This is a genomic window from Hyphomonas sp. L-53-1-40, assembly GCF_000682775.1.
Lineage (GTDB): Bacteria > Pseudomonadota > Alphaproteobacteria > Caulobacterales > Hyphomonadaceae > Hyphomonas.
In genome coordinates this window covers 743477-858819 of record NZ_AWFI01000001.1, presented here as the reverse complement: position 1 = coordinate 858819, position 115343 = coordinate 743477, and the positions used below count along the sequence as shown (strand labels likewise).

Annotated in this window: 101 protein-coding genes, 1 tRNA gene and 3 pseudogenes (2 of these 105 running past the window's edge); 36 read left to right on the top strand and 69 right to left on the bottom strand. The window is 56.6% G+C overall.

Annotated features, from left to right (window positions below):
- The 3 genes from L53_RS04000 to L53_RS03990 form a co-directional block, all read left to right on the top strand.
- Window positions 1-769, top strand: the 3' portion of a protein-coding gene (locus tag L53_RS04000; RefSeq protein ID WP_034811680.1) for a GMC oxidoreductase. It extends 692 nt beyond the left edge of the window; only the last 769 of its 1461 coding nucleotides appear in the window; its start codon lies beyond the left edge, outside the window; its stop codon occupies window positions 767-769.
- A complete protein-coding gene (locus tag L53_RS03995; RefSeq protein ID WP_034811678.1) occupies window positions 766-1209 on the top strand; it encodes a hypothetical protein in 444 nt (147 codons plus the stop codon). Before L53_RS04000 ends, L53_RS03995 begins: the two co-directional genes overlap by 4 nt.
- A gap of 63 nt (window positions 1210-1272) precedes the next feature.
- Complete coding sequence (locus L53_RS03990; RefSeq protein ID WP_034811676.1) at window positions 1273-2502, top strand: acyltransferase; 1230 nt, start codon at window positions 1273-1275, stop codon at window positions 2500-2502.
- A gap of 9 nt (window positions 2503-2511) precedes the next feature.
- On the opposite strand, the gene L53_RS03985 is transcribed toward L53_RS03990, so the two are convergent.
- The 4 genes from L53_RS03985 to L53_RS03970 all read right to left on the bottom strand — a co-directional run bounded on the left by L53_RS03985 (window position 2512) and on the right by L53_RS03970 (window position 8357).
- Window positions 2512-3855, bottom strand: coding sequence for an HlyD family type I secretion periplasmic adaptor subunit (locus L53_RS03985; RefSeq protein ID WP_034811674.1), 1344 nt, complete (start codon window positions 3853-3855; stop codon window positions 2512-2514).
- Window positions 3852-5600 carry a type I secretion system permease/ATPase gene (locus L53_RS03980; RefSeq protein WP_198019725.1) on the bottom strand — a complete coding sequence of 583 codons (1749 nt, stop codon included), beginning with the start codon at window positions 5598-5600 and terminating at the stop codon, window positions 3852-3854. Before L53_RS03980 ends, L53_RS03985 begins: the two co-directional genes overlap by 4 nt.
- A 198-nt stretch (window positions 5601-5798) precedes the next feature.
- Window positions 5799-6770 (bottom strand): glycosyltransferase family 2 protein, encoded by a 972-nt coding sequence (locus tag L53_RS03975; RefSeq protein WP_034811672.1) that lies wholly within the window; start codon window positions 6768-6770, stop codon window positions 5799-5801.
- 54 nt (window positions 6771-6824) lie between these two features.
- The gene (locus L53_RS03970; RefSeq protein ID WP_034811669.1) at window positions 6825-8357 is read right to left on the bottom strand and encodes a lipopolysaccharide biosynthesis protein; all 1533 of its coding nucleotides are present in this window, start codon (window positions 8355-8357) and stop codon (window positions 6825-6827) included.
- Between the two features lie 399 nt (window positions 8358-8756).
- Between L53_RS03970 and L53_RS03965 the strand changes: the two genes are divergently transcribed.
- The gene (locus L53_RS03965) at window positions 8757-8927 is read left to right on the top strand and encodes a hypothetical protein (RefSeq protein ID WP_156947807.1); all 171 of its coding nucleotides are present in this window, start codon (window positions 8757-8759) and stop codon (window positions 8925-8927) included.
- Between the two features lie 30 nt (window positions 8928-8957).
- Here the strand turns inward: L53_RS03965 and L53_RS03960 are convergent, their stop codons facing one another.
- From L53_RS03960 to L53_RS03930, 7 genes are all read right to left on the bottom strand, one after another.
- Window positions 8958-10259, bottom strand: a complete 1302-nt coding sequence (locus tag L53_RS03960; protein WP_034811657.1) for an O-antigen ligase — start codon at window positions 10257-10259, stop codon at window positions 8958-8960.
- Entirely contained in the window at window positions 10256-11401 is a 1146-nt protein-coding gene (locus L53_RS03955; protein ID WP_051607540.1) for a hypothetical protein, read from the bottom strand. The genes L53_RS03960 and L53_RS03955 overlap by 4 nt, the downstream gene beginning before the upstream one ends.
- A 59-nt stretch (window positions 11402-11460) precedes the next feature.
- Window positions 11461-13788 carry a Wzz/FepE/Etk N-terminal domain-containing protein gene (locus tag L53_RS03950; RefSeq protein ID WP_156947806.1) on the bottom strand — a complete coding sequence of 776 codons (2328 nt, stop codon included), beginning with the start codon at window positions 13786-13788 and terminating at the stop codon, window positions 11461-11463.
- Between the two features lie 141 nt (window positions 13789-13929).
- Window positions 13930-15222, bottom strand: a complete 1293-nt coding sequence (locus L53_RS03945; protein WP_034811655.1) for an outer membrane beta-barrel protein — start codon at window positions 15220-15222, stop codon at window positions 13930-13932.
- Window positions 15223-15583: 361 nt separating this feature from the next.
- Complete coding sequence (locus tag L53_RS03940) at window positions 15584-16738, bottom strand: acyl-CoA dehydrogenase family protein (protein WP_034811652.1); 1155 nt, start codon at window positions 16736-16738, stop codon at window positions 15584-15586.
- 26 nt (window positions 16739-16764) lie between these two features.
- A complete protein-coding gene (locus L53_RS03935) occupies window positions 16765-17961 on the bottom strand; it encodes an acyl-CoA dehydrogenase family protein (protein ID WP_034811650.1) in 1197 nt (398 codons plus the stop codon).
- 109 nt (window positions 17962-18070) lie between these two features.
- Window positions 18071-19012 (bottom strand): nicotinate-nucleotide--dimethylbenzimidazole phosphoribosyltransferase, encoded by a 942-nt coding sequence (locus tag L53_RS03930; RefSeq protein WP_233347534.1) that lies wholly within the window; start codon window positions 19010-19012, stop codon window positions 18071-18073.
- A gap of 200 nt (window positions 19013-19212) precedes the next feature.
- Between L53_RS03930 and L53_RS16705 the strand changes: the two genes are divergently transcribed.
- Both L53_RS16705 and L53_RS03925 read left to right on the top strand, forming a co-directional pair.
- Window positions 19213-19407 (top strand): DUF1289 domain-containing protein, encoded by a 195-nt coding sequence (locus tag L53_RS16705; RefSeq protein WP_084333025.1) that lies wholly within the window; start codon window positions 19213-19215, stop codon window positions 19405-19407.
- Between the two features lie 9 nt (window positions 19408-19416).
- Window positions 19417-19953 (top strand): TIGR02281 family clan AA aspartic protease, encoded by a 537-nt coding sequence (locus tag L53_RS03925; RefSeq protein WP_051607537.1) that lies wholly within the window; start codon window positions 19417-19419, stop codon window positions 19951-19953.
- On the opposite strand, the gene pyk is transcribed toward L53_RS03925, so the two are convergent.
- Window positions 19940-21364 (bottom strand): pyruvate kinase, encoded by a 1425-nt coding sequence (pyk, locus tag L53_RS03920; RefSeq protein ID WP_034811648.1) that lies wholly within the window; start codon window positions 21362-21364, stop codon window positions 19940-19942. The genes L53_RS03925 and pyk overlap by 14 nt on opposite strands.
- Window positions 21365-21522: 158 nt before the next feature.
- Between pyk and L53_RS03915 the strand changes: the two genes are divergently transcribed.
- Window positions 21523-22362: a DUF5694 domain-containing protein gene (locus L53_RS03915; protein ID WP_034811646.1), complete on the top strand. Its 840-nt coding sequence runs from the start codon at window positions 21523-21525 to the stop codon at window positions 22360-22362.
- Here the strand turns inward: L53_RS03915 and metH are convergent.
- Genes metH through L53_RS03890 form a run of 5 tightly spaced genes read right to left on the bottom strand, consistent with a single transcriptional unit; the run spans window position 22359 to window position 28352 of the window.
- A complete protein-coding gene (gene metH, locus L53_RS03910) occupies window positions 22359-24992 on the bottom strand; it encodes a methionine synthase (protein ID WP_051607536.1) in 2634 nt (877 codons plus the stop codon). The genes L53_RS03915 and metH overlap by 4 nt on opposite strands.
- Complete coding sequence (locus L53_RS03905; protein ID WP_034811644.1) at window positions 24989-25417, bottom strand: gamma-glutamylcyclotransferase; 429 nt, start codon at window positions 25415-25417, stop codon at window positions 24989-24991. The genes metH and L53_RS03905 overlap by 4 nt, the downstream gene beginning before the upstream one ends.
- Complete coding sequence (locus L53_RS03900) at window positions 25414-26487, bottom strand: homocysteine S-methyltransferase family protein (RefSeq protein WP_034811642.1); 1074 nt, start codon at window positions 26485-26487, stop codon at window positions 25414-25416. The genes L53_RS03905 and L53_RS03900 overlap by 4 nt, the downstream gene beginning before the upstream one ends.
- Window positions 26488-26490: 3 nt before the next feature.
- Window positions 26491-27399: a methylenetetrahydrofolate reductase [NAD(P)H] gene (gene metF / locus L53_RS03895; protein WP_034811640.1), complete on the bottom strand. Its 909-nt coding sequence runs from the start codon at window positions 27397-27399 to the stop codon at window positions 26491-26493.
- Entirely contained in the window at window positions 27396-28352 is a 957-nt protein-coding gene (locus tag L53_RS03890; protein WP_233347533.1) for a metalloregulator ArsR/SmtB family transcription factor, read from the bottom strand. Before L53_RS03890 ends, metF begins: the two co-directional genes overlap by 4 nt.
- 164 nt (window positions 28353-28516) lie before the next feature.
- Here L53_RS03890 and L53_RS03885 point away from each other — a divergent pair, with 164 nt between their 5' ends.
- Entirely contained in the window at window positions 28517-29272 is a 756-nt protein-coding gene (locus tag L53_RS03885) for a VacJ family lipoprotein (protein WP_034811636.1), read from the top strand.
- 36 nt (window positions 29273-29308) lie between these two features.
- Window positions 29309-29938, top strand: coding sequence for a phospholipid-binding protein MlaC (locus L53_RS03880; RefSeq protein ID WP_034812161.1), 630 nt, complete (start codon window positions 29309-29311; stop codon window positions 29936-29938).
- A gap of 68 nt (window positions 29939-30006) precedes the next feature.
- Here the strand turns inward: L53_RS03880 and L53_RS03875 are convergent, their stop codons facing one another.
- The 3 genes from L53_RS03875 to L53_RS03865 form a co-directional block, all read right to left on the bottom strand.
- Complete coding sequence (locus tag L53_RS03875; protein WP_084333022.1) at window positions 30007-30894, bottom strand: sulfotransferase; 888 nt, start codon at window positions 30892-30894, stop codon at window positions 30007-30009.
- Window positions 30895-31150: 256 nt separating this feature from the next.
- A complete protein-coding gene (gene ettA, locus L53_RS03870; protein WP_034811632.1) occupies window positions 31151-32815 on the bottom strand; it encodes an energy-dependent translational throttle protein EttA in 1665 nt (554 codons plus the stop codon).
- Between the two features lie 149 nt (window positions 32816-32964).
- Entirely contained in the window at window positions 32965-33624 is a 660-nt protein-coding gene (locus tag L53_RS03865) for a tetratricopeptide repeat protein (protein ID WP_084333020.1), read from the bottom strand.
- A 168-nt stretch (window positions 33625-33792) separates the two neighbouring features.
- Between L53_RS03865 and L53_RS03860 the strand changes: the two genes are divergently transcribed.
- The 6 genes from L53_RS03860 (at window position 33793) to L53_RS03835 (ending at window position 41067) form a co-directional block, all read left to right on the top strand.
- Entirely contained in the window at window positions 33793-36012 is a 2220-nt protein-coding gene (locus L53_RS03860; protein ID WP_051607535.1) for a DPP IV N-terminal domain-containing protein, read from the top strand.
- Window positions 36009-36569 carry an NUDIX hydrolase gene (locus L53_RS03855; RefSeq protein ID WP_051607534.1) on the top strand — a complete coding sequence of 187 codons (561 nt, stop codon included), beginning with the start codon at window positions 36009-36011 and terminating at the stop codon, window positions 36567-36569. The genes L53_RS03860 and L53_RS03855 overlap by 4 nt, the downstream gene beginning before the upstream one ends.
- Window positions 36570-36579: 10 nt before the next feature.
- Window positions 36580-37002 carry a DUF1330 domain-containing protein gene (locus L53_RS03850; protein ID WP_034811627.1) on the top strand — a complete coding sequence of 141 codons (423 nt, stop codon included), beginning with the start codon at window positions 36580-36582 and terminating at the stop codon, window positions 37000-37002.
- Window positions 36999-37991, top strand: coding sequence for a glutathione S-transferase family protein (locus L53_RS03845; RefSeq protein ID WP_034811625.1), 993 nt, complete (start codon window positions 36999-37001; stop codon window positions 37989-37991). Before L53_RS03850 ends, L53_RS03845 begins: the two co-directional genes overlap by 4 nt.
- A gap of 101 nt (window positions 37992-38092) precedes the next feature.
- Window positions 38093-39208 carry a cystathionine gamma-lyase gene (locus L53_RS03840; RefSeq protein WP_034811623.1) on the top strand — a complete coding sequence of 372 codons (1116 nt, stop codon included), beginning with the start codon at window positions 38093-38095 and terminating at the stop codon, window positions 39206-39208.
- Window positions 39209-39276: 68 nt separating this feature from the next.
- Window positions 39277-41067 carry a carboxylesterase/lipase family protein gene (locus L53_RS03835; RefSeq protein ID WP_034811621.1) on the top strand — a complete coding sequence of 597 codons (1791 nt, stop codon included), beginning with the start codon at window positions 39277-39279 and terminating at the stop codon, window positions 41065-41067.
- On the opposite strand, the gene L53_RS03830 is transcribed toward L53_RS03835, so the two are convergent.
- A complete protein-coding gene (locus L53_RS03830; RefSeq protein WP_034811619.1) occupies window positions 41032-41499 on the bottom strand; it encodes a GAF domain-containing protein in 468 nt (155 codons plus the stop codon). The genes L53_RS03835 and L53_RS03830 overlap by 36 nt on opposite strands.
- A gap of 144 nt (window positions 41500-41643) precedes the next feature.
- Here L53_RS03830 and L53_RS03825 point away from each other — a divergent pair, with 144 nt between their 5' ends.
- From L53_RS03825 to L53_RS03800, 6 genes are read left to right on the top strand one after another with little or no spacing between them, the layout of a single operon-like run.
- A complete protein-coding gene (locus L53_RS03825) occupies window positions 41644-42435 on the top strand; it encodes a hypothetical protein (protein WP_051607533.1) in 792 nt (263 codons plus the stop codon).
- Window positions 42432-43658: a DUF4350 domain-containing protein gene (locus L53_RS03820; RefSeq protein ID WP_034811617.1), complete on the top strand. Its 1227-nt coding sequence runs from the start codon at window positions 42432-42434 to the stop codon at window positions 43656-43658. The genes L53_RS03825 and L53_RS03820 overlap by 4 nt, the downstream gene beginning before the upstream one ends.
- Window positions 43645-44601, top strand: a complete 957-nt coding sequence (locus L53_RS03815; RefSeq protein WP_034811615.1) for a MoxR family ATPase — start codon at window positions 43645-43647, stop codon at window positions 44599-44601. The genes L53_RS03820 and L53_RS03815 overlap by 14 nt, the downstream gene beginning before the upstream one ends.
- Window positions 44598-45911, top strand: a complete 1314-nt coding sequence (locus L53_RS03810) for a DUF58 domain-containing protein (RefSeq protein ID WP_034811612.1) — start codon at window positions 44598-44600, stop codon at window positions 45909-45911. Before L53_RS03815 ends, L53_RS03810 begins: the two co-directional genes overlap by 4 nt.
- Window positions 45908-46909, top strand: coding sequence for a stage II sporulation protein M (locus L53_RS03805; RefSeq protein ID WP_034811609.1), 1002 nt, complete (start codon window positions 45908-45910; stop codon window positions 46907-46909). Before L53_RS03810 ends, L53_RS03805 begins: the two co-directional genes overlap by 4 nt.
- A complete protein-coding gene (locus tag L53_RS03800) occupies window positions 46906-47850 on the top strand; it encodes an RDD family protein (RefSeq protein ID WP_233347531.1) in 945 nt (314 codons plus the stop codon). Before L53_RS03805 ends, L53_RS03800 begins: the two co-directional genes overlap by 4 nt.
- Before the next feature lie 4 nt (window positions 47851-47854).
- Here L53_RS03800 and L53_RS16205 read toward each other — a convergent pair whose 3' ends face one another.
- Entirely contained in the window at window positions 47855-49000 is a 1146-nt protein-coding gene (locus L53_RS16205) for a DUF3137 domain-containing protein (protein WP_051607532.1), read from the bottom strand.
- Between the two features lie 47 nt (window positions 49001-49047).
- Entirely contained in the window at window positions 49048-49800 is a 753-nt protein-coding gene (locus tag L53_RS03790) for a GGDEF domain-containing protein (protein WP_198019724.1), read from the bottom strand.
- A gap of 404 nt (window positions 49801-50204) precedes the next feature.
- Between L53_RS03790 and groES the strand changes: the two genes are divergently transcribed.
- The 3 genes from groES (at window position 50205) to L53_RS03775 (ending at window position 53979) form a co-directional block, all read left to right on the top strand.
- The gene (gene groES, locus L53_RS03785) at window positions 50205-50495 is read left to right on the top strand and encodes a co-chaperone GroES (protein WP_034811607.1); all 291 of its coding nucleotides are present in this window, start codon (window positions 50205-50207) and stop codon (window positions 50493-50495) included.
- A gap of 54 nt (window positions 50496-50549) precedes the next feature.
- Complete coding sequence (groL, locus tag L53_RS03780) at window positions 50550-52199, top strand: chaperonin GroEL (RefSeq protein ID WP_034811605.1); 1650 nt, start codon at window positions 50550-50552, stop codon at window positions 52197-52199.
- 157 nt (window positions 52200-52356) lie between these two features.
- Window positions 52357-53979, top strand: coding sequence for an acyl-CoA synthetase (locus L53_RS03775; RefSeq protein WP_233347529.1), 1623 nt, complete (start codon window positions 52357-52359; stop codon window positions 53977-53979).
- Here L53_RS03775 and L53_RS17110 read toward each other — a convergent pair.
- The 12 genes from L53_RS17110 to L53_RS03720 form a co-directional block, all read right to left on the bottom strand.
- On the bottom strand, window positions 53969-54118 hold the full coding sequence (locus tag L53_RS17110) for a DUF2474 domain-containing protein (RefSeq protein WP_198019723.1): 150 nt from the start codon (window positions 54116-54118) through the stop codon (window positions 53969-53971). The genes L53_RS03775 and L53_RS17110 overlap by 11 nt on opposite strands.
- Window positions 54108-55163, bottom strand: a complete 1056-nt coding sequence (gene cydB, locus L53_RS03770; protein WP_034811601.1) for a cytochrome d ubiquinol oxidase subunit II — start codon at window positions 55161-55163, stop codon at window positions 54108-54110. Before cydB ends, L53_RS17110 begins: the two co-directional genes overlap by 11 nt.
- A 9-nt stretch (window positions 55164-55172) precedes the next feature.
- Window positions 55173-56591, bottom strand: a complete 1419-nt coding sequence (locus tag L53_RS03765; protein WP_034811598.1) for a cytochrome ubiquinol oxidase subunit I — start codon at window positions 56589-56591, stop codon at window positions 55173-55175.
- A 101-nt stretch (window positions 56592-56692) separates the two neighbouring features.
- Window positions 56693-56965, bottom strand: coding sequence for a PaaI family thioesterase (locus L53_RS17265; RefSeq protein WP_255341997.1), 273 nt, complete (start codon window positions 56963-56965; stop codon window positions 56693-56695).
- Window positions 56966-57116: 151 nt separating this feature from the next.
- A complete protein-coding gene (locus L53_RS03755; protein ID WP_034811596.1) occupies window positions 57117-57572 on the bottom strand; it encodes a DUF192 domain-containing protein in 456 nt (151 codons plus the stop codon).
- A 52-nt stretch (window positions 57573-57624) separates the two neighbouring features.
- Window positions 57625-58149 carry a cold-shock protein gene (locus L53_RS03750; RefSeq protein ID WP_051607529.1) on the bottom strand — a complete coding sequence of 175 codons (525 nt, stop codon included), beginning with the start codon at window positions 58147-58149 and terminating at the stop codon, window positions 57625-57627.
- Window positions 58150-58580: 431 nt separating this feature from the next.
- The gene (locus L53_RS03745; protein ID WP_034811592.1) at window positions 58581-59600 is read right to left on the bottom strand and encodes a sugar kinase; all 1020 of its coding nucleotides are present in this window, start codon (window positions 59598-59600) and stop codon (window positions 58581-58583) included.
- 94 nt (window positions 59601-59694) lie between these two features.
- Window positions 59695-60447 (bottom strand): SDR family NAD(P)-dependent oxidoreductase, encoded by a 753-nt coding sequence (locus tag L53_RS03740; RefSeq protein WP_034811590.1) that lies wholly within the window; start codon window positions 60445-60447, stop codon window positions 59695-59697.
- A gap of 37 nt (window positions 60448-60484) precedes the next feature.
- Complete coding sequence (locus L53_RS03735; protein ID WP_034811588.1) at window positions 60485-61792, bottom strand: MFS transporter; 1308 nt, start codon at window positions 61790-61792, stop codon at window positions 60485-60487.
- A 4-nt stretch (window positions 61793-61796) separates the two neighbouring features.
- The gene (locus tag L53_RS03730; RefSeq protein WP_034811586.1) at window positions 61797-62153 is read right to left on the bottom strand and encodes a cupin domain-containing protein; all 357 of its coding nucleotides are present in this window, start codon (window positions 62151-62153) and stop codon (window positions 61797-61799) included.
- Window positions 62150-64372, bottom strand: a complete 2223-nt coding sequence (locus L53_RS03725; protein WP_051607528.1) for an alginate lyase family protein — start codon at window positions 64370-64372, stop codon at window positions 62150-62152. Before L53_RS03725 ends, L53_RS03730 begins: the two co-directional genes overlap by 4 nt.
- Entirely contained in the window at window positions 64372-66489 is a 2118-nt protein-coding gene (locus tag L53_RS03720; RefSeq protein WP_233347525.1) for a polysaccharide lyase 6 family protein, read from the bottom strand. Before L53_RS03720 ends, L53_RS03725 begins: the two co-directional genes overlap by 1 nt.
- A 424-nt stretch (window positions 66490-66913) precedes the next feature.
- On the opposite strand from L53_RS03720, the gene L53_RS03715 reads away from it, so the two are divergent.
- The 5 genes and pseudogenes from L53_RS03715 to L53_RS16695 form a co-directional block, all read left to right on the top strand.
- On the top strand, window positions 66914-69946 hold the full coding sequence (locus L53_RS03715) for a TonB-dependent receptor (protein WP_034811585.1): 3033 nt from the start codon (window positions 66914-66916) through the stop codon (window positions 69944-69946).
- Between the two features lie 165 nt (window positions 69947-70111).
- Window positions 70112-73141 carry a TonB-dependent receptor gene (locus L53_RS03710; RefSeq protein ID WP_051607526.1) on the top strand — a complete coding sequence of 1010 codons (3030 nt, stop codon included), beginning with the start codon at window positions 70112-70114 and terminating at the stop codon, window positions 73139-73141.
- 171 nt (window positions 73142-73312) lie between these two features.
- On the top strand, window positions 73313-74059 hold the full coding sequence (locus tag L53_RS03705) for a FadR/GntR family transcriptional regulator (RefSeq protein ID WP_034811583.1): 747 nt from the start codon (window positions 73313-73315) through the stop codon (window positions 74057-74059).
- Window positions 74060-74337: 278 nt separating this feature from the next.
- Window positions 74338-74532 (top strand): annotated as a pseudogene (locus L53_RS16700) (transposase); the annotation flags it as partial.
- 67 nt (window positions 74533-74599) lie between these two features.
- Window positions 74600-74815 (top strand): annotated as a pseudogene (locus L53_RS16695) (helix-turn-helix domain-containing protein); the annotation flags it as partial.
- A gap of 298 nt (window positions 74816-75113) precedes the next feature.
- On the opposite strand, the pseudogene L53_RS17700 reads toward L53_RS16695, so the two are convergent.
- The 7 genes and pseudogenes from L53_RS17700 to L53_RS03670 all read right to left on the bottom strand — a co-directional run.
- A pseudogene (locus L53_RS17700) lies at window positions 75114-75308 on the bottom strand (DUF6538 domain-containing protein); the annotation flags it as partial.
- 157 nt (window positions 75309-75465) lie between these two features.
- Window positions 75466-75540 (bottom strand) — tRNA-Glu (locus tag L53_RS03695).
- Between the two features lie 78 nt (window positions 75541-75618).
- Window positions 75619-77412: a single-stranded-DNA-specific exonuclease RecJ gene (gene recJ / locus L53_RS03690; RefSeq protein ID WP_034811578.1), complete on the bottom strand. Its 1794-nt coding sequence runs from the start codon at window positions 77410-77412 to the stop codon at window positions 75619-75621.
- A gap of 65 nt (window positions 77413-77477) precedes the next feature.
- Window positions 77478-78431: a class II fructose-bisphosphatase gene (gene glpX, locus L53_RS03685; RefSeq protein WP_034811576.1), complete on the bottom strand. Its 954-nt coding sequence runs from the start codon at window positions 78429-78431 to the stop codon at window positions 77478-77480.
- A gap of 57 nt (window positions 78432-78488) precedes the next feature.
- A complete protein-coding gene (locus L53_RS03680; RefSeq protein WP_233347523.1) occupies window positions 78489-79742 on the bottom strand; it encodes a homoserine dehydrogenase in 1254 nt (417 codons plus the stop codon).
- Between the two features lie 110 nt (window positions 79743-79852).
- Window positions 79853-81061 (bottom strand): LL-diaminopimelate aminotransferase, encoded by a 1209-nt coding sequence (locus L53_RS03675; RefSeq protein WP_034811572.1) that lies wholly within the window; start codon window positions 81059-81061, stop codon window positions 79853-79855.
- Window positions 81058-81495 carry a hypothetical protein gene (locus L53_RS03670; RefSeq protein ID WP_156947805.1) on the bottom strand — a complete coding sequence of 146 codons (438 nt, stop codon included), beginning with the start codon at window positions 81493-81495 and terminating at the stop codon, window positions 81058-81060. The genes L53_RS03675 and L53_RS03670 overlap by 4 nt, the downstream gene beginning before the upstream one ends.
- 72 nt (window positions 81496-81567) lie before the next feature.
- Between L53_RS03670 and L53_RS03665 the strand changes: the two genes are divergently transcribed.
- Window positions 81568-83397: an alpha/beta hydrolase gene (locus L53_RS03665; protein ID WP_034811567.1), complete on the top strand. Its 1830-nt coding sequence runs from the start codon at window positions 81568-81570 to the stop codon at window positions 83395-83397.
- A 2-nt stretch (window positions 83398-83399) separates the two neighbouring features.
- Here L53_RS03665 and argC read toward each other — a convergent pair whose 3' ends face one another.
- The 3 genes from argC to rplM all read right to left on the bottom strand — a co-directional run bounded on the left by argC (window position 83400) and on the right by rplM (window position 85390).
- The gene (gene argC, locus L53_RS03660) at window positions 83400-84347 is read right to left on the bottom strand and encodes an N-acetyl-gamma-glutamyl-phosphate reductase (protein WP_034811565.1); all 948 of its coding nucleotides are present in this window, start codon (window positions 84345-84347) and stop codon (window positions 83400-83402) included.
- An 87-nt stretch (window positions 84348-84434) separates the two neighbouring features.
- Window positions 84435-84881: a 30S ribosomal protein S9 gene (rpsI, locus tag L53_RS03655; protein ID WP_233347546.1), complete on the bottom strand. Its 447-nt coding sequence runs from the start codon at window positions 84879-84881 to the stop codon at window positions 84435-84437.
- Between the two features lie 44 nt (window positions 84882-84925).
- Window positions 84926-85390 carry a 50S ribosomal protein L13 gene (gene rplM / locus L53_RS03650; protein WP_034811561.1) on the bottom strand — a complete coding sequence of 155 codons (465 nt, stop codon included), beginning with the start codon at window positions 85388-85390 and terminating at the stop codon, window positions 84926-84928.
- A gap of 38 nt (window positions 85391-85428) precedes the next feature.
- On the opposite strand from rplM, the gene L53_RS03645 reads away from it, so the two are divergent.
- Window positions 85429-86400, top strand: a complete 972-nt coding sequence (locus tag L53_RS03645) for a hypothetical protein (RefSeq protein ID WP_034811559.1) — start codon at window positions 85429-85431, stop codon at window positions 86398-86400.
- Here L53_RS03645 and L53_RS03640 read toward each other — a convergent pair.
- Complete coding sequence (locus L53_RS03640) at window positions 86378-87424, bottom strand: COX15/CtaA family protein (protein ID WP_034812133.1); 1047 nt, start codon at window positions 87422-87424, stop codon at window positions 86378-86380. The genes L53_RS03645 and L53_RS03640 overlap by 23 nt on opposite strands.
- Window positions 87425-87497: 73 nt before the next feature.
- Between L53_RS03640 and L53_RS03635 the strand changes: the two genes are divergently transcribed.
- Window positions 87498-87713: a DUF2842 domain-containing protein gene (locus L53_RS03635; protein ID WP_034811556.1), complete on the top strand. Its 216-nt coding sequence runs from the start codon at window positions 87498-87500 to the stop codon at window positions 87711-87713.
- Here the strand turns inward: L53_RS03635 and L53_RS16200 are convergent.
- Complete coding sequence (locus L53_RS16200; protein WP_051607525.1) at window positions 87710-88573, bottom strand: phosphatidylserine decarboxylase; 864 nt, start codon at window positions 88571-88573, stop codon at window positions 87710-87712. The genes L53_RS03635 and L53_RS16200 overlap by 4 nt on opposite strands.
- A gap of 15 nt (window positions 88574-88588) precedes the next feature.
- Window positions 88589-90427, bottom strand: a complete 1839-nt coding sequence (locus tag L53_RS03625) for an ABC transporter ATP-binding protein/permease (protein WP_233347522.1) — start codon at window positions 90425-90427, stop codon at window positions 88589-88591.
- 154 nt (window positions 90428-90581) lie between these two features.
- Between L53_RS03625 and L53_RS03620 the strand changes: the two genes are divergently transcribed.
- A complete protein-coding gene (locus L53_RS03620; protein ID WP_034811548.1) occupies window positions 90582-91145 on the top strand; it encodes a TIGR00730 family Rossman fold protein in 564 nt (187 codons plus the stop codon).
- 17 nt (window positions 91146-91162) lie between these two features.
- On the opposite strand, the gene secF is transcribed toward L53_RS03620, so the two are convergent.
- The 9 genes from secF to tatA form a co-directional block, all read right to left on the bottom strand.
- Window positions 91163-92146 (bottom strand): protein translocase subunit SecF, encoded by a 984-nt coding sequence (secF, locus tag L53_RS03615; RefSeq protein WP_034811545.1) that lies wholly within the window; start codon window positions 92144-92146, stop codon window positions 91163-91165.
- 18 nt (window positions 92147-92164) lie between these two features.
- Window positions 92165-93772 carry a protein translocase subunit SecD gene (gene secD, locus L53_RS03610; RefSeq protein ID WP_034811543.1) on the bottom strand — a complete coding sequence of 536 codons (1608 nt, stop codon included), beginning with the start codon at window positions 93770-93772 and terminating at the stop codon, window positions 92165-92167.
- Between the two features lie 48 nt (window positions 93773-93820).
- Complete coding sequence (gene yajC / locus L53_RS03605) at window positions 93821-94192, bottom strand: preprotein translocase subunit YajC (protein ID WP_051607524.1); 372 nt, start codon at window positions 94190-94192, stop codon at window positions 93821-93823.
- Between the two features lie 94 nt (window positions 94193-94286).
- Entirely contained in the window at window positions 94287-94940 is a 654-nt protein-coding gene (locus L53_RS03600; protein WP_051607523.1) for a hypothetical protein, read from the bottom strand.
- Window positions 94928-95689 carry a 5'/3'-nucleotidase SurE gene (gene surE / locus L53_RS03595; protein WP_034811542.1) on the bottom strand — a complete coding sequence of 254 codons (762 nt, stop codon included), beginning with the start codon at window positions 95687-95689 and terminating at the stop codon, window positions 94928-94930. The genes L53_RS03600 and surE overlap by 13 nt, the downstream gene beginning before the upstream one ends.
- Window positions 95686-97155, bottom strand: a complete 1470-nt coding sequence (gene serS / locus L53_RS03590) for a serine--tRNA ligase (RefSeq protein ID WP_034811540.1) — start codon at window positions 97153-97155, stop codon at window positions 95686-95688. Before serS ends, surE begins: the two co-directional genes overlap by 4 nt.
- Before the next feature lie 156 nt (window positions 97156-97311).
- A complete protein-coding gene (tatC, locus tag L53_RS03585) occupies window positions 97312-98133 on the bottom strand; it encodes a twin-arginine translocase subunit TatC (protein WP_156947804.1) in 822 nt (273 codons plus the stop codon).
- Window positions 98130-98528 (bottom strand): Sec-independent protein translocase protein TatB, encoded by a 399-nt coding sequence (gene tatB / locus L53_RS16195; protein WP_051607522.1) that lies wholly within the window; start codon window positions 98526-98528, stop codon window positions 98130-98132. Before tatB ends, tatC begins: the two co-directional genes overlap by 4 nt.
- A gap of 24 nt (window positions 98529-98552) precedes the next feature.
- Entirely contained in the window at window positions 98553-98768 is a 216-nt protein-coding gene (gene tatA, locus L53_RS03575) for a twin-arginine translocase TatA/TatE family subunit (protein WP_034811537.1), read from the bottom strand.
- A gap of 80 nt (window positions 98769-98848) precedes the next feature.
- Here tatA and L53_RS03570 point away from each other — a divergent pair, with 80 nt between their 5' ends.
- On the top strand, window positions 98849-99625 hold the full coding sequence (locus L53_RS03570; RefSeq protein WP_034811535.1) for an exodeoxyribonuclease III: 777 nt from the start codon (window positions 98849-98851) through the stop codon (window positions 99623-99625).
- A 3-nt stretch (window positions 99626-99628) separates the two neighbouring features.
- Here the strand turns inward: L53_RS03570 and L53_RS03565 are convergent, their stop codons facing one another.
- From L53_RS03565 to L53_RS03555, 3 genes are all read right to left on the bottom strand, one after another.
- Window positions 99629-101551, bottom strand: coding sequence for a glycoside hydrolase family 9 protein (locus L53_RS03565; protein ID WP_051607521.1), 1923 nt, complete (start codon window positions 101549-101551; stop codon window positions 99629-99631).
- Between the two features lie 95 nt (window positions 101552-101646).
- A complete protein-coding gene (locus tag L53_RS03560; protein ID WP_156947803.1) occupies window positions 101647-102423 on the bottom strand; it encodes a hypothetical protein in 777 nt (258 codons plus the stop codon).
- A gap of 15 nt (window positions 102424-102438) precedes the next feature.
- Entirely contained in the window at window positions 102439-104025 is a 1587-nt protein-coding gene (locus L53_RS03555) for an MFS transporter (protein WP_034811532.1), read from the bottom strand.
- 520 nt (window positions 104026-104545) lie between these two features.
- Here L53_RS03555 and L53_RS03545 point away from each other — a divergent pair.
- The gene (locus tag L53_RS03545) at window positions 104546-106576 is read left to right on the top strand and encodes a TonB-dependent receptor (RefSeq protein WP_255341993.1); all 2031 of its coding nucleotides are present in this window, start codon (window positions 104546-104548) and stop codon (window positions 106574-106576) included.
- 128 nt (window positions 106577-106704) lie between these two features.
- Here the strand turns inward: L53_RS03545 and L53_RS03540 are convergent, their stop codons facing one another.
- From L53_RS03540 to L53_RS03530, 3 genes are all read right to left on the bottom strand, one after another.
- Complete coding sequence (locus tag L53_RS03540; protein WP_034811529.1) at window positions 106705-107481, bottom strand: PhyR family response regulator anti-anti-sigma factor; 777 nt, start codon at window positions 107479-107481, stop codon at window positions 106705-106707.
- Between the two features lie 430 nt (window positions 107482-107911).
- Entirely contained in the window at window positions 107912-109006 is a 1095-nt protein-coding gene (locus L53_RS03535; RefSeq protein WP_034811527.1) for a histidine kinase dimerization/phosphoacceptor domain -containing protein, read from the bottom strand.
- 177 nt (window positions 109007-109183) lie between these two features.
- Window positions 109184-109579 carry a hypothetical protein gene (locus L53_RS03530; RefSeq protein ID WP_034811525.1) on the bottom strand — a complete coding sequence of 132 codons (396 nt, stop codon included), beginning with the start codon at window positions 109577-109579 and terminating at the stop codon, window positions 109184-109186.
- A gap of 510 nt (window positions 109580-110089) precedes the next feature.
- On the opposite strand from L53_RS03530, the gene L53_RS17510 reads away from it, so the two are divergent.
- Window positions 110090-110218 carry a hypothetical protein gene (locus L53_RS17510; protein ID WP_255341991.1) on the top strand — a complete coding sequence of 43 codons (129 nt, stop codon included), beginning with the start codon at window positions 110090-110092 and terminating at the stop codon, window positions 110216-110218.
- A 72-nt stretch (window positions 110219-110290) separates the two neighbouring features.
- Here L53_RS17510 and L53_RS03525 read toward each other — a convergent pair whose 3' ends face one another.
- From L53_RS03525 to L53_RS03500, 6 genes are all read right to left on the bottom strand, one after another.
- Window positions 110291-110716, bottom strand: a complete 426-nt coding sequence (locus tag L53_RS03525) for a VOC family protein (RefSeq protein WP_051607520.1) — start codon at window positions 110714-110716, stop codon at window positions 110291-110293.
- 156 nt (window positions 110717-110872) lie between these two features.
- Window positions 110873-111760, bottom strand: coding sequence for a hypothetical protein (locus L53_RS03520; protein WP_156947802.1), 888 nt, complete (start codon window positions 111758-111760; stop codon window positions 110873-110875).
- A complete protein-coding gene (locus tag L53_RS03515; RefSeq protein ID WP_034811521.1) occupies window positions 111730-113262 on the bottom strand; it encodes an acyl-CoA carboxylase subunit beta in 1533 nt (510 codons plus the stop codon). Before L53_RS03515 ends, L53_RS03520 begins: the two co-directional genes overlap by 31 nt.
- 134 nt (window positions 113263-113396) lie before the next feature.
- Window positions 113397-113909 carry a hypothetical protein gene (locus L53_RS03510; protein WP_034811519.1) on the bottom strand — a complete coding sequence of 171 codons (513 nt, stop codon included), beginning with the start codon at window positions 113907-113909 and terminating at the stop codon, window positions 113397-113399.
- A 130-nt stretch (window positions 113910-114039) separates the two neighbouring features.
- Window positions 114040-114768 carry an ATP12 family chaperone protein gene (locus L53_RS03505; RefSeq protein ID WP_034811516.1) on the bottom strand — a complete coding sequence of 243 codons (729 nt, stop codon included), beginning with the start codon at window positions 114766-114768 and terminating at the stop codon, window positions 114040-114042.
- 47 nt (window positions 114769-114815) lie between these two features.
- Window positions 114816-115343, bottom strand: partial view of an HAD-IA family hydrolase gene (locus L53_RS03500; RefSeq protein WP_034811514.1) — the 3' portion only. It continues 147 nt past the right edge of the window; 528 of the gene's 675 nt are visible here — the last part of the coding sequence; the start codon falls outside the window, past its right edge; its stop codon occupies window positions 114816-114818.

Here is a 115343-nt window from a genome sequence, read left to right as displayed (position 1 = left end):
CGGCTTTGACTCGACGAATAATACTGTGAAGAGCGCCAGTTTCGTATCTGCGGGAAAGACATTCTCGGTTACCGGAGATGTGTTCGTACTCGGTGCAAATGCCATTCATAGCCCTGCTATCATGCAGGCATCTGGGATGGCCGATACGCTGACCGGTGTCGGCCTAAACGAAACTTATGGCGCTGATCTTGAAATCTTGCTGGATGGTATGGAGAATTTCGACGGTTCCACCATCACGACTGGTCTGGATTATAGTTTCGCAGATGGCGACTTCCGCGCCGATCGCGGCGCAGCGCTTATCTACTTTGAAAATCGTTGGAAATTTGGCCTTCGGACAGAGCGCTCGAAATGGCGGCAGACGCTTCCTATTTCTATCGTTGTCGAAGAGATGCTCGAAGACGGCAATCGCGTCGAACTCGGCGAGAACGGAGAGCCAATTGTTCACTTCATGGGCGCCAGCGACTACGCCAAGAAAGGTTTGCAGGCAGCCATCGACGGTTTGGACGAGATCCTTCAACCCCTACCGGTAGAAGAGATTGTATTCCGCCGGATACGCCGGACGGAGTCGCACCTCCAAAGCACGATGCGCATGGGATCCGACCCGGAAAGCTCTGTGGTAGATGGAGATCTAATTCACCATAAGTACCGAAATCTCGTTGTGGTCGGCTCGTCTGTGTTCCCAACATGTGGAACCGGGAACCCCAGCCTGACCGTTGCCGCTCTCAGCCTGAGGGCAGCTGAAAGGCTGACTGCGGAGGTCGCCATATGACCCGGAACGTACTCTCACTTTCTCGCCGGGCCATGATTTTGGGCGGCGTTGGCGTGGCCGCAGCGGCTGGGGCTGGCACGGTTCTGCTGACGACCGATCAGGGGCATATCCGGCGCACGCTGAGACGGCTGGTCGGTCCGTTCAAAATGGACAAAGCGGAATTTGAAAACTTCGTCCGAGACTTTCGGGAGGCTGAGGCCGCGCCCTCCTTCATCAAGTCGGCCACGCTGCGCGGACTGGAGTTGATTGGGCTCGGATCAACTGTGTCCGGGGGTGGAATTCCAAAATTGTCTGACCATCAAGCCGATTTCGAACGCGCCCTACTCACCGCTTTTATCGTGCGTACCGACTATACGCTGCTTGATGAGCCTGCCACTGAACCCACGACCTATCTCGGATCTATGACGGCTTGCTTCAATCCATATGCCGAGTTTGCCTAGGCCAGATACCTGTATGCTGGCGTAAATGATATGCCTGCACAAAACCTTGAAAAGACTTGCGTTATGACTTCACAGCCAATCATCCCAAATCCTTCTTCGTCTGAGCAGGTGACGTTCTCCAACAGTCTCGCAAGCCTTAGAGGCACTGCCGCGTCGTTCGTCGTGATTTATCATGCATTTCTGTTGTTCAAGGTTTCTGGACTGGATACGCCGCAACGACACGGCCTCAATTTTTCTGAACCGTTCCACATGCTGGTTCACGGCCTAATTGGCTTTTTCAACGGACCTGCCGCAGTTGTTCTCTTCTTCGTGTTGAGCGGGACAGTTCTCACGCTTTCGCTGCGCCGGTCGAAGGGCAAAGGACTTGCTCATCTGGCTGGCTATTATGTTCGACGTCTCTTTCGCCTGTATCCGCTACTGATCGCGGTGACATTGTTTGCTGCGGCCATGCACTGGCTGTATTTCAGTGATGCGCCCACGGCTGGGGCCACGAGCTGGATGAATGGATATTTCAACCAGGACCCCGGTCTCATAGAAACGCTTCTCAATGCCGTCGGCTACTCCAATAGCCTGAACTCTCCGGCGTGGACCATCCGGACAGAGATCATTGCATCATTTTTGATGCCTTTGTTTGCCGTTCTGACGCGTCGGCCGGCCCTTATAGCCGCTACGCTTGTTGTGCTGGTGGCGCTAATGTACGCACCGCTGCACATCGGCCATGTGAATGTCTATCTGATCGCATTCTTTCTGGGTGCTCTGATACCGAACTATGGACGCATGGTCGCCGACCTATATTTTCGGTTTCCGAAATGGTTTCGCTACCTTCTCATTGCCGGTGCACTTTTCGCTGGCATGTTCGTCCAGCGGATTTTCCGGCCATGGGTTCATGTGGACCCGTCTTCTGTTCTGGTCGTATCTCTTGCCGCAACATTTCTTGTCACCATCACTTTTTATGGTCGTAGTGAAGGCTGGCTGGCCTCCAAGAAGCTCGTCTTCCTTGGAGATATCTCCTACGGGCTGTACCTCTTGCATTTCATCATCTTGTTCGCATTCGCAGAATTGCTTGGGCCGATGCTTGGTGCCGATCCTTCACCTGTCTCTGCACTTGCCATGATGGCGTTCATTGCAGCCTTGACGCTGGCAGTGACCATTCCGCTCGCAGCTATGAGCTATCACTATCTCGAACGCCCACTTCAGGACCTCGGAAGAAAATATTCCAAGCAGATTCAATCGGCTGACAAGACAGCAGAACTATCGGCGACAAATACCCAGCCCGCTGTCGAGACGCCCTGAAACGCTCACCTATTCTTCTTTGAATGATACGGCCGTGAAGTCTGCAAGTGGCTTGGTCAAGTATGACAGAGCCGTGCGCTGACCTGTCTGGATCATGGCGTTCGCTTGCATACCGGGCGTCAACTCGGTGCCGACGCGCGCCTTCTCCTGCTCGGTCAGTTCAACGACAGCGCGGTAATACGGCGCGATGCCATCCTGTTCGACCAGGACGTCAGCCGACACGGTCTTCAGAGTACCGCTGACTTCGGGCGTACGAGACGCATTGAGCGAGGGAAAGCGTATCCGCACGGAATCCCCATTCTGCACCCGGTCGATTTCGCTTGGGGATATTCGGACGATCATCACCAGCTCCTCGTCATCCGGGACGATGGATAGCAGAGGTGCGCCCGCACCAATCACACCATTGACCGCATGCACATTCACACCGAACACCTGCCCCGCATACGGCGCTACGATTTCAGTACGAGCCAATTGGTCAGCCGCGTATTGGCGGCGCTCCATAAGGTCTTCAATACCCAACTGGATTTCCTTCAGTTGGGTCAGCACTGTCTCGCGCGTATCGGTTTCCAATCTCGAAATCTGTAGACGGCCTTCCGCCATCGCCGTGCGTATCTGAGCGATCTCCGCTCTGTGAGACGCTTGTTGGCCAGCAAGACGTTCCTTCTCGCGCTTCAGCGCCAGCATTCGGCTCTTAGGCGCATGTCCCCTTTCGAACAATGCCTCAAGCCCGTTGAGCTCGTCTTCAAGGATCAATATCTGTTGGAAATTTGAACTCATGAGGTCTTTCAGGCCCGCGACACGTTCACCCTGTTGATCTATTTTATATGAGAGCAATTGGACATCCGTTTCGAGTGCTTGAGTACGCGTGTCCAGTATGGCCTGCTGAGTTGCAATAACGCGCGCCACGCGTCGCTCGCCGTCCTCCAGAGTTTCAAGAAATTCGATTGTGGGGGTCCAGGCAACGACGTCACGCCCCTCCCGCTCCGACAGCAGCCTCGCCTCTTCTCCTGCCAAGGTGAACAGTTGGGCCTCAAGGCTGGCAAGAGAGGCAGCCACACCGGAAGTATCCAGGCGGATCAGCGGTTGACCGATTTCAACAGTATCTCCATCCGCGACCAAAATTTCCTTTACGATCCCGCCTTCCAGATGCTGGACCGTCTTGTTGGCACCCAAAACCTGCACCGTACCCGGCGCGACCACTGCGCTTTCGAGTGGCACCACTGCTGACCAGATGAACAAGCCACCAAACAGCACACCAACCACCACAAGGCCCTGCACCATAAGTCTACGCAGGCCGAGGTCGATCAGCGTCAGACGGTCGCTGTCCTCAAATACGATCGGACCGGTGGTCATGATGTCTTGCCCTTCTCTATCAGCTTGATGCCAGTAGCGGACCGCTTCTGAGTTCGCAGAACCTTCGACAGAATTTCATCTCGCGGCCCGAGCGCCTGCACTTTGCCCTCATGCATCAACACAATTTTGTCGACATGGCGCAGCGTGGTTGGGCGGTGACCGATGATCACAACAGCGACCTTCTCATCCTTGAGCAGCTTGAGCGTGTCATTCAGCGCCTCATCACCCTCATGGTCGAGATTGGCATTCGGCTCATCCAGGATCACCAGTTTGGGATCAGAGAACAATGCCCGCGCCAACCCAATACGTTGGCGTTGACCGGCTGAAAGACGTTCGCCACCAATACCCAACTCGGTGTTATAGCCATCTGCAAAAGACTGGATCATGTCGTGCGCGTTCGCACGTTTGGCCGCAGCCACGATTTTTTCTGCGTCGGCGTTCGGGCGAAGGCGGGCAATATTCTCACTAATGGTCCCGGGCAAAAGTTCGACCGCCTGCGGCAGGTAGCCAAGCTGTTGTCCCAATTGGTCCGGCTGGTACTCCTTGATCTCGGCACCATCTAGTCGCACTGCCCCGAGTGCATAGGGCCAGACCCCGGTCAACACCCGCGCCAATGTCGTCTTGCCCGAGCCACTCGCTCCGATCACACCGACGATCTCACCCGGCTCAACCGAGAACGAAATTGCTTGGAGAAAAGGTTTCTGCTGGCCTGGCAAGGCGGCGAACACATTCTCTACTAACAGCTTTCCGGTGATAGCCGGAAGGGTCATCGGCGCTGCCTTCTGCTCAGTTGCACCCGTCAGAGATGCAAGCCGCTTTCGCGCGGCCCTGGCACGAACGATCGAGCGCCATTGCGAAACAATCTGCTCAATTGGAGTGATGGCCCGCGCACCGATGATGGAGCCCGCAATGATCACACCCGGCGTAGCAACGCCAGCAATTGCGAGCACGGCGCCCGCGCCAAGCAAGGCGGATTGCAGAAACATCCGAAAAGCACGTGTGGCGGCGGCGGCGGTATTTATTGTGTCAGAGGCTCGAATAGCTGTGGCATCCGCTTCGGTGGTCGCATCAACCCATCTGTCGCGGACAGTCTTTTGCATGCCCAGCGCGTGAACCGATTCAGAACTGCGCCACGCATTCTGGGCGAAGACAGCCCCCGTATTGCTGACTTCACCAGAGGTGATCAACGAGGCTTCGCTTGCCTTTTGAGTATATAGAGCCAGCGCAAAAATGACGGCTGAGCCAATCAAGGCCAGTACACCGAGCGTCCAGTGCATCAGGAAGAGGATCAAAAAATAGAGTGGCGCCAGCGGCAGGTCAAAAGCCGCCTTGACCGTCGGGCCTGCCATGAATTGCCGAAGTTCCGCCAGGTCTTTCATTGCCCGACCGTCCTTGGCACCTGAATCCTGGAGGGACCGACGATGAATGGCGTCAAAAACCAAAGGTGCCATTTCACGCTCAATCCGAGCAGCCACATGAACCAGCATCGACGACCGGATCGCATCAATCAGAGCGTATCCAATGAACAGCACGGCGATTAAAGCTGTAAGCGCGATCAGCGTTTGCAGGGAGCCACTGACCAGTACTCGGTCGTAAACCTGCAGCATGTAAAGCGGTCCCGCCAGCATCAACACATTAAGAGCGACACTGAAGCCCCCAACTGCGAGAATAGCCCTGCGGGATTTCCGCGCCGTCTCGATCAGGGTTTCTTCGTGACCCAACTGGTTCGGTCTTTGATTGGACACGCATCCACCTCTTTCATGCGAGATGTCGTCACGTCAGCGCTTTATAAAGCAGACATGCACCGTCTCGCTGATCTTGTGCCCACCGGTTCGCACGAATGCGCGAGTTTCCAGGCACTATTCACCATACATGGAATTTGGTTGAATCTCTATTTACCAAGCCTTTGAAAACAACGACTTCTCGGAGATGTTACTTAATTTTTACGCTGTTGGAGTTCGTGAACTCACGCGTGCAATGGCCTGTCTTGCAAGATTTCCGATGACGTGAAGCGTCGCCGATGGTGAAATCACCAGAGCTCTGATGACTTTGGTCGGATTTCTTTCGCGAACAGCCTCGATCATTGTCCACCAGGCTAGCTCTCTTTCCGAGTATCTCAAATGACCCAGAAGCGCGCGCCGGTCCGTCAGCGTCAGGCTCGGATAGTTCAGCATTTCCCGACTGATTTTCACAAGGCGCTGATGATCCCTGCCCGACTGGGAATGGGAAGCTGACCCTTTCCGGCGAACAAGGTAATAGCCCTCGGGATCGACAAGATCCGCCTTGGCACCTGACATCAGCAACCGCGTATACAATTCGAAGTCTTCACCGAACCTCAACTGGTCTCTGTAAGGTCGTGAGGCGTCGCCGAGACAGCGCCGATTGATCAGGGGTTTGATGAAGCCGAGTTCCGAACGCTCAATGTCTACATCATAGGATTGTTTGACGAACAGCTCGGTCGTCAACCGAACGGCCCCTTCAGGCTTATCTGGCCACAAGACACGCTCGACCTCTTCCGGAGTATCCTCGGAACTCATCAGGAGATTATCTGCTACCCAGTCGAGATCTCTCGCGCGCGCTTCGGCCAGCAGGCCGGCAATGCGCGTCGGCGACATGAAATCATCACTATCGAGCGGCGTGAACCAAGCCGCATCTGTTTGCCGTATCGCACAATTTCGAGCGACCGACGGCCCGGAATTCTGAGCCTGTTGGACAAATGTAAGGTTCGGAATTGTCCGCGCCATTTGCCTGACGATCTCTGGTCCCTCGTCTGAAGAACAATCGTCCACGACGATCACCTCAACCGCAATAGTGTCCGGAACTTTCTGTTCGACGGCACTACGAATGGCACGTTCAATGTTGGGGGCGTCATTGTAGAGGGGAATAACAATCGCAATCTTGTTTTCATCAAGCATTGGTCTTGCCTCCATATCTAAACTCTTGAAAATATTCAGTGTCCGAATAGATTTTCATGACACTTTCCGGAGATTCGCGATCGCCATCTTCCGGTCCCCCTTCAGCAGCATTACCATTGACGACATGCCGCGCTTCGCCATTGCAGGGGCCGCAATAAAAAGGCCTGCGACGTAGAGCGCTATTCCAAGCCCAATGATCGCCGCGACCCTGGTGAGGTCGGACCAGTCATCAGGAAGGTGGCCAGCGGCCCACCATATCCCGCCGCCCATTACGAGTGCGGCAATCAAAACCGACGACCCTGCAAGAATTTGACGGGTAATAGGAAATTTCACAGCACGGTAAACGGCCCAACTGCTGAGGAACCAGCCGAGGAATTTCTGGAAAGCCAGGGCGATCATGACTGCCTCCAAGCTCACCCGCGATGCGAAAGGCAGCATCACCACGAGAACCAGCAGCGCAAAAACACTGACCTTCAGCAAGAGGCCCGGTCGCCCGACGCCGCGCAGCACCCCGCCATTGAACGCGGAAGACGGAAGGCGAATTCCCATCAACATGGAAATCTGAATCGCGATGATCGCATCATTCCACTGGTCACCAAACACGACCGGCACAATGACCGGAGCCGCAGCGGCGGCACCGATGAATGCCGGATACGCAATAAATCCGGCGAGCCAGATCGCGGTAGACATCGTCTTGTAGAGCGTCGGAAGATCGTTCTGAGTTTTCGACGCTACCGGGAATGCGACTGCACCAAACGGCGACACGAGCGCCTGCATCGCCTGACTCTGTATCCGCATAGCAAGATTGAACATACCAAGCGCCGCTGGACCGAGAAACAAACCAACAAACAATCGCGGCAGACCCAAATCCCCCGCTGCTACCAATCTCAGACCGATTGATGCCATCTTGAATCGGAGCAAGGATTTGAACTCAATCAGATTTGTCCGGAAAGACGGCCACCATTTGGCAAAGTACAGGAAAGCCAGCATCCTCGCGAAACGACGGGACATTTCCATCGCGACCAGCGCCCACGCATTCTGAAACAGGATCGCGCAACTTACGCCGACAATTGCGCCAACGATGTAACCCACGACATCCACAATGGTAATTTCGCGAAACTGCATATGTCGCTGTAGCAAGGCAGCTGGAACCGCACTTAGCGCGCCCATGAACAGAACCAACGACATGACCCGCAGGTAATCGACCAAGGGCGGCACATCAAAGAGCGTCGCAATGTAGGGAGCGCTGAGTTGGATCAGTCCAAAAAACAAGACTGCGAAACACAGCGAGGACAGAAATACTGAGTTGGAATGCTCTGCTTTCAAATCAGTCCTCTGAATGAGAACCTCATTGAGACTGTCGCTCGAAAAGACTTCCGGAATGACAAGTACAATCAACAAAAACCCGTACACGCCAAAATCCTCTGGCGTGAGCAAGCGGGCGACCACAACAAGCGACACCAGACCGCTCAGCAAGCCCAACCACTTACTGAAAGCTACCCAAATGGCGGCCTTGCCAGCAGACCTCATCAGGCCTTGCGATTGGCTCGAGGGAATTTCGTCGGAAGAAATGGCTGCTGTTCCCATGGAAGCTGAACGCACTCAAAAGCTGGATTCGGCTTTTGACTTTGCAAGGATGGTGCCTGAAAGGGCAGATTTTGCCAATTGCAGTACAGGCGAGCAGTAAGATTACTGTCCTGCAATGCTCAATAAACGAGAGAAAATTCCTAGTGAATTCAGCTATCTGTGCAGATGGTTAATATAGTGGTCGCCCATTGCAGCCTGTCCGCGTTTCGTCAGCATGCTCAAATCCCCAATAACGGCGGGATACCGTCCCAAACCAACCACATTGATGCCGGATTCGACGTCGAGACTGGGTGAATGATTATGGGAGAAATCACCTGTCGGTTTAAGTCGCCTTTAATAGTTGGTCGCCAAAAAAGAAGCATGCGCAATGCGAATTCGTCTCTGGCAAGGAATACATCCATGATGCATCTGGCTGCAGAGCCCACAACAATTCGCCACTACCAGAGCGACGTCCAGACCGATATCGAGAATTTCGGCAAATGGCCCGTCTGGCTGCGCATTACGTTGATCGTCGGTCTTAGCGCTTCGCTGTGGGCAGGCATCATTTTCGCCATCGGCGCCCTGTTGTAATACAACCCCCAAAAAGTGGTTACCTGGTCGCTACACCTTGGCGTAGCCCGGACTGGAACTCAGGTAAACGGGCGCCTTCCCTACGTATGTGCGACGCACAGGCGATAGTGTCGCCAACGCACCAAGATACAGCAGGTTGAGGGGCGTGTTGAAACTCGCCCATGCCAAAGACTCGGTGAACGTCGAGATGAATACGATTGCGCCGAAGACGAGTAGTGCAGACATCTCCAAAGACGAATCCCGGAAGAACTGCATAAGCAGACGATAACCGCACCACGCCCACATCAACATATAAAGGCCAAGGCCGATATATCCGAGATGCACGCGCACTTCGAGATACGCATTGTGGAAGGTCAGCTTCGTTCCGTACGGCTTGAAGTCCATTTCGTTGATCGATTGTGCCGCGCCGTTTGCCCGGTTCCAAAATCCTTCAAGCCCCATGCCGATGATTGGATGTTCTTCCGCCGCCAAGCGCCCAGCTGACCAGATATGTGTTCGCCCGGTAAAAGTGGTATCCTTACCTAGCGCTCCCAGGAAGTCAGCCACATAGTCTTGGTGGGTCTGGTTCAGCACAATCATGGCGCCTATTAGGACCACACTGACGCCAGTAATGAATATGATGGACCGCAAGTGGCGCACCTTGCTGATGGATTGCCAGGCGAACTTGACCAGAAACAGACCGATGATCCCGACACCGGCAAATACGAGTGCCGTTGCCGAGGGCGCCCGTAGCATGAAGATCAGAGCAATGGGGAAAATGAGCGCGGCCAATAGCCGGGTCCACGGCCACGACTTCTCATTCAACAATGTCATGAAGCTGAGCAATGCCACGAACAACATCTGCTGGGCAAAATAGTTCTTTTGCGGGTACGGGCCGCCGGACGGCATGGAGTCGTAAAACGGAATACACACAATGATTGCCATCACACCTGCGAAGAACATACATCGCAGGATAGTGGTGATATCAAATCGCGTGATGATAATGACAGCGACCAAAGGGGTCAGAAGGTACAGTGCGCCGCTTCGGATGGCTGCACCCATATAGGGTGACCACAGGATCGAAATAAGACCGAATATCGGCAACAGGAAGAGAGGCCACGCCTTGAGCACGATCGGAACGACCTGCTCCTTGTGCAAGGCAAGAAGCCAAAGAAACCACAAAACCATCAGATAGCGTAGTGGAGTCTCAAGCGGCAATGGCACGAATGAATTCAGGAACCAAACCGAGATAAGCGCCTGCTCCCAGTATGGGATTTTCCGCGGTTCCTCGTAGACTTTGGCCATGACAAGGGATGAATCACCGTCAGTCGGAATACGACTTACAATATTCATGCGGCAGCCTCCTGACCAAGACTGCTCGAGATAACTTCGCGCATGAATCCAGCCGGTTGCACGAACAAGTCTTCTGGCAAGCTTGCAAGACGCGTGGCGTAAGCCGCAATCTCGCAACGATCTGTCAACAAATGTCCCACCAGTTTTGGCAGCGAGTCCTCAAGGGGCTCCGCAATCACAAACCCGCAGTCATTCCGCGCGATCCAAGCCGCTGTCTCTGTACCGGCCGGCGCGATCGAGGGCGTCGCGTAATAGCCTCCCTCGTAGATCCGGTTCGGCAACAGCCAGACCGAATTATACCCGGCCTCCATGAAGTCCCCTGCCCAGACCACGTCCAGCGACGCGTAAATGCTGGATAGATCCTCTGGCGACCGGAACTTTCCAAAGAAGGTCATGTTTGGTCGACGCTCAATCTCGGGTTCGAACACAGGAATTTCGGTGCGTGCCGGGATTCCATGTAGCCGAATTTCCAATGTATCGGGAAACGCGTCAGCCAGAGCGCATAGCAGGTCCAGCGAACGCTGGCACCGCAACATGCCGACCCAGCCGAGTACAAGTTTTCGGTCTTCCAGAATCTCCACCGGGAGCGCAGTATCCGGCCGTGGGCCAAAGTTACTGTCAGCACTCAAACGGTTCTCTACGACATAGGCCGTGAAGTCGCCCCCGTAGTGAAGTTCGAAATGGTTCCGCAAGAAGCCGGGAGAACTCACAACAAGCGCCCGTGTCCGCTTCAGCAGAGCGTGTTCGAGGCCACGAAATATCCGACCCACAAAATCGGAGCGCGTCAGCAAGCGATGCACATCGAGGCTCTCGTAGATGACGGGCGTCTTCAGTCCTGTATGGCGCTTTGCCAGGAACGCACACGCCAGCATGTCGAGATTTCGCGCGTATATTACGTCAGCCGCAACGAGTAGCTCGCGTTGCTCAGCGGCCTTCCGCGCGCCAGCAAACACCTGCTTGATTCGCTGGATGAAGGCGCCATCACGCGTCATGCCAAGATCGACATTCTTCCATTCCGGAGAGACATCACGGCGGCGCATCATGAAGCCAACGACATCCATTCCATCGCCGACGAACGACTTCACACGTCGGCGCACAGCGGCATCTGCCGCATCATGTCCGAAGAATGCAATTGTCGTCATCGCTCGATCCAATTCAGGGTAAGGGAAGCGATCATCGCATGATCGCTTCGTCTCACACCTTAGTTTGCGTCAACTTTCTCAGGAGACTCTGTGCTATGCTCCGCGAGGCTCGGCGGGGTCTGGATCGCTGTGGGGCGAATTTCGCCCTTCTTGGGCTTGTTAGGATCCCGGCGCATGAAGCTGAACAGAGAAGGCTTCGTCTCCATCTGATAGTATTTGCGATAGGCATCATATCCTGCACCCGGGTCGCTATAATGGCGGCGGCGGTTGAGGTTCACCATGTTGAGCGTGACACCCAGCAGGTCGGCCTTGAACGATCGCAAGAGTGCCAACGACTGACGTGCTGCTGAGCGGTTCGTGTGACGCCAGCGCACAACCAGAATGGCCTTGTCTGTCTTACCTGCAACAACCCGCGCCTCAGCCATCAGCAGCAGTGGCCCAGTATCGATCAGGATGAGATCGTACATGGAGCGCAAGCGAACCAGAAGATCGTCAAAGGCACGCGTCCCGAACACGTCATGCGGTGTATGGCCGGTCAGAGACAGCGGCAGAATGTCCAGCATGCTCTTGGGATCCTTGGAGATCGCATCAGAAAGCTGTCCTGCGCCGAAGAGATACTCAATGAAACCAATCTCAGGCTTCAGGCCGGCTGCATCAGTCAACTGGCGACGGCGGAAATCACCATCAATGACCAGCGTCCGCGCACCCGACATGGCCGACATACGACCGAGCGCCAGGGTCAGGCTTGTCTTGCCTTCATCCGGCAGGGATGAGGTGATCGCCACGGTTTTCGTTTCGCTGTCCAAGTCCGAGAAAGCGATTGCTGCTCGCAGATAGCGAATACTTTCGGCAAACGCTGATAACGGGTTTTCTATGAGATAATCGGCGGGATTGGTCTGAGCGAAGCCTAGGGCGTTGCCGGTGCGGATCAGTGGCACCGTGCCAAGGGCATTCTGAGCAAGCTTCTTTTCAATGTCTTCCGAAGATGAAATCTTCATGTCGAACATTTCGGCCATGATGGCGAGCGCACCGCCCAGCAAACAGCCAAGTATCGCACCAATCAAGAGGTTCAGCGTCGTACGAGGTGAACTCGGGAACTTTGGCACTGAGGCATTGGACAGGATAACGGCATCCGGCTGGACGAGACCGTCCTGCTCCCGGGTCTCCTTGGACCGCGCAATGAACTCTTCATACAATACGCGGCTGGTTTCAGCATCGCGCTCCAGCTCGCGCAGGCGTACCATTGCAAGGCTGTTGCCGCGGAGCTTGGAGTTCGAGTTGCTGATTTGTGACTGGAGCCGGCTAACCTGGTCCTGACGAACACGAACTTCGTTTTCGAGATTAGTGGCGATCCGGGTCATTTCGTTCTGGATCTGACGCTCGATATCCGCCTGTTCAGCGCGCGCACCAATCAGTTCAGGGTGCTGCGGCCCGAGACGGGTTTCGAGGTCACCCACCCGGCCGCGGACAGTCGAGAGCTGTTGTTTCAAGCTCGTGATAAGTGGAGACTCCAGAACTTCGGAAATCCCGTCCACGCCAGCGCCGCTGTTGATCTGCCGGCGCATACTGTCAAAGCGTGACCGGACACGGTTCAGCTCGACTTCAGCCTGTGTTTTCTGAGTAGTCAGATAGGCAATGTTTTGCTCGGTGAGCGTGTTACCCATCGCCGTTTCCATGTCGTTATCGGCAATGAATTTGGCAACGCGGTTTTCCTTTTCCTCGACTTCCTCACGGAGGGCAAAGACACGGTCAGACAGCCATTCGGTAGCGCGCCGCGTGGCGTCCAGCTTCGTTTCAAGCTGTTGAACTCGATACTGATCTGCGATTGCGTTGGCGAGGCGAGCAGATGTTTCTGGCGAGGTGCTCGTGACCTGAACATTGATAAGATAGGTAGTGCCGATGCGCGACACACCAACACGCCCCATCAACGTGCCGACGACGCTATCCAGAATGGCGCTCTCGCGCTCATCGACACTCATGCCTTCAAACGGGTCGACCACGCGCGTATCCATGCCGACCAATGATTTGACCTGGTTCTTCAACTTCCCAAGTGCGCTTGTCTTTCGTTCGCGCAGTGTCCAGTTGAACTCAGGATCCTCGATGAGCTTCTGTTTGACGGCAACCTTCGTCAGGAGTGACTTTGACTTCATGATCATGACTTCGGTGTCGATCACTGCCGTGCTGACTGCCAGACCACTGAGAACGCTGCCCAGATCAATCACGTTTTGCTGCTCAGTATCCAGCTGGACCACTGAACTCGATTGGTAGAGTGGCGTCTGGTTGAACGTCATGTACGCGACCAGCGTGAAGACGGAGAGGAAGCTCAGCGCAATCAGCCAGAAACGCCGATACACAGCCCCCAACAGCGACTTCAGATCTGTCGGCATGTTGTTGCCTTCAGTCTCCGCTTCTGCGGGAACCTGGGACGGAAGTTCAAAACTGAATGTCTTGGTCAAGATAATATACCGCGCGTTGGGGTTGGAAGCTTTCAGGCGACCGGCCGGATGGTCGGTCGCCTGGTATGGAAATTAAGGATGGACACGAACCGAAATGCCGAGAAGGTTCGCAGAAAAGCTCTCATCGGCCGCAAACGCCGTACCACTCCGGTCACGATCAACGCGACGTGCGAAGGCGTTCAGGTGCACCCGCTTGTTCATTTTGTACGTACCGATCACACCGAATTCGGTGATGTCGTCATCCCTGTCGGTCTCATCGTACTCGTAACTGGTGAGCTCGCCATATCCTGACAGGATAATGTTGCGGTACAGTTCGTGATCAACACGGGCGCCTAGCGTCGTTTGAATGGAGCTCGCGCTGGTCCGAATGCCGCTATCGACTGTACGGCGTGCACCATTGAAGCTCACAGTGGTGAGACGGGTCGGGAACCATTCTACATTCGCATCGACGGCCAGACCGTCAGTGTCTTCGTAGAAAGTGTCATCCTTTTCTTCGCTCAGGTAGCCAATGGCCACGTCACCGCGGATCAACGTGTTCAGTTCGAAGTCCACACCACCGTAAACAGTGTAGGAATCTGAATCCCTGGACCGTTCCGCACCATCGACGACGATCAGATTATCGTACTCACGCTGTTGGATCATGCCTTGGCCAAAAACAGCCACGTTCGGCGAAATCGCATAGCTGAGGCGCGAATTGAAGAGCGTGTCAGACCGGTCACGGAAATCCTGATCGATCGGCGTGCCGTCAAGGGAGACCGTGTCGTCATAGTCGACTTCCGCAAATGTCACAGAGTTCGTCCAGCGAATACGGTCATTGGTATAATTAGCACTCAGCTCGACGCCTGCGCGGGTGTACTCAATCGGCTCGCCCAGTCCGGACGTGTTCGATGGGTCAGACCGCTGATCCGTAGATTGCTGGTAGAAGACCGCACCGCCAAGTGCGACGTCGCGCGTGACGTCCAGACGGCCCCGCAGCCGCGTGTTGACATCATTGGCTGACTGGTCGCTGAAATCCTGGTACTCGTCACGGCTGACAGACACGGAAGCGGCCACTTCGTGGACGCTCCAGTTTGTACGAGCCGCAATATCAGCACCGATGCGGGCGATGACATCAGATTCTTCATTGTCGCTCGTTCCCAACGCATTGTCGGTATAACCAAGGCCAGCGAACAGACTGGAATTTACCGTAAATGCTCCGAGCCGGATGGGCTCCGGATCATATTCGGGCTGACGGCGGTCTGTAACCGCCTCGTACTTGTCCCGACTATAATAGTCGCTCGACTGCGCATACGCCGTCCCAGACATCGCCGCGATCAGAGCGCCGGTGGCGACTCCCGCAAGGCTAACCCGCTTAGTATACAACATTTCCACCTCTTCCCTGGATTATGTATTCCGGTTGCTCGAACCGGCATGTTTACCAAAGGTCCCAAAGCAAGACCCATACCACTTTTCTTACAAAGAGTGAGGGGTTCATAGGGGAATACGGTGTCAGTCAAGTAATCAAAGTCGGGCAAATTCGAGCGAATTATTGCAGGTTTTCAGCGGCCCGTCAGACCAAGAGGCGGTCTGTGGGCAATAATTTCTCAATTAAACAAGACATAAGAAGAGGCCCGGGACGCAGTCTTTGCGTCCCGGGCCGTTTAATCAGTCTAATTCGGCAGAATATTAATTATTAAAAAGCCCTTAGCTCCAATATTCAACCTGCACAGTTGCTGGACTCTGATAGCTATTCCGCTGCTGCGGGAAGATCCATCTCTGTCAGTCCGGTATACCGCTTCAGATGGTGATCGATATTGCCGAACTCGGAATCGATCATGGTCAGGCGTTTGAAATAGTGTCCGACAGCCAGTTCGTCCGTCATGCCCATGCCGCCATGGATCTGCACGGCTTCCTGACCAATAAAACGACCGGCTTGACCGATGCGCACCTTGGCAGCTGATGCCGCCTTCTTGCGTGTAACTTCGTCTTCATCGAGCTTGAGCGTAGCCATGTAGGTCATGGAAATCGACTGTTCATGCTCCATGAACATATCGACCATGCGGTGCTGCAGCACCTGGAACTTGCCAATCGGAACGCCAAACTGCTTACGCTGACGCGAATATTCGACCGTCATGGCGTGCGCCACTTTCATGGCACCGCAGGCTTCTGCGCAGATTGCGGCGATGGCCTCGTCGGTAACGGTTTCGATCAACGGCAGACCATTGTCGACTTCGCCAATCACCGCTTCCGCTCCGACGGAGACATTCTCGAAGTAGACTTCTGATGCACGACGACCGTCGACGGTTGGGTAATCCCGTGTGGAAACGCCTTGCGCATCCTTGGCGACCACAAAGACCGAAACGCCCTTGCTGTCGCGGCGGTCCCCCGATGTGCGGGCTGTGACAACAAAATGCGTCGCCCAAGGCGCGCCGATGACGACAGCCTTGTGTCCGTTCAGGACATAGCCGGCGCCGTCTTTCTTGGCGGTCGTCTCAAGATCGGCCAGATTATAGCGACCGCGCGGTTCTGCGTAAGCGAATGCAAAGACGTTCTCGCCCGACATGATGCCGCTAAGGTATTCTTCCTTTTGCGCATCCGTGCCGCGCTTGAGGAAACCGCCACCGCAAACGACGCTGGGCACGTAAGGCTCGACCACGAGGCCCTTGCCAAACTCTTCCATGACGACCATCGCATCAATCGGGCCGCCGCCGAGACCGCCATCTTCTTCGCTGAAAGGCGCCATCAAGAGACCAAGCTCTGCAAACTGTGCCCACATTTCAGGACGCCAGCCCGCTTCAGACTCGACCACCTTGCGGCGCGTGTCGAAATCATACTGCTCGCGGATCAGCCTCGAGAGGCTGTCGCGGATCATGTTCTGCTCTTCGGTGAAATTGAAGTCCATCTTCTATCCTCCCTGCCTCGTGCGCCCTAAAGGCCGAGGATCATCTTTGAAATAATGTTGCGCTGGATCTCGTTGGATCCACCGTAGATCGATGTCTTGCGCATGTTGAAATACGTTTCAGCCGCGAAGTTCGCATGGTCGGGACCGACGCCAAATCCGTCATTCCCCGTACCTTCCATGCCATAGCCATATGGTGCACCATAGTTTCCAACGGCCTCGAGCGTAAGCTCGGTCAAGCGCTGCTGGATCTCGGTTCCCTTCACTTTCAGGATCGAACTTTCCGGTCCAGGGCCCTTACCTGCTGCCTCGGAAGCCAGCGTGCGAAGTTCGGTGAATTCCAAAGCGGTCAGGTCGATTTCGAGTTGGCTGATCTTGCGCGCAAAATCTTGCGACTGAAGCAATGGCTTACCATCAACCAGCTCTTCTGAGGCGATATTGCGCAAGCGTTCCACGCCCCGCTTGGAGCGTGCAACGCCAGCGATACCGGAGCGCTCATGCGCAAGCAGGAATTTCGCGTAGGTCCAGCCTTCATTTTCCGTGCCTACGAGGTTTTCGACCGGAACGCGGACATCCGTCAGCCACGTCTCGTTCACTTCGTGCGTACCATCGATCAGCTTGATCGGCTTCACTTCAATTCCCGGTGTGTTCATGTCGACAAGGATGAAGCTGATGCCTTCTTGAGGTTTCTTCGCCGTCGGGTCCGTACGGCAAAGGAAGAATCCCCAGTCCGCGTGCTGCGCCAGCGTGGTCCAGGTCTTCTGGCCATTCAGCACATAATGGTCACCGTCGCGAACCGCTGTCGTCTTGAGGCTTGCAAGGTCAGAACCTGCGCCCGGCTCGGAATAGCCCTGGCACCACCAGACTTCACCGGACCGAATGCCTGGCAGGTGGCGAGCCTTCTGCTCTTCATTGCCGAATGTGTAGATAACTGGCGCAACCATCGACACGCCGAATGGCAAAGGCATCAGCGCATCAACGCGAGCATTCTCCTCCGACCAAATATAACGCTGAGTGGAGGTCCAGCCAGTGCCGCCGTATTTTTCAGGCCATGCAGGTGTGGACCATCCCTTTTTACCGAGCACCTTGTGCCAGGCGAGGAATTCTTCGCGCGTAAGATCCTCACGCGACCCGATACCCTCAAGTTCTTTCGGATAGTTTTCGCGAATGAATTCGCGGACCTCATTGCGGAAGGCAATCTCTTCCGGCGAAAAATCGAGATTCATGACGGCTCCTCACTGTGCGCTTGATGCGCATCGTACTTATCCCCTCTAATTCAGCCATTTTCGGCTAAAGGCAAGGTGACGTGAGCGTAAACGTCAGGTTCTCGTCGCGTCAGGTCGCATTTGCCGCTACAGGCTCAGCAATGAAAGGGGCACACGCTGTCTTGAGCAATCCAATTGCCGTAGCGGAACCCAGTCCGCCACCGGTCTGAAACTCGAGTTGAAGGAGAGGCTGCAGGCCCAACCGCTCGACTGCCGCCTCATGAGCTGGCCGCCGTGTCACGTGCGATGCAATGCAGTGACTAATTGCCTTTGGTTCGATTGAATGCACAACCGCAGCGGCGATAGTGGTTGCAAATCCATCCAGAACAACCGGAATACCCTGATGCCGAGCCGCAATGATTGCGCCGACACAGGCCGCCAATTCCCGGCCGCCAAGATATCTCAGAGCCTGCAACGGATCAGCCAGATGTCCGCGGTGCAAAGCCAGCGCGCGCGATACGACATCCACTCGCCGCTCTACCAGATTGGCCGTGGATTGATTGTCCGGCCTGACCCAGTAATCCGGCGCTCCGCCATACAATGCGCACGCGACAGCCGCCGCAGCGGTGCCAACCCCCGCTCCGGAGACGGCAAGCGCCAGCAGATCCGGCTTTTCCTCGGTGGCCTCGAACCCGTATGCGATGGTGGCAGCACATTCCCGCTCGGTCATTGCGGGCCCCTCCGCAATACTTGGAGTCGGCTTGTCGATGGCAAGATCGAACACGCGTATGGCGGCTCCGGCCTGTGTTGCGATTGCCGACAGCGGTGCCTTGCCTTCCCGCAGCGCATCAACATGTGCGCGCGTATCAGTCTGACTCGAGAGCGAGACCCCCTCCGACTGAAGGCCGTGCGAACTGGCGAACACTGCCAGTACCGGATTTTCGATACGGGGAGGAAAGCGGTGCTGCCAGTTGGCAAGCCATTCTGCCGCCTTACCGAGACGACCGAAATCTCCCTCACGGCCCATTTCGAGCAATGCCGCACGCACCTTCTGGCCCGGGGCCGGATCCACATCCACCGACGCCTTAATTAGAGACCTGGCATCCGCCAATGGTGAAGTTTGTTGTGCCGGCTCACTCAAAGCAGGTTGCTCCCAATGCATTTGAAATCGATTTCATCTTATAGCAGACAACACATGTTAACTGCGACAAGGTTTTGTTACCTCGTTCATGAGATACTTGTGTCCTCTCGTGAGCTGACTAACCTAAATACATGACCACTCAACCCATAAAATCCCCTTGTATCAAAGTGTGCGCTGTAGACGCCTCGACAGGACTCTGTCTCGGCTGCGCACGATCACTGAAGGAAATCGGGGGATGGGTAAAATTGGGAACAGACGGACGCGAGAGGATAATGGCCGAATTGCCCGAGCGGATCGCCCGGCTCGAAGCGCTCGGCAAACGCTAGGATTTCTTGATGTCCGTAGGAAAGACCCTCGTATTTGGATTTGGCGCAGCTGTGCTGATTTCCGCAACTGTCGCTTTCTTTCTCGTCCCAAGGCTGGAGCAGCATCAGGCGGACATTGCCACTATGCGACCTGACCCGGCACCAGCCCCATCCGAGAAGCGCACATCTGTAAACTTTGCCGACGCCGCCATCATTGATCGTGAGTCGGACGGACATTACTGGACCCGCGCCGAAGTACATGGAACCGCGGTCAAGTTCATGGTCGATACCGGAGCCAGTACCGTCGCCTTGACCTTTCGTGATGCTCAGCGGATTGGTTTGAAACCGGAAACGCTGGACTACAAATGGGAAATTCGCACCGCTGGCGGCATCACATATGGCGCTGCTGTCACGCTGGATAATATTCGCATAGGCCAAGTCGAAATCGAACGTGTCGATGCCATGATCCTCAAGGACGGCCTCGAACAATCGCTGCTTGGGATGACCTATCTTGGCGAACTCTACTCATACGAGTTCAAGCAAAGCCAATTGATCATACGCCGGTGATTTTCTCACCGTTCTGGCCTTTTCCGACACCAACTTCCCAAGCGAACCTTTCTGCATCGCCGGCCCATCGGGCATAGGCCACGCGACCCACAAGTCCCGCTGCGTCCATCAGGTCACGATACCAATAATCAGCTCCGGCGTTCAGCCTTTGCGGATGCACGCCCCAGAGCAAACAGGCTGTGCGCAAGCGCTGATCATCCAATGACCCGTAAAGAATCGGCGCAGTTCCTCGGACTCGGGCAAACCGGGCAAGCCGATCAAAAGCGCCCGTACGTAGGGCCAGCGCTGTCGCACCTTCTGCGTCGGCCATACCCTGTGCCGTCTCCGCAACAACATCAATTGCGCTTTGCGCAGGTATGTCTCCCGAAAATTGTTCCAGAGACCGCCGATAATCTTCAGCGCCCTCGGTGGCACGGATGATACGGGACATGATGGCCACCGTTGTGGCGGGATGGCGTCCGACCGCGGTCTCGCCTGACAGCATGACCGCGTCTGCGCCTTGATAGATGGCTGTGGCCACATCGGAAGCTTCGGCGCGCGTCGGGGCCGCATTCTCAATCATGGATTCCAGCATTTGCGTCGCCACAATTACCGGCCGCCCCAATCCGCGCGCGCAGCGCACAATCCGGCGCTGGATGACCGGCACGTCTTCAGGCGCATACTCGACACCGAGATCCCCCCTCGCGACCATCACGGCGTCCGCCGCAGCAACAATGGGCTCCAGGTTTGAAATGGCGGCAGGCTTTTCGAGTTTGGCAACGAGCGGTGCCCGACCAGCGATAATGGCCTTCACCTCTTCGATGTCTTCGACTGTCTGCACAAAGGACAAGGCGACCAAGTCAACGCCAATCTCGAGCGCGAAATCAAGGTCAGCCCGGTCCTTGTCCGTCAACGCTCTAACCGGCAGGGCTTTGCCGCGAACTGTGAAGCCCTTCTTGTCGGTCAACTTGCCAGGCACGTCAGCTCGCACCATCGGCTTGCTGCCTGCCTGAGTTACGGTGAACATCAGCTTGCCGTCATCCACCAGGATAACGTCGCCTTCTTCGAGGATTTCGACAATCTCGGCGTGCGGTACTGGAATGGTATCTTCCGCCTCGGTCGTCTCAGCGGCAACGACCGCATATTCCTTCTGATACCGAAGTCGCAGCTCTCCACCCGGCAGCGATCCGACGCGTACTTTGGGCCCCTGCAGGTCTCCCAGCGTAGCGAGGGGACGACCCGTTTCTTTTTCAGCGGCGCGCACAGCATCCAGGGCATCTTTGTGTGCACTGTACTCGCCATGGCTGAAGTTCAAGCGGAAGACGTCAACGCCTGCATAGGCCAATGCCAGAACTTCCTTCGGCGAGCGACTGCCCGGACCGAGTGTTGCGACAATCTTTGCGTTCTCACCAATTAGCCGATTTTCAGTCATTCCGCCCTCCTATGACAAGGTTGACACCGGTCCTATACGAGTCCCTTCGGGTATGCCAGCCGATCTGTTTCTCTCCCGCTCAATACACAAAAACTTCATGTGCGTGCATCCAATCGACCAAGTCGATGCATCTTCCTATGCAAAAGGAGAAATCGAACATGAAATCAGCCCTCTTGGCCCTGTCTGTCCTGGCCGCCTGCGCCGTGCCCCTGTCACAAGCCGAAACGCCGCCCGCCGAAGATCGGGTCGAACCTGTCCAGGTCATGGTGCTCGGCACCTATCATTTCGAAAATCCGGGCCTGGATCTGGTGAACACGGATGCAGATGATGTGTTGGCGCCGCACCGCCAGGCGGAACTGCAAGACCTGGCCGAGCGGCTGACCGCGTTTCGCCCCACCGCCATCGCCCTGGAGCGCATCCGCCAGACCGATGATGCGCTCGACCCGAACTTTGTGGACTTCGTCCCCGAGGATTTGACCCGAACGCGCAACGAGAGGGTCCAGATCGGCTACCGCATCGCGCACGAGACCGGAACTGACCGGGTCTACGCAGTCGACACTCAGGATGGTGAAATCGCCTACTTTCCCTTCGATCGGGTGGAAGCCTTTGCTGCACGCACGGGCCGGCAAGACAAGATCACCAGTCTGATCGACACAATCAAGACCCAAGCCGAAGTCCTCATGCAAGACCAGGCCTCAACCCCCATCGCAGAATTGCTGGCCCGACAGAATGACCCGGCTGTGATCCGCACCATGCATTCAGACTTTTACTATGGCCTGCTCGACATGTCGGATATCGAAGATGCTGCGGGTGCCGTTCTGAACTATGGCTGGTATGCTCGCAATGCCGAAATCTTCGCGAACATCACCGAAATTGCAGAACCAGGAGACCGGATCCTCATCGTATACGGATCAGGACACAACTATTGGCTGCGCCACTTCGCGCAGGAAACGCCCGGCTTCGAACTGGTCGAAGCCACCCCCTACCTCACCGACTAGTCGACCGCAAACGGATCATAGTTGAGAATCGGCGCAAGCCAACGCTCCGCCTTACGCGTCTCCCACCCCTTGCGCCGTGCGTAATCTTCGACCTGGTCTTTTTCGATTCGTCCGACCGCGAAATATACGCTGGCGGGGTGCGCGAAGTAGAGCCCCGAAACACTGGCTGCAGGCGTCATCGCGAAACTGCTGGTCAGCGAGACACCTATGCGCGCCTCTGGCTCGAGCAACCGAAACAGGGCTTCCTTCTCAGTGTGTTCCGGCTGGCTCGGATAACCGGGAGCCGGTCTGATGCCGCGATATTTCTCCTTGACTAGCTCCGCATTGGACAGGTCTTCATCGGGAGCATAAGCCCACAATTCCTTGCGAACACGCTCATGCATATACTCCGCCATCGCCTCCGCGAACCGGTCCGCCAGCGCCTTGATCATAATCGAGGAATAATCGTCGCCTCTTTTAATGAAGTCTTGCGCAATTTCCTCCGCCTGCGGACCTGAAGTCACACAGAACCCCCCAATCCAATCATCGCCTTCCGGTGCAACAAAGTCGGACAATGCGAAGTTGGCGCGGGAATTATCCTTCACCATTTGCTGGCGAAGCGTATGAAAGACATCCCCTGAATCGAGGCAAATATCATCGCCATCAGAATTTGCCCTCCAAAAGCCCACCACAGCTTTAGGCTTCAACCACGCTTCCCCGACGAGTTGTTGCATCATGGCTTGAGTGTCATTCCAAAGGCCGGTCGCAGCCTCGCCGACAATCTTGTCTTCCAATATCTGGGGATACTGACCCGCCAGGTCCCATGCCGAAAAATAGGGAGTCCAATCGATATAGCGCGCCAACGTCGCGAGATCGAAATCTTCAAAAGTCCGCACGCCCTCAAATGTTGGCTGTGGCGGCGTGTAAGTTTTCCAATCTAGTTTGAGCTTGGCTTCGCGCGCCTGACCTATCGGCAGTCGCGGTTTCGGCGGACCGCCCGCGCGCGCTTCGCGCATCCGCTCATAGCGTGCTTTGGTCTGCGTTACAAAGGCCGGTTTGTCGTCTTCGCTCAATAGCGTGCTGACGACGCCGACGGCACGGCTCGCATCGGACACATGCACAACGGGGGCTGTTCGGATGACCGGATCAATCTTGACCGCCGTATGAGCGGGACTGGTCGTAGCACCACCAATCAGGAGTGGCTGTTTCATACCACGCCGTTCCATTTCGGAAGCGACATAGACCATCTCATCAAGACTTGGTGTAATCAGGCCTGAAAGCCCGATGATATCGACACCCTCTTTTTCGGCAGTATCCAGAATGGTTTCTGCGGCCACCATGACACCAAGATCCAGGATCTCATAACCGTTGCAGGCCAGAACCACGCCCACAATATTCTTGCCGATGTCGTGAACATCTCCCTTCACAGTCGCCATCAGAACCTTGCCATTCGAAACATCCACAGTGCCAAGCCGCTGCTTCTCCTCTTCCATGTAAGGTTCGAGCCAAGCGACAGCCTGTTTCATGACGCGAGCGGACTTCACCACTTGCGGCAGGAACATCTTGCCAGAGCCGAACAGGTCGCCAACGACATTCATCCCGTCCATCAGGGGGCCTTCGATGACATGCAGCGGACGCTCGACCGATTGGCGCGCTTCCTCGGTATCCGCATCAATGTATTCGGTAATACCGTGGACGAGCGCATACTCGAGACGCTTCGCGACAGGCGCCTCGCGCCAGGACAGATCCTTCTCGGTCGCCTTTCCTTTCTGGCCCTTGAAGCCCTCGGCGATCTCGATCAGCCGTTCGGTGGCATCTTCGCGACGATTCAGAATTACGTCTTCGACACGCTCGCGAAGGTCAGCCTCGATATCATCATAGATATCGAGCTGGCCGGCATTGACGATGCCCATATCCATGCCCGCTGGAATGGCATGATAGAGAAAGACCGAGTGCATGGCGCGCCGAACGGGCTCATTGCCCCGGAAGCTGAATGAGACATTCGAGAGGCCGCCGGATATGTGGCACCCCGGACAAGTCTCGCGGATTACGCGCGTCGCTTCTATAAAGTCCACGGCATAGTTGTTGTGCTCCTCGATACCAGTAGCGACGGCAAACACGTTCGGGTCGAAGATGATGTCTTCAGCGGGAAAGCCGACTTCTTCAGTGAGAATTCTGAAAGCACGCTGGCAGATCTCGACCTTGCGGTCTTTGGTGTCGGCCTGACCAACCTCATCAAAGGCCATGACCACGACAGCGGCGCCGTAAGCCAGGCAGGCTCGCGCCTGCTTCCGGAACGTCTCTTCGCCTTCCTTCATGGAAATGGAATTGACGATAGCCTTGCCCTGCACGCATTTCAGGCCAGCCTCGATCACCTCCCATTTGGAAGAGTCGATCATGACCGGGACACGGGCAATGTCCGGCTCGGCGGCGATCAGGTTCAGAAAGGTGCGCATGGCCTCGGCGCCATCCAGCATGCCTTCATCCATGTTTACGTCGATCACCTGCGCGCCGCTCTCGACCTGCTGTCGCGCGACCTCAACGGCATCCGCGTATCGGCCCTCGGTGATCATTTTCCGGAAACGCGCTGAACCGGTCACATTGGTACGTTCACCAATATTCACGAAAGATTGGGAAGCTGCAATTGTCATTTTCTCGTTTTCCCGGCGCCTAGCGGCCAGTTGCCATCGGCCACAGAGGGAAACCCATCTACAGAACGATTGTACCAATATATCCAGGCGGCTTCGCCCGACTCAGCCCCGGTGTCATCCATCAGGGGAACTCTCTTGCGCAAATAATGACTCGTCACCGGGTCACTGGTTACGTCCTCGAAGGCATCCATTGCTGGCATGATCGCCGTATCGCTGATCCGCCAACGGACACCATGGCAAAGCTCATTGCCCTCAACAACGCCCGGAAAGCCTCCAAGATCGATCATCCGTCCCCGAAAACGGCAAGGAGCACCGAAGACGCCCGCGCGATCCAGCGGCAGATCGGCGGGTTGCCCAGCCGCCCCCTGCTTGAGCAGTCCATAGAAAACGAAAAGGTCTCCGGCCTCAACGGCTCTGGCCGTCATGAAGCCACCTCGAATGGCTCCAGCCCCGACAGGCGCATGGTGTGTTTGCTCGGCGCTGGGTCACGTGGCTTTATGCCGTCAACTGCATTGGCGATCGCCGCGATATGTTCCGGGGTCGTACCACAGCAACCACCCAGAATGTTCACAAGACCATCCTTTGCCCAACCACCAACCGAATTGGAGGTCTCTTCCGGCTGCTCGTCGTATTGGCCCATCTCATTCGGCAGGCCGGCATTCGGATAGGCTGCGACAAGTGTGTCCGCCACACGTGACAGAGCCGCAATATGTGGCCTCATCAAATCAGCGCCAAGCGCACAATTGAATCCGATAGCAAAAGGCTTCGCGTGACGTACCGAGTTCCAGAACGCCTCGACCGTCTGGCCGGACAGTGTACGACCAGACCGGTCAGTAATCGTGCCGGAAATCCAGATGGGCAGTTGGTCCATGCCCTCTTCTTCAAGGTCCATGATCGCCTTTATCGCCGCCTTGCAATTCAGAGTGTCTGTAATCGTCTCAATCAGGTAGAGATCGACCCCTCCCTCGTTCAGCGCACGGATTTGTTGGCGATAGGCTTCATAGACCTCATCAAAGGTCACAGACCGAGCGCCTGGATCGTTCACATCCGATGACATGGACAACATCTTGTTTAGAGGCCCGATGGAGCCGGCGAGGAATCGTGGTTTGTCAGGGGTCTTTGCGGTCCATGCATCCGCTGCGACCCGGCCCAGCTTTGCGCCCTCAAGGTTGATGTCCCAGACCGATTGCGGGTCCAGCTTGTAGTCATCCTGCGCGATGACCGTTGCGCTGAACGTGTTGGTCTCGGAAATGTCGGCCCCCGCTCCGTAATAGGCATCGTGAAGGTCCGTGACGATATCCGGCCGCGTCAGGCACAAGATATCATTGTTTCCTTTCATCTGGCCGGGATAATCAGACTCGCTGAACCGCGTCCCTCGATAATCTCCCTCTTCTAGGCCACGTCTCTGAATCATGACCCCCCACGACCCATCGAGAATGAGAATTCGTTCCTTGGCGGCTGCCTTCAGGGCGCTGATGCGATCTTGTCTGTTCATGGCTCAAGCGGCCTCAACTGGTTTGGGTTTCAGTCCAAGCAGGCGACAGGTGGACAAAGCCAACCCAGCCCGGTTCAGCGTGTAAAAATGAAAATCGGAGACCCCCTCATCGGACAATTTCCGACAAAGGTCCGCCGCAACATTGGCCGTAACCAATTCGCGCGTTTCCTGGTCCTCCTCGAGGCCATCATAAAGCTCATGCAACCAGGCCGGCAGTGACGCGCCACACAGGTTTGAAATGCGCTTCAAGCCCTTGAAATTCGGTTGCAACATGATGCCAGGCACAATCGGCATTGTGACGCCACCTGCGCGAGCCTTTTCCAGAAAGTTCACATAGATATCCGGCTCAAAGAAGAACTGCGTGATTGCGCGATCCGCACCTGCATCCTGTTTCGCTTTCAGAAACGCGATTTCCGCATCCCAACCCTGACTCTCAGGATGAAGCTCAGGATAACAGGACACAGAAATCTCGAAACAGCGACCGAGATCGGGGCGATGGGCACGAATGCCTTCAATCAAATCAATTGAATCCCGGAACCCTCCGGGATGCTGTTCGAATTTCTCGCCCATGCCGCTCGGTGGGTCACCGCGAAGAGCAACGATATGCCTTACCCCGGCATCCCAGTAATCTTCTGCTACGGACAGCACTTCATCCTTGGTTGCGCTGACGCACGTCAAGTGACCGGCAGGTCGCAAATGAGTCTGTTGAGCAATCCGGCGAACAGTGTCGTGGGTGCGCTCACGCGTAGATCCCCCGGCGCCATAAGTGACGGAAACAAAATTCGGAGTCATCGGCTCGAGGCGCTCAACCGTTTCCCACAGGCGATCAGCCATCGCTTCGGATTTCGGCGGAAAAAACTCGAATGAAACAGACGGAGAACCTGCCTGACGAGGGGTAACGAGCGAGCTCATGCGACATGTTCCTTGGGTTTGGCGGACTTGACCGCCTTCCAGATGTTTACGGTAAGACCATCCTGTTCACCTTCTGGAGGCGCAAAGGACCGCGGCTCGAAGAGGTAGAGACCCACGTCTGCAGACCACACAGCCATAGCTTCGTGCGCCATACCCAATCGATGATGGCCATACTCGGCACGCAAAAACTCCAGATCATGCGGTGCGAAATCCACGATCAGTAGTTGACCGCCGGGCTTCAGCACACGGCTCGCCTCCGCGATCGCCCGATTTGGCGCGTCCATATAGTGAAGAACCTGGTGAATAATCACCAAATCAGCAGAGTTGTCGTCAAACGGTACAGCTGTCACATTCCCCTGACGCACGCGAGCGCCTTGTACGCCTTGCTGTTCCAGATTTGCCCGCGCGACAGTGAGCATATGGTGACTTAGGTCAATTCCCTCTGCTTCCTCGGCCAAAGGTGCAAACAGGCTCAGCATACGTCCGGTACCGGTTCCGAAATCCAGGACGCGCCCAAATGGCCCCTTCCCCGCGAGTTCGACTAGAGCCCCCTCGATCAGATCGTTGGGATAGTGAAGAGACCGCAAACGGTCCCACGTCTCAGCGATGTTTGAGAAGTAAGCTTCTGCTGATTCCGCACGTGCAGCGCTCACTTCGTCGAGACGCACTGCATCACGAGCCAGTTCCGGCTCGTCTCGATCCAGTTGCGCAAACAAGGAATCCAGAAATGCTTTTCCATACGACCCGGTTGAAGCGCGATAGAAGACAAATGAACCTTCAGGCAAACGCTCAACCAAACCTGCAGCCGTGAGCGCCTTCAGGTGGTGAGACAGGCGAGGCTGGGACTGCTCCAATACCTGCACCAGTTCCCCGACCGACAGGTCCCGCTGGCGCAACAGGGCCAACACCCTCAAACGGGTGGGCTCCCCTGCTGCGCGCAGAGCCTCAATCATGGATGACAGCCGTGAAGTCATTTAATGATATAAACATTGATTTATATGTTTTTGCAACACAGCTTTACAGAAATATCACCTATGCGTGTTTGGGTAGAGATTGAGAGTTGAAGCGCCAACGCTTAACTACCATCTACCGGCTTCCACAACGGGGTTATCCACACATGACACAGCGACTCTTTGCTGCGGTTCTTGCCATAGGGCTAGGAGCCTGTGCGTCCACACAAAACGTCGAATCTGGCGCTGTTCGCGACCCATATGAGGGCTTCAATCGCCAGATGTTCGCCTTCAATAGTGGCGTAGACAAGTATGCGCTTGGCCCCGCAGCCGACGTGTATGAGACGGTGACCCCTGAGTACGGTCGGGACCGACTAAGCGACTTCCTTCACAACTTGAAGTCTCCAGTGATCTTTGTGAACGATGTCCTTCAGGGCGAGAGTGATCGCGCTAGCGAAACATTCGCTCGATTTTTTCTGAACTCGACGCTCGGCATCGCCGGACTTTGGGACGTTGCCGAGTATACCGGTATTGAGAAGCACAATGAGGATTTCGGACAAACCCTTGCTGTGTGGGGTGTCGATAGCGGCCCCTTCCTGATCCTGCCCCTGATGGGACCAACAACGCCGCGTGACCTGTTCGGCAGCGGTGTGGATCGTGCGCTAGACCCGCTCGTCTGGACAGAATTCGATAACAATCCCGACCTCGATGATCACATTGCACTGGGCCGTGGAATTCTCGGAGGGCTGAACGCCCGCGTCGCCCTTGATGATGCGCTGGAACAACTGAACGCCCAGCCAGAGCCTTACGTCGCTTTGCGGAGACTTTATTCATCCCAGCGTCAGGCAGAAATACGTAATGGTCGCATAGACGAGGAAGATGCTTACGAGGATCTCCCTGATTTTGACGAATTTGAAGAGTAGGTCCGGGGCGTGATGACCACCAACAGGAGCGAAAATGTGAAACGCGACTACCGATATTTTGCATTGGCTGGTGCTGCAATGTTGATGCTTGCCCCGACCAGCTACGCAGACGCAAAGACAGAATCCTATGTTCAGGGGAACGCCAGTGACGTGTTGGCGTCGCTGAACGATCCGTCCCTGGACGCAGAAGAGCGTACAGAAAAATTCAATACTTACATGGATGAGTTCACCGACATGACTGCGGTGTCAAACTTTGCCATTGGCAAGTATGCGCGCCGGTTCAACGAAGATGAGTTAGCTCGCTACCGGAAAATTTTTCGGGAGTATGCACTCGCAGTTTATGAGAATGAGCTCGACGCTTATCGCGGAGAAGCCGTAATCGTGAAGGATTCGGTGGATCGATCTCCGACCGATTCGATCGTCAACACGGTGATCAAGCGTCAAGACGGCAAGGACATGGATGTGCGGTGGCGCGTTCTGACCCGAGACGGCAAATATCAAGTCGTAGATGTCGCCCTGAATCTGGACGGCAATCTGATCTGGCTCGCAATCGAACAGCGTGCACAATTCCTCGCATTGCTAGACCGCTCGAACGGGTCGGCCGAGGCCTTGATTGACAAGATTGAAAGCATGAAGCGCAAGCTCGAAACCGAAAAGCGAAGCTAGTCGTTTGAAATCAGCCAAAGATACAGAGCCCCCGCCAGATGACCGGTCGGGGGCTTTTTACACGCGGCTTACACAGTCCAGTTGCGGAAAGGCTTTCCAGTTATCTCCCGAAAGCGACTCGCATCAGTCTTCAGCTTCTGCGCCAAACTCGAACGAATTCTATCGTCGAATTCTGGAACTTCGACGGGTTTCTTCGTTTTGACTGCTGCACGCAAGGAGTCGATCAGGACCCGCGGCGTGTGCGAACGGACATACCTTCCCATACCAGTATCCCGCATCTGGCCCCACCAACGAGGCATTTTGCGAATTTCATCTCCAGAATTAGCCTCGGGTAGATTGCTCAAATGTTCGACGGCCGAAGGTGCCAGACCGATATGCTCTGCAATACGCTTGAACACGGAGGAAGAATTGCCAAGCAGATCGTTGAAATCCACGATTAAAATATCGTCTTTTGACCAGTACTCAAAATAGGGCTCCAACTGGTACGCATATTTGCTGACCATCAGTATGTGCTCACCCTCACTCGTGTCGAACACATCAGCCGGCTCAGCCAGAGATGCAGAATGCATGAATGTATGCCTGTACTGGGACTCTGCCCGCGCAACGGGATCCCGAGCGATAAAGATCAGCTTCGAGTTCGGAGCATTTTCATAGGTTCGCGCCGGTGCGCCTGGAAACATGTCCCGCTTTGTGTAGTTCGGACAAAAATCCACCCAAGGAAGGTCCGAATTGCCAAACTGTCTGCGATACCAGCCCAGACCTCGCGCGAAATTTTCTTTCGAAAGATAAAAGTCCGTTTCCTTGCATTCCGGCACGGCCACAAGACCGCTTTCAAGGAACACCCGGTACAGGGCTGTCGTTCCGGCCCGCATAGCCCCGATGACGATTGCGTCAGCCGCAGTCTTTTCCCTTGGTTCGCCGGTCTGGATCATCGTCGAACATTCCCACATAGCCATGCGCTTCAATGCTCAGGTTGAGCATAGACGCACATTCCGTCCCCACCCCTTAAAGGGTGAGGCTCTTATCGGCAAAGGAATGACGACACGCAAGCATCTCGTTAACGAATATTAACAAAATTCGAATTTACACCAAAATTCGATCACACTTATGACTACGCGGAAAGCAAACGCTTGTCAGTTATGCGACGACACTTCACTTTTGGTGTGGGGCGTCAAGTAAGGCCCGCCTTCCAACGGGCCAAACTGTTGTCCGTCAGCGGGCAAATTTCTTGAATTTCAGACGCTTGGGATTAACAGCATCCTCGCCCAAACGGCGCTTCTTGTCTTCAAGGTAGGAAGAAAAATCTCCCTCGAACCATTCAACATGGGAGTCGCCCTCGAATGCGAGAATATGCGTTGCCATACGGTCCAGGAACCAGCGATCGTGCGAAATGATCACGGCGCAGCCGGGAAAATTGTCGAGGCCTTCTTCGAGCGCCTGCAAGGTTTCCACGTCGAGATCGTTGGTCGGTTCATCTAGCAGAAGCAAATTATGGCTACCCTTGAGCATCTTGGCGAGATGGACGCGATTGCGCTCACCCCCAGACAGGAGCCCGACTTTTTTCTGCTGATCTGTGCCCTTGAAGTTGAACGCGCCGACGTATGCGCGCGACATGACTTCAACACCACCCAAATCGATGACATCCGTCCCCCCGGAAATTTCCTCCCAGACATTCTTGTCGGAATCGAGTTTGTCACGGCTCTGGTCAACGTAACCAATCTTCACCGTATCCCCGATGCGCAGGCTACCTTCATCAGGCTTCTCCTGCTCAAGGATCATCTTGAAAAGCGTCGACTTACCCGCACCATTCGGGCCGATGACACCAACAATGCCGCCAGGGGGCAATTTGAAGTCCAAGTTTTCGATCAGGAGATTGTCGCCGAATGCCTTTCGCAGCCCTTCCGCCTCCAGAACGACTCCACCAAGGCGCGGGCCAGGGGGAATCCGGATTTGCGCGGTCATGACCTTCTCGCGCTCAGCCTGCGATGCCATTTCCTCATAGGCGTTGATACGCGCCTTGGATTTTGCCTGGCGCGCCTTCTGACCAGAACGAACCCACTCAAGCTCCTTTGCCAAAGTGCGTTTGCGACCGGATTCTTCACGCGCCTCCTGCTCCATGCGCTTGGCTTTTTGCTCGACCCAACCGGAATAGTTGCCTTGGAAGGGAACACCGCGTCCACGGTCGAGTTCGAGGATCCAACTCGTAATATCATCAAGGAAGTAGCGGTCGTGGGTCACGAGGATCACACAGCCCGGGAAGTTGATCAGATAATTCTGCAGCCACGCGACGGTTTCGGCGTCGAGATGGTTGGTCGGTTCATCCATCAGGATCATGTCAGGCTTCGAAAGAAGCAGCTGGCAAATCGCTACGCGGCGGACCTCGCCGCCTGACAGGCTTTCCACATCGGCGTCATCGTCGGGGCAGCGCAACGCGTTCATCGCCATCGAAATCTTGGAGTCGATGTCCCATGCATCTGCCGCATCAATTTTCTCTTGCAGCGCCGTCATCTGTTCCATCAACTCGTCAGAATAGTCTTCGCCAAGCTTTTCTGAAATTGTGTTGAACTCGTCCAGCATCTGCTTTTCAGGGCATTTTGAAGCGACGTTGTCGAACACGCTAAGCTTGGGGTCGAGTTTCGGTTCCTGCGGCAGATAACCGACTTTCACGCCATCAGCCGCCCAAGCTTCGCCTTGAAAGTCCTTGTCTTCACCCGCCATGATACGCAGCAGCGTGGACTTACCAGACCCGTTGACGCCGACCACACCAATCTTGGCATCCGGCAGGAAATTCAGGTGAATGTTCTCGAACACCTTCTTGCCACCGGCGTATGCCTTGGTCAGGCCTTGCATTTGGAATACGATTTGGGGACCGGCCATTAAAAGCGTCTCCTGAAACTTTGGGGGAATATGTCGCCTCAGTTACGCAGACGTGGCTGAAAATCAAGCGGGTATGCGCAACCTGTTCTGAGAAACGTCTCTGGCAAACCTCGCTTGGCCAGAAACCTCCCCCTTCACCAAACGCTCGATTAGCCTTCGATGCGTTTGCGCTCGTCGTCGGTCAGCACACTTTCGAGGCGCTCGAGTTCTGTCTCGGCGCTACGATTGCCCATGTCCTGAGCGCGACTGAACCACCGCCAGGCTTCAACAAAATCAGGCTGGTCCTGACCATGCCCACCAGCATGAGCAATTCCGAGATTGAATGCGCAGCGATTGTCGCCAAGCTCTGCGCCCTTGTCCCACCACGATTGCGCGGTTTCGAACTCCCTGGGACCGCCAGCCCCCGTCATCATCATGACGCCGAGGTATGTCATTGCATTCACTTCGCCCAAATGCGCGGCCTGCTCAAACAAGCGGCGCGCATCCGTTTCATTGCGTTCGCCACCAAGGCCACGGAGCTTCATGAACCCCAGATTGAACAATGCGGGTGGCAGGTCAGCCTCTGCGGCCTGCGCATAATAGGCTCTGGCAGCGGCAAAGTCCTGATGGACACCCCGCCCGTGATGTAGCATTGCACCGAAATTGTTGGCGGCCGCAGCATGTCCGGAATCCGCAGCCCGGCGCATCAACGCCGCGGATTTCATCAAGCTCTCTCCGCCCTCGCTATCGAGTAGCAAGGCGACCGCTTGTTCGAACAGAACATCCCCTTCCGCCATAAGTGCACGATATGCATAAACCACTATTTGCATAGCGACTTTTGGCAGTTTCTGCCTCACAAAAGTTGAAATAAGTGTTTACTTCTGGCGACTGGTTGCTTTCCGATATTCACTGAATCTGCGTTCGCAAGTGATGAACACGGATACTCAGGGCACACTTTGATCGATAGCAAAATACTTTCCTCAGGACACACGCCGTATATGACAGAATTGACCCTGGATCGCCTCTTTGCGTCGCCTTCCCTGACTGGCCAGGCAACACTGGGCATCAAGTACTCGCCCGATGCCGCGCGGGTGACGTTCCTGAAGCCACGGCCCGACGACCAGCAAAGACACGATCTCTGGCAATACGACGTTGAGACGGGCGTGCCGTCCCTCCTAGTGGATTCCCTATTACTTGAACCGGAAGACATCGTTCTCTCAGAGGAAGAAATAGCCCTACGCGAGCGTAAGCGAATTGCGGGGAGAACAGGAATCCTCGACTACTCATGGGGTACAGCTACGACGATACTCGTCCCACTGGGCGGAACCCTGCATCTGGTCACCCTTACCGAAAGCGGTCCGCAGGTTCGGCAACTGACCAATTCTGATGCCTTTAACTATGATGCGCGCATCTCCCCCAAAGGCACGTATGCCAGCTTCATTCGGGACGGGGCGCTCTGGATAATTGATCTTGCGACGGGCGACGAGAAACGCGCATCACCCCCAGCCGATCCGTCGAAATCACTGTCGTATGGCGTCGCCGAATTTGTCGCGCAGGAAGAGATGAGCCGATATACCGGATATTGGTGGAGCCCCGACGATAAGTACATCGCCTATACGCGTGTAGATGAAACATCCGTGGACATCGTGCCACGCTTTGACATCGCTGCGGAAAAGGTTTCCGTCATCGAGCAGCGCTATCCTCGCGCTGGCCGCCCCAACGCCATTGTGGATCTATTTGTTCTGGAGGTGGAAACCGGCATTGTCGCGGAGATTACTTGGCGGCGAAATGACTGGGGGCACGCGACCGACCAGTATCTCGCGCGGGCTAATTGGACTGAGAACAGCCTCTTCGTCCAGCGCGTCAATCGGGCTCAGACAAAGCTCGAAATGGTAGAATTCATGGCCTTCAAGCATTCCGAGAAAGGGTTGCGCCTTTATGAGGCCACCGTCGCTCAGCTTGATGAGCAACCCAATTGGATCAATCTGTCTTCCGATTTCGTGAGCTTGGGGGCTACAGGCATCGTTCTGACGGAAGAATCTCGTGGGTACCGCCAAATCAGTTTGTTGCCGCCGTCGACAACTCACCCCGGGCAACTGATCGGTGGTGACTGGGTTGTCGACAAGCTGCAGCATGTAAAAGCCGACATATCCGAAATACTCTTCACAGGGTTTCTGGATACGTCGCTTGAGTGCCACCTCTATTGTGGCAAACCAGCACCTCCTGGTCCGTCGACTCAGCCAGAGGTCGAGCGCATCACCCCCATCGGCCAGACATGGTCCATCACGATGGCACCAGACGGGCGATCCTTCGTCGGAACATCGTCATGCCCGAGCCAACCTCCTCAAACCGGCCTGTACGCTTCTGACGGCAGTTTGATTGCCTGGATTTCCGAGAATGCGCTCAACGAAGACCATCCCTATCGCCCCTTCCTGCCGGATCACGCCACACCGGAGTTCGGAGTTCTGACGGCTGATGACGGCCAGATTCTACACTATTCCCTACTGAAACCACCCGGCTTCGATGCAAGGAAACGCTATCCGGCCATTGTGGAAGTTTATGGTGGACCACACGTCCAAACTGTAACGAACAGCTGGGGTAGTCTGTCCGACCAGTATCTCGCCCGGCAGGGATACGTCGTCTTCAGGCTCGATAATCGGGGCAGTTGGAATCGCGGCAAGAAGTTTGAGGATGTGATCCATCATCGCACCGGCCTGCATGAGGTCAGCGATCAGGTGAAGGGCGTGGACTGGCTCAAGGCACAACCATTTGTCGACCCCGGAAAAATTGCCATTCAGGGATGGTCTTATGGTGGGTACATGACACTGATGACCATTCTGCAGGCACCTGCCGATACATTCGCCTGCGCTATCGCGGGAGCTGCGGTTACAGACTGGAGCCTCTATGATACATTCTACACGGAGCGGTATATGGGGACGCCGCAAAACAACCCCGGCGGCTATAATGCCTCCAGTGTTTTTCCAAAACTCGACGCGCTTTCGACCCCCCTCCTCCTCATTCACGGCATGGCAGACGACAACGTCACCTTCGACAATGCCACACGTCTGATGGCCAAACTTCAGGAATTGGGCAAACCGTTTGAGTTGATGACCTATCCGGGCCAACGCCACGGCATTCGGGGAGAAGCGCTGCAACGCCACCTAATGCGAACGCGTATGGCCTTTTTGGACCGCAAACTGAAGAGAGCATCAGAATGATCAAACCCTGGAAAATCGTGGAAAGCCGTCAAACCTACAAAGACGACTTCCTTTCGGTGCGCACGGATGTCTGCCAACGCGAAGATGGCCATGTAGTGCCCGCCTATCATGTCTTGGAATTTACAGACTGGGCAACGATTATCCCAATCACAGATGAAGGAAACATCGTACTGATCCGCGAGTATCGGCACGCCGGCGAAATCGTCCTTCTGGGCATACCCGGCGGCGTCCTCGATCCTGGGGAAGCCGATCCGGAAGTCGCAGCCCGGAGGGAACTACGCGAAGAGACCGGCTACACTGCGCGCGAGTTGATCCCCGTTGGCACCTGCTATCCGAACCCGGCAATCCAGGATAATCAGCTTCATTATTTTTTGGCCACAGGCTGCCAGAAGACAGACGCTCAGTCTCTTGACGCAAACGAGGAAATCGAGGTCGTCGAGATGCCTTACAAGGATTTCCTAGAATACGAAGCATTCGAGACCCAACACGGCCTTCACGCGGCGGCACTGTTTTACACTGAGCGGTATTTCGGGAAACATCCTGAAAAACGACCATGAGGAAATGCCCATGCCTGCCTTCCAGCCTACTGCCGACCAATTCAGGGCGTTTCGTGACGACCCAAACGATGGCCCCATTGCCCAGGTGAATTTGCTGAAGTTTCGAATTAAAGCTGAGTATCAGCCGGATGACCCCGAATTTGGCGAAGAAATCAGCGGGGAAGACGCCTATATCCGTTACTCCGAAGCCTTCACTTTTGCGGCAGAGAAGGTCGGCGGCTCCACACTACTCCTCGCATCGACGGAACGCTATTTCATCGGTCAGGGCGATTGGGATGGAGTGCTAGTGAACCAGTTCCCCGACCGACAGGCCTTCATCGCTACGCTCAACCATCCAGACTACAAATCCATGTCTCGCCATCGCGAGGCAGGCCTGCTTTGCCAGGAATTGATCGTGACCCGTCCCACTTGGATAAACGGGAGAAAGCTGTGAGCCGCTACGAAATCTTTGGCGCGCTCGGCTCGCCCTATTCCATGAAAGTGCGCGCCGCCCTGCGGGCCAAACGCCTTGTCCATACCTGGACCGGTATGACAGCCGACGACCGACAAAGCGTCATGCCAAATGTGCGGGCACCCGTGATCCCTGTCATCCGCCAGCCTGACGGCAGCTGGACGAACGACTCAACCCCCTTCCTGCTGTCGCTCGAAGGCGAAGGCCGGGATCTCCTACCATCTGATCCGCTGGCTCGATTTGCTTGCCTTTTACTCGAGGACATGGCCGACGAATGGTTCATGAAAGCCATGTTCCATTACAGATGGGCATATGATTTGGATGCTGAATGGTGCGCCAATTGGCTGATCTATGACACGCTTCCCAACACAAGTCGCCTTGGCGTGGAAGAAGCTGCTGCCACCATCCGTGAACGGCAAATCAATCGCATGGCTCTCGTTGGCTGCACACCCCAGACCGCCCCTCTGATAGAGGCCAGCTGGAAGCGCATCTGCAAGGTTCTGGAGGCGATGGCCACCGGGCCAACACGCTTCTTGTTCGGAGATCGCATTTCGCTCGCGGATCTTGGCTTTTACGGTCAGTTGAAAGTCATGAGTGTTGACCCCACTCCCATGACCTGGCTGCGAGCGGACACACCGTACTTGTATCGCTGGATTGATCACGCCGATGATGCGAGCGGTATCGAAGGTGACTGGTCGGATAGCATCAGCCCGGTTGTGCACGACCTTCTCGCAATAGCAGGGGAAACCTATTTGCCATTCCTCAAGGCCAATCTAGATGCGCTCCGTTCCGGATCAGACAGCTTTTCGCTTGAAATAGAGCGCGGGCGCTATGAACAGGGCGTATTCAAGTATCAGGCAAGATGCCTGCAAACCTTGAGCGATGCCTGGCAAGATCTGGATGTTGTCGCGCGAGACAAACTTGCTGAGTGGATTGGACCAAACGCAAGCATCCTCTCAACAAACGCTTAGTAACTCGGGTACAACTCTGTGCCTGAAGACAGATATTCTGTTTTCTTGCGGCTCGGTTCACCGCAGACTCAGCGCGAATCCCATTGCGAGGAATATTATCCGTGACGAAGAAACCGTCTCCCATTTCAGAATTGCTGCACCACCGCGCCCGCAACCTCTCCAAGGGTGCACCTATATCCCTTCCCATCATGGCGAGTACGACCTTCCTGTTGCCAGGAGACCCGGACGGCAGCCATTTCTATGCGCGCAATGGTAATCCCACAGTCGAAACCGTCGAAGCGGAGATAGGCATTCTGGAAAATGCTGAAACGGTTCTGTTCCCATCCGGCATGGCCGCTATCGCCGCCGTGTGCCACACGGTGCTGCGTCCGGGAGACAAGGTGCTGGTGCATGCAGACGGATACTACAATGTACGAGCCCTATTGAATGAACACTTCGCCCCCCGAGGGATAGCAATCGAGACTTGTTCTACCGCTCAGATGGCGGATGCAGACATGTCGGGCTGCAGGCTTGTCATGATCGAAACACCGTCAAATCCGGGGCTCGAAGTTTGCGACATCGCGGCTGTGGCTGATCGGGCAAAATCTGCAGGCGCCCTGCTGGTGGCCGATAACACGACTGCTACTCCTCTGTGCCAGCAACCTCTCGATCTTGGCGCGGATATGGTCGTGATGGCTGACACAAAGGCCATGGCGGGCCATTCAGATGTACTTTGCGGACATGTAGCAAGTCGGGACACATCCCTGATGAATCAGGTGCGTGGCTACCGTCGTTTGGGCGGCGCGACGGTGAGCCCGTTCGACGCGTATCTGCTGCATCGTGGGCTTGAAACGCTGGAATTGCGCGTTTCGCGGGCAAACCAGAACGCTCTAATTCTGGCAAATTATCTGTTATCGCACCCCTCTGTGCGGACCGTCCGGTATCCCGGTCTCCCGCGAGACGCGAGCCATGCAGTTGCGTCTCGCCAGATGCGAGACTTCGGTCCGATCGTAAGCTTCACCCTGAAAGATCGCGAGAGCGCAGAAAAGTTTATTGATAACAACTCACTAATCGTTCCTGCCACGAGCTTCGGAGGTGTTCACACCTCTGCCGAATGCCGAGTCCGTTGGGGAGACCACGTCGCCGACGGTTTCGTCCGCTTGGCATGCGGCATAGAGCCCAGCGAAGACCTTGTAAAAGCTACGGAAAATGCTTTACGAGATATTGGTCCGGTTTGATGCCTGGTAAGTGACTTTCACGGACAAGTGGTATAGCGTTTGCTCTCGACGAGCAGGGGTCTCGTTTCATGAAGCGACTAAGTATTGTCCTTTTCTTCGCCCTGCTGGGCTTTGGCGCTTGGGGTTGGTTCCGTCTGAACCAGCCTGAGCCGCCTATGGCGTTGACTGAACCCCTGCGGATCGATCAAGGCGAGATCCAGGGCGGTGTTGATCCCGACAATCCGGAAATCCAAGTTTTCAATGGGATTCCCTATGCTAGCGCCCGTCGGTGGTCAGCGCCAACCACCCCACCGCAATGGGGCGCCATTACACGGGATGCGAGGGAATTCGGCCCGCAATGTCTGCAACCACGCGAACATATGAATGAGGTTGTCGACCATATCATTGATGGCAGCGGCCTGCCCTGGTGGAAACGATTTGCAGCCAGGCAATACCTCGCGGCCCAGCCTGAGCCCGCTGAAGCTGAGGACTGCCTGTTCCTGAATGTCCGGACCGCAAATCGCGGCAAGCCTCGACTACAGCCGGTGATGGTATGGATTCACGGCGGCTCTCACCAGGCCGGTACCGGTTCGGCATCATATTACCAGGCAAATGGCCTGGTGGATAAGGGTGTCGTTCTGGTCACCATCAATTACCGGCTCGGACCATTCGGCTACATGGCGCACCCTGCCCTGACCGAAGAAGCCGGAACATCCGGCAATTACGGCCTGTTGGACCAAGTCGCAGCGCTCCGCTGGGTTCAAATGAATATTGCGCGCTTCGGCGGCAATCCAAACAATGTCACCATATTTGGCGAAAGCGCCGGCGCGCAATCTGTCAGTGATCTGATGGCAACACCTCTTGCCGACGGCCTGTATGACAAGGCTATCCTGCAGAGCGGCGTCAGCAGTTACAATGCGCTTCACCTGTCCCACTCGGCGTTGCCCAATGTGCAAAGCTCTGAAGAAGTCGGTGTCGAGTTTCTCTCATCGCTCGCCGATGGCACCGCTACCGCAGACCGGCTTCGCGCCATCCCGTCGGGGGCGATCATCGACCGTGTTCTTTTAAGACAGGATTTGGTCAGGTATTTTTTACCGACAGTGGATGGTAAAGTCCTGCCCCTGCCCATTGGCGAGGCTATCCGGGACGGTGGCGCCAATCGCGTTCCAGTCCTTGCAGGCTATAATGCTGATGAAGGTACTCTATTCTATAGCCAGAGCAAATCGCCGACAGCCCTGCTGCCGAATATCTCTGGTTCCCTCACACAACGCGAAGCGATGCTGGAAGGCGTGTTCGGCGTGAATTCATCGAAAGCGCTGCAGGCCCTCTATGGCATGACATCCTTGGAAACATGGGATCGGGGCGCCGAAAAAATGCTGGGCGATGACTGGTTCGGCGTCCATACGCGTTTCCTGGCCAAAGCCAATGTCGCTGCTGGCCAACCAACTTGGCTCTACCAGTTTAGTCGGACACCGCCCGGCAAGTCCCAAACCCTCGGCGCGCATCACGGTGCAGAAATCGCGTTTGTCTTCGATAGCCATAACGGCTTCTTTCCGACAACTGATGACGATGAAATCCTGACGGATCGAATGGTTACGTATTGGACCAATTTCGCCAAAACAAGTGACCCAAATGGCAAAGGCCTGCCTGAGTGGCCAGCTTATGATCCGGATGCCGATATCTGGTTGGAACTGGACCACGAGATCAAGCGTATCAGCGGCCTTCGCGCGCGCAAACTCGACATTCTGGAAGACAATCTCAATTTGCGAATCGACGCGATCAAACGATCAAAAACGCCGTTTGAGCTGATAGAGAATACGGCACTTCTATCGACAGCCGCCGGGCTAGGCGGTGAGGAGCGTTTCGCAAATAGCGACTAGGCCCGCCTGGTCGACAGCGTCAAAAGCATTCAGTTCTGTCGAGTCGATATCCAGCACAGCAGCGAGATCGCCATTTGCGTCGAATACCGGCACGACAACTTCAGAATTGCTCGCGGAATCGCACGCGATATGCCCGGGAAATTCATGTACATCCGGAACAATGATCGGCGCACGCGTCGCCGCCACATGCCCGCAGACCCCTTTGCCGAAAGGGATACGCAGACAACCAAGCGTGCCTTGATACGGCCCAACAACCAGTTCGGACTCCTTCAGGGGGTCAACCATGTAGAATCCCGTCCAGAAGAAGCGGGGTGAAAAGGCTTGTGACAGGATACAGGACGCTGTCGCATAACGCGCAGTGATCGATGTTTCTCCCGCAACAACGCTATCAATTTCCGCCTTCAATTCCTTGTAGCGTTCTGCCCTGTCCATATTCTGCCTCATCTGTGCCTTGAGCGGGCTATATCGGCTGGATGCAGGCACTTCGCAATAGGGCGTTGAAGCTGACACCAACCTCTGAAATAGTCGGAGCAGTCAAGGCGGTGGACGGGGCCGCTGCCATGAGGGAGACAGTCATTGAGCCTGACGGGACGCCTAAGCGCCGCCTTGCTGATCGCAGCCTGTCTCACCGTCCCTGCGGGGGCGCAGACAGGCGAAGACTATGACGACCTCGCGTTGGACGCCCCAATCGAGATTCCCGACTCGAATGATTGGGGCGAGGTCACCCACCATCCCGAAACAGACCTTGAAACACTTGAACAGGCGCATCGGGACTATCTTAGAAAATCGCCCCTCCAGCTCGAACGACCGGAAGCCGATCCTGTCGAGTTCGATCCGCCCTCTCCTCCGCCTAACTGGCTACGAGGATTGTTTGAGTTCCTTAGTCATTTGGGCCCGCTTCTAACGCTCATTTTCTATGTAGCTATCGCCGCCTTGATTCTGGGCGTGTTGTACTTCCTTTTCGGAGAGGCGCTGCGTATCCGGTTTGGCAAAGATGGCAGCAAAGCCGACAAAGTCGGCGATGATGTCATCCCGGACTTCCGCCCGGCAGAATCCGTCGCCCGCTCTCTACTTGAAGAGGCCGATGCGCTTGCCCGCGCAGGAAAATTCGCGGAGGCCGTGCACTTACTCTTGTTCCGGTCAATCGAGGACATTCAGACGCGCATCGAGATCGGCGTGCCTCGCTCACTCACGGCACGTGAGATCGGCAAGCTTGGCTTCCTGCCGGATCGCGCGCGGACCGCTCTCAGCCCGATCATCGCCATCGTCGAACGTAGTTTCTTCGGCGGCCGGGATGTCGACGAAAGCGGCTGGCATACGGCGCGGGCTTCCTACGAAGACTTCGCATTTGGGGAGCAGTGGACATGAAGGATCGTTCTCACGCCGACTCCCCGTTCAGTGGCAAGATCGTCGGCATATTGCTGGCAGTGGCGCTTTCTTCCTTTGGGGCAATCATGGTGCTCGCAGGCTGGGCACCCGAATTGCGGGACCGGAATGTGGCCGGTGCGCACCCGTTCTCGACCTCGGCGCTCGGTTATAATGGCTTCGTGCAACTCCTTCAGGAACAAGGCTATCCGGCGGAAGTCTCCCGGCTGGAGCGCACGCTTGAAGACAGTGATTGGGGCCTACTCGTCTTAACACTCCCCCAATGGGGTGCAGCAAAGGCGCTCGAAGACTTCGAGCCACAGCGGACTACTTTGCTCGTCCTGCCGAAATGGACCGGCATGACTGATCCTCTTAACAAGACCCATCAAAAGGATACGCGCTTCATGAATGCGCGCGTCCTGAACGACTTACTGGAGACGATAGCTATCGATGCGGAAATCGGACGTATCGATGTGCCAAGTGAAACCTCAACCCCCTTCGGATCAATCGCGCTCAAACCAGACGTGAAGATGCAAGTGCTACGCGGAGACTCGCTTACGCCGATTGCTGAGACACAGGATGGGATCCTGCTCGCTTGGGCGCCCGATGCGGACATGTATGTTCTGTCCGACCCCGACATGATCAACACTTTCGGTTTGTCGCAGTTTGAGAACGCTCGCTTTGCGACTCAGATGATCGACTTTCTTCGTAATGACTACGACGAGCCCATTATATTTGATGCGACTCTCCATGGTTTCGTTCGGTCCGAGAATCTGCTGCAGATGATTTTCGACATCCCCTTTATCGGCGCAACGTTGACTGCATTGGCGGCCGCTTTTCTGCTGGGCTGGGCCGCGCTCATACGATTTGGGCCTCCTGTGAAGGAAGGACGCGCCATTGCGCTTGGAAAACAGGCGCTGGCTGACAACTCCGCAGGCTTGATTACGATGGCGCGCCGGGAGACGCGTATAGCACCCGCATATCTCCACATGATCCGCCGTCGTGTATCCCGGGATATAGGCGCTCCGAAGACATTGAATGAAACCCAACTCACCGCCCTGTTCGACCGGCTTGGCCCGGAAGAAGAGTCCGGCAAACACTTCACAGACATGGCGTCGGGACTGCGCGGTCCTGCCACCAGCCGTGAAGACCTCATGAACAAGGCGCGCGAGCTGTTTCGCTGGCGCAAGGGAATTATCGGGAGATCCATGAATGAACGTGAATGACATCAAGGCGCTGGCGGACCGGATCCGTAACGAAGTGCGCAAGGCAGTCGTGGGACAGGACACAACGGTTGATGTTCTTCTGACTGCGATATTCTCGTCAGGGCACGTCCTTCTTGAAGGCCCACCGGGAACAGCCAAGACCCTATTGGCGCAATGCTTTGCGAGATCGATTTCGCTCGACTTCGGTCGCATTCAGTTCACACCCGACCTGATGCCGGGAGATGTTCTCGGCACGAACCTGTTCAACTTTCAAACCAATCAGTTTGCCCTCACCAAGGGTCCAATTTTCACAGATCTCCTTTTGGCGGACGAAATCAATCGAACACCTCCGAAAACACAAGCCGCGCTGCTAGAGGCCATGCAGGAACGAAAGGTGACGATTGATGGCGACACCTACCCATTGAACGACCGGTTCACGGTGATCGCGACCCAGAACCCTATCGAACAGCAGGGCACATATCCCCTGCCGGAAGCGCAGCTTGACCGCTTTCTATTCAAGCACACGCTGGACTATCCAAGTCGTGAAGAAGAGCTCGCAATTGTTTCCAAGCATGGCACACGCACGGGCATGAAAACCGCAGCAGCGTTCGGCATCGAGCCCGTTGTCTCGGCAGAAGAACTCAGTGAAGCTGTCAATTCAGTTGCTGAAGCCCGGCTGCAGGACGATATCATTGCCTACATCGTGGATATTATTCGCGCGACCCGGACAACCCCGGCCCTGGAAACTGGCGCTTCGCCGCGCGCCGCTGCCGCGCTGGCCACTGCGGCCCGTGCCCGTGCCGCGCTCGACGGCCGGGACTTTGTTATTCCAGACGACGTGAAACTGCTGGCCCTGCCAGCACTCCGCCACCGCGTTTTGTTATCCCCCGCCGCAGAAATCGAAGGCAAGACGACCGACGAAACTCTTTCAGCTATCATCGAACAGACGGCCGCACCGCGGTGATTTCACCCACACCTCGCGCCATCTTCCTGATGCTGCTCGGCGTGCCGCTCATGGTGGCTATAGCTCTGCTGCGTCCTGAACTCTGGGTAATATCCGCTGGCTGGGTCGGCGGCATCGCCAGCCTGATCTTTGCGGATGCCGTCTTGGCCGCATCCCTGCGAGCCTATGAGGCTGATGTAAACGCGCCTGCACTGCTTTATGCTGGCGGATCTGATCCTGCAGACTTGACGCTACGGTTCGCACGAGGCCCGCTTCCCGGACGGATCGAGGTCTTGTTGGAAGTGAATGCGTTCCTGCAGACCATTCCGCTCGCAGGATTGAGAGGCTGGCAGGACCGGGCCCGGTCATACTCGTTGCCGCTCACGCCAACACGACGGGGTCTAGCCAGGCTGGTCAAACTTTGGAGCCGCTGGAAAGGTCCGCTCGGGCTGATACAAAAACAACACACTACCGTGCTGGATAGAGATATTCCGATCACACCCAATATCCGCTGGGTGAAAGACGAAGCTATCCGTATCTATTCTCGTGATGCGGAATTCGGCGTGAAGATGCAGATCGAGCGCGGCGATGGCAGCGAATTCGATGCTTTGCGCGAGTTCACGACCGGCATGGATCGACGCGCGATCGACTGGAAACACTCTGCACGCCACCGCAACCTCCTTGCCAAGGAATTTCGAACCGAACGCAACCATAATATCGTCTTCGCTTTTGACACGGGACGATTGATGAGCGAGCCACTTGGCGGCGTGCCCAAGATTGATCGCGCCATCAATGCCGGACTACTCCTGTCTTTTGTGTCTCTTCGCAGCGGCGACCGCGCCATGATCTATGGCTTTGATGCCAAGCCCGGTTTCATGAGCGGGTTCATGTCTGGTCAACGCAGTTTCACAAAAGCTCAGGATCTGGCGGCTCAACTGGACTACTCCGCTGAGGAGGCCAATTTCACGCTGGCACTCTCCTCGCTCGCGAGCAAGCTTGAGCGACGTAGCCTCATCATCATTTTCTCTGACTTCGTCGACACGATATCAGCCGAGCTTATGCTCGAAAATGTGAAGCGTCTGACTGATCGGCATCTCGTGATATTTGCCACATTCGAGGATGAATCGCTCGCAGAAATGATAGATGCGCCGCCAAGTTCAACGGAATCTGTGACCCGCGCCGTGATTGCAGACACGCTCATGGCTGAACGCGACACCGTCCTACTTCGGCTTCAGCGCATGGGCGTACAAGTGATTGAGACGAGACCGGAACAATTCGGCGCGGAGCTGATCTCCCGGTATCTTCAGATCAAACAGAGGGACATGCTGTGAGCGACCTTCTCAAATCTTACCGCTTCCGCGAAGAACGTGAGTCCGATTGGCGCAAGCTGGACCTGATCCTGACACGAGCTGAAAACTCCGGCGTGAAAGCGCTCAGCGATGACGATATGACAGCCTTGCCTCGTCTATATAGGCAGGCGGTTTCTTCCTTGTCGGTGGCGCGCTCCATTTCGCTCGACCAAAATGTAATCGCCTATCTCGAAAGCCTTTGCACGCGTGCCTATTTCTTCGTCTACGGCGCCCGGACCTCCATCGGCGAGCGGATGATGGATTTCCTGCGACGCGACTGGCCTGCCTGTATTTCCTCGGCCATTGGGCCAACTCTGCTGGCAGCTGTGTTCCTGTTAGGCGGATGGGCACTCGCATTCTTTCTGTGCATGCAGGACATGGAGTGGTTCTGGACTTTTCACGGTCAGAACTTCTGGGACGGACGCAATCCGGATGCGTCCGTCGAATATCTACGTTCCACAATCTATACCGACGAGGGAGATCTCGGCGACGGCCAGCTGACCTCCTTTGCGAGTTTCCTGTTCAACAACAATGCCCAGATTGCGCTGTTTGCTTTCGCGCTCGGATTTGCGTTCGGTATCCCCACCGCATGGCTGCTCGTATACAACGGTGTCATGATGGGCTCACTTCATGCCGTATTCTGGGACAAGGGGCTTGGCTACGAATTTACCGGATGGCTGTTGATCCACGGAACAACCGAGTTGTTTGCCATCATACTGGCAGGAGCAGCGGGCTTCGTGATAGGGGGCGCAGTCGCTTTCCCCGGCCAGATGACCAGGTTGAACTCGGCGCGCCATGCCGGGCAAAAGGCCGCCACAATTGCAATGGGGTGCGTCATCATGCTGATCGTGGCTGCTTTGCTAGAAGGCTTCGGGCGGCAAATGATCAATAGTGACGCGATCCGCTATACGATCGCTCTGAGCATTCTCGGTTTGTGGTGCGCATATTTTTATCTGCCAAGACGAACGGACACCGTATGAGCTCTACCGTTCCTCCGGCACCAGACACCGTGAACCTTGCGAATGTTGAAGCTGCGCGCCGCCGCCGCGCCCGCATGCAAGAGCAGGAGCGTCAGTCGAAACTTGTACGGAAACTGGTCACGCCGGAAGGCGCCGCGATACAGCTTAAACTGGCTAATGCATCCGAGCGTGCAGGCGCGTTTCTTATCGATGTCGCGATACAATGGGCCATCGTAATCGCGACCGCTTTGGGGCTCTCTTTTGCAATAAGGGCCATGGACCCCGAGAGTGCCAATATCGCTTGGGCGGTTTGGCTTGTCTTTTTCTTCTTCGTCCGAAATTTCTACTACATCTTCTTCGAACTCGGCACGAAGGCTGCCACGCCTGGCAAGCGTGCCCTTGGCATTCGGGTCACATCTCGCAATGGCGGGCGTCTCACGGCGAATTCGGTTCTGGCGCGGAATTTCATTCGTGAAATCGAAATCGGCCTACCCTTTCAATTCCTGATGATGGGCGGAGATCAAGTGACCAGCTGGATGGCCCTGCTTGGCTTGGTCTGGTCCGGCATCTTCCTGCTCTTCCCAATCTTCAACAAGGACAAGATGCGCGTTGGCGACCTGATTGCTGGCACCTGGGTAATCAAAAACCCCAAAACCAAGCTGATGGGCGATATCTCATCGACGACCCGAGCCACTACGCATGAGCGATTTGCCTTCACACCCCAACAAGCCGAAGCCTATGGCATTCATGAATTGCACGTATTGGAAGATGTCCTTCGCCAGTCAACGCAAGACGTGAAGGCGCAAGTCGCGCTTCGCATTCGGCAAAAGATTGGATGGCAAGCCCAGCCGGGCGAGACCGATACCGCCTTTCTGGAAGCTTATTACGCAACCCTTCGAAGGCGACTCGAACAACGCATGATTTTGGGCGAACGCAAAACCGACAAATTCGACGTGCGCTGACTGACTACAAACGCCCCTGCACCCAATCCCGGGTCAGAAAGCCGTCGATCAGGTCACACACGAGACCCAATTCAACCAGCGCAGACGCATAGCGACGTGAATCCACCAATGTTTTGAAGATCGAACCTGCTTCGAACTGATCCTCCGCTTCCAGCGCCAGAGTCATGTGACCATCTTCGAACACACCGCGAAGCTTGCCCCCGGAAAAGTGCCGCTCCAATGCGATCAGGCGCTCCATACGGTCTGGGGACAACAACGCCCGGGCCTCCACCTGGTCTGTCGAATAGACGGTAAAAGCTTCCTCGAGTTCGCGGGAAATCAGATTCACTTTCTTCAGGTCACCCGAATACCTGCCCCGCTTCCACCATCCTGACCGCGCGATCACGGTTCGACCAAGAAAGCGCACTGGGTATTCGACATGAACCAGTATGCCCTGAAATACGGTCTTGCTATTCTTGCCACCGGTTTCAAGTTTAGCTTCAACCAATGCAAAGCGAGTCCCCGCACGCTCACCCGAAATCAGATCCTCGAATTTGAGACGCGAGTGACCCGGTAGCAATTTGACAGTTTTCAGTATTTCATAGGCTGGCGTCGGCGCTTCGGGACCGTTCGTGGAGCTCATATTGATCGCGCCAAACGGCGTATTCACTGTCGGGTTCGTCTTGCCCGAATAGGCCGCATTCAACTCCTTCACGCGGGAAGCCAGCGTCTTAAGATCGACAACATCGGACAGGTCTGGATGCAATGTGTCATAGGTGAAGGCAAACGGCTCACAGGCTGCTGAAAGGACCAGCTGCTTGGTCTGCGACTTCATCGTAAAAACCCTGACCCAGGCGGTCGCGGACACAATCGCGCCTGACACCAAAACCAGAAATATGATCCCGGGTGAAATGATGCGGACGCTCACGAGCGTAGAGATCATCAACAGAATTATAATGAAAACCGGGATGCCAGCACCGATAACTGAACGCGTTATCGCTGCACGTATTGTGGCTTTCCGGCTCTCTTCCCGCCGGGATAGTTCGGGCTCCAGCACATCTGACCAAACACGCTCAGCCTGAGCAAACTCCGTACGACGCCCCGATAACGCCGCGAGGGATGGCGCGCGCGTCAAAGCGTCGTTCAACCTGTTTGGAATAATGTCTGACATACTGAGTCCCCCTCAGGTGTCAGGCTTAGGGACCCGACAATTTGGGATCAAGCCGCGAGCGTAAGTTCCTTGACGGCCGTGACGCAATTGCGCCCCTTGGCCTTGGACTCGTAAAGCGCGCCGTCCGCCTGATCGAGCATGTCGTCGAAATCCGAATTGGGCGGTAACATGGCCAGGCCGAAGCTCGCAGTGACACTCACGGGTTGCCCGTCCACGATGACGACATGGTCTTCAATGGAAGAACGAAGACGGTCACAAACGCTGAGCGCCTTCTCCATATCGACATTGCTGAGCAGGACAACAAACTCTTCACCCCCCCAGCGCCCAAGTCGGTCGAATGGACCGCGAAGTTCAGAATATGCGACCGCAGCGATTTCTCGCAGCACACGGTCGCCGGCTGCATGACCATGCTGGTCGTTTACCGCCTTGAAATAGTCGATGTCGAACAATGCCACCGCCGACGTCATCTCCGTCCGGCTCATCCGCGCCAGCTCTTCGCAGGCAAATTGTTTGAAGAACTTGCGGTTTAGCAGTCCCGTCAGCGCGTCCGTAGAGGCCATATCTTCCAACGTGCGCTGGTAAATTCGCATCCTGTACTCGTGTTGGGCGGCAATTGCGGCCGTCGGAACCGCCACACAGGATGCGATGAACAGGTTCGCGACGATGAAATTCTGAGGATCAGACGGGAACCCCATCGAATAGACAATGACGGAAAAGGTAAAGCACAGGCAAAGCGCCGTGATCGCCACAAAAGCGAAAAAGGTCAGCGATTCGACCACATCTTCGAACTTACCCTGCACGTCCCGACTCCCGGTTGCTGCAGATGTTGTGACATAGGAAGTATATTTTACCGTCAATCGATTGAGGAATTTTCTCGCCTGATCATTCATCTTTTGGAAACAAGCAGACAAGCCGGTCGCTACGCCTTGACGTAGCGCCGATGCTCACCCAGTCAGACATGGGATTGGCTGAATTTTTATCGTTAGCGCTCCGAAGCCGTCGTTCCCGAGCCGTCCAACAGCCTTTCTCGCTTTCTGAAATTACAAAAAATTTCGCAATAGCGCGGTTGACGCTGTGGTTCGCAGCTCTTAACTCCGCAGCATCGTTAGCAGTCGTGCCGGGTGAGTGCTAAAGCCCCCTGACATTTGCTTGCTGACGACCGTTTTCAATTGAACTCGTCAAAGAGACAAGAGGGCTAAATCCAATGAAACTTCGTCCCCTGCACGACCGTGTCGTCGTGCGCCGCGTCAAGGAAGAAGAGAAAACCAAGGGCGGGATCATCATTCCCGACACCGCAAAGGAAAAGCCGCAGGAAGGCGAAATCGTCGCCGTCGGCGCTGGTGCGATTGGTGACGACAACGAGCGTGTCGCGCTCGACGTCAAAGCTGGTGATCGCGTGCTCTTCGGTAAATGGTCCGGCACGGAAGTGACCGTCGATGGCGAAGAACTGCTCATCATGAAAGAGAGCGACATCATGGGTGTCCTGGAGGGCTAAGCCCCCACACTTTCGCTTTCCATCCGACAGAATTCTCAACAGAGGTAATCCACAATGTCAGCCAAACACGTAGTTTTCGGCGCAGAAGCCCGCGAACGGATGCTGAAAGGCGTCGATACGCTTGCCAACGCCGTTAAAGTCACGCTCGGTCCAAAAGGCCGTAACGTCGTCATCGAGAAATCCTTCGGCGCTCCGCGCACCACGAAGGACGGCGTCACCGTCGCAAAAGAGATCGAGCTTGAAGACAAGCTGGAAAACATGGGCGCACAAATGCTGCGCGAAGTGGCTTCCAAAGCCAACGACGTTGCCGGTGACGGCACCACGACCGCCACGGTTCTCGCCCAAGCCATCGTTCGCGAAGGCCTGAAGCGCGTCGCTGCCGGCATGAACCCAATGGACCTGAAGCGCGGCATCGACAAAGCATCCGCCGAAGTCGTTAAAGACCTCGCTCATCACTCCAAGAAAGTGAAGTCGAACGAAGAGATTGCTCAGGTCGGCACGATCTCCGCAAACGGCGACACCGAAGTTGGCGCAATGATCGCTGAAGCCATGGCCAAAGTCGGCAATGAAGGCGTCATCACGGTTGAAGAAGCCAAGTCGCTCGAAACCGAGCTCGACGTTGTCGAAGGCATGCAGTTCGATCGTGGCTACCTGTCGCCATACTTCATCACCAATCCGGACAAGATGATCGCGGAACTCGAAGATCCGTTCATCCTGCTGCACGAAAGCAAGCTGTCTTCCCTGCAGCCAATGCTGCCGATCCTCGAAAACGTTGTTCAGAGCCAAAAACCGCTCCTGATCATCGCTGAAGATGTCGACGGTGAAGCGCTGGCTACGTTGGTGGTCAACAAGCTGCGTGGCGGCCTGAAGATCGCTGCTGTGAAAGCTCCTGGCTTCGGCGACCGCCGCAAAGCCATGCTGCAGGACATCGCTGTCCTCACGGGCGGCCAGGTCATTTCCGAAGATCTCGGCATCAAGCTCGAAAACGTCTCCATGGACATGCTCGGCACCGCGAAGAAAGTCGCCATCACGAAAGATGACACGACCATCGTGGACGGCGCTGGCGCCAAGAAAGACCTCGAAGCTCGCGTGTCGCAGATCCGCAAGCAGATCGAAGACACATCTTCCGATTACGACAAGGAGAAGCTCCAGGAGCGTCTCGCCAAACTGGCTGGCGGCGTAGCTGTTATCAAGGTTGGCGGTGCCACTGAAGTGGAAGTGAAAGAGCGCAAGGATCGCGTCGATGACGCCCTGAACGCCACGCGCGCCGCTGTTGAAGAAGGTATCGTCCCTGGTGGTGGTACGGCGCTTCTCGCTGCCGCAAGCAATATCGACGTCAAAGGCCTGAATGCTGACGAGCAGGCCGGTATCGACATCGTGCGCAAGGCTCTGGAAGCTCCGGTTCGCCAGATCGCTGAAAACGCTGGCGTCGAAGGCTCGGTCGTTGTCGACCAGATCCGTCGCGGCAAGGGCAAGGGCTTCGGCTTCAACGCCCAGACCGAAGAATATGGTGACCTCGTCGCCATGGGCGTGATCGACCCGGTGAAAGTTGTGCGCTCTGCACTGCAGAATGCTGCATCTGTCGCTGGCCTGCTGATCACGACGGAAGCGTCCATCGCTGAAGCGCCAAAGAAGGAAGGTGCCGGCGGCGGCATGCCTGACATGGGCGGCGGCATGGGCGGAATGGGTGGCATGGGCTTCTAAGCCCAGCCGCCCTCAAAGCCAAATTGTCAGAGGCAGCACTTCGGTGCTGCCTCTTTTTTTTTTGCGAAATGTTCCTTCCGACGCGTTCGATTCCAGCTTCTCTACCGCTGCGGCAACCGCTTAGGATTGCCAGAAACACAAACGGGAGAGAAACAAAGTGGCATCTGCTTCGGATATGAATTTCGGTGACATGCTTGATGCTGTGGGCGAGATGCTTGGTCCGGAAGACCTGGCTCTGGCCCACGGGACACGGCGGACATACTGGCCAGACTTCACGGCCCGATCAAACCGGCTTGCGCGGAATTTACGCGAGATGGGGATAGAAACAGGCGACAAAGCTGGCTTCTATCTACGTAACCAACCTGAATACACTGAAGCGCTAGCCGCCTGCTTCAAGGGTCGTTTCACGCATGTTAACGTCAACTATCGCTATCTCGCCGACGAACTCTTCTACATTTTTGATAATTCGGACGCTGCGATTGTGTTCTTTGATGCACAATTTGCTGATCAGGTCGAACTGGTTCGCGATCGCCTGCCGAAGGTGAAAGCCTGGGTCCAGATTGGCGGCGGAGACGTACCCGACTGGGCGCTAGATTATGACCGCCTCGCCGCCGACGGTGACCCGTCTCCTCTCGGCATCGAACGGTCACCAGAAGATCTGTTTTTCCTCTACACCGGCGGCACCACCGGAATGCCCAAAGGCGTGATGTGGTCACAATCCGTCTGGCGACAAGCGTCTAGAGAAGGCGCAGAGAAAGCCGGTCTTCCCTACCCGTCCACTATGGAAGAGTTCAGGATGGCGGTTCAGCTTATGGGGAAAACGGCGCGGCAGGTGCCCGCCTGTCCCCTGATGCATGGCACAGGGCTATTCACGGCGATGGGTGCGCTGCTAGGCGGCGGCGCAATTATCACGCTGGAACAGAACACAAGTTTTGACCCTGAGAATTTGTGGGAAACCGTCTCGGAACATGGCGTAACGAGCATGGCGATCGTCGGAGACGCATTCGGAAAGCCGATGCTCAAGGCTCTCGACGACAACCCTGGCCGTTGGGATGTCAGCTCTGTGCAAACAATCGTATCGTCTGGCGTAATGTGGAGCGCGGAAGTCAAACAAGGCCTCCTGAAGCATATGCCCCAAGCCGCCATGATGGACAGCTTTGGCTCATCGGAAGCGGTCGGTTTCGGATCGTCCACAACGACGCTCGAAGGCGGCACCCAGACGTCCAAATTCGAGATCGGCCCGAACTGCAAGGTATTCTCCGAAGATGATCGTGAGATCGTACCCGGCAGCGGCGAAGCTGGGATTATCGCCCGAGGCGGCGCAGTCCCTCTCGGCTACTACAAGGACGAGGCGAAGACCGCCACGACGTTCCGAACTATCAATGGTGTCCGTTACGCGATTCCGGGTGACTGGTGCACGGTGGAGGCGGACGGCACGATCTCATTGCTGGGCCGGGGGTCAAATTGCATCAATACGGCAGGTGAAAAAGTCTATCCAGAAGAGGTCGAAGAGGCCCTGAAGGAACATGCTGCTGTCAAGGACGCACTCGTCGTCGGAGTACCCGATGAGAAGTGGGGCAACGCCGTTACGGCCGTCGTGTCCACAGATTCAGAGGTCAGCGAAGACGAACTGCGCAGCTTTGTGCAATCGCGTATTGCCCGCTACAAGGCCCCAAAGTCCATTTTGTTCAAAGATGATCTTGGCCGCGCGCCGAACGGCAAGGCCGACTATAAGTCCATCAAGGCATTCGCGCTCGACAAACTGGGCATCAGCCAATGAGCAACAGGCCTCTCAACGTATAGGCCACGACAGCGACCACCAGCATCGACACAAGGGCTATGCCGACGAACCAGATCAGCCGTTTGGTGAGCGGCGGCTCGTCGTTGTCGTCTGCTGGCTGTACTGGATCAATGCGCATGATAGCCATCTCCTGGCTTCACCTTGCCCCAGAACAGGCTGTAGACGTACGCGGTATAAGCTAGAATGATCGGCAGCATGATCACGGCGCCCACCAACATCAGAACGAGCGCATTGTCCCGCGCAGCGGCCTCATGGATAGATATTTCGTACGGTACGATGAAGGGATAAAGGCTGACGCCGAGCCCCACATAGCCGCTGGCAAAGATGCCCGCCGCCAGAAGGTAAGGTCGCCAGTCAGGTGCTGTCCCCACCGCGCCCTGTTTCATCGATAGGTCTCTCCACAGCCAAGCGACAAGTGCCATGCCGACCAGAGGCACAGGCGCGAGCGGCAGGAAGCGTGCAGGCTCAATATGGCTCATGGAAAAGCCCCACCGATCGCCAATGGATGCATCCACTGAAAGTGTCGCGAAGCTGACCGCCAGGAAACAAATTGCCACGCCAGCAAGTGCCATTCGGCCCCACTTGCGCGCCTTGTCATGCAACTCACCTTCGGTTTTGAGAACCAGCCAGCAAGCGCCGAGCAACATGTACCCGATGACAACAGAGATACCGGTCAGAAGGGTGAATGGCGTCAACCAGTCGAAAGCGCCGCCGGCGAAGGCACCGCCCTCGACATGAATGCCCTGTACCATCCCGCCAAGCATGATGCCCTGTGAAAATGCGGCGGTGAACGATCCACCATAGAAAGCGCCATTCCAGAAGATATGGGTGGGTCGACGCACGGCCTTGTGTCGGAATTCAAACGCGACGCCGCGGAAAATCAATGCAGCCAACATGATAAGCACAGGCAAATAGAAGGCTGGCATGATGATCGCGTATGCGGTGGGAAACGCCGCAAACAGGCCGCCACCACCAATGATCAGCCATGTCTCATTGCCGTCCCAAACGGGCTCGACGGTGGCGGTCATCATGTTCCGCTCTTCTTCAGACTGCGCGATCGCGGTGAACATGCCAACGCCGAGATCGAACCCGTCAAGCAAGACGTACATCATGACGCCGATGGCGAGAATCAGGGCCCAAATGAAGGGTAGGTCGATAGCCATGTCAGCCTCCTATTCCGCCGCTACAATGTCGTCGGGTGTCTCGGCCTTGTCATCGACTGCGCCCATTGGAGAGCCGGGAGGACGCCGCTCACGGCCAGCAGGGTCTGTGGGACTGTCATCAAAGCCCCGCGTGGCAATACGCGCCATATAGACGACACCGGCCGTGAAAATGATGGCGTAGACGACCATGAACACGAGCAAAGACGTTGCCACCTGCCCGGCAGAAACCGGTGACAGGCTGTCGACCGTGCGCAAATGCCCATAGACGGTGTAGGGCTGGCGACCGACCTCTGCAGTAATCCACCCGGTCACGACAGCGATGAAGCCAAGTGCGCCAGCCGGAACAGCCGCGATGTGGAAAAGGCCTGGCGTATCTAGTTTTTTTCTCCACCAGAGGAAGGTGCCCCAAATGCCCATAGCCAGCATGCCGAGCCCCGCCCCTACCATAATACGAAACGCATAGAAGACGAGCCATAGCGGTGGCCGTTCGGATTCCGGAAAGTGGTCCATGCCGTGCAGCATTTCTCCCTCTTCCAGGCCGGGGAAAAGGAATGAACTGGTGCCCGGAACCGTTATGCCCGCATGGCCACATTCGGAATCATCCGGCCACGCAATCAGAACCGTGCCCTGCACTTCCTTGGTTTCACACCATCCCTCTACCACTGCGATCTTGGCGGGTTGGTACTTGTGCGCAACTTCGCCCGACCAGTGTCCAACCATGATCTGGATCGGAAGCAGGATGGCCAGAGTGCCTGACGCCATACGAATTTGCCACTTGGTCGGCTCGGTCGTCCGGCCTTTCAGAGTCTGCCACGCACCGGCAGCGAGAATTACCGCCGCTGTCGTAGTATAGGCAGCCAGCAACATGTGTGCGAGCCGGCTTGGCAGGCTCGGATTGAAGATCGCCTCAATCCAACTGGTTGCATAGAAATTGCCGGTCTCTGCATCAATCGCAAAGCCAGCTGGCGTCTGCATCCAGCTGTTTGCCGCGAGGATCCAGAAAGCCGAAATCGTGGTGCCGATTGCAACAGCGCATGTCGCAGCAAAGTGCAGCTTCCGACCAACTTTTTGCCAGCCAAATAGCATCACGCCAAGGAATGTTGCTTCCAGGAAGAAAGCGGTCAGCACTTCATAGGCCAACATGGGCCCCATGACGCTGCCGGTGATCTCGGAAAACAGGCTCCAATTCGTACCAAATTGGTAGCTCATCACGACCCCGGATACGACGCCCATGGCGAAAGCGAGCGCGAAGATTTTCACCCAATGCAGATAAAGTCGCTTGAAGACTTCCCTGCCCGTCCTCAGCCACAAGCCTTCGCATACAGCGAGAAAAGCCGCGAGACCGATCGTGAAGGCAGGAAAGAGAATGTGAAAGGCTACGACAAAAGCAAACTGAAGTCGCGACAAGATGAGTGCATCAAATTCCATGAGGGCCGCTCCGGATGATATATGCGATTCTTCTAATATAGTTTGGAGGCGGGTCAAACTTGACGAGCTGACGCGCGCCGGTCTGACGCAGGCGCAACAAATCAGCTCTTCCGACGCAATGTCCTGAATATGGCGTCAGCGCGCGCCGCAATGCCCCCATCGTCCTTCACCAGCCTCGCTGTAACGTGAACATGGTCACCGTCTATCAGCGTAACATGCGGATGCGCTTCCAGCCAGCAGCCCTCCCGAACGATGTCCATGAACTCCATGGTCAGCTTGAGCGTAACCGACATCTTGCCGGTCGCGCTCCAGACAGCCCATGCCAGCGCACTATCGGAAAAAGCGCAGGTCATTCCGCCGTGAAGGAATCCCATGCCATTGCAGTGTCGATCCAGTACCCACATACCGGTGCGCACATCGCCAGATCCGGACGCACGATACGTGGGACCATTGTGTAGGGTAAATTTCCCGCGGGATGGCGTTGGCACGAATCCCGGCGGCGGTTGTTTCAGCGGCTCAACCGCCTCACTCACCCATGTTTCCAAATATATCGTGGTGTACGGTATCGCCGGGCTCAATCCCCAGTTCAGCGGCACGCCCGCCCGCCAGTTCCAGCACACCCTTCACCGGTACGCCCGGATTGATCCGACGCAGCGACCCTGGAACAGTTTCACGAGCAATTGCGAGCACTTTGCCATCAGGATCAATGAACAGCATGTCCAGAGAGATCAGCGTATTCTTCATCCACATATTGGCTTCGCGCGGCTGGCCGAAATCGAACAGCATGCCAGCGTTCTCTGCCAGCTCTTCCCGATTCATGAGGCCCGTCTGAACTTCTTCCGGGTCGTTCGCCAATTCGACGGTGAAGCTGTGCTCAATCTCTCCCGACATGATCGTGAGAGGCCCGGTTTCCAGCTGGGCGAAAGCCGCAGGCAAGAACAGGACGAGCGATGCGAGAGCAGAAGCGATAAAACGTATCATGAGGCTTGTTTAGACGGGTGCCCGCAAGGCGGCAAGCTGTCTTGGCTGCTGCTTACCCGCGTTTAATGTGGCTAACATGCTCACCTTTTGAACCGGTTTCAATGCAGACATCCAGATCGGTCCCAGGCTCGATATCTTCGTACCCGGCTTTGCGCAGAACGACGGCATGCACAAAGATGTCCGTATCATCGCCTTCGCGCTGAACGAACCCATAGCCGCGGGTGCGATTGAACCATTTCAGCGTGACCGTCTCGTAGTCACGCTCAACACCTTTCTCCTTGGCCACAGTGGCCCGAGGGCGTTCCATCTCAATTATATTAGCGGTTTGCCAACCGCGGTCGCCTTTCACAGCGTCACAAACGATGCGCGCACCCTCATCGGCAGAGGACTCACCATACCCCCTCAGGCATGTCACATGCAGCATCACGTCTCCCGTCAGACTTGCGTCAGACGTCGACTCGGCGACAATAAATCCGTAGCCCTTGGCACTATCGAACCATTTCACATGGCCAATTACGCGCACGGCATCCTCCATGGATGCAGGCTCTGATTCTGATTTGGCGGCTATTCTCGTCATCAACCCGTATTCCCCAATCAGGCAACCTAAAATGTGTTAACGCGCTTGTCACGCGATCTTCACATCAAAGAATGGCTTTCTGCAGCAATGCACACGCTTAACGCGGCAATGTGGAGAGAAGTTGGCAGCTTCCAGGGAGAGACACGGGATCCTGCGCGTACAGCGCTGTTTGTTTTACCAATATTCTTTTTGAAAGCTTGGAAAATTGTAGAGGCGGTCTGAATTGAAGGCCTTTACTCATAATCGGGATGTCGGGTTTTTATTGGCGGCGCTCCAAACTCAACCCTCCAACTAGCAGCATCTTTACGAAACGGCTTGTAGTAAAATGCCTCTATTTCCAAGCAGGGGCACAAAGAGATATGGGCACCTGCTGACCACATACCGTGAACACTGACAACGGCAACAATCTCCCCATACGAACTTTAGGACATTTAACGGCGTAGCCTGCCTGACCCGCCATCTACAGCGACGGAGCGCACCTCGCTGGCTGTCACAATCGCAACATCGCCAACAATAGAATGCTTCAAGCAGTTTGCGGCAGCACCAAATTCAACAGCTGCCTGAGCGGTCGGCTCCATAAGCAAGCCATAGATCAACCCGGCACAGAAGGCGTCCCCTGTACCAACCCGGTCGACGATATTCTTCAGCGCATATTCTCGGGAGAAAACGATGCCGCTATCATCCCTGAGACAGGCCTTCCAATCGTGCTGGTCTGCGCTACTTGATGCACGGATGGTGATCGCCACATTCGCGAGATTTGGAAATTCACGCTTGAGTTTCTCGCTCAGTGAACTCGCCCAGTCGTCCGACCCGTTTTCGCCATCTCCATCAATTCCGATACACGGCATGCAATCGCCACGTCCCGCAATCAGGGAATCCACCTGAGCCACCATGGCGGGCAAGACATCAATCGGGTCCACGCCGTAGTTCCAGAGGCGCGCCCGATAATTCAGATCCAAGGAAACATGTATGCCACGAGCTTTCGCGGCCGCGATACTTTTCTGCGTGAGCGCCAAAGTCGACGCTGATATGGCTGGCGTGATGCCGCTAATATGGAACCAGTCCGCTCCATCGAATACGCGATCCCAATCAATGTCGTCAGCGCTCAAACGGCTGAACGCCGTATCCGCACGATCATAGATTACACAACCCGACCGGGCATCTGCCCCCTCTTCCATAAAGTAGAGGCCCATACGACCATCAAGTCGCGAAACGAACTCAGTATCAACACGATTTGCTCTCAGCGTCATTAGCGCCTGCGTGCCGAGCTCCGTATAAGGCAGCGCGGTAACAAAACGTGAGGACAGGTCGAGATTTGCGAGCGCATTCGCGACGTTCGCTTCCGCGCCACCATGACAGAGGTCCAAACTGGAAGTCTGTCTTAGTCTGAGCTTTCGCGGTGGCGTCAAACGCATCATCAATTCGCCGAGCGTCACAATGGTGGCAGACATATCAGTTTACTCTCTTGAAATCAGGACGGGACCAATGCGCCTTCTAATATAAACGCATTGGCCCCTGATCGTATTGGGAGGGAGGATCGTCCCACTACGAGAACAACAAACCGCCATTCACATCGAGATTTACCCCTGTCAGGAACGAGCTTTCCTCCGACGCCATATATGCGACGACATCAGCGACCTCGTCCGGATGCCCTTGACGGCGCAAAGGTGTCGAACCAGCAACCTTCTCGCGCACTTCGTCCTTGGTGAAAGTATCGTGAAAACTCGTTGCGATCATACCGGGGCAAAGCGCATTGACGCGAATACCTCTCGGACCGAGTTCCTTGGCCATGCCTCGTGTAAAAGTTGACACGGCACCTTTGGAAGCTGCGTAAACGCTCGCGCCAGGGCCGCCGCCATCTCGGCCAGCCTGGGAAGACAGATTGATCACCGACGCCCCCTCCTTCATGTGCGGCACCACCGCTTTCATCGACAGGAAGACCGGGTTCAGATTGAGGTGCATGACCTTGTTGAAGAAGTCTTCGTCCATTTCGTCCAGGTTTTTCCGGGCGACCAGCCCCCCAACAACGTTGACCAGAGTATGAATTTCGTTCCCGAAGGCTGCTTGCGTTTCCGCAACGAGGTTTGCCACATCTGCCTCTTTCGTCATGTCGCCCTTCACCAGAATGGCTTGACCGCCTTCGTCCTGAATCTGCTTGAGCGTGTCCTGCCCGGCTTTTTCATCGCTGAAATAGTTCACCGCAACTTTCGCGCCTTCCCGCGCCAGCTTTACTGAAACGCTGCGGCCGATATCTCTCGAGCCGCCGGTGACGATGGCAACGCTGTCTTTGAGTTTCATGATTGAATCCTTCTTGAAATGAAATGTCTTGATTGAGTTATTGGGAGGATGCGCGTGGCTTGAGAGGTTTGATCTCGCCACAGAATATCCAGACGCTGGCAACACTGAGTACGGCAAGTGCTGCACCGATGACGAAGGCTGGCGCGTAGTTTCCGCCAAGCGTCAACCACGGCACCAGATAGGTAAGACCAGCCGCAGCCAGTTTGGCCGCCATGCCCGAAAATCCGGAAAGCGTGCCAACTGACTTTCCGCCGAGAAAGTCACTCGGCAGCGTCTGAATGTTGCCGATTGCAGTCTGGAAGCCGAACAGGATGACGGCCATCAACAGTACAGCATTGGTCGGGCTGCCGGGCGCGATCATCGCAAGCAAGGACGGCAACATTACAAGACCGCCAAGCGTGATCGTCAGTTTCCGTGTCGCGTTTACTGACCAGCCCGCCTTCAACCTGTTCTGGGCAAGCAATCCACCAAACCAGGCGCCAAACATCGCGCCGACATAAGGCACCCAGCCATAAATGCCGATCTGCTTTACATCCATTCCATATACCTGCGACAGGTAGATCGGAATCCAGAAGACGAATAGCCACCAGATCGGATCGATGAAGGCGGATGACAAGATCACGCCCCAGCTTTGCCGACGACTCAGCATTTCGCCGATCTTGGGATTATAGTCGTCAGAGTCGTCTGCCCCGTCGGCTGCATCTTCGCGCTGTCCGGTGAGAATGTAGTCGCGCTCGGCATCGCTCAACCAAGGATGCTCTTTGGGGGGCATTTTCACCAACACAAACCAGGGAATCAACCACAGCAGACCTGTGAGGCCGACGAGAATGAAAATGACCTGCCAAGAAAAATATACTGACAGGAATGCGATCAGCGGGATCGCGATGATACCGCCAATAGCGGCACCTGAATTGAATATGCCCTGCGCCAGCGCGCGCTCCCGGGTAGGGAACCATTCCGCGTTCGCCTTTGTCGCGCCAGGCCAGTTCCCGGCCTCGGCCACGCCCAAGATGCCTCGGAACAAGCTGAATGTTGCCAGTCCATTTGCAACGGCATGCAGCGCAGTTGCTATCGACCAGACACCAATCGACAGCGCGAATCCAAGCCGCGTACCAATCCAGTCAAATATCCGACCAAAGATTGCTTGCCCGAAGGCATACGAGAATACGAAAATCGTCGAGATCAGCGCGAAATATTGCTTGGTCTCATCCTCACTATGATTTGGGTACAAATCCTCGGCGATTTGCGGCCAAAGCACATTTAGTGATTGTCGGTCGATGTAGTTGATCACGGTAGCCAGCGCAACCAGCGTTACAACCCACCATCTTAAGCCCTTGAGTTTCATCGTCTTACTCCTCTACCGCCAGAAAATCTTCACGCGCAGGGCTGAAGACATCAATCAGGATACCTGGCTCGACACAGACGACACCGTGCGGCGCCATCGACGGCACAAAGAAGCATCCGCCCTCTCCCAATAACTGTGTTTGCCCGCCTACTTCGGCTGCAAACTGTCCGGATACGACATATGTCACCTGGGAATGCGGATGAGTATGAACCGCGCCTACTGCCTCCGCCTCGAACCAGACTTTCGCCATCAGGATCTTGTCGTCGTATCCAAGCAAGGTTCGGCGAATTCCTCCGCCGAGATCAGTTGCTTCCTCCACGGGACTGTTCATGAACACTTCAGATTGGAGTATAGTGGTCATTCGAGTTCCCCCCCGGACTTATCATTGCGACTTGGCCCAGACGACGCGAACAAACCAACCGGGCCTTGCCATTTGTATGTTTTCTGTCCCACGCGGACCACATGACTGCTGGATTCGCCGCTCTCTTTTGCAACGAACACCATGATTGGGTTAGTGGTCTCCGGACTTACGGAAATGATGTAAATCCCTTCACGCTCATGGATGTCGATTTGAGCAATGGAACTCCCGGAGAAAACTGTGACCTCCTCGTCATTGTCATAACGGCCATGGCGCTCATAGACAGATGCGAAGGCCGTAGACTTGCCCTGCGTGCGAAAGATCATGGCTTGCTCGTTCCGGAGATTGTTATCCGGATCATTTGCACCCAAGCGAGTGAGGTACGCCGTCGCTTCGCCAGTTGTTGCCAGGGTCAGCGTGTAGAACTGGTCGCGCACCAAAATGGACACTTCCGAGTGGGCGTTGGCTGGCACAACACGAGTTTCCGCTGTCTTCCAGAGGTGCTCATAGCCGTCATCATCGCCCATTGGCACCAACAGATCGGTCGAATATTCAAAAGGTAAATTCGTCTCGATCAACTGGCCTTTGAAATGGACTGGGAGATCGTAGGTGTGCGTCCCATCACTTTCACCAAGCACAATATCAATCACATAACTCCCACCGCCGGGGCGATCTACCATGGCGACCACTCGCCTGACATCCACGCCATCATATGCGCCGGTAATCTGCGCCGCGGCAAAGCTCGCCCCCGGCGTATCGTCAAATGCGAGAACTTCAGACGGCCGCTCTTCAGCAAGCCTCCAATCGCCGCCAAATTGGCTTCGTTGGTCCACAACAAGTGTGTTATGGGCGACGGTCTGCTTGGCCCAGCTTGTATTCTCAGGTAGGTACCGCCCCCCATTCTTGGGCGCGACATTGAGGAAACGGGCTGCGCCATAGTCCGCCACAATCTCATCGCCATTGTCGTAGTAGATCAGCCCCAGACGATCGAAATGGCCATGCCCTAACCCCTGCGATGTTGGTTTGAACACGATAGCCGCATCATCATCGGCCGAACCGTTTCTCAGAATGACCAAGGCCCCGCGATCTCCCTGGGGCCCGTCCCTCAACTGTAACGTCTTGAACGGGAATGGACCCGCCTCACCTGCCGCAATCGCTTCAGCGACCGCACGGCCTTCCGGTGTCGGCACCACGCTCCCCTGCTGCAGTGCTATGCTCAGCAGAGATGGTTCACCCGTCAGGTCGTAAGCGATGGCCACACCATATCGCAACTCATTGGTACTCAGGCCCTTCTCACGAATGGCGTCATTAATCGGAAAAAATTTGCCAGCATAGCTCTGCTGGATTGTCGCAGTGATCGCCTTCACCAAGACCTGATCTCGATAGTTGAAGATCTCCATGTCCGGATCGTTGCGATCAATCGCCTGCGCGAAGAGGATGAACGGCATCAATGCATACCGCTGATAATATGGTCCCTCAGCGTAGTACCCGTCCGGGGAGAACAACTCCTCGACCTGCTTTAGAAAGCCCGCGTCTCCAGATTTATCGAGCCCGTAGAGTGCCTTGTCGACAAGGTCCCGATCATCCAGTGTATAGCCGGTCATCCCAACTGCAGCTGCGGCCCAGGTGCCGTGATTATGAATCCGGTTAAACGTTTGGGGCGAACCTTCCGATAAGAAGTCAGCCATTGGGCGGAGCAAATTCGTCTCGATATCTGAGCGTTGCGCGTCACTGAGGTCGTCACGGATCGCGGCATAGCCCTGCGAGACATAGACCAGCCATACAGCTTCGTTTAACCCCTGCCAGAACAGACGGCTCGGCGTGGAAGGCTTCACCTCAGGGTGCAAATCCAGCGTTGGATACAGGTCTGCATAATCCGCCAGAATATCGGCTGCGAAGTCCAGATACTCGATCTCGCCCGTTAGTTCATATAGCATTCCAGCTTCATAAACGGTTTTGCCGTTCTGCTTGTGTTGCTCGTGCGTGTAGCCTCCACCCGGGTCGGCAGGGATCGGTACAGGCACGCCCGCAACACGCCGCTTATCAACAGCCTCTCGAAGCGATGCGATAGTCTGCGTGAACATGTTGTCCCGTCTGGTTTCCGTAACCAGAGGCTCGGACACCGACGGTGAGGAAAGGCTGGGGGACGCGCAGCTGGCAACAAGTATTGCCCCAAAGCTGAATGCACACGCGCGTGAAATGGACTGGGCGATCTTGCGCATCAGTTCTTCCCCCTCAGATCGACTGTCGTCGCAAATGTATCGGCGGGGGCTCCATCAAGCTTATTGGCTGAGAAATCGAGCTCCGGCTTGCCGGTCGTCAGGGTCAAGGCAACAGGATTTGCCGCGATCACGTTGTTGCCACTGAACTTGACATACTGAATCCCATGCAAGTCCATTATGGGCACATCGCCAGACCCGATCGTTTCAAAACTGGATCCGGTGACAAGAACATGCGGTCCAAATGTGCTTTCATCGGTGCCACCACGATAAACTGAAGCAACCGTCTTCCCGATACGGGTAAAAGAGCTATCGGAAATTTCAAGATATTCGGCGTTGTAAATTCCGTAGTCGTCCGTCTCCGCATCCAGCTTGAAAACGGGGCCTGAAATATTCTCGAATTCGGAGTTTTCCACATCGATCCGATCAAAGAATGATCCCTTCGAAGCCGCAACCACAGAGAAGCCACGATTTACATCGAAGTCTTCGAATCTTGAATTTTTCAGATCCAATAGATGGTTATTGCTACCATCGCTCGAGCTTGTACCAACGAGACTATTGCCTGATCCATCAGGTGCGCTGCGTCCGGTAACCGTCACGCCATCAAGTTGCAGGCCGCCATTGCCGGTCAGTTTAAACAATTGCGGACGCTCGAACGATAGTCTGGCTGAACCACGATCTTCGGCTTTTATGGAGACGGGCACGGACAATGTGATAATCCGGGACTCCAGATAGTCACCCGGCTCAAGAATAAACTGGTCGCCCGCATTGGCCTCCTGCAGGGCGTCGAAAAGAACATCTGTTCCAGGCTTCAGACTCACCACCGCCCCGCCCTCGAATGGGGACGCAGCGCTTGCTTTGGGGTACCAGTCTACGCCGGTCGCTGACAGTGCGACACCATAAGGTCCTACAGCGCCCGCCCCGGCCGAGGGCTGGATCCAGCCACGCTCTCCAATCTGCGTCGGGGACTCCAACTTCGAGAACCCAGAAGCGATCGCTTCGGGCCAACCGCCGGAACCGAGATTGTCGGCAAACGCAATGCCCGACACCTCATCATGCAAATGGAATGGATTGACGCCGCCTTTTCCCAAAACGATATTGTTCTGAAGCTTGGAATTCACAGGGACAGCTGATCGTTCCGAATCCGACCCCTCACCCAACTCGATGGACGATACCTGGTCGAACGTGTTGCGCTCGATTACGGCGCCATTGACCTGATGGTATCGATTAATAGGAGAGTTGGGCACACCATTCATGATGACCAGCGCGCCAGAAAAGCGGATGCCCGTGAGATCCTTAAAATAGTTATTGCGAATGGTTTGTTCAGCGTTGATTACGCGAACGCCGCCTGTATATGGTTCGCCCGCACCATCGAACAGGTTGTTCTCAATCAGGGTGCCATTGCCATGGCGCAAGGTCAGTGTCCCCCGCGACGCATGAAACGTGTTCCCACGATAGATGTTACCACCTGACTTGTTCGAAATAATCTCCACTTCGCCGCTGCACCGGTCGAAGAAGTTATCTTCAACGACAGTTCCTGAATGAGTCAACGAGTAGTGGCTTGTACCGATACGGAGGGTTTCGCCACCATTGGACCCCAGCACTGGCCGGGGCCCGAAATAGTTATTGGCGATGCGATGCCCGTTTTCCTGGCTTTCTTCGGTATTGAGCCGGACGGCCATGGTCGGCCCAGCATTTGTCTTGTTTTCAAGGTGGTTAAAATCAAACGTGTTGTTTCGGCCGTACATACCTACCCACAGGTCACGCTGCGTGCGGTCTGGATTGCTGTAACTATCGATAACCGTGTTCGTGACGCGGGAATTGTTCGCAAGATGGTTGCTGTCCCGCCGAAAGCTGATGACTTCACTTCGTGGCGTGTACCCGTCCCGGAACACGAGCCCCGACACGATGAGATAGTTGCCCGCGAGCCGCAAGCTCGACTGACCAGATAGAATCACCTTGCCGGGCGTTTCAGCAACGAGATGAATAGGTGAATTGGCAGTTCCTTCTGCATGAAAAACTGCATCAAAATCAGCCCAGACGCCATTGGCCAAGACGATTTTATCACCCGGATTAGCTCGCTTTACAGCCTCGGAAAAATCCTGCGGCGTCGTGACCAAAACGACTCTTAGCGCTTCCGGACCCGCAACTTCGGCGACCGGAACAGTGCGTTGTCCGTGTGCCATGCACCCGGTGAACGCCAATACCGCAAAAGCGGCAACCGCCCCTCTTCCAACCATGTTTTCCTCCCTGCGCCGCATCCTCGGCTTTTCTCAACGCTATCTGCGCAGTTTTTTTTGTCAACCAATCATCTATACCAATTCTCTCACGCACCTGAGGTGAGCCGACGAAACTATTGGGCGTTTGGTGCAATATCGCGTGATATAAATGCTATATATTCAATTATTGCATCATTGGTCCTACCAATTTTGACGACGATGTAAACCAGATTGGTTGACATTCTCTAGAGTGCGGTGTTGGTATCTTCGTAAGCGCCTCACATCAAGATGGGGCCATGATAATACGTATAGGGAGGAATTTGGTATGTACGATCACGCACAGGGTGAATCCGCTCATCGGAAAGCACGCTACTTTTGGCGCACCGCGTTACTCGCTGGTGTGGCCCTGCCTTTTGGAACTATTGCATCGGCACAAGACGCGCCGGTCACCGTAACCGACACGAGTATCGACGACGAAGCGCGCCAAGACACGGTTATCGTAACAGGGATCCGCTCTTCTCTTGCGAGCGCATTGAATGAAAAGCGGAATTCCGACAATCTGATTGAAGTGATCCAAGCTGAGGATATTGGCAAACTTCCGGATCAAAATCTGGCGGAAGTCCTGGAAAATATTAGTGGTGTCCAAATCACCCGGGAAGCCGGTGTGGGTACGGGCGTGCAGATCCGGGGGACAAACGCCAACCGGACAGAAATCAACGGTGTTTCAACCGTAGGCTCTGGCGCCGGTCGAGGCGGAATCAGCTTCGAGGATGTATCAGCATCCATGATCGCCGCTGTTGAAGTGACCAAAGCCCCAGAGGCCAAGACTATTGAAGGCTCAGTCGGCGGAACCATCAACCTGCGGACATTGCGTCCGCTGGACCTTTCTGAACGTTTGCTCAGTGTGCGCATCCAGGGGGAGGACAGCAGCCTCACAACTGACGGCATCACGCCAAGACTGTCTGGCACCTTTGGGAACAAATGGTCGACGTCCGCGGGCGAATTCGGCGCTGTAGCAAGCATCAGCTATACAGAGCAGGACGTTTCCGCCTTTCGTCCTCGTGTCGACCGCGACAATTTCGTAGCAGCCGATAGTGGACTTGCGAGCGCCCAAAGCTTTGACTACCTGCCTATCCAGTTCTTGATACAAGACTATGATAACTTCGAGTACGAGACGACGAATTTCGCGGGTACTTTGGAGTGGGCTCCAAACGACAATCTGAAATTCTTCTTTGACACAATCCTGAACGATCAAGAGCGCCTTCAAGAGAGTTCGCGTATTCAGGCATCAGGTGTCTCGGACCTGATAGGCATTGCGGCTCCGGATTCGTTTGAGACGATCAATTTCGGTTCACTCGACGGTCAAACGACGGGCAGCATCGAGGGCGCACTTACAGGCGTAATTCCAATCCAGTCCGATGGCAGCGACGGCAATTTGCGCTTCTCAAGTGACACCAATTCGCGCCTGACAGAAAGCCAGATTTTCAGGCTGGGCACGGAATGGCAGATCACCGATCGTCTCGGGAGCCGTTTCGAAGTATCGAGCTCGTCATCCGACACCACGACCCCAAGCTTCAACACGACGCTCAACTTCATCAACCCGAATGCGGCGACCAATTCCAGCAATGAAAATGGCACACCGTTCGTTTACGATCTTCGCGGTGCTCTAACTTGGGGGATTTCGCAGGAACCTGCTCTGGGCGGCCCGACGACTGCCGAGCTGCTCGATCCCGCTAACGTCGTACTGCGCGACGTGAACATCAGTGAGAGTCGGGCGGAAAACAGCGAAGACGCCTTTCGAGCCGACTTCGACTATGACTTTGACGGACTTGGCGGCTTCGGAGACGTAATCAAATCTGTCGACTTCGGTTATCGCTATAACAAGTCTTCGAGCCTAAACGACGATATCACGTCGAACCTGGGATTAAGAACTTTAGCGGATAGCCCAACAGGTGATCTGTTTGCCGATATCCTTGTGGCTGGACCAAATAATTTCAACTCCGCAGACGGAAGAGCTCTATATGTCCGCGACTTTCTGCTGATCGACCCCGAACTTGCTAATTCAAGTCCAGATCAGGTGCTTGCAGCTCTGAATGCTGCGATCCTTGGGCATGGTGGCTCTCAATCCATCGATTCACCGACGTCCAGCCAAGCTGCGTTCTTCGATATCGAAGAAGAAACGAACGCACTCTACGCGCAGGCAAACTTCGAGTACGGGATATTCCGGGGCAATGCCGGCATTCGCTATCTGGAAACTGAAGTCACCTCCACCGGCAACACGATAACCAATGGTATCGCCACGCCGACGTCGACATCCGGCAGCTATGACTTCGTGCTTCCACGGTTCAACCTAGTTGCAAGTCCCACGGAGGACGTGTTGCTCCGCTTTGGCTATTCGAAAGACATTCGGCGCCCAGACTTCAACGACCTTTCGACGTCCGTCACATACAGCACGAGCCCAAATCCGCCGGTCAGTATCGGCAATCCAGGCCTGAAGCCACAGGAGGTCGAATCGTTCGACATATCAGCAGAATGGTACTTTGCACCTTCAGCGGTCGTTAGCGTCGGCTATTTCCACAAGACGCGAACGGGCCTGTTTGTGGGCCAACAAGAAAACCCGGTCGAAACGCCAGCTACCCTCGCCGATGGTTCACCCACGCTTGTTCGGGATGTGACAGCCCCTTGTGAAGGTGGCGGCGTGTACAACCCGATCGCAGACTGGAACGTATTCGCGCCACTGGATGCCAGTGGAAACCGACTTCAAGGCGTCGGTCTGTGTGTGCCATCGTCGCAAATCGTCAATGGTGACGGTGAGAACACGCAGAAGGGCTACGAAGTCGCCTTCCAGTATGATCTCTCTGAATTTGAGGATCGGCTTGGTTGGGCATCTGGTTTCGGCCTTCTGGCTAACTTCACCCATCTTGAGTTTGATGGTGGAGAAGAATTCTGGACCCCAACATCTCGTGCGACAACCGTATTCGACTCGCTGGGCGCAACCGACGTTCAGCTTCGCGTGACGGAGATTGATCTATCCGAGAATGCCTACAACACGACTATATATTACGAGAAGTACGGCTTGTCGGCGCGCGCCCGATACACGTGGCGTGACGCGTATCGGTCAACAGACTTTGGCAGCACTTCGAGCTTTCCGTGGGGCTTCCCGGTTGTGCAGGCTGCAAGAGGGCAACTCAATGCCAGCGTCACCTATGATGTGAACGAAAACCTCAGCCTTGGTATTGAGGGCGTGAACCTCACAGAGTCCGAAGTGAAACAGTACTGCGTGAACGACGGCGCACTCCTGTGCTTCCAGGGGCTTACGGACCGTCGGATCACATTTGGTGCGACGTATAACTTCTAGAACCAAGGTTTGAGACGAACGCGCTTTGCCGGTCCATCACGGATATCTCGCAAGCGCTGACACAATCAGGGACGCCGAAACTTCTTCGGCGTTCCTCGCAATAGACCACAATTTGATGGCAATAAAATTTCCCGAGCAGGAAAGCCAATCCCCGAGGAGGACGAAATGTCAGGACAAAGAGCACAGACAATCACTCAATTTACCCGGAATGCTTTCAGGCTTGCGCTAGTCAGTTCCGTTGCCATTCCTTTCTCAGGATTGGCCGTCGCCCAAGATGCGGATGAGCCGGTTGAGATCACAGCAGATGAAGAGCGGCAGACCCTGGACACGGTGACCGTCACTGGGTCACGCCAAACCATTCAAAACACAATTGACATCAAACGCACATCCACAACTATCGTTGATGGCTTGTCCGCGACCGACATCGGCGACTTGCCAGCATTGTCCATTGGTGAAGCCCTGGAATCCATCACCGGGGCGGCATCCCATCGCGAGAACGGCGGCGCCACCGAGATCTCTATCCGGGGCCTCGGGCCGTTCTTGAGCGCAACAACTTTCAACGGCCGAGAAGCGACAAATGGCTCCGGCGACCGCTCCGTAAATTTCTCTCAATTCCCTTCAGAGCTTATGAACAAGCTCGCAATCTACAAGACTCAGGATGCAAGCCTGATAGAAGGCGGTGTCGCTGGGCTCATTGCGCTTGAAACCCTCAAACCGCTTGAATATGGCGAGCGCCGCTTTCAGGTCGACCTGAAGGGCAATTACAATCCCGACCAACAGAACATCAGCGACTCGATGGCAGGAGACCTCGGCTATCGCGGCACGCTCAGCTATGTCGACCAATTCGAAGTAAACGGAATGGGAGACATCGGGTTCTCCGCCGGACTGCAGCGCAGCGATATCTCCCAGCCGGAACAAGAAATGCGTTCGTCCAGTCCAAGCGGCACGTCCATGTTTGCCTGTATCGCTGACCCTAATGACCCCGATCTGCGCGGTTACGCCAATGGCAGCAACGGTGATTGCGAAGATCTGGGACCAAACTCCAGCAACAATGATGGCTACAATACAACCATTGATCCAGCCACCGGACTGGCAGTCGATGATGGTTTGGCCTACGCTTGGGCTGGCAGTTCGCGTGGTTTCCGTCAGAATGACACCCGCGATGAGCGCGACTCCGCCTTTGTCGCGCTGCAATGGCAGCCGAATGACCGCTGGGATCTGAACTTCGACGCCCAGTGGTCTGAGCGCGTTCAGTCGGAGGACCGCCACGACCTCAATTTCTCCAATATGAAGCGGAGCACCGAAGACGTCTCGCTTGAAAGCCTGATTGCTCAGCCGAATGGCGTGGTCCAATTCTTGGAAACCCAGTCGGACATCGAATCCAATGGTGAAATCTATTCCCGCACGGAAGAGTACTTTGGGTATGGCCTGAACGGAGCATTCGATGTCACAGAAAAGCTTACCGTTTCAGCCGACTATTCTTTCTCCGAGACAACCCGTGAAGAGCTTCAGGTATCCATGCGCGTCTCAAGTCAAGGAGGCCCAGGTTCCGGCGGACGCGAGAATGTGTCGTGGGCCCGAAACGGCGATGGTTTCGTCAATTTCTCGGTAGTAGATTTTGACGTCAATGACATTTCCAACTTCACCGACGGTGTACGTGCCCGAATCGACAGCGACGTAGACCGCCGCAATACCGTTCAAGCCCTGCGGCTGGATGCAAACTATGATGTCGACTGGGGGGCGATCAACCGTCTCGACTTCGGCGTTCGGAAGTCTGAACTCGAATATGTGAACCTTGCCGGCACGCGCACCGAAGTAACAACAAGTGATCTCGACCCTTCGAACATCCCTTGCGCGAAAAACTTCGCTGAAAGCGATTTCCTGAGCAGCGCATCTGGCGCGCTTGTCACTCAATTCGACAGCTCCGGAGACATCGTGAACCAGACGAACAGCTGGGCGACCTTCAACAATCAATGCCTGCTCAACTACATATTGGATGCTGAGGGCGTCAGCTTCGCCTACCCTGACCAGGAATACGGCAACAACGGGACGACGGACGTTACCGAAAAAACGACCGCTTTCTACGCGATGGCCAATTTCGACACCGAGCTTGGCAGCAAGCCGTTTCGCGGAAACTTCGGCGTACGCGTCGTAAACACTGATGTGGAATCGCTTGGTTTCCGAAATGCTCTGTCGATCATTACGAACACTGATGGCACAATTGACCTGCTTGAGGACACCTCAACAGTCGAGAGAATCGCCGGCGGAGGCGACTATACGGAAGTCTTGCCAAGTCTGAACATGATTATGGAACTCAGAGACGACGTGCTACTTCGAGGAGCTGTCTATCGAGGCCTGTCACGCGCGGATCCGGCCGACATGAACTTTTCGCGTTCATTCAGCACTGATACGGATGATGGTCCGACCACGCTTGAAGAGCTGATCACCGGCGTCAATGCTTCAGGTAATCCAAGCTTTGACCCCCTGACATCCTGGAACTACGACGTCGCGGCTGAGTGGTACCCGAATGAGGATACGATCCTGGCGGTCACTCTGTATGCCAAGGATTTCACAGGTGGCTTCGAAAACGCCGTTACCCAGGAGACGTTCACGATCGATGGACAGCAAGTCACGGTGCCGGTGACTCTCCTGTCAACGAACGAGGACACGAGTTCCCTTTACGGCATAGAATTGACGGCATCTCATCGCTTTCAAAACCTGCCAGAGGTGCTTGACGGTCTCGGCTTCAAGATCAGCTACAATCTCGCTGACTCTGATTTTGAGTTCGAAGACAGCCTTTATGGCGATCAGGGCTATCGGGATGAAAACGGTAATTTTGTCCAGACCAATGCCGGCATTCTTGCACCGGGCAACATTCCAGGATTTTCCGAACAGACCTTCTCGGGCCAACTCTATTATCAAAAAGGACCTTTCGACGGGTCGATCATCTACAAGTATCGGAGTGAGTACTTCCAGCCATACACGTCCAACGGCACGCGTCTGCGTTACGTAGGAGACGTCGGTGTGTGGGAAGCGCGCGCATCTTACCGGATCAATGATAATTGGCGCGCCTCTGTCGAGGCAATCAACTTGTTTGATAGCCCGAAAGAGCAGTATTTCTTCACCAATGATAATCTGGGTGAAGTAAACTATTATGGTCCTCGGGTGTTCTTCGGCATCCGCGCGCGTTTCTAGTTGTGATCACTGGCGGCGGGATACCCGTCGCCAGTGTTTCTTAACCTCAAACTGGTAAGACCATTTTGTAAACCCCTTGTATTTCAACAGGACGGTGGCTATTTTTAGTATAATTCGAACTCGTAAGCATGCTTGCTGGTTCGTTTATTCGACACCACGGGAAGGCCCCGCATGACAGAGAAACGACTGTACCATACCGTCGCCCGAGCGATTCTGGACATGATCGATTCAGGCGCCTATCCACCCGGAACTCGCTTGCCCGGTGAGCGCGAACTCGCGGAACGTTTCAACGTCAGTCGCGTGGTTGTTCGCGAAGCTGAGATCTCCTTGGAGGCCGTGGGCAAGGTAGAAATCAAGGTTGGGTCTGGCGTCTATGTGCGTGACTCACTGGCCTCCAACGGCCTCGCTCTCCCGAATGTTACGCCATTCGAATTGACGCAAACCCGTCTGATCTTCGAATCCGAATGCGCGGCGCTGGCGGCAACTGCCATCACGGACGATCAGATTGCCGAACTTGAAGCCACAGTCCAACGCATGGCCGAGGCCCCGCACGATTCACCCGACGGCGAAAAGGCAGATCGCGACTTCCACATGTTGATCGCCAAGGCGACCGGCAATGAGGCTAACGTGTTTATGCTGAAGACCTTGTGGCGGATGCGAACAGAAGTCGATGCTGTGAAACGCGTCTATTCGGCCGTTTGTCACGAGGACAGCTCCCATCGTGTAAGCGAGCACACCGAAGTCTTGGAAGCTCTGCGCGACCGAGACCCACAAGCCGCCCGACTGGCAATGCGTGGACACTTCTCACGCCTCTTGAAAGCCCTGCTGGACGTTTCCGAACAACAGGCCATTGAAGATGCTCGCCGCAAATCTCACGAAAACCGTGCGCGCTTCCTCCAGAATGGCATCGGTGCTTGACGCCTCCGCGGAAAATTCGTTCGAACCTCCCTCACCTCCTTGTCGGTTGGCTAAGCGCCAGGGCGCTTCCAGTTGACTTGGGCAATGGATAGCAGGATCGGAAGAGGCCCTATAACCCGCTCTCTTTTAGTGCTCCAGCACCACGCCGATCGAAAAAGTAGCGTTTCTCTACTCAGTGGTCTGATAACATAAGTGTTCCCCGTCAGCGACCATGAGACAGATCGGCTAAATTGCTAAGTGAGGGTTTGTGGCTCATCATTTCCTTGGAAGGAAAGACGATGAGGCAGAAACCAAAGGCCGAAGGATCGGCGGAACGACACGTCAAAGAGATCAAGCGACAGACGCGGCGGAAGTTTTCAGCCGAAGAGAAGATCCGGATTGTTCTCGCAGGACTGCGCGGAGAGTATTCCATTGCGGAGCTTTGTCGGCGCGAGGGGATCGCTCAGGGCTTGTATTACACCTGGTCGAAGGACTGTAGATATGTACAATTCAGCGAGACACCTTCTTTATTCTCCCCAATGGGGAAGAAAGGTGTTTTCAATGAACAGAGATCAGCGCGAGATACAACGCAAACTCCGGGTTTTGGAGCATGCTGACAAGATCGGTGATGTAAGCAAGACGTGCCGGTATTTCGGGATTGGACGAGCAACATTCTATCGATGGCGCAAAGCCTACTCTGAGACCGGTGAGTCTGGTTTGGAAGTTTGGAAACTCCACGAATACTGGCGTTGGCTTGAGTATATGCGTCCGCCAGAACACCGGCTGCAGCCGTCAAGAGAGCATTGCGCATAGGTGTATCTGTCGGAACCACCGCCGAAGAATTTGCTGTTGACTCGAAATAGAAGTCTACGAACCAGCCCACGACTGCCTCCAGCTCATCTAGATCCCCCTGTCTAAGGATTTCCCTGAGACTGGATAATTCTTTTTCAAGATATGGCTGTTGGCTCGTTTCAGAATCCAGTCGTCGCTTCACGACCAGTGCGCTTTCTTGCTCATAGGCTACACGGCAGAATGCGCGGAACTCGTCTGAGGCTACCCCTTCCCGCAGCACTGAGAACATGCTCTCAAACGCTGAGACTTCGGCAATAGCCGTCGAAGTCGCGACTGACTTGTCGCGGGTTCCGAGTGACTTGATAATGTGCGTCCTGAAACCCTTCCCGCTGGGTTTTGGAAAGTAGTTCACGACGTATACCGGGATCGGATAGCGGATCTCGAATAGTCCGTTCGACCTCGCATACACATAACTCATACAACGATACCTTCGCCTGCGCATGACAGGATCTCCCGACGATCAAATGACCCCCGAGGACGTGCGTTCCAACTGCGTTGAATCATGTTGAAAAGTGTGTTGAAAATCGGCGATTTTGCATCGCGTAACACGTTGTTTTTCAATGGAATTCAAGCCGTGGCAGTCCCTAGGGGAATCGAACCCCTCTTTCCAGGTTGAAAACCTGGCGTCCTAACCGATAGACGAAGGGACCGCACCGGCTCGAAGACAGGCGATATAGCTGCTCATTTCTGACTCGTAAAGCGCTTTGAGCCGGGTTTCTGCAGATAAATCATGCCTCAGCTGCATCACTGACATCCAGCTGTACCCGACGACGACCATTCCACTCATCCGCCTTCAATTTTCCAACAACATGGAGCCGCGCGTTCGGACGAATGACCTCCCCCAAAGGCTGGTCAGCACTACGCCATGCAATGCAATCAAGACGCCCACTGGAATCTTCGGCGGTGAACTTCAGATGATTTACACCAACCTGCCGCACGCCCGTCACATGCACCGATTGCAGCGCGAAAACAGGCTCGGGAGATCCGACGCCAAACGGGCCAATACCGGCAATCTGGTCGACCAGCGCAGGAGATGCGGCGCCTGGCGACAGGATGGCATCCACGGCGAGTTCCAGTGCCGCAGCGCGCTCTGCAGTAAACTGAGCCATATGGCCGACCATCCAAGCATCGAAGGCAGGAATTTGCTCGGGCTCCAGACTCAGGCCACCGGCCATAGCATGGCCGCCCCCCGACAGAATAACTCCTTCACGCGCCGCGGCAGCAATCGCGTCCCCAATGTTCACACCGGCTACCGACCGCCCCGACCCCTTGGCGACAGGACCCAGTCCTTGTCCCCACCCAATCACGATGCTGGGCAGGTGAAACCGTTCCTTTAAACGCCCGGCGACGATGCCGATCACACCAGGGTGCCACCCTTCGCCACTGGCAACAAGGATACCCCGGTCCGGATTATGTTGCAGTGCCTGCTCAGCCTGTGCGGTGGCCTGATCGAGAATCGCCGCTTCGACGGCCTTGCGTTCGTCATTGAGCGCGTGCAGCCGCTCAGCGAGCGCAATTGCCTCTGCCCGGTCATCCGTAGCCAGAAGTTTCGCGGCTATCCACGGATCGCCCACACGACCGCCTGCATTAAGGCGCGGCCCCAGCATGAACGTGGCGTGGTACACACTGTCCACTTTGCTGATCCCGGATACTTCGGCCAGCGCGCGCAGGCCTTCATTCTGACCGCGGGACAGAATGCTGAGCCCTTGTCGCACGAAGGCTCGGTTCACACCGCGTAGCGGTGACATGTCACAAAGCGTTCCAAGCGCTGCGAGGTCAAGAAACGCCATGATGTCCGGTAGACCTTCAGGAGGGGCAATGCCTCGCTCCCGCGCCAATCGGTTCAATGCGGCCGCAAAAACGAAAACAACGCCCGCCGCAGCGAGATGACCGCAACCGGAATTGCAGTCGGGCCGGTTCGGATTGACCAGCGCAGCAGCTGGAGGGTTATGCCCAGCCATCAAATGGTGATCGATGACCACAATGGGCAGACCGATAGCCTCTGCCTCTTCCAGCGCATTGACCGCGGCTGCGCCGCAATCAACGGTAATGACAAGTTCCGCGCCCTTTTCTTTCAAGTGTCGAAAGGCTTCGGGCGATGGACCATATCCCTCTTCCAGGCGATCCGGTACGTAAAGCCCGAGGTCTTCACCCCATGCCCGGAAATATCGAGCGAGAATTGCGGAGCTGGTACCGCCATCGACGTCATAGTCTGCAAAGACCGTGACGCGCTTCTTTGCGAGAATCGCGTCGAGCACAATCTCGGCCGCCTTGTCCATGTCGGAAAAACTCGACGGATCAGGGAATGTCTCCCGCAAGGTCGGGGACAGATAAGTCGCCGCCTCGTCTGGCGTCACATCTCTGGTGGCGAGCAACCGCGCCAACAAGTCAGATCCGCCGACGCTCGGCTGGAGCCGCCGCACCAATGCCTCATCGACGGCCTCCAGTGTCCAGAACCGGCCTGTAGCCGATCTCTGCACATCGAACAGCGTCGTATCTTGCTTTAGGGCTGGGTCAGCCATGGGTTCTCCGGGAATCGCTTCCCGAAGATTCTAACGCATCTAGGCTGTCACGGGAAACGCCCGGCTCAGACCTTATGGTCGGAGCGCACATAACGCACCATGCCGTCGACCGATGTCATGACGAGTGTGTGAGTGTGCACGCGCCCGTCTGCGGATTTCACGCCGCTGAGCATCGATCCATCGGTCACGCCCGTCGCACAGAATACTGTGTCACCCGAAGCGAGTTCATTCAGGGAGTAAGTGCGGTCGAAGTCGGTGATGCCCGTGCGCTCAGCGCGTTTGCGCTCATCATCATTGCGGAACACGAGGCGTCCCAGCATCTGACCACCAACACATTTGAGGGCCGCTGCCGCGAGCACACCTTCGGGCGCTCCACCTTGACCGACGTAGAGGTCAATGCCGGTGTGCGGGTTGGTCGTCGCGATTACGCCGGCCACATCGCCATCGGTGATCAGAGCCACTCGCGCGCCAACCGAGCGCAGGCTCTCAATGATGCCTTCATGACGCGGGCGGTCCAGCACACAAGCCGTCATGTCGGTGACATCCATGCCCTTGTGCTTGGCCAGCGCCTGAATGTTCTCGGCAGGTGTCGCATCCAGACTGATAATGCCTTCCGGATAGCCAGGGCCTACGGCAATCTTGTCCATATAGGTGTCTGGCGCATACAGCAGGCCGCCACGCGGCGCGATGGCCAGCACGGCCAGCGCATTGGCCATGGCTTTTGCGGTTAGTGTGGTGCCTTCCAGCGGATCAAGGGCGATGTCGATCTCGGCTCCTTTACCAGTGCCGACTTCTTCCCCGATATACAGCATGGGCGCTTCGTCGCGTTCACCTTCGCCGATGACCACGCGACCCTGGAAATCAACCTCGTTGAATGCCGTGCGCATCGCATCCACAGCAGCTGCATCGGCTTTCTTCTCATCTCCACGGCCAACCAGTTTGGCGGCGGCTATGGCAGCAGATTCCGTAACACGGACCATGGAATCGGCAAGGCTGGGCGTCAGAACGCTATTTTTCATGAATTCTCAATTCTCCGAACGCGCAAAACATAAAGGCTCTGCGCCTATCTAAAGCAATTAGCTTGCCGACTCGATCCTGATCAGGCGCGGCGGATCAACAGCAATTGCAAATTTTTCCAATCGCGCCAAGGCCGCGTCCATATTTGATCGTTCGCATCGGTGTGTGACAATCGCAATCGGGCTTGCACCAGTATCATCTGCTGAATCTTGAAGCAGCTTGTCGACGGATACGCCTTCAGCGGCCAAAGACTCCGAAAGTGCCGCCAGCGCGCCCGGCTTGTCAGCCAGTCGTACCCGCAGGAAGAACTGGGTCACCTCATCCTTGCGCCCAGTTGTGAAGGGCCGCGCCATGTGGTGTTCTGCGCGTCCAAAGGCCGGACGGATCGCCGGGCGGAACAGCTTTGCGACATCTCCCATCACGGCGCTCGCGGTGGGGCCAGCGCCCGCGCCAGGGCCCGTCAAGGTGACGGCACCCACAGGATCACCTTCGATACGCACCGTGTTCAGGGAGCCATCGATGCGGGCAAGCGGATGCGACACAGGCAAGGCCATTGGCTCAACCCGGCACACAACCCCGTCATCGGTCAAAACGCCCTCTGCGATCAGCTTGATCCGCAACCCGAGGCGATCAGCAAGGCGCAAATCAAGCAGCTCGACCCCATCTACACCAGAGACTTCCACCTTGGAAAAGTCGAGGTCGGCAGAGAAGGCAATGGCAGAGAGGATCGCTGCCTTGTGCGCAGCATCCATGCCAGAAATATCCAACGTGGGGTCAGCCTCGGCATATCCAAGCTTCTGAGCTTCGGCGAGCACCTCATCATAAGCGCGGCCAGTTGCCAGCATTTCTGTTGTCAAGAAGTTGCATGTACCGTTCAGGATACCCGCCACGCGTTTGATTTCGACCCCTGCCAGACTGTCACGCAACACGCGCACGACTGGAATACCACCAGCGACAGCAGCCTCGAACAACAGGTCGACCTGCTTTTCTTCAGCCAGCTTGGCCAACGCCATGCCATGCTTGGCCATCAGGGCCTTGTTGGCGGTGACCACCGGCTTACCTGCCTTAAGGGCCTCTTCGACCGCAAACTTCGCCGGACCGTCAGATCCTCCGATCAATTCGACGAATACGTCGACTTCCGGGTCTTCAGCCAGAGTCGCAGCATCATCGAACCAGCGATACTTGCTTGTATCGACGGGCCGGTTGCGAGACTGGCTACGCGCGCTCACACCTGCAATCTCGATCTTACCCGGAATACGCAGGCGCTCCTGCCGCTCAACCAGTTCGATGAGACCACATCCGACGTGGCCCAAACCCGCAATACCTATTCTCAACGGCCCCAATTGGTCACCCTTTCAATTTGAGTGTCTGACTTTCAGGGGCAGCGCATAGCGGGTTTGGTCGAATGCGTCGAGGGCGCGCGCTACTCTGCCGCGGCAGGCTGGATATCCTTGATCCCGCGGGACTGCAGGAATTTGCGGATATTGCGCGCCGCCTGCCGGATACGCTGCTCATTCTCGACCAGCGCAATCCGGACATGCCCATCGCCTTGCTCCCCAAATCCGGCACCCGGCGCGACGGCCACATGTGCTTCATTGATCAGCTGTAGCGAGAATTCGAGACTACCCATTTCCTTGAGGGGCTCAGGGATCGGAGCCCAGGCAAACATCGAGGCTTTCGGCGACGGGATGGGCCAGCCGGCCCGCGTGAAGCTCTCCACCAGCACGTCGCGGCGTGACCGATAGATCTGGCGAAATTCGTCGACACAATCCTGAGGGCCGTCCAGCGCAGCTGCCGCCGCGACCTGGATCGGCGTGTATGCACCGTAGTCGAGATAGGATTTCACGCGCCCCAGTGCGCCAACAAGCTTCTCGTTGCCGGCCACAAACCCGATCCGCCATCCAGCCATGGAATAGGTCTTCGACATGGTGGTGAATTCAACGGCGATGTCCTTTGCACCATCCACCTGAAGGATCGAAGGGGTCGGCTCGTCAAAATAGATTTCGTTGTAAGCAAGATCGGACAAGACGATCAAATCGTGCTTGCGCGCAAACTTCACGGCTTCCTTGTAGAAATCTAGGTCACAGACTTCTGCTGTTGGGTTGGACGGAAAGCACAGCACCATCGCGGTCGGAGGCGGCACGCAATACTTCACAGCCTTACTCAGATTGGACAAGTACTCTTCCGGCGTGTGCGCGGGCACGCTGCGAATGGATGCCCCGGCGATTATGAATCCGAACGAGTGCAGCGGATAGGATGGGTCTGGCGACAAAATGACATCGCCCGGCGCCGAAATGGCTTGAGCGAGGTTTGCAAACCCCTCCTTGGATCCGAGCGTCACGATGACTTCCCGGTCCATATCGAGGGACACATCGAAGCGACGCTGGTAGTAATTGGTCACAGCGCGGCGCAGGCCCTTGATACCGCGCGAAGCAGAGTAGCCATTCACGTCAGGGCGACGGGCCGTCTCGCACAGTTTGTCGACAATATGCTCTGGCGTTGGCATGTCGGGATTGCCCATACCGAGATCGATAATATCCGCACCTTGCGCGCGCAGCGCCGCCTTGGTGCGGTTCACTTGTTCGAAAACGTATGGGGGAAGTCGGCGGATCTTGTGGAAATCTGTATTCATCTGTTGGCGGCCCGTAGGCCCCTCGTAACTCGTGGAACATCAAAAGCGGATCGTATGGCCTCAATCTCCTCATCCGTCAGGAAGTTGGAGTTGGCCTCAAAGCCCGCAAATCCGCGCCGAACCGATTCCCTGAGGTCTTCGATCTCGGCAGCGGCATTTGCGGGCGCGACCGCTCGCGCGTTCTCCGCAAATACTGCGCGCAACTCAGCGCCGCGCGCTTTCGATGTTTCGAGTGTTTGCCCCGGCGTATTCCCCTTTTCAATTGTCGGAATATCGACAATCTCCGGATAGCCTTCGCCACGAATTTCGACACGGCGCGCATCATACCAGTCCGGTGCCTGGTCGATGGCGGTCCGAACCTTCGAAAACGACCCCGTACATGCTGCCAATAGCAGACAACATACACTTGTCAGGGGAATCGCCGTGTTTTTCATGGTTAAACTCATTAAATCACAATTATTCCGTAGAATAGTTAGAGGCGGCTAAACAAGGCGATATTGGGACGAATGGTCGACCGCAAGAACAATAAAGACAGCCAGCCACTGCTCGCCGAGATTCTCGCCCAGCAAAACCCCGTGCAAATGCAGTCCCTGCTGACCACGCTGGCGCTGGCCAATACAGAATCTCACGCCCTGTTGCTAGATGTCCTGTCAGGATCCGGGCCACTCGGCACTGTGACGAATGGCGACCCCATGGGTGTGGGCGAAGCTTTCCGAGCCGTTGGCCAAGGCTTTGCGAAAAATCCCGCTGCGTTGATGAATGCCAACATGCAGCTCATGCAGGGCTGGATGGAACTCTGGCAGGAAATGGCACTGGAAGGTATGACCGGGGCCGCCAATGCGGTCCGGGACAAACGCTTTTCCGACCCTGAATGGGATCGCAATCCCGGCTTCAAGTTCATCCGCAAGGCCTATGACCTCAACGCCAGATGGCTTATGGGCCTGGCCGACCATGTGAAGGACGACCTGCCGGACAATATTCACCTGCGCGCAAAATTCTTCAGCCAGCAATTGGCCGACAGTCTCGCGCCAACCAATCATCTCGGCAGCAATCCTCAAGCCCTGCGCAACTTCTTCGAAAGTGGCGGCGAGAGCGTACTCGCGGGCATCCGGATGGCCCGCGACGATGTAAAAAAGGGCAATGGCAAACTCTACATCACCCAAACCGACGAGACGCCGTTCAAACTCGGCGAAAACATCGCGACGGCGCCCGGTGAAGTTGTGTTCCGGAATGATTTGATCGAACTGATCCAGTACAAGCCAACTGGCGAGCAAACCTATGCCCGCCCTCTGCTGATCTTCCCGCCCTGGATCAACAAATTCTACATCCTCGATCTGCGCGAAGAAAACTCGATGATCCGCTGGCTGCTCGACAAGGGCCTGTCAGTCTTTGTCGTCTCGTGGCGCTCGGCAGACGAAGTGACCCGCGACTACACGTGGAATGACTATGTGAAGAGTGGCATCTATGCCGCCGTCGAAGCCACGCTTCAGGCGACAGGGCAGAAAGGCCTCAACACCGTTGGGTATTGCATCGGGGGCACTCTACTCTCTTCGGCCCTCGGCCATATGGCCGCTAACGACGACGACCGTATCAAATCAGCAACCTTCTTCGCCTCGCAGTCCGATTTCAGTCTTGCCGGAGACCTCAAAGTCTTCACCGACGAAAACGGTCGCGGCTACATCAATTCCATCATCGAGGAACATAACGGCATCATGCCCGGAACGATGATGTACGAAACCTTCAACTGGCTGCGCCCGATTGATCTGGTCTGGCGCTACGTCATTGACCAGTACATGCTGGGCAAGGAGCCGCGGCCGTTCGATTTGCTGTATTGGAACGCTGACCAGACCAATATTCCGGGCAAGGTACACCGCAAATACCTCAAGGACTGCTACGCCGAAAACAAGCTGGCGCGCGGCAAGTTCAAGGTACTCGGCGAAACAGTGGACCTGAAAAAGGTCGATATTCCGATCATGGTGCAGGCCAGCCGCGACGATCACATCTGCCCCATGGAAAGTGTCTACCGCACCGCCAAGGTGTTTGGCGGCAAGACCAATTTCATCCTCGCCGCCTCAGGCCACATTGCCGGCGTGGTGAACCATCCGGATTCCGGAAAGTACTGCCATTGGACCAATAATGGCGCGCTGCCGGAAACTGGCGCGGAATGGCTCGAAGGTGCGGAGGAGCATGCAGGCTCCTGGTGGCCGACCTGGTGGGACTGGCTACGTCCGAAGTCCGGTCGCAAGGTCGTTGCGAAGCAACCGAAAGACATGGGCCTCGGCGCTGCGCCGGGCACTTATGCCAGAGTCCGTCTCGAGGATATCAGGCTCAAGTAAGCTCAAGCCGTCAACCCGGCATCCTCGTCCAGCCCCAACGCAATGTTGAGGTTCTGAACCGCCGCACCAGAAGCGCCCTTACCGAGATTGTCAAAACGCGCCACCAGTCGCGCCTCGTCATCCGTTCCGAAGACGTACAGATCGATCCGATTGGTTCCGTTGCAGGCCTCTGGCTCGACACTCTTCAAGGCATCGCAGTCTGCGAGGGAGGCCACACTTACAAATCGCTCGCCTTCATAGGCTGAGGTCAGTGCCGCGTGAATTTGCGCACGGCGTGGCTTACCCGGAATGGCCCAGAGCGGCAGGCCGATTTCAACGATCATACCCTGCGCATAACGCCCCACTGCCGGCATGAAGACGGGAGCGTGCTCTAGCCGGGAATATTTCTTCATCTCAGGGGGATGCTTGTGCTTCTGTCCCATCGCATAGATGCGGTGATTGTCTTCAGAATACGTTTCGGACGCCTCATCCTCGAACTCGGCGATCATGGCCTTGCCGCCGCCGGTATAGCCCGACACAGCAGAGACCACGATGGGCCAAGAGGTTGGCACCAGCCATTTTGAGACCAGCGGACGCAACAGCGCAATCACACCTGTGGGATAGCAGCCTGGATTGGAGATCCGCCGGGACGCCTGGATCGCGGCGCGCTGCCCCTTGTCCATTTCCGGAAATCCGTAAGTCCATCCACTCGCAACCCGGTGCGCTGTAGATGCATCAATGATCACCGTGTTCGGACTGTTCACGAGGGACACTCCAAGACGCGCTGCATCATCGGGCAAACAGAGGATGACCGCGTCGGATGCATCCATCAGGCGCGCACGCTCGATATTGTCCTTGCGCTTGTCCGGATCAATGGAAATCAGCTCAAGGTCCGTGCGAGCCCGCAGTCGCTCGGCAATCTGAAGGCCGGTCGTGCCGGCTTCGCCATCAATGAATACTTTGGGCAGCATAATCTGTGTGTTCCCGATTCCGGACAAAACAAAACGGGCGCTCCGTTTCCGAAGCGCCCGCCTGAATAATGATATTCGGTGTGCGGCCTAGCGCTTCGAGAACTGGAAGCTGCGGCGTGCTTTCGCACGACCATACTTCTTGCGTTCGACAACGCGTGGGTCGCGGGTCATGAAGCCGAATGGCTTCAGCACGGCGCGCAGGCCTGGCTCGTAGTTGACGAGGGCACGCGACAGGCCGTGACGCACAGCGCCTGCCTGACCGGAAAGGCCGGAGCCCTTCACAGTTGCAATGATGTCAAACTCGCCTTCGCGGCCAGCTTCGACCAGTGGCTGAGCAATTACCATGCGCAGCACAGGGCGCGCGAAGTACTGTTCCTGATCGCGACCATTGATCGTGATCTTGCCAGTGCCGGGCTTGATCCAGACGCGGGCGACGGCCTCTTTGCGGCGACCGGTGCCGTAAGCACGGCCCTGAGCGTCGATCTTCGGCTCGATTGGAGCAGCCGGAGCTTCAGCTTCGGTTGCGCCGGACATGGCGCCAAGATCCTGGAGGGAGTTTGCAGTGTCAGTCATGTTGATCAGGCCGCCTTGATGTTCTTGCGGTTCATGGCTTTGAAGTCGACAGTGTCGGGCTTCTGGGCCTCGTGTGGGTGCTCCGCGCCGCCATAGACGTGCAGTTTCGAGAACTGCTTGCGGGCCAGCGGGCTTTCTTTTGGCATCATCCGCTTCACGGCGAGTTCAAGCGCGCGCTCAGGGAAACGACCATTGAGAATTTTTTCCGGCGTCGTGGACTTGATGCCGCCCGGATAACCGGTGTGGCGGTAGTACACTTTGTCCGTCATCTTGCGACCGGTGAATTTCACCTTGTCAGCATTGATAATGACGACGTGATCGCCCGTATCGATGTGAGGTGTAAAGTCAGCACGGTGCTTGCCGCGCAGGCGCTTGGCGACATATGAAGCAAGGCGTCCGACGACGACATCGGTCGCGTCGATCACGACCCAGTTGTGCTCTACGTTGGCTGGTGCGTTATAGGTTTTCATCGCTCTACTAAGAGCCTCTCGCTTTCGGAGTTCATGGAATGCAATTCAAGCGCTGGCGTTTAAGCGCCACTTCCCCGGTTGTCAACGCAGGGCTTGGCCTCGCCCTGCTTTTTACAGCAGTTGGATGCTCGAAGAAAGCCGAAGCCCCCGAAGTACCGGCTTCTGCCTCTGAAATCGCTGCGGGTGTGGAGCTTCCCGCTGTATGGTCCACGCGCCCACTGGAAGGCAAAGTGAACGCTGTGGCGCTCTCCGGAGGCCTCGGAGGTCTGCTGGCAGTCGCCTATGAGCGTGGCGGCCTGCAATTGTTCAACATGAATGGCGAAATTCTGGGGGAACCTGCCAACTTCAGGCTAACTGACCTCGCCAGCGGCCAGAGCGCCACGCTTGGCGGCAGTACAGTGACCATATTCCCGGGAATCACCCGCGAGGGTCAGCTGAAAGCATATCTATACGGCGAAGGCCTCCTCGCCCCGGCTCAGGTCGACCTGCCCGTTCCAAATACAAGCTCCATTGCCGGCGTTTGCTCCGGTCCGATGCAGGCAACAGGTATCATGCGAGTGGCTTACTGGACCTCGACCAATGATCGCGTACTTCAGACCGGCATCGTGCGGGAAGAGAATGGCGAGTTTTCCTGGGATGCCAGCGAATCGACCTTCACAGATTTTGGGATCAGGTCCTGCGCCTATACGAGCGACACACTGGTTGCCTCCCCGCGTGCCAAAAGCGCAGCGTCGCTCACACGTGGCGATTTTGACGCCCTGCTCTCCATCGAAGACGGCAGTGGGCTTCAGGTCTCAACAGATTTGGGCATGACCAACACCGAAATCACCGTTCGGGATGGCATTACCGTTATTGCGCCGGATGCGCCGGATGCGATGGCTGCCATGGGCACGATGATGAGTGGTGGATATCCAGGCGGTGTGATCGTCATCGCGGGCGAAACCGCCCCGGACCAGCATCAGGCGGTGTTCGTAGATCCAAGCGCCCTTACGCTGGACGATTCTCGCTAGACGTCCCACGCGATTGCCAGACAAGACGCACTGCCATCAGCGTAACGATCACGCCAAGACCCTGATGAACCAGAGCCAGGTTCATCGGGGCGGCGTGCACAAGCGTGAGAATTCCCCATACTGCCTGTAGGGTCACGAGCACAGCCAACCAACGGAATTCCTGTCGCAACGGCGTGCTCCGGAACGCCCAGGCGGATGCCAATGATCCGGCCCAGATGGCATACGCCAGAATGCGGTGATTGAATTGCGTTGCAGCGCGGCCTTCAAACAGGCTGCGCACACCAAGGCCTTCTTCCACATAGTGTGACGGCATGATCTCTCCCGCCATCAACGGCCAATCATTGTAGGACCGGCCCGCATCAAGGCCGGCGACCAAGGCTCCGGCAGCCATCTGGATGAAAATCGCGACCAGAAGTATTAGGGCGACGCTTCGGGTGAGCCCAGCGACCGCCGGTCGCCCCTTTTCGCCAAGATCGTGCCAGAGCCAGGTGATGTAGGCGATAATTAACAGCGCAAGTGTGAAATGGGTCATCAACCGATAGGGCGCGACGTCCACGCGCGTGGTTTCGCCGATGCCGCTCGCCACCATCCACCAGCCTATGGCACCCTGCAAACCACCGAGTCCGATCAATGCGATCAGATGCCAAGTAAGATGTTTGGTCAGCCAACCGCGAACGGCAAAGATCGCAAAACCCACAACAGCCACCAAGCCAATCATGCGCCCGAAGAAGCGATGCCCCCACTCCCACCAGAATATTTTCTGGAACTCCGCCATCGACATGCCCTGATTCACGAACTGGTATTCAGCGGTTTGCTGGTACTTCGCGAACTCGGTTTGCCACGCACCTTCTGAGAGCGGCGGCAACGCACCACTGACCGGGTTCCATTCGGTGATGGAGAGGCCGGAATCCGTAAGGCGTGTGGCCCCACCAATCAGGATCATGGCATAGACCATCAGACCGACAAGGATCAGCCAACGGCGTATCCAGATGGCGGAGGGGCTGATTTTTGACGTTTCGCTCATGTGAGATACATGATCCAAGCAGACGCCCGCGCAAGAGGCGGCAAAGTCGCACGTGGAATTGAGAGACATAACCATGAGCTATCCGACCAGGAAAATCGTCGCGAGCTTGATCCTGCTGGCCTTCATGGTCTGCTGGATTATCATGGTTGGCTCGGTCGGTCCGATTGTCTCAGGCTGGCCGAAATGGGCTGAAATGCTGTTCTACGTATTTGCAGGAATCGGTTGGATCATCCCGTTCAAGCCGATCTTCGCATGGATGAATCGCGATGCGCCGCGACAGGAAGACTAGTCTTCAGGTTTGTTCTTCGTGGCTTCCTTCAACCGCGCCAGCATAACAGCCGGATCGTCAGGTGTATCTGCCTCGTCGGGCTCCGGATAATCGTCATCCTCGACCGATTCATCCTCCGTCACGCCTAATGGCAATTCACCTGCCTCTCCCGACATCGTCTCGAAAGAGCCTTCGTCGCGATCGGATTCCAGACGGCCCAGCACGGTTTCCCCCCCGATCAATGTCTGACCAGGCCAGATCAACTGGCCGGTTTTGGCCGGAACATACACATCGCACCAACCGCCCAGCCGTCGTTTTCCGAACACGCGTCCAAGTCGCATGATATCGCCCGATTCAGCTTCCAATTCCTGACGTGGGCCAAGACCGCCTGTCGCGATGCGCACACCTACCTGCTGTGCACGGCTTTCAAACAACAGGTATGAAATCGCCAATCCGTCTGCATCAGGGCGCATGGCAAATGGGACAGTTTGTTCGCCGTCTTCCGTAATGAGGCTTTCCAGACTGCCAGCAATCGGCGCGTAGAGTCGGTTCGTTGTGGCCGGCGACGAAGATATCCGGATGCGTGTGGTTTCCGCGCCGGCCATGCGCAATTCGCCCGGCGGATCGGCTGGGGTCACTGATACCACCACCCCATCGCACGGCGCCACAATGCCGCTGGCAAGATCTGGCGCGGTTCGCTTGGCCCAGCGCGCCGCCATCAAGGCAGCGATCATCCCGGCAAACCCAACCCAGAAGAGTGGATCCCAGACCCAACTTAGCAACAGGCCGACCAGAAGGGAGGCCAACGCAGCCGCAACGCCCTCCCAATCGAGCCCGCCGGTCATCCAGGGCGTCGTCTTCCGTTCGAGGTCTTCGGTCATGCCCGCCAGCCTTTTCTATTCCGCAGCGAGCGCGATCTCCGCGCTCTTGGCCTGTCTTTCCCACATATCAGCATATTTGCCGCCTTTTGCCAGCAGGTCTGCATGTGTGCCGCGCTCAATCACTCGCCCGGCATCGAGAACGATGATCTCGTCAGCAGATTTCACGGTAGACAGGCGGTGGGCGACCATCAATGTCGTACGCCCCTCGGCGGCATCCTCAAGCGCGTCTTGCACGGCCTCTTCCGTCGCACTGTCCAGCGCTGACGTGGCCTCGTCCAGCACGAGGATGGACGGATCGGCCAGAATCACGCGGGCAATTCCGACGCGCTGTTTCTCACCTCCAGACAGTTTCAGGCCCCGCTCGCCAACGCGTGTCTTCCAGCCTTCGGGAAGCGATTCGATGAAATCGAGTAATTGCGCCCGGCGCGCAGCATCCCGCAGCTCCTCGTCGCTGGCATCGGGACGCGCGTAAGCGATGTTGGACCGGATCGTGTCATTGAACAGAACAACGTCCTGAGGCACGAGCCCAAGCGCCTTGCGCAGGGATTCCTGTGTCAGCGATCTCACATCGTGCCCATCAACAAGCACGCTGCCCTGATCGACATCGTAGAAGCGGAACAGGAGCTTAAGCAGCGTAGACTTTCCCGCGCCAGATGTGCCGACAAACGCAACCTTGCGACCGGGCAGCAAGTCAAAACTGACATCCTGCACGCCAACCGCACGGCCTTCATGGTTGAAACCCACATTGCGGAATTCGACATGTCCGGTCGGCTTAGACAATGGCATCGCATCTGGCGCATCAGACACTTCGGTTTTCATGGCAAGCAGCCCGTAGAGCTTTTCGAGGTCCACCGCGCCCTGCTTGATCTCCCGCCAGGCCCAACCGAGAATATTTAGCGGCGCATAAAGTGACAGCAGCATAAGCATGACGGCCGTCAGGTCGCCGACCAACATGGTTCCCTGGATGACATTCCATGCCGATAGGACGAGCACCGCCAACAAGCCAGCATTCATTACCACCGCTTGCGTTGCGTTCAGGACATACATCGACCGGACTGCATCTACATATCGATGGTTGTAGTTGCGCATCGCCTCATTGAACCGACCGGTTTCGCGGCGTTCAGCAGCAAATGCCTTCACGGTTTCGAAATTGGTCAGAATGTCGACGGAGGTCGCCCGGAAATGGGTGTCGGCTTCATTCATCCGGCGGCGCTGACGCACGCGCCATTCGGTGATGATTACTGTGGCGATGACATAGATGATTATCGTAAAGACCGCGATCAGGGACAGGCGGTAATCATAAGCGACGCCGAGCGCGATGGAGGCGAGCACCAGCCGCACGAAGGTCGGCCCTATATTGAAGGCGAGGAAGCGAATCAAATAGTCGATGGCACTGGCACCGCGCTCGATGACCCGATTGAGTGCGCCGGTCCGCCGAGTCTGGTGGAAGTTCAGAGAAAGAGACTGCGCATGGCCAAACGCATCCACGCTGGCGACGCGTTGTGCGTCCTGACTAACGGGAGAAAACAGCCAGTCGCGCACCTGTGGCATGGCCGCAGCAAGAAAACGGACGCCAATCCCGATCGCGAGCCAATATGCAGCCGCGCCGAAGGCTGCCGCTTCGCCACCTTCCGGAACCGCGCGGTTGATTGCATGACCTAGCAGCAGGGGTGAAATCACCTCCAAAACCGAAGCGGCGAGTGTGATCAAGATTGCGATCACCATGATTGGCCGCCATTTCGACAGTTCCGGACGCGCGAGCAGCTTCAGGATTCGGAGAATGGAGACGCCGATCCCGCCATCAGCGCTTTCGATCTTGTCATGGTCAGCGGCGGCAGCGTGAGGATTCGTCATCGCCCGCATATGGGAACAAAATGACAGATCAGCAAACCCTGCATGTTGCGCCGAACAGCGAAACGTCCTGAAATTGTCACTGGTCGAGGAATACGAGGCCCCATATAGGGCAACGGCACGCCTCGCTGAGGCAAGTTTGAAAGGCGAACCCCGCATGACGAATATCAAATCCATCTGCGTTTATTGCGGCGCGTCCGACGATGTTCAGCCGGGCTATATCAAACTGGCCGAAGAACTGGGCCGCGAACTGGCCAAACGCGATATCCGCCTTGTCTATGGCGGCGGCGGCGTTGGCCTGATGGGTGCGTGCGCGCGATCAGCCCATGAAGCCGCAGGCGATGTGCTGGGCATCATGCCGCGCTTCCTGCTCAACAAGGAACGGATCTACGAGGATGTTGAGCACCGTATCGTCGACGATATGCACACCCGCAAGCAAATGATGTTTGATGAATCTGATGCCTTCATCGTTTTGCCAGGCGGGATCGGAACGCTGGAAGAGGCGGTCGAAATCTTGTCTTGGGCACGCCTCGGCCTGCATGCCAAGCCAATGGCCTTCCTCGACGAAGACGGATTCTGGTCGCCCTTCTTCGAACTGATGGAACACATCATCGACGGCAAGTTCACACCGGAAGGCTTCCGTGCATCACTGGTTCACAGCGATACGCCACAGCAAGCCATCGACGCGCTGATGGACAAGGTTATCGTCCTGGACAATTAGGCCGGGGGCCCGGGCGATCAGCCCTGAAAGCCCGGAACATCCTCAATCGGTTTCTTGTTGAGATCCATGCCCAACGCCAGAACGATGGTCGAGGCGATGAAGATGGACGAGTACGTCCCGATAAATACGCCCCAGATCAACGCGAAGCTCATGCCGCGCAGGACTGGACCGCCCAGAAAGAAGATCGCCATCAAAGCCAACAGGGTCGTGCCAGAGGTGAGCAAGGTCCGTGATAGCGTGCCATTCAGCGCAAGGTCGATGACCTCCTTGTCGGCCATCTTCTTGTACTTGCGCTTCTCTTCACGCACCCGGTCAAACACAACGACCGTGTCGTTCATCGAGTAACCAATGATTGTCAGCAGGGCCGCAATAGTGGTCAGATTGAATTCCATCTGAAGGAACGCAAATACGCCGAGCGTGATGATCACGTCATGTGCGAGCGCCGCCACGGCGCCGACCGAGAACTGCCACTCGAACCGGAACCAGATATAGACCAGCATCAGCGCAAGGGCTGCAATCAGCGCCGTGATCCCGTCCCTAAACAATTCCTGCGAAACCTTGGGGCCCACCGAGTCATTGCGGAGGATCTGCTCGTCAGTTATGCCCAGCGCCTCTTTCAGCGTTTCTGTCACCAGTTCGTTGGTCGCACCCGTCGCGCGTTCGGCCTGGTCGCTGGCAGAGAGCGCCTGAAATTCTTCCCCGAGAATGGACGCATCTGCTTCGCCGTATTTCACGACCACGATACTGCGCGCATCGGTGCCGACCGCACTGTTCACATCAGCGTTGAGCGGCATTGCCTGACGCACACCTTCCACGGTGATCGTGTCCGTTTGCTCCAACTCCATCACTGTACCGCCTGCAAAGTCGACGCCGAAGTTCAGCCCCCGCGTCGCGAGGAAGAAGATGGAGGATGCAATCAGCACCGCTGAGACAACTGCGCCAATCAGGCGAAGGTTCATGAAGCTCAGATTGGTCTTTTGGGGCCAGTATTTGAGTAGCATATCGTATCTCCTCCGGGCCTAGACCGCGAGCTTCTTGGGACGGAAGGTTTTCAACCACATGACCGTGAACCAGCGGGTCACGACAAAGGCGGTGAACACCGATGTGACAATACCGATGGCCAACGTCACAGCGAAGCCCTTCACTGGACCGGAGCCCAGAAGGTAAAGAATGATAGCCGCGATCAGCGTGGTGACGTTGGCATCGAGAATGGTAGAGAAAGCGCGCTCATAGCCCGCCTGAACAGCTGTCAAAGGTGACCGCCCTGCACGTTGTTCTTCGCGGATACGCTCGAACACAAGCACGTTGGCATCCACCGCCATGCCGATGGTCAGGATGATACCCGCAATGCCCGGCAAGGTAAGCGTTGCACCAAGACCAGACAATCCACCAAGGATCAGTACGATGTTCGCTGCCAACGAACCGACAGCGAAGCCCCCCATCAGGCCGTAAGCGATGATCATGAAGATCGCGACAAGGGCGAGACCGATCATGGATGCGCGTGTACCGGCGCGAATGGAGTCATGCCCCAGCGTAGCGCTAACCGTGCGCTGATCCAGGAATTGCACCTTGGCCGGCATTTCACCGGCTTCAATGATCGCGGCGAGGTCCGTGGCCTCCTCCTGGGTGAAATCACCCGTGATGCGAACATTCCCGCCAGGGATTGGTTCATTGATGCGCGGCGCAGACATGATCACGTCATCCAGAACAATCGCGAACAGCTTGCCCGAATTGTTGCGGGTCGTGTCGTAGAATTTCCGCGCACCATTGCTGTTGAGGCGGAACGTAATCTGTGGCCGGTTACCTTCGTCAAAACCTTGCGCTGCGTTGGCAATATCTGCGCCGGTCACTTCAGGAATATTCCGCACAAGCAGCGCCCCGGTCGTCGGCCCTTCCAGCAAGCGATAGCCCGCGCGCGCCACGCCTGCCTGCGCCGAGGTGATCGCGGATGGGCTGTCATCAACAAGATTGAACGTCATCTTGCCGTCACGGCTGAGCAAATCCTTCAAGCGTTGCGGGTCGGGCTCGCCTGGCGCCTCAAGAATGATCCGGTCATTGCCCTGCGGCGTGATCGAGATTTCGGAAACACCGTCGGGATCGACGCGGCGACGAACGATGGTCATCGTCTTGCCCAGAGCGTCTTTCATCAACGCTTCTTCTGATGCGGCGGGAACAGTGACGAGAATCCGGTCTGTGCCGAGCTGTTCGATTTCGTACGTCTTCGCGCCGCCAATCGCGCCTTCCACATTGCCGTTCAGCTTGCGCATACGACGGAGCGCCTCGTCCATCGGAAAGTTGCCTTCGGCGTCAGGACGCGTCAGCGTAATCTCCAGCTGGCGCCCCTTCACGTCTGGCAGATGGCCAATACGCTCGGACGGCGTCACATTGGTAAACGCGCTGCGCACATCACCGGCAAACACTTCCAGACGGTTGGCAATCACCTCGTCTGGATTGATTTCCATCATCAGGTATACGCCGCCCTGAAGGTCTAGGCCGAGATTAACGCCCTTTTTGGGCATGAAACCCGGCGCATCATCCATGTTCACGACATTCGGCAGCGCCATGACGACACCCCATGCCAGCGTCAGAAGAACAAGCGCGACCTTCCAAGGTGGAAACTGAAGCATGCGGAATTCCTTGTCATGCGAAGGGCCGCAAGCGGGCCCTGCAGGCCCTTAATCGTTGGCGGCGACAGGCTGGTTCTTGCCACGAACGTCGATCACCATCTGCTTGATGATCTGGACGCGAACGCCTTCGGCCAGTTCGACCGTGACTTCCTCGTCGCCCGCCTTGGTCACCTTGCCGACGATGCCGCCGGACGTGACGATCGTATCGCCCTTCTTGATGTTCTCGATCAGGGCCTTGTGCTTCTTCGCGCGCTGTTGCTGCGGGCGGATCAGCAGGAAGTAGAAGATCAGGATCAACGGCAGGAACAAGAGCACCTGGCTCATGATGCTCGGACCCGACGCGCTTGGCGCGGCCTGCGCCAAGGCCGGCAGTGTTACAATGGCGGCGCCTGCGGTCAGCGTGGCAAGTCTGGTCAGCATTTGGTTCTCTCCCATCGACCCCTGAAAATGTGTTGCTCCTATAGCTGTGGGCAGTTGCATTGGCAAACAAGCCCTGCAGATGAAACCACTGCAACTATAGCGCCTGGGAACATCCCGGCACTATAGGCGCCAACTCATGCGACAGGCTGAACCATTCAGTCGTGCCGTCGCGCGCCATGCGCGCAATCTGCTGGCGCCCTTCGTGTTGCATCGGTGTGATCACCAATCCGCCAGGCTTGAGCTGGTCGAACAGAGCCTGAGGGATCGCATCCACTTGCCCCGTGATGAGGACGCGTTCATATGGCCCGCGCTCAGCCCAGCCGAGCAGGCCATCGCCGTGGCGCACCGCAAGATTGTCGAGGCCAAGGCTCACAATCCGTTGACGCGCATGATCGGTCAGCTTGTTGTACCGCTCGACGCCAAACACATCCGCGGCAAGCTGACCGGCCAATGCGGCGATATATCCAGACCCCATGCCAATCACCAGAAGACGCGCCTTGCGCTCGCGGCCGAGGCCCAGCGCCTGAAGCAATTGCCCGGTCGCCGCCGGGCGCGGGATTGTCTGGCCGCACGGGATGGGCACCACGCAGTCAGCAAAGGCAAGGTCTTTCAGGGCGGGATCATCGACAAAGGCTCCCCGGTCGACCGTTTCCATCGCTCTCAGCACGCCATCATCCGTGACCCCCTCCTGACGCAAGCGCAGGACAAGTCGGGCGGCACGGAACGGGTCGGCGATCAGCTCTTCCATAGCTCCCGCAGCGTCCGGAGGAATACTTCATGCGTCAAGTCCACATGAAGCGGGGAGATGGAGACATAGCCGTCATAGATCGCCCGCAAATCGGTGCCAGCATCCGGTTTGGAGAGTTTGCCCTTGTACCCGATCCAGTAATAATCATTGCCCCGCAGGTCTTCGCGGCGGTCAGTATGGATGATCGATTCGTCGCGGAAGCCCTGACGGGTGATCTGGATGCCCTTCACCTCATCGGGCTCAACATCCGGGAAGTTCACGTTCATCACTGCATCGCCAGGCCAACCATGCTCGATCAGCGGTTTGATCGCCTTGCTGCCCCAGGCCCGGGCGGTGTCCCAAGGCAGGGAGCCGCGCTCCCGGAAGCTCTGCGACTGGCTGAGTGCGATGGACGGAATGCCGAGCTGCATGCCGAACAGCGCCGCCGCGATCGTTCCGGAGAAGCTCGTATCCTCGGCAATGTTCTGGCCGCGATTGACGCCGGACAGCACAAGGTCCGGCTTTTCCGGCATCAGATTGTGCGTCGCCAGCAGGACGCAGTCGGACGGCGTGCCCGCCACGGCCCAGGCCTTGTCGCCCACTTCGCGCGTACGGACCGGATGGGTCAGCGAAATGGCGCGGCCCTTGCCGGACTGTTCCTCTTCCGGCGCGGCGATCCAGACATCGTCGGAAATTTCCCGCGCAATGTCTTCCAGCACCGCAAGGCCCGGCGCGTTGATGCCGTCATCATTCGTCAGCAGGATTCTCATGCCGAAATCACCTTCAGCTCGCCCATGTATCCGCGCAGCGCTTCCGGCACGGTGATGGAGCCGTCTTCATTCTGGTAGTTCTCGAGAATCGCGACCAGAGTCCGCCCAACCGCCAGGCCGGAGCCGTTCAGCGTGTGGACGAATTCGGGCTTGGCGCCGGCTTCCGGGCGATAGCGTGCGCCCATGCGGCGGGCCTGATAGTCGCCGCAATAGGAGCATGAGCTGATCTCGCGATAGGTGTCCTGGCTCGGCAACCAGACTTCGAGGTCATAGGTCTTGCGCGCCCCTGCGCCCATGTCGCCTGCGCAGAGCAGCATCCGGCGGAATGGCAGGTCGAGCTTTTTCAGGATCGCCTCGGCGCATTCGGTCATGCGTTCGAGTTCGGCCAGTCCTTCTTCCTCGTTCGCGACGACAGAGACCATCTCGACCTTGTTGAACTGGTGCAACCGGATCATGCCTTTGGTGTCGCGCCCCGCGCTGCCCGCTTCCGAGCGGAAACACGGCGTGTGGGCCGTGAAGCGCTTTGGTAGCTCGCCGGGCTCGATGATGCTTTCACGGACAATGTTCGTCAGCGGAACTTCGGCGGTTGGGATGAGATAGTGGTTTTGACCGAATAACTCTTTTAAACGCTCTAAATGGCTCGAAGCCTCTTTGTTTTCGAAGCCCTCGCGTTCCTGCCGAAACCCAGCCAATACGGCGTTCACATCAGCATTTTTTATCTCATCATCTGAGAGGATGTGCATTTCAATGTTGTCAGCAGCAACTTTTGCGCTCTCGGCGGCATATTGCTCCAGTCCAATTTGCGTAATCGCCGATGTTTTAAAAAGGTCTTCCTCAAATTTCGGCAGCTGTCCCGTACCAACCAGCGCCTGATCCTTCACCAACAGCGGCGGCGAGCATTCCGTGTACCCATGCTCTTCGGTCTGCACGTCCAGCATGAAGGCCGCGAGTGCGCGCTCGAACCGGGCGAGCTTGCCCTTGAGCAGCACAAAACGTGCGCCACTCATCTTGGCGGCCGTCTCGAAATCCATCATGCCAAGCGCTTCGCCGAGATCGGCATGGTCTTTCACCTCGAAACCATAGGATTTCGGTTCGCCCCAGCGGGCCTTTTCGACATTGCCATCCTCGTCCTGGCCTTCGGGCACTTCGGCCAGCGGAATGTTCGGCAGGCCATAGAGCAGATCGTCGAGCAGCTTGCGGGCAGCCTCGATCGTGTCCTTGGCGTCGGCCACGATCTTGCGCAGGCGCTCGAACTCCGCCTCATCACCCGAGGCTTTGGCCCGGCCGATAAGCTTGGAGGTCTCATTGCGCAGCTTTTCCGCTTCCTGCTTGTCGGTCACAGCCGTGCGCAGGGCCGCGTCATGCACGTGAATATCGTCCACCACATTGCCAAGCTCCGGCTTCTTCCGGTTCCAGGCGGCGCGGAAAGCCTCGGGGTTTTCGCGGATGGCGCGGATGTCGAACATGTCTGATGGTCCTGTGTGGTCAGTCGGTCATTGCTCTAATCCGCGCCGGGCCTGCCTGCAACCGGGGGATATGCTTAGTCATTTTGGGAATCAGACCTTGGGGCCGCGTCCTGCGCGTGCGCTTGGGCCTGCTCGGGGAAATCGAAGGGCGACTTCTTACTCCCTCGCAGCATCCTCTTCGGCCTGCTTCTTCTCGATCAGTTTCACGCACCAGATAGAGATTTCGTAGAGCATCAGGACTGGAACGGTCAGCAGGATCTGCGAAATCACATCCGGCGGGGTGAAAAAGGCCGCGAAGCAGAGAATGCCGACAATGGCATATTTCCGACCCTTGGCGAGCGCGTCAGAAGAAACGATCCCGATCCGCCCCAGCAGGCTGAGGATCACCGGCAGCTGGAACGACAGGCCAAAGGCCAGCATCAACGCCATTACCAGCGAGAGATACTCCGATACGCGGGGCAATAATTTGATGGTTGCGACCGTGCTGTCGATATTCTCCTGCGACACCGAGAACCGCGCCAGCATGGGCAGCATCAGGAAATAGACAAACGCCGCGCCGAGCGTGAACAGCAAGGGTGCAAAGACCAGATACGGCCAGAAGGCCCCGCGCTCATTCTTGTAAAGGCCCGGTGCCACGAACTGGTAGACCTGCCAGGCGATAAACGGGAAGGACAGGAAAATGCCGGCGAACACGGCGAGTTTCAGCTTGGCAAAGAAGAACTCCATCGGGCCAGTAAAGATCAACTCCAGCGGCGCCCCGCGAATGCCTTCGGCCACGCGCGCAAATGGCGCCAGCAGGAAGTCATAGATCGGCTCGGCGAAGAAGAAGCAGACAATCGAGGCGACCGACAGCGCCAGCAAAGCCTTGATCAGGCGCGCGCGCAGCTCGACCAGATGCTCCAGCAGCGGAGCCCGGCTCGCCTCGACTTCATCATCGGTGAAGTCTGGCTGTTCGTCCTTCGGCGGCACGTGGGTCACGCAGCATCATCCCCGGTTTTCGGCAAGGCCGGTGGTGTTGCTGGCTCGGAATTCGGCTCAGACACTGTTTCCACTGCTGGCGCGGCGGGTTTGGGCGGCGGGCTCTTTTCCATGACCGCAGAATTCACATCCGCCTCAAAGGCGGCCAAATCGTCCTGCGCCTTCTGCATCGTGTTGTCTTTCTTCAGATCTTCGATCTCCTTGCGGAGTTCGTCGAGTTCGCTCTGGCGGGCAATATCTTCGAAGGCTGCCTGGAATTCACGTGCCATGGCGCGGCCCTTGCCGACGAACTGGCCGACCCGGCGCATCATCATGGGCAGATCCTTGGGGCCGACAATGATCAGCGCCGCAAGGCCCAACAACAGGAGTTCGGAAAACCCGATTCCGGGCAGCATGCTAAGCGCCCTCCACTCGGCAGCTTATGACGAGGCCTTCGTCTCGTCTTTCTTTGGGGTAACATTGACCATGTCGTCGTTGTCGACGGATTTGGTCTCTTCCTCATCCTTCAGGCCCTTGCGAAAGGCCCCGATACCCTTGGCCATATCGCCCATGATGGAGGAGATGCGACCACGACCACCGAACAGAAGGAGGGCAACGACCACGACGATCAGCAATTGAATCCAGCTTGGCGACATGCCTCTCTCCTTAAAGAATTCCCTGAATATATACAGCAGCTCACGCTGGAACAATGGAACGAAGCTGCTAAAGAGCAGCCATGCGTATCGCCACATGGAATGTCAACTCGATCAAGGCACGCCTTCCCACAGTGTTGGAAGTGCTCGATGCCATCAATTGCGATGTGGTCTGCCTTCAGGAAATCAAGTGCGAGACCGACGCGTTTCCCTATCTCGAACTGGAAGAACGCGGCTGGAACTGCGCCGTGCTGGGGCAGAAAAGCTACAACGGCGTCGCCCTGCTCTCCAAGCACGAGATCGAGGACGTCACCAAGGGCCTACCGACCATTGAGGACGAACAGGCGCGCTATATCGAGGCGCTGATCCTCAGTGAAACCCCAATCCGTGTGGGCGGTCTATACCTGCCGAATGGAAACCCTGCCCCCGGCCCGAAGTATGACTACAAGATGGAATGGATGGAAGCGCTGGAGCAACATGCGCGTGAGCTGCTGAAGTTGGACGAAGCCTTTGTCCTCTGCGGCGACTATAATTGCATCCCCACACCTGCCGATTGCTGGGACGAAACCGTCTGGCAGGACGACGCACTCGCCCTGCCCCAGACGCGCGCTGAATTCCGAAAACTGAAATATCTGGGTCTGGCGGATTCTTTTGAACTGACCGATAATCGTGCACACCAGTACACGTTCTGGGATTATCAGGGCGGCGCTTTCAAAAAGGATCACGGCATCCGGATCGACCATCTGCTCTGCTCGCCTCAGGCTTGCGACAGGCTCCAATCGGTAGAGATCTATCGCAAGGCCCGCGAGCTCGAGAAGCCATCAGACCATGTGCCGGTCATCGGCGTCTTCGAAGACTAGCGCCTATTTCGCACGGTCAATGTCGTCGGCCCAGGCCGCCAGCCAGAACGTTGCAGCCTGCCAGTTGATCGCCACTTCGTTCAGCTCATACGCGTCTACATGGTCGGCGTAGCAGGTCTGGGCGTGGCATTCATCAATGATAGCCCTGGAAACCGGACCGGCAGGATTGGTGTTGTTCGGTCCGCCCGACACAGCGCCCGGAGGCGGAAGCGGGAATCCCCGATACTGTGCACCTGCCCAATGACGGTGATGCGGAGCCTTGAAGGCATTCTCACCATGGCCGGAAATGTACGAGATATCGCGGGGGTTTCGGCCAAGGATGTAGTCCAACAGGTCCAGCGCGCCATCGCGATACTGAACGTTGCCGGTCAGGTCGTAGGCAGTGCCAAGAATAAGACCGCGATTGGCCAGAGTACCAACCGATCCCCACGGCCAGACGCCGCGATTGAGGGGGATCTGGTATCCTTCAAACCGAATTTGGGTGAGGTACGCATCTGCTGTCTGCAGCAAACCTTCAGCCGCTTCATCCCGCAGGGATTCGTCCGGAGCGAAGCGCGCCAATGACAGAATACCGAGGCCCATCGTGTCGCCCCAATTGGGCTCCTGAAGACCGCTGACTGGCCATGCATCCAACCTGCCCTGATAAGTCTTTAGATCATCGGCATAGGCGGTTTCGCCCGTGGTCACATACATTTCAGCAGCGGCCCAATAGAACTCACCGCGAATGTCGGTCGAGCCGTAGGGCCCCGTGCCGGGGAAATTTCCATAGGCATATGCATCTGGAATCCGCTGCGCCGCGGCATAGGCGCGCTTGGCTGCCGCGAGACATTTGTCGGCATACGCATCATCGACGCCGCGGAACACACGGGCACACTGTGCGCCAACGGCCGCCACATGCAGGGTCGCCGCCGTGGAGGGTGCGAACAGGGCACGGGGACCAGTGTTTTTATGGGGCATCATCGGCATTGATGGCCACTCGGTATTGCCCGATTTGTGATGCACCATACCAGATACATCCGTCATCTTCGGTGCCTTGGTCTGCCACTTGCCTTTCATGTTGCCCTGGACGATGGCTGCTTCAGCGCCATCAGGGGCCTGCATGGCGAGCATGTAGTCGAGATTGTAGCGCGCCTCATCCAACAGATCATTCAGGCCGTTGCCGGATTCCGGAATGTTCGTCGCGCCATCCTCAAATCCAGATGTGCCGCGCTCATAGGCATTCAGCAATGTCCAGACGCTGATGCCGCTATTCACCACATATTTGCTCTGGTCACCGGCATCATACCACCCGCCGGAGACATCCAGCGTATAGTCACAGCGGGGCCAGTTGATCTTGTACATGTCCTTGCCATGAAAGCAGGTCAGCACTTCCTTTTCGTGCCCGGCAGGGCGTGCCCACTGGTCGCCGCCAGCATACTCGGATTCAATCGGAACGCCGGCACGGTTGTGGTAGAAGTATCTCAACGTATCGTATTTGAGGTCGCGGAAGATATCTTCCGAAACGTCAAATGGATGGCTTTTTCCAACACCCTCCACAACCAGCACGAGGTTAGTCGCCGGCGTGCGCAGTCCGCTGGTCACGACCAGTTGGACGTTGGCGCCAGAGCCGCTGTCAAACCCGTAGGGAATTGTGCGCCCCTGCTCGACCACAACCCCATTCGGCGCAACGATCTGCCATTCAAGGGTTTCGGTGAGATCGGTTTCGGCGACGCCGACAAAATTATATCCGGGGCGAATGCCGGTCTGGGTCGCACGAACCGGCCCGCGCGGCGCGTTGAACGCTACCAGATATTCCTGCTGCTTCGGCGTCACCACGCTGGCGCCGCTGGCCATGCCATCTTCCTCAGGCACAGGAACCGACGAACACCCGGCCAACAGGGCGGCCGATGCCATCACGGCAAGACTTGCTTTGCGGAGGCTGAGCATGAGTTTCTTCCCTTTATTGCGCCTTCTTTGGGCTTCAGCTTGCAATAATAGGGCCAAACATCCTCGATCGCGAGACCTGAACCGGCTCGGTTAGATCAGTTCACCGAGCCATAATCCGCGCCAGCCTCGCTGAAATAGGCACGCCAGAACGCCTTAACGTCGGCCATGGGCAGGTCATATATCTGACGTGGCACGATACGGGCAACGACATCGACGTTTTCCAGAGCCGGACTCATCTTGGCCAGATCTGAGTCCAGATAGGCCTCATAATCGGCACCGAGGCGGTAAAAGCTGAACCCTTCGGAATGCTGCATCAGGTCGGACACCAGCACGATCCGGCGATTGGTTTCACCGGCCTGGAAATCAGCGCGGTCGGCGATCGAGTACACAGCTTCAACGAGCGGAGAGCTGGGCTGGCGCGTGTCGGTCAGTGCTGCTTCAACATTCTCCAGAAGTGGCGCATAGAACTGGGTCTGCCAGGTTTGCTCGATCATTTTCGGGTTCTGGAAAATCGGGTTGGCCTCTGCAGCGCTCCCCGACGAACACGCGTAGTAAACAAGCTTTGGATCATAAGGGCTTGCCGCGTTCGGCGTCATGACCGTTAAACGTCCGTATTTGGGCAGGGCGCGGGCTTCAGCGTCCACGAACTCATAGACCCAATCCAGATCATTCGGATTGAACGGGTCTGACTGGTCAATCAGGATGATCGTATGGGCCGGGTCCTTGCGGTCCATACGGCAGCTGGAGTCGGCCATCAGGGATGGCGGCTGGTTGAACGCCACAACGGCGAACAAGGCAAATACGACACCCAGCATCAGCGCAATCATTCCACGCCAGAACCATGGGCCTTTGTCACTTCTGCGACGTGGCATCCCTTATGTCTCCTTCTAGGCCCGGCGAGCCTGGTCCACGGGAACGTGAGTAGATCCCTTGGCCTCGCGGACTTTGCCGATTTCGTCAGCAACTTTCTTCTCGATTGAGGACAGGCCTTTCTGGACCTGCTGGATGTGCTGTTCTAGCCATTCGCGGGTCTGGTTCAGCGCTTTGATATTGTTGTCAATCGCGGCAATCGCCTTGTTCGCCTGATCCCGCTCCTTGGAATAATCGAATGGCGGCAATTGTGGTGTGACGATTTCACTAAAATATTCCGGGCACGGGGCCTGATCGCCCAGACGGTCACGATTGGCGTTGCGCGCGCGGCGATGGGCCTGACGATAGGCGACTTTCAGGCTGCGCTCCTGATCGGCGGCGCGGGCAGCTATCGCAGACGCATAATCGCGGCGGGTTTCGAGCAGGTTCATGGCCTTTTCGATCTCACGCTTGGCTGAGACGTGGCGAGATTGCTGAGTTTCGAACCACAGACGGCAGCTAGAGAAATAATCGGACAGATCATCCCGTACGCCATTACGGACTTCCTGGCGACGCTCATAGGCGCGGCGCTCCTTGCGCCAGACACGGCCATAGCCAGGGTAGCGATCAGAAATACGGTCATAGCCCTCATAGACAGCCAGCCCGAATACAGCGAGCCCCATGAAGAGTAGGCCAAGGGCGAGGAAGCTTTCCAGGCCAAAGATGTTCGGGAACATCGACATGACGACGTCGCCGGGCGCAATGGAGAACATTGAGAAAGTTCCGAGCGTACCTGCCTCTGTTGCCGCAAGCAGTCCCGTTTCGACTGCGTCGCGAAAATGCGCGACAAAGAAATTGAGGAAGATGCCGGCCAGAACGAAGACCATCGCTATGGCACCGCCCATGATCTTCGCCGGAAGCGCCGGATGGTTGAGGTAGCGCAGGCCAAAGAAGCCTGCGATCACGCCAAACACAACATTTACCGAAGACACGCCGAAGGCAATCATCAGGCCGCCCATCAGGCCATTGGCCTGTGCGTCCTTGAACAGAAGCGCGTTGAAACCGCCCTCGAGGATCATGATGAAGATCAGGATCGCAACGGCTTGTTCGACGTTCTTCTTGATGTCCGGCGTGCGATCCCCGATCCGGTCTCCATGACGCAGCTTGAATTGTTGAAGCTCGATGATTGCTGCCGAATGAGTCTCCTTCGCATCATGCACATCGTCCAGCTCGTAGTGACGGTATTCGTTCTCTTCGGACTTGATCGCCTCGCGCAGCTGGTCCGGATAAATGTCTATCGGCGTATAGTCGCTGATATAATTGCGCACCGACGCCGCTGTCGTGGTCAGCCATGTCCCGAGACCGCGGCGCACATCTTCTGCGCGTTCAGCGATCTGCTGCTCGCATTCACTCCACTGATCAGGGGTCGACGCATCCGACGCCGGAAGGCCGTCGCGGCCGTCCTTCTTAGCCGTAACCTTCGTGAACTGGCGATTCAGCCCCAGATACCCTTGGGCGCGCTTGCCCTTCAGCCCATGATCGGAAAGGTCGTTGCGGATTTCCAGCGGCTTGACTTTGCTCTGGCAACCAACATCTGCGCCCCAGCGCACAGCATTTTTCGACATGCTACATCCTCTTAACAGCTCAAGGCTTTTCATTAACTTTCGCGAGGATGGGCTGCCTTGGTTACTGAAGCGTGAAAGCTGAAGCAGGAAGTGCGGATCGTAATGTTTTTAAGTGCGTTGGCGCTTGCGGCCCAGCTCACGAAAATGTAACAGAATAACCATGCGCGCCCGGCAGTCTCATACACACCATTTGGCATTCCTCGCAGCCCTGTTCGTTTTCGTTCAGGCGCTCGCGCTGGGGCATGCCGCGGCGCATGCTGACCAGCCGCACGATCACTATGGAGTCACCTGTGATCTGGCCGCCGTCGCACATGTTCAGACTGTGCTGCCCGATGTGCCGACGAGTCCTTTCGTCCTCCTCATCGGAACTACCGTCACAGAGCCGCAATTCTCGCAGCCAATATGGATTCGGCCGCCTGGCCGCGCTCCACCGCCGCGAAGTCCGCCTTCCTCTCAGCAATAGCGACCAATTCTGCTGCCTGCGGGTGGCATTCCCTATTGTCTGAAGGACTCCCGGAACATGAAATCCCCTATCTCCCGCCGCGTCGTTGCGGCATCGCTTATGCTGGGCGCAAGCCCCCTTGCTTTCGCTCAGGACGCACCCGAGACACTTGATACAGTCATTGTGACCGGCGTCGGCCCTCAACGTGACACCGACGAAATGGTCGGTAATGCAACTGCCATCAATCGCGGAGAAATCATCGAAAAGCTCTCTGGCACACTCGGCGATACACTTGCTGGTGAAGCCGGTGTGTCCACGACCTTTTTCGGACAAGGCGCAAGCCGTCCGGTCTTGCGGGGGCTTGGCGCTGAGCGCGTCCTGGTTCTGACGAATGGCATCGGCGCGCTCGACGCATCTGCCGCCTCGCCGGACCATCAGGTCGCGACTGATGGTATCGACGCTGAGAAGATTGAAATCCTGCGCGGTCCGGCAGCCTTAGCCTATGGCGGCCAGGCAATTGGCGGCGTTGTCAACGTCATCGATGGACTGATAGTGGAAAGCCTGCCGGATGAGCCGGTGTCTTTCGAGGGCTTCGCCGCAAACAATAGCGTGAATGAAGGTACAGAAGCGGGCGGAAAGGCACGCTTTACGACGGGTCCTCTTGTGCTGACACTATCAGCCTCTGCCCGTGACTTCGGCGACTACGATATTCCGGGCTTTGCAGAATCTGCCGCCGTACGCGCAGCTGAAGAAGCCGAGCATGAAGAAGAGAGCGAAGAGGAACACGAAGAGCACGAGGAGCATGAGGAAGTCCGTGACACGATGGAGAACTCCTTCCTCCAGTCTGAAACCTACTCAGCGGGAATCTCGTGGGTTGGCGAAGACGCATTCCTAGGCTTTGCAATCCGTCAGCAAACGTCGAGCTATGGCATTCCTGGCCATGAACATCATGAGCATGAGGACGAAGAGCACGACGACGAGGACCATGAAGACGAGGACGAGCATGAGGAAGATCATGAGGCAGAGTCCCCGTTTATTGATCTGGAACAAACCCGTTACGATATTCGTGGTGGCGCGAAGCTGGATGCAGGGCCTCTGACCCATATCTCGGGAAACCTGTCCTATGCTGACTATGAGCATATCGAATTCGAAGGCCCAGGCGAACCTGGAACGAAGTTCACAACGGAGGGGACAGAAGGACGCCTGGAGCTCGGCCATCAATTTGGTGAGATTGAGGGCGCAGCCGGTGTCCAATTCCTCGACAAGGACTTCAGCGCAGATGGGGACGAAGCTTTCCTGACACCAACTTCAACGAAAACGTTCGGTGCATTCGTCTTTGAGACCTTGCAGTTAGACGATCATTCGGTTCTGGAAGGCGGGTTGCGCTTCGACAATACCGAGCTCGACAATGATATTCAGGGCGAGCGGAGCTTTGATCTTTTCAGCGCATCCGCTGGTGGCCACAGACACGTGGCATCGGGCTGGTGGATCGGCGGCCAGGTCAGCTATACGGAACGCGCACCAAATGAAAGTGAACTGTTCGCGGATGGTCCACACCTTGCGACGAGCCAGTATCAAATCGGCGACTCCTCAATCGACAAGGAGAAAGGCACGAATATCGAAGCCTCGCTCCGCTGGGAAAATGATCTCTTCAGCATCAGCGGTAACGTGTTCCATGCGGACTTTGACGGCTTCATCTATCTGACGCCGGGCGTCACGATAGAAGATGGTCTGGAAGTTGATGAGCTGGATGAACTTCCCGTCTTCCTGTTCCAGCAACAAGGCGCGAAATTTACAGGTGCAGAGATTGAGGCTGAAGCTCGGTTCCCGGAAGGTCTGCTTGGTGCCAGCTGGGTGACCTCGGCCAGCCTGGATGTTGTTGACGGCGAACTGGATGATGGCAATGACGTGCCTTATCTGCCGCCGGTTACATTCCATGCTGCCCTGGACGCTGATTGGGGCCTCTCCCAGCCGATCAGGATGATCCAGGCACAGGCATTCTGCCTACCGATGGCTATGTCACGACAGGCCTGCGCGCTGCAATTGATCTGGCTGAAGCTGGCTTTGGCAAGGATGGCACGCAGCTGTTCGTTGAAGGCCGCAACCTGACAGACGAGGAAGTGCGTTATTCGACGTCTGTTCTCAAGGATGCGGTTCCGGCACCGGGCCGAAACATTCGCATGGGAATCAGAGTCTCATTCTAAAACCGGATCAGGCCTGATTTGCCCAAGCGCAAGTCAGGCCGTTTCCTGCCCAAGAAACGCGGAAAGAATCGCCTGATCCACCACTGTGCGCACATGCAGTGGCTCGAATGGCTTCGGGATCAGATAAGAGGGCTCGTTGTCCTGCCCCTGCAGCAACATTTCCGGATAGGCGGTGATGTAGATGACCGGCACTTCGGAATTCATGTTCGCGAAGATTTCCTTCACAGCGTCAATTCCAACGGATCCGTCAGCAAGGCGCAAATCTGACAGGATCAGTCCAAATGTCTGCTCTGCTGCCAGCTCAACTGCCTCGGTCTGTGTCGTTGCAATTCCCACGACTTCATGGCCAGCCTCTTTGACGATTTGTGACAATTGATAGGAAATCATCGACTCGTCTTCGATGATCAGGACACTTGTGCTGACCTCATTGGCGATATTCGTTTCCGCTTCCCTGAGCATGTCTTCGACGTCGGTGGTCGTAACGGACAGAATGCGGGCGGCTTCCTGAACGGAAAAGCCCTCCACAACCGTCAACAACAGCGCGCGCCGCTGGAGCGTGGTCATCGCATTCATGATCTTGGCAATGCCGGTCTCGTCGGACAGTTCAGAAACGCTCTTGCTGATCGACTTGTCGAGTTCGGCAAACAAGTCTGCCTTCTGGAACTTAAGGTCGGGAGCAACCGAGATCCGGAAGATCAACGACTCGATCATATCCTCAACAGCCTCGTCGCCGTTTTGCTGCTCTCCCATAAGTCCGCGCGCATAGCGCCGCAGATAAGGCAGTTCAGATGATATCAAGTCTGAGAGCATCGCACTTTCGTCCCCCTTGTTCGATGGCGTCCTAAACTGGACACAACGGATGGCCAACCCGCCTTAACCATCGTGTTCGGCACAAATGCATAACCGAGCCTTAAGAACAATATATGTCGCAAATTCCCGGCGGCTCCCCTCTCGCGTGTTTTTTCCGTCATCCACTCGCCATTTCTGCAGTGTTTTCAACACAACCCGGATCACAGCGATTGAGTTGTGGGCGCTTCCACAAGCTTGTTGTTCCGAGGCAGCAGGCCCCCACTCAGCGGCGTCCGCGTCTCTCGTTCTACTGCATTTACTACAGGATGAGCCCCACCCACCTGCATCTGCGTCGCACAGGGGCAAGTTTTAGCAGTTCCAGCTGCCATTCAGGCGCCTGAGAGAGCCGGTTCACTCCCAAAGCGTAAGCCACCAAGAGGTGCGAACGGGCTTATCCTGGAAGGGTCAACACCATCCGATAGCCTTTGGGGCCCGGACCGTTTTCGAACGTCGCGCCGATCTGGCTTGCGGACGCTTTCATGATGCGCTTGCCGAGCCCATTGGCGGATGTCTTGGTGGCGGTCGATTCCGGGCTCGCGTCGCCATTGTCCTCGCAGGTGATTTCGAGCGTGCCGTCCGCCAGGGACTTGCCGGAAATGGCAACATGGCCGGACTGGCCGTCGACAAAGGCGTGCTTGATGGAGTTGGCCACGAACTCGCTGACAATAACGGCGATCGAACTGGCCACCGAGGTCGAGATGGCAACCGGCGATGCTTCGCAGGAAATGGTGACATTGTCCGGGGCGGAATCCTGCAGCAGGCTGGCAATTTCCTTGAGGAAATCATCCATCATGACGGCGTCATCCAGCGGCGAGTCATGCAGCATCTGGTGGAGCGCAGCGGTGGCTTCGATGCGGCGGCTGATGGCGTCAAAGGCGTCGGCCATGTCCTCGCCCCGTTCCGCGCGGCCCTTGTAGACCCGCACAAGCGAAGCGACGGATTGGAGGGAGTTCTTGACGCGGTGATCGATCTCGTTGCGCAGGACTTTCTGCTCCCTCAGCGCGAGGCGCAGATCCAGCTCGCGCATCACCTGGCGGGCAAGCGTGTGAAGGGCGGCCTTCTGGAAATCATTCAGCGCATTGGGCTTGTTGTCCAGCACGCAGAGCGTTCCGATTGGCATGCCGTTCTTTGCCTTGAGCAGCGCGCCGGCATAGAAGCGCAAGCCATCTGCGGGCATGCAGAGTTCATTGTCGGCCGTGCGGGGATCCTTGTGGGTGTCGTTGATCTCGACAAAGTCGGAGCTGAGCACGACGTGCGAGCAGATCGAGGTGGCCAGTGGGGTTTCGCGCGCGCCGATGCCGACTTCGGCCTTGAACCATTGGCGTTCTTCATCGATCAGATTGACCACCGAGATCGGCACATTGCAGATCTTCGAGGCCAGTTCCACGATCTCATCGAAATCCGTCTCGCGCGGCGTATCGAGGATTTCATACTTGCGGAGGGTCTCTAGCCGGAGCGCTTGTTGTGGGTGCGGGGCGGCTTCCATGCAGCAGATATTCCAGTTCGTGTTGCGGGACTGGCATCTACTATAGCCGAAACTTCAAAAAAAACAGCCTTAAGTGCGCCCCGCCGCAGCGGGCGGAGAGAGCCAGCTGCCAACAGAGGCGACGCCCGTGAAGGCGCTTGGAGGTCAGGATGGAAATGTCTGGAGGAGAAGGCCGGGTCAGGTGTCCGGCATGGGCAATATCGCGCCGCGCGTGTCCATAACTGGCCCATAAACGGCCCATAACGGTACGAGCGCATGGACCACAGACTCCAGCCCCTGCCGGGGGCATGGCATGTGGCGAAGATGGAATGTCTCACCGCTGAGCGCAGCATGCAGGGCGCGCGAGGGCTCTGCCCCCGGCAGGGGCGCGCGTTGCCGGCCCGACAAATCATCTGACAGGGCCAGGATGGTCACCCTGCCCCGCGCATCCACGCCCCACAGCATTTGCGAGCCCGGCCCGCCCGCGCGCCGGAACCATGCCCTCACGCGCTGGATGCGCAGGAAGATCAGCGGCCAGACCGGGTAGAGATACCAAGGCAGGTTCCGGATCGGGGAGAAAAGCGAGCAGTCCATCACCGTCTATTCTACATCCGTCCACAGAGGAGGAGGATAAGTTTGTTTTCGGGGCAATGCCTGCGGCAGGATGGGCTGATTTGAGGGGGGACAGGATTGCGCTCCGTCAGCTACCAATCTTGTCATTCAGGAAAATCTGCAGGATTTATCCGGGACCCGGATGCGGGTTTGACCGCAACCAGTCATCCTTCGACTTCGCTCAGGATGAGTCCATCAGGCATCGCCCACCCTATAGCGCTAATGCTGAGCGAAGTCGAAGCATCAGCGCGGGCGGGTCGGCGCGGCTAGCCGAAGGTACGAAACCTCACCGCGCGGACACGCCTTACATTCGCTGCAATGCGCGCCTATCTGACTCCCATGCCGCTGCGCCATTCCGGGCGCACCTGTCCGGCGAGCTCCTTCTGCCACTGACTGTTTCAGCCCGCGTCGCAAACGCGCGCTGCTCTGCCCGGATCGCCGGCGCCCGGTTTCCTGCGCCGCACCCAATCGCGAATGCCAAAGGAGACCCTCATGGCCAAAGGTCAGAAGAAATCGAACAAGGAAATCCGCAAGCCGAAAGCGGAAAAGCCCAAGACCAATGCGTCGAACCCGACGCTGAAAGCCGACTCCATGCTGGGCGTCGAGAAGAAGAAGCGCTGAGGCCGCCGCCACAGGCTTGAATGAGCGAGGGCCGGGCGTATCCCCACGCCTGGCCTCGTGCTCTCATATGGCTCAACCGGTGCGGCCATCCACGCGCCAGTCCGGAAAGCGGCGGGCTGTGCCAGCGAACATCAGGCAGACTTCATTGCCCGCCGGGTCGCGCAGCCGCGCCTCGCGCCAGCCCCAGGATTCGTCGGTGGGCTCGCTGTCAAAGACGAGACCTTGCGCTTTCAACTCTTCGACATGCGCTTTCAGCGCGTCGGCAGACGGATGATCGAAATAGATCACCGTGCCGGAGCCCCCAGACGCACTGACCGTCGCGCTGACTGTATGGAGCGACAGCGTCGCGCCGCTGCCATCCGCGCTCTCGAACCGGGCATAGCGCGGCTGAGCCTCCACGATCCGCACCATCCCAAGCGCCTCATAAAAAGCGACGCTGGCGGAGTAATCGAGGCAGGGAATGGTAATCTGGTTGAGGATCATGGACAGGCCTTTCATGCACGGAGCTCGTGAGAGGCCTGTCTTGTAATTGCTCAAGTTAGGGTGAGGTCAAGGGCCGGTCTTTCTTGGTCTGGCTGTGCGTCGGAACTACGTCTTCAGGAGCTAGATGCTTCGGATTTTGAGGTGAACGAGGCCCGTCGATTGGCGAAAAGGTCACTCTTCAGGGAATGAACGTTTGAGCCACGCGGCAAACGCAAGGCACGCGGAGAGCATAAACCGCGCTTCAGCCTCAGAAACCTGGACTGCATCATCAGATAATGCATGCCGCATACCGTTTGGACTGTTCGTCCATCCATAGATTTTTTCAAGGCCTGCCTTTAGCGTCTTATTTAGCGGGCTTTGCTTGTCTAGATGCTTCAGACCATCGCCAAGGGTCACAGTGGCTTTTCCTGAGAGTGCCTTAATGACGCTTTCAACCCCATTGATGCTCTCGGTCACGCTACCGCGAAAGTGCCCCAACTTGATTTCTTCAACTGCCTGCCGAAAATGTTCCTGCGCACTGGGATGACTTTCCAAAGCAGAATAGTCAGCCTGATTAGCATCTGCCTCAGCTTCATCGCTAATTGGCATCAGAGTTACCGTGCGTTCGCCGTACTTGCCGACGAACTGATAGCCTATCAACTCCCCCCGAAGCATATTGGTAATTATAGAGAACTGGTCGGACGAGAGAATTTCGTATCGAGCGCAAAATTGCAAAAGGTCCAGCAGCTTATCACCACTCGAAATATATTCTTTAATGAAACTATTGAACTGATGCGGTGCAATCGGAATATCGTCAGAAAATCTAGAAAAGTAGGCTTTCCACACAAACTTGGTGTTGTTTGTTGGCCGTCGGCTCGAAGTGCTCTGTCGCTTGCTATACCCGAAAGCATCGATCAAAACGTCGTACGCGAATGATCTGAAGCGACTCGTCACGTCCGTACCTGAAGTCAATTCCGGCAGAGGGCTTATCCCCTCTGCTTGAAGGAATGTAACCTCCTGCCGGCGTTTAAGTTCTTCATCGCTCATGTCTACAACGGAATATTGTCGTGCTTCTTCCAAGGGTTTTCCAGCTGCTTGTTGGCCAGGGCCCGGAGGGATTTGGCGATGCGGCGGCGGGTTGAGTGCGGCATGATGATATCGTCGATATAGCCCTTGCGCGCGGCGACGTAGGGGTTCGCGAAATTGTCCTCATACATCTTGGTGTGCGCAGCGATCTTTTCCTCGTCGCCAAGATCCTTGCGGAAGATGATCTCGACCGCGCCCTTGGCGCCCATCACGGCGATCTCGGCCGTCGGCCAGGCATAGTTCACATCGCCGCGCAGATGCTTGGAGCTCATCACGTCATAGGCGCCGCCATAGGCCTTGCGGGTGATGACGGTGACCTTGGGCACAGTCGCCTCGGCATAGGCGAACAGAAGTTTCGCGCCATGCTTGATGAGGCCGCCATATTCCTGCTTGGTGCCCGGCATGAAGCCCGGCACGTCCACGAAGGTGACAACCGGAATGTTGAAACAGTCGCAGAAGCGGACAAAGCGCGACGCCTTGCGGGAGGCGTCAATGTCCAGCACGCCGGCCAGCGTCATCGGCTGGTTGGCGACAAAGCCGACCGTGGAGCCCTCAATGCGGCCGAAGCCACAGAGGATGTTGGCGCCGAATTTCGGGCTGATCTCGAAGAAGTCGCCTTCATCGGCCACTTTCTCGATCAGCTCGCGCATGTCGTAGGGCGAGTTCGGGTTGGGCGGGATCAGCGTGTCGAGGCTGTCTTCCACGCGCTCGGCGGAATCATAAACCGTGCGGACCGGCGGGTCTTCGCGGTTCGATCCGGGCAGGAAGTCGATCAGGCGGCGCATCTGGACCAGCGCCTCGATGTCGTTCTCAAACGCGCCATCGACCACGCCGGACTTGGCCGCATGGACGGATGCCCCGCCGAGGGATTCGTGGGTGACTTCCTCGTTCGTCACGGTCTTCACCACGTCCGGGCCGGTGACGTACATGTAGGACGTATCCTTCACCATGAAGATGAAGTCGGTCAACGCAGGCGAATAGACGTCGCCGCCGGCGCATGGGCCCATGATGACGGAGATTTGCGGGATCACGCCGGAAGAGAGGACGTTTTCCATGAAGATGTCGGCATAGCCGGCAAGACTGTCGACGCCTTCCTGAATGCGCGCGCCGCCCGCATCGAAGATGCCGACCACTGGCGCGCCATTCATCACGGCGGCCTTCTGGACCTTCACGATCTTGGCGGCATGGGTTTTCGACAGGGAGCCACCGAACACGGTGAAGTCTTTCGAGAAGACATAGACGAGGCGGCCATTGATGGTGCCCTGACCGGTGACAACACCGTCGCCGGGAATCTTCTGCTCATCCATGCCGAAATCGGAGCACTGATGCTCAACGAACATGTCGTATTCTTCGAAGCTGCCTTCATCCAGCAGCACTTCGATACGCTCCCGCGCGCTGAGCTTGCCTTTGGCGTGCTGGCGTTCGATTCTTGCAGCGCCACCGCCCTGACGGGCCTCTTCGCGTTTGGCTTCCAGCGCTTCGATCACGTCCTTCATGGGGCTCTCCCGGCCTTCTGTTTCTGTTTGCTCCCCCGTGATTATACGGCAGCGCAACAAAGGCAAGTGCGGCGTTAGGCCCTTGAAAACGCAAACGCCCCGGATGTCTGGTCCGGGGCGCCGCGGCAGGGCGATCATTCTGCTCGGCCCGCCGCCAGGGGTGCCGAGCGGCTGTGGCCGTTCTGGCCGCGAATGCGCGCCTGACCCGTTTGCGGAATACCGTCGAGCCGGGCGACCTGTCCCCGCCTAACGAGACAGGTGACGTCGCGTTCCCGCTCGCGGCGGCGGTTCTCGAATTCCACATCATCAAAGCGGATGCGGAAGCCGTTCGGGCCGATCTGCTGGATTCGGCGGTCATCATCGAAATCGACATCGTGGAAGCCGGCCCGCCATGCCGTGCGACTGATCGCGGCGCGGCAGGCCTGAACGGCGTTGCGACGCAGCTGGCGTTCCTCCCGGAGCGACTGGCCCCATTGATTGGCGCGATACCGGCCATGACGGCCCGCCGGGGCATTGTGGCCGATTTGGATCGACAGGCCTGTCGCGCCAAACCGGGTCTCAAGTTGGGCGACGTTGCCCCGGGCCGGGTCGGCCATTGCGGGGGCGGCGATGAGGGCGGACGCAGCCCCCCCCAGCCACTCGGACATTCATGATTTTCTTCATCATGTGCCGAGCAGACCACGCGCCACAGGAACACGGCCTGAGCGCGGCGTTCATCGCAGGTTTCGCTGCGGTTCATCTTCGTTCAACTGGGATGCGACCTGTTGCGCAGGGGGATCAGCCGAGGCCGACGAGCCAGGTTTCCAGCGCTTTCGATTCGATACGGCGCAGGGCCGTGGCGGCCTTGGCTTCATCGTCTTCGCCCCAGTGCCGGGCCTGCCAAGCCTCATCAATGCGGGCGACCTCGAACGCATCCGTGGCGGTCAATTCGCCCTCGACCACAGCCATGGCGAGCACGGCAGACCCGTAAAGGCCGCATCCGAACAGAAGGCCTGTCAGGGCAAAGTCATCAAGACCGAGCGCATAGGTCCGCGCCGCTTCCAGCGAAGCATCCGGCTGGGGCGAGGCAATGATGCCTTCGACCGGAACGAGAATGACGTCCAGCGCCTGCCCGGCCCAGGCGCGCAGCGGGGCCCAATGGGCCTCTTCCAGCTCAGCCAGTTCCTCGGGCTCCTCGGCGATGTGGCAGACCAGATCCGTCTCGCAATAGCGGGCCAGTTCATCCGCCATCTCGTATCGGGTCTCCGGCACACGGTCGATCGCGACATTGGCGAGGCGCGTCAAATGCATCGACATCAGGTCGATCTCGGCGTCCTGCGCATTCCATTCAGCGGCAACCGCCTTGGCCAGCTTTTCGGTCGGCAGCTTCAAGGCGACGCGCGCAGGTGTCTTGATGGAGCGGCCATCCAGTTCCACGGTCCAGCCGCCGGGGATCTGCTCCGGCTTGGCACTCTCGTAGAAGCGTTTCGGCTTCGGGGTCTCTTGGGTCTCGGTCTCGTCAGTCATGGCCGGGCATGTACGCCCATGAGGGCGGGTTTCCAAGAGGGGAAGTGCTACCGGGCCGGCTCAAACGCCAGCAGGCTTTTCCGGAGGGTCTCGAATTCGTGGTGGATTTCGTGGGCGCCGACTTCTTCGAGTTCGTGCGCGGCACCGAAGCCCCAGCTGACGCCGTGCGTGTAGACGCCTGCCGCGCGGCCCATGGAGATGTCGTGGATCGCATCGCCGATCATCAGGCTTTCATGCGGCGCGCAGCCGAGGGCCCCCATCGCCTGCTCTACCATGTGCGGATGCGGCTTGCCGGGGCCGTCATCGGCGCACCAGACCGTGTCGAAAAAATGCTGGATATCATGTGCCCCAAAAAGGCTTTCGATGCCCTTGTGAGTCTTGCCGGTCGCCATCGCGATCAGCCAACCTTCCTCGCGCAGCATTTCGAGCGTTTCCAACGCGCCATCATAAAGCGGCTGGGTGAAATCTGGCCGGGCCCGGGCGCGAACCCAGGACTCGCGATAATCATTCACCAGCCGGTCGATTTCGGCGGCATTGGCCTCCGGCGCAAGCTGGCCGCAGGCTTCGTGCAGGCT

Excerpts from the sequence above, each read along its gene's own strand:
- L53_RS03995 (WP_034811678.1), top strand. The coding sequence starts at position 766 with ATGACCCGGAACGTACTCTCACTTTCTCGCCGGGCCATGATTTTGGGC.
- L53_RS03990 (WP_034811676.1), top strand. The coding sequence starts at position 1,273 with ATGACTTCACAGCCAATCATCCCAAATCCTTCTTCGTCTGAGCAGGTG.
- L53_RS03985 (WP_034811674.1), bottom strand. The coding sequence starts at position 3,855 with ATGACCACCGGTCCGATCGTATTTGAGGACAGCGACCGTCTGACGCTG.
- L53_RS03975 (WP_034811672.1), bottom strand. The coding sequence starts at position 6,770 with ATGCTTGATGAAAACAAGATTGCGATTGTTATTCCCCTCTACAATGAC.
- L53_RS03970 (WP_034811669.1), bottom strand. The coding sequence starts at position 8,357 with ATGGGAACAGCAGCCATTTCTTCCGACGAAATTCCCTCGAGCCAATCG.
- L53_RS03965 (WP_156947807.1), top strand. The coding sequence starts at position 8,757 with ATGATGCATCTGGCTGCAGAGCCCACAACAATTCGCCACTACCAGAGC.
- L53_RS03960 (WP_034811657.1), bottom strand. The coding sequence starts at position 10,259 with ATGAATATTGTAAGTCGTATTCCGACTGACGGTGATTCATCCCTTGTC.
- L53_RS03955 (WP_051607540.1), bottom strand. The coding sequence starts at position 11,401 with ATGACGACAATTGCATTCTTCGGACATGATGCGGCAGATGCCGCTGTG.
- L53_RS03950 (WP_156947806.1), bottom strand. The coding sequence starts at position 13,788 with ATGCCGACAGATCTGAAGTCGCTGTTGGGGGCTGTGTATCGGCGTTTC.
- L53_RS03945 (WP_034811655.1), bottom strand. The coding sequence starts at position 15,222 with ATGTTGTATACTAAGCGGGTTAGCCTTGCGGGAGTCGCCACCGGCGCT.
- L53_RS03940 (WP_034811652.1), bottom strand. The coding sequence starts at position 16,738 with ATGGACTTCAATTTCACCGAAGAGCAGAACATGATCCGCGACAGCCTC.
- L53_RS03935 (WP_034811650.1), bottom strand. The coding sequence starts at position 17,961 with ATGAATCTCGATTTTTCGCCGGAAGAGATTGCCTTCCGCAATGAGGTC.
- L53_RS16705 (WP_084333025.1), top strand. The coding sequence starts at position 19,213 with ATGACCACTCAACCCATAAAATCCCCTTGTATCAAAGTGTGCGCTGTA.
- L53_RS03925 (WP_051607537.1), top strand. The coding sequence starts at position 19,417 with ATGTCCGTAGGAAAGACCCTCGTATTTGGATTTGGCGCAGCTGTGCTG.
- pyk (WP_034811648.1), bottom strand. The coding sequence starts at position 21,364 with ATGACTGAAAATCGGCTAATTGGTGAGAACGCAAAGATTGTCGCAACA.
- L53_RS03915 (WP_034811646.1), top strand. The coding sequence starts at position 21,523 with ATGAAATCAGCCCTCTTGGCCCTGTCTGTCCTGGCCGCCTGCGCCGTG.
- metH (WP_051607536.1), bottom strand. The coding sequence starts at position 24,992 with ATGACAATTGCAGCTTCCCAATCTTTCGTGAATATTGGTGAACGTACC.
- L53_RS03905 (WP_034811644.1), bottom strand. The coding sequence starts at position 25,417 with ATGACGGCCAGAGCCGTTGAGGCCGGAGACCTTTTCGTTTTCTATGGA.
- L53_RS03900 (WP_034811642.1), bottom strand. The coding sequence starts at position 26,487 with ATGAACAGACAAGATCGCATCAGCGCCCTGAAGGCAGCCGCCAAGGAA.
- metF (WP_034811640.1), bottom strand. The coding sequence starts at position 27,399 with ATGAGCTCGCTCGTTACCCCTCGTCAGGCAGGTTCTCCGTCTGTTTCA.
- L53_RS03890 (WP_233347533.1), bottom strand. The coding sequence starts at position 28,352 with ATGATTGAGGCTCTGCGCGCAGCAGGGGAGCCCACCCGTTTGAGGGTG.
- L53_RS03885 (WP_034811636.1), top strand. The coding sequence starts at position 28,517 with ATGACACAGCGACTCTTTGCTGCGGTTCTTGCCATAGGGCTAGGAGCC.
- L53_RS03875 (WP_084333022.1), bottom strand. The coding sequence starts at position 30,894 with ATGGCTATGTGGGAATGTTCGACGATGATCCAGACCGGCGAACCAAGG.
- ettA (WP_034811632.1), bottom strand. The coding sequence starts at position 32,815 with ATGGCCGGTCCCCAAATCGTATTCCAAATGCAAGGCCTGACCAAGGCA.
- L53_RS03865 (WP_084333020.1), bottom strand. The coding sequence starts at position 33,624 with ATGCAAATAGTGGTTTATGCATATCGTGCACTTATGGCGGAAGGGGAT.
- L53_RS03860 (WP_051607535.1), top strand. The coding sequence starts at position 33,793 with ATGACAGAATTGACCCTGGATCGCCTCTTTGCGTCGCCTTCCCTGACT.
- L53_RS03855 (WP_051607534.1), top strand. The coding sequence starts at position 36,009 with ATGATCAAACCCTGGAAAATCGTGGAAAGCCGTCAAACCTACAAAGAC.
- L53_RS03850 (WP_034811627.1), top strand. The coding sequence starts at position 36,580 with ATGCCTGCCTTCCAGCCTACTGCCGACCAATTCAGGGCGTTTCGTGAC.
- L53_RS03835 (WP_034811621.1), top strand. The coding sequence starts at position 39,277 with ATGAAGCGACTAAGTATTGTCCTTTTCTTCGCCCTGCTGGGCTTTGGC.
- L53_RS03830 (WP_034811619.1), bottom strand. The coding sequence starts at position 41,499 with ATGGACAGGGCAGAACGCTACAAGGAATTGAAGGCGGAAATTGATAGC.
- L53_RS03820 (WP_034811617.1), top strand. The coding sequence starts at position 42,432 with ATGAAGGATCGTTCTCACGCCGACTCCCCGTTCAGTGGCAAGATCGTC.
- L53_RS03815 (WP_034811615.1), top strand. The coding sequence starts at position 43,645 with ATGAACGTGAATGACATCAAGGCGCTGGCGGACCGGATCCGTAACGAA.
- L53_RS03800 (WP_233347531.1), top strand. The coding sequence starts at position 46,906 with ATGAGCTCTACCGTTCCTCCGGCACCAGACACCGTGAACCTTGCGAAT.
- L53_RS16205 (WP_051607532.1), bottom strand. The coding sequence starts at position 49,000 with ATGTCAGACATTATTCCAAACAGGTTGAACGACGCTTTGACGCGCGCG.
- groES (WP_034811607.1), top strand. The coding sequence starts at position 50,205 with ATGAAACTTCGTCCCCTGCACGACCGTGTCGTCGTGCGCCGCGTCAAG.
- groL (WP_034811605.1), top strand. The coding sequence starts at position 50,550 with ATGTCAGCCAAACACGTAGTTTTCGGCGCAGAAGCCCGCGAACGGATG.
- L53_RS17110 (WP_198019723.1), bottom strand. The coding sequence starts at position 54,118 with ATGCGCATTGATCCAGTACAGCCAGCAGACGACAACGACGAGCCGCCG.
- cydB (WP_034811601.1), bottom strand. The coding sequence starts at position 55,163 with ATGGCTATCGACCTACCCTTCATTTGGGCCCTGATTCTCGCCATCGGC.
- L53_RS03765 (WP_034811598.1), bottom strand. The coding sequence starts at position 56,591 with ATGGAATTTGATGCACTCATCTTGTCGCGACTTCAGTTTGCTTTTGTC.
- L53_RS17265 (WP_255341997.1), bottom strand. The coding sequence starts at position 56,965 with ATGGGATTCCTTCACGGCGGAATGACCTGCGCTTTTTCCGATAGTGCG.
- L53_RS03755 (WP_034811596.1), bottom strand. The coding sequence starts at position 57,572 with ATGATACGTTTTATCGCTTCTGCTCTCGCATCGCTCGTCCTGTTCTTG.
- L53_RS03750 (WP_051607529.1), bottom strand. The coding sequence starts at position 58,149 with ATGACGAGAATAGCCGCCAAATCAGAATCAGAGCCTGCATCCATGGAG.
- L53_RS03745 (WP_034811592.1), bottom strand. The coding sequence starts at position 59,600 with ATGTCTGCCACCATTGTGACGCTCGGCGAATTGATGATGCGTTTGACG.
- L53_RS03740 (WP_034811590.1), bottom strand. The coding sequence starts at position 60,447 with ATGAAACTCAAAGACAGCGTTGCCATCGTCACCGGCGGCTCGAGAGAT.
- L53_RS03735 (WP_034811588.1), bottom strand. The coding sequence starts at position 61,792 with ATGAAACTCAAGGGCTTAAGATGGTGGGTTGTAACGCTGGTTGCGCTG.
- L53_RS03730 (WP_034811586.1), bottom strand. The coding sequence starts at position 62,153 with ATGACCACTATACTCCAATCTGAAGTGTTCATGAACAGTCCCGTGGAG.
- L53_RS03725 (WP_051607528.1), bottom strand. The coding sequence starts at position 64,372 with ATGCGCAAGATCGCCCAGTCCATTTCACGCGCGTGTGCATTCAGCTTT.
- L53_RS03715 (WP_034811585.1), top strand. The coding sequence starts at position 66,914 with ATGTACGATCACGCACAGGGTGAATCCGCTCATCGGAAAGCACGCTAC.
- L53_RS03710 (WP_051607526.1), top strand. The coding sequence starts at position 70,112 with ATGTCAGGACAAAGAGCACAGACAATCACTCAATTTACCCGGAATGCT.
- L53_RS03705 (WP_034811583.1), top strand. The coding sequence starts at position 73,313 with ATGACAGAGAAACGACTGTACCATACCGTCGCCCGAGCGATTCTGGAC.
- recJ (WP_034811578.1), bottom strand. The coding sequence starts at position 77,412 with ATGGCTGACCCAGCCCTAAAGCAAGATACGACGCTGTTCGATGTGCAG.
- glpX (WP_034811576.1), bottom strand. The coding sequence starts at position 78,431 with ATGAAAAATAGCGTTCTGACGCCCAGCCTTGCCGATTCCATGGTCCGT.
- L53_RS03675 (WP_034811572.1), bottom strand. The coding sequence starts at position 81,061 with ATGAATACAGATTTCCACAAGATCCGCCGACTTCCCCCATACGTTTTC.
- L53_RS03670 (WP_156947805.1), bottom strand. The coding sequence starts at position 81,495 with ATGAAAAACACGGCGATTCCCCTGACAAGTGTATGTTGTCTGCTATTG.
- L53_RS03665 (WP_034811567.1), top strand. The coding sequence starts at position 81,568 with ATGGTCGACCGCAAGAACAATAAAGACAGCCAGCCACTGCTCGCCGAG.
- argC (WP_034811565.1), bottom strand. The coding sequence starts at position 84,347 with ATGCTGCCCAAAGTATTCATTGATGGCGAAGCCGGCACGACCGGCCTT.
- rpsI (WP_233347546.1), bottom strand. The coding sequence starts at position 84,881 with ATGTCCGGCGCAACCGAAGCTGAAGCTCCGGCTGCTCCAATCGAGCCG.
- rplM (WP_034811561.1), bottom strand. The coding sequence starts at position 85,390 with ATGAAAACCTATAACGCACCAGCCAACGTAGAGCACAACTGGGTCGTG.
- L53_RS03645 (WP_034811559.1), top strand. The coding sequence starts at position 85,429 with ATGCAATTCAAGCGCTGGCGTTTAAGCGCCACTTCCCCGGTTGTCAAC.
- L53_RS03640 (WP_034812133.1), bottom strand. The coding sequence starts at position 87,424 with ATGAGCGAAACGTCAAAAATCAGCCCCTCCGCCATCTGGATACGCCGT.
- L53_RS03635 (WP_034811556.1), top strand. The coding sequence starts at position 87,498 with ATGAGCTATCCGACCAGGAAAATCGTCGCGAGCTTGATCCTGCTGGCC.
- L53_RS16200 (WP_051607525.1), bottom strand. The coding sequence starts at position 88,573 with ATGACCGAAGACCTCGAACGGAAGACGACGCCCTGGATGACCGGCGGG.
- L53_RS03625 (WP_233347522.1), bottom strand. The coding sequence starts at position 90,427 with ATGACGAATCCTCACGCTGCCGCCGCTGACCATGACAAGATCGAAAGC.
- L53_RS03620 (WP_034811548.1), top strand. The coding sequence starts at position 90,582 with ATGACGAATATCAAATCCATCTGCGTTTATTGCGGCGCGTCCGACGAT.
- secF (WP_034811545.1), bottom strand. The coding sequence starts at position 92,146 with ATGCTACTCAAATACTGGCCCCAAAAGACCAATCTGAGCTTCATGAAC.
- secD (WP_034811543.1), bottom strand. The coding sequence starts at position 93,772 with ATGCTTCAGTTTCCACCTTGGAAGGTCGCGCTTGTTCTTCTGACGCTG.
- yajC (WP_051607524.1), bottom strand. The coding sequence starts at position 94,192 with ATGCTGACCAGACTTGCCACGCTGACCGCAGGCGCCGCCATTGTAACA.
- L53_RS03600 (WP_051607523.1), bottom strand. The coding sequence starts at position 94,940 with ATGGAAGAGCTGATCGCCGACCCGTTCCGTGCCGCCCGACTTGTCCTG.
- surE (WP_034811542.1), bottom strand. The coding sequence starts at position 95,689 with ATGAGAATCCTGCTGACGAATGATGACGGCATCAACGCGCCGGGCCTT.
- serS (WP_034811540.1), bottom strand. The coding sequence starts at position 97,155 with ATGTTCGACATCCGCGCCATCCGCGAAAACCCCGAGGCTTTCCGCGCC.
- tatB (WP_051607522.1), bottom strand. The coding sequence starts at position 98,528 with ATGCTGCCCGGAATCGGGTTTTCCGAACTCCTGTTGTTGGGCCTTGCG.
- tatA (WP_034811537.1), bottom strand. The coding sequence starts at position 98,768 with ATGTCGCCAAGCTGGATTCAATTGCTGATCGTCGTGGTCGTTGCCCTC.
- L53_RS03570 (WP_034811535.1), top strand. The coding sequence starts at position 98,849 with ATGCGTATCGCCACATGGAATGTCAACTCGATCAAGGCACGCCTTCCC.
- L53_RS03565 (WP_051607521.1), bottom strand. The coding sequence starts at position 101,551 with ATGCTCAGCCTCCGCAAAGCAAGTCTTGCCGTGATGGCATCGGCCGCC.
- L53_RS03560 (WP_156947803.1), bottom strand. The coding sequence starts at position 102,423 with ATGCCACGTCGCAGAAGTGACAAAGGCCCATGGTTCTGGCGTGGAATG.
- L53_RS03555 (WP_034811532.1), bottom strand. The coding sequence starts at position 104,025 with ATGTCGAAAAATGCTGTGCGCTGGGGCGCAGATGTTGGTTGCCAGAGC.
- L53_RS03545 (WP_255341993.1), top strand. The coding sequence starts at position 104,546 with ATGAAATCCCCTATCTCCCGCCGCGTCGTTGCGGCATCGCTTATGCTG.
- L53_RS03540 (WP_034811529.1), bottom strand. The coding sequence starts at position 107,481 with ATGCTCTCAGACTTGATATCATCTGAACTGCCTTATCTGCGGCGCTAT.
- L53_RS03535 (WP_034811527.1), bottom strand. The coding sequence starts at position 109,006 with ATGGAAGCCGCCCCGCACCCACAACAAGCGCTCCGGCTAGAGACCCTC.
- L53_RS03530 (WP_034811525.1), bottom strand. The coding sequence starts at position 109,579 with ATGGACTGCTCGCTTTTCTCCCCGATCCGGAACCTGCCTTGGTATCTC.
- L53_RS17510 (WP_255341991.1), top strand. The coding sequence starts at position 110,090 with ATGGCCAAAGGTCAGAAGAAATCGAACAAGGAAATCCGCAAGCCGAAA.
- L53_RS03525 (WP_051607520.1), bottom strand. The coding sequence starts at position 110,716 with ATGAAAGGCCTGTCCATGATCCTCAACCAGATTACCATTCCCTGCCTC.
- L53_RS03515 (WP_034811521.1), bottom strand. The coding sequence starts at position 113,262 with ATGAAGGACGTGATCGAAGCGCTGGAAGCCAAACGCGAAGAGGCCCGT.
- L53_RS03510 (WP_034811519.1), bottom strand. The coding sequence starts at position 113,909 with ATGTCCGAGTGGCTGGGGGGGGCTGCGTCCGCCCTCATCGCCGCCCCC.
- L53_RS03505 (WP_034811516.1), bottom strand. The coding sequence starts at position 114,768 with ATGACTGACGAGACCGAGACCCAAGAGACCCCGAAGCCGAAACGCTTC.